Consider the following 113396-nt stretch of genomic DNA (forward strand, 5'->3'; position numbering starts at 1 on the left):
TGTCCGAGTACGGGCAGACGTACGCCGAGGAGGCGGGCATCAAGCTGAAGGACACCCCGCAGCCGCTGTACCGGCTGCTGGTGCTCGCCCTGCTGCTCAGCGCCCGGATCCGCGCCTCGGTCGCGGTGGCCGCCGCGAAGGCCCTGCACGAGGACCACCTGGACAGCCCGCGCCGCATGGCCGACGCCGACTGGCAGCAACGCGTCGACGCGCTCGGCCGCGGCGGCTACCGGCGCTACGACGAGCGCACCGCCACCCAGCTCGGCGACGGTGCCGAGCTGTTGCTGGACCGCTGGGCCGGAGATCTGCGCCGGCTGCACGAGGAGGCGCACGGCGACACCGGCGAACTCAAGCGGCTGCTCCAGGAGGAGCCGGGGATCGGTCCGGCCGGCGCCGACATCTTCCTGCGCGAGGCCCAGCGCATCTGGCCCGAACTCGCGCCCTACATCGACGGCAAGGCGCTCGACGGAGCGCGGCGGCTCGGGCTGCCGAAGGATCCCGAGAAGCTGACGAGACTGGCCAAGGACACCGAACCGGCCACGCTGGCCGCCGCGTTGGTGCGTGCCGCACTCGACAAGGAGGTGGCCGAAGACTGTCTGCGCCGCGCCGGATGATCGTGTCGGACTGCGCCTCGCATCGGGTGGGAGCGAAGGAGCAGCAGAGGGAGCCGTCCGGGCGGCGCGCGCCAACCGGGCGTTCAAGGTGGTGTCGACACTCGTCGACGCGCTGGCGCCGGGCAGTCTGCTGGTGCTGTCGACGATGACGGCCGACTTCGAACCGGAGAACGTCGAGAAGGGCATCGCCGCCTGCGCGGCGGGCGGAGTGACTCTCGTGGCGCGGGGCTCGACCTGCTGGAGCCGGGCGTCGTACCGGTCGACGAGTGGCGCAGGGCCGAGCCCCGGACGGCGCGGGACCGGTCTCCCTGTACGGCGCCGTGGGCCGCACGCCCAGGCGCTGACAAGCCGTGGGCCGCACGCCCAGGCGCTGCTGCCGACCAACAGCCGGGGCGCTACAGGCCCAGCACGCGGGAGACGGTCCGCAGCACCCCGTCGTCGTTGTTGGACGGCGCGAGGTGGCGGGCCCTGCGGACCACCTCCGGATGGGCGTTGGCCATGGCGAACGACCACTCGGCGGCGTCGAGCATCTCCAGGTCGTTGAGGTAGTCGCCGAAGACCATCGTCTGCGCGGGCGTGATGCCGAGGGCCCGCTGCAGGCCGCGCAGCGCGGTGCCCTTGTTGGCGGTGCGGTTCATGACGTCCACCCAGTGCTCGCTGGAGACCACGACCTGGTGGGTGCCGGCGAACCCGGCGAGGGCCGGGGCGGTGGTCTGCTCGGCACGCCCGAAGTCGATCAGCGCGACCTTGATCACCTCGTCGTCGACGGCGGTGACGTCCTCGACGACCTGGTGCGCGACGTAGTACTGGCGGACCTCGGCCAGGAACGCCTCGTCGGTCCGCTCGACGTACGCCGCTCGCTTGCCGCACACCACGGCGCCGACGTCCACACTGTCCGCGACCAGCCGCCTTACCGTACGGGCCACCCCGGCGGCGACAGATCTGTCCATCGTGTCGGAGCTCAGCTCCACGCCGTCGCGGACCACGTACGTGCCGTTCTCGGCGATGAACACCATGCCTTCGGCGACATCCGCGAACTGCCTCGCCAGCGTGGCGTACTGGCGGCCGCTCGCCGGGCTGAACAGCACTCCGCGCCGGCGCAGTTCGGCGAGCATCGGCCACAGCCCGTCAGGGATCCGCCGGGCGTCGTCCAGCAGGGTGCCGTCCATGTCGGTGACGATCAGCCGGATGTCGGCGGGGCCTGCGGGCAGGCCGGGGACGTTCAGGAGGGGCGCGGGCGTGGCGGTCATGTCCTGCTTCCGGTCGGGGACGGCGTACCGGTCCAGTGTTCCTCATGCGCCGAGACGGCCCGTCGGCCGCCCGGAAACGCCTGGAACCGTCTGGAACCGCCCAGGGTGCGCGTTTCCCGGGACAGCGCGATCAACGGGCGGCACAATGACGGCGGAACACCGAGAACCGGAGAAGGGCGGCCACGTGACCGAGAGCCACTCCCCGACGTCCGGGCCGGGGCAGCTGAACACCTCCGTGGCACACAACGCCCGGGTGTGGAACTACTGGCTCGGCGGCAAGGACAACTACGAGATCGACCAGCGGGTCGGTGAGCACGTCGCCGGGATGTTCCCGGTGATCCGGGAGGTGGCCCGGGCGGACCGGGAGTTCCTGGCCAGGGCGGTGCGGTTCCTCGCGGCCGAGCGGGGGACACGGCAGTTCCTGGACGTCGGCACCGGCCTGCCGACCGTCGACAACACCCACGAGATCGCGCAGCGGATCGCTCCCGAGTCCCGGATCGTGTACGTCGACAACGACCCGATCGTGCTCGTGCACGCCCGCTCGCTGCTCACCAGCTCGCCCGAGGGCGCCACGGACTACGTCGACGCCGACGTCCGCGACCCGGACGGCATCCTGCAGCGCGCCGCCGACACCCTGGACCTGTCCCGTCCGGTCGCGTTGATGATGCTCGGCATCCTGAACTTCGTCCTGGACACCGACGAGGCCCGGGACATCGTGCGGCGGCTCATGACGGCACTGCCCCCGGGCAGCCACCTCGTCCTCACCCACCCGACCTACGACGGTGACGTGGGAGGCGAGGGCAACGTGGCCGCAATGGAGTTCTGGAACGCCAACGCCACCCCGCCGATCACCGCCCGCAGCCGCGCGGAGATCGCCGGCTTCCTCCAGGGCCTGGAGCTCGTCGAGCCGGGTCTGGTGCCCTGTTCGCAGTGGCGCGCCGGGGCGGAGGCCGCCGCGGTGCCGCAGTACGGCGCCGTGGCCGTGAAACGCTGACGCCGGCACCGGCGGGCCGGCGCCGAGGACGAGAGATGGCCGAGGAGGACGGATGACCACCCTTGCCGACCCCGTGCCCGGCGGACGGCCGGAGGATCTGCGCCGGGTCGCCGGACTCACCGCGCGCCTCGCCGCGAAGGACGTGCGCGGGATCGTGCTGGCCTACGTGGACACCGCGGGTGTCTGCCGGGTGAAGACGATCCCGGCGGCGCGGCTGGAGGCGGCGGTCTCCTGGGGCGTCGGCATGTCCCCGGTGTTCGACACCTTCCTGGCCGGCGACTCGATCGTCGGCACCGACGTCCTCGGCTCCCCCGACGGTGACCTCCGGCTCTATCCGGACCTGGACCAGCTGGTCGCGCTGGCCGGTCAGCCGGGGTGGGCGTGGGCGCCGGTGGACCGGATCACCCAGGAGGGCGAGCGGCACCCCGGCTGTGCCCGGACGTTTCTGCGCCGGATCGTCGCCGGTGCCGCCGAACGGCACGGCCTCGCCTTCAAGGCGGCGATCGAGGTGGAGTGGACGGTCGGGCTCGGTTCGGCGCCGGCCGGGGAGTTCGTGCCGGCGGTGTCGGGTCCGGCGTACGGCGGGATCCGGCAGGTGGAGCTGAGCGACTGCGCCGCCGATCTGCTGGCCGCGCTGGCCGCGCAGGGTGTGGACGTCGACCAGCTGCATCCCGAGTACGCGGCAGGGCAGTTCGAGGTCTCGGTGGGCGCGCTGGACCCGGTGGCGGCGGCCGACCGGAGCGTGCTGGTACGGCAGACGATCCGGGCGGTCGCCCAGCGGCACGGCCTCAGGGTGTCGTTCTCGCCGGCGGTGTCCGCCGAGGGCGTCGGCAACGGCGGCCATCTGCACCTGTCCTGCTGGCGCGGCGGGGTCAACCTGCACGCGGGCGGGGAGCGCCGGTACGGCATGACACCGGAGGCGGAGTCCTTCGCCGCCGGAATCCTGGCCCGCCTGCCCGCGCTGACGGCCGTCACCGCGCCGAGCCCGGTCAGCTATCTGCGGCTCAGGCCGTCGCAGTGGGCCGGGGTGTTCACCGCCTGGGGCCGGGAGACCCGCGAGGCCGCGCTGCGGATGATCACCGGCACGGCGGGGCGCGGGGCGCAGGACGCCAACCTGGAGGTGAAACCGGTCGATCTGGCCGCCAACCCCTATCTCGCCCTCGGCTGCGTCATCGCCGCCGGCCTGGACGGGATCGACTCGTCCCTCACCCTCCCGGAGGAGATCACCGGCGATCCGGCCCGGTACGGCCCGGACGAGGCGGCGGCCCTCGGCGTACGGCGGCTGCCGCAGTCGCTGCCGCAGGCCGCCCGGGAGTTCCGGGCCGACCAGGTGCTGCGGGCGGCGCTGGGCCCGGTCCTCGCCGACGCGGTGACCGCGGTACGGCTCGGCGAGGCGGCGGCCGTCGAGGGGCTCGACGACGCGCGGGTGGCGGCGGCCTACCGCTGGGTGTACTGACCATGGCCACGCCGGGGCCGGTGCACGAGGCGCTCGCCGAGCTGGAGCTGGTGGACCACCACTGCCACGGCGCGGTGACGGCCGACCTCGCGCCCGGGCAGTTCGCCTCGCTGCTGACCGAGGGCGAGGCCTGGCCCGGTGTCTCGCCCTTCGACACCCCCGTCGGTGTGGCCGTACGCCGCCACTGCGCGCCCCTGCTGGGCCTGCCCCGGCACGCGCCGGCGGCCGACTACGTGGCGCGCCGCTCGGCCCTGGGCTGGCGGGAGGTCAACCGCCGTTTCCTGCGCGCCGCCCGGGCCGGGGCGTTCCTCGTGGACACCGGCTACGCCCCGCACCCGCTCACCTCGCCCGCCGAGCTGGCCGAGGCCGCGGGCGCCGCCGCCCACGAGGTCGTACGCCTGGAACGGCTGGCGGAGGCGGTGGCCGCGCGGGGGGTCGAGCCGGACGCGTTCGCGACCGCCTTCCGTACGGCCGCCGAGGAGGCCGTACGCCGGCCGGGTGTGGTGGCGGTGAAGTCGGTGGCCGCCTACCGCACCGGGTTCGCCCTGGACCCGGCCCGGCCGACGGACAGCGAGGTGACCGGCGCCGCCCGGCGCTGGCTCGCGGGCGGCGGCCGTCTCGCCGACCCGGTCCTGGTACGGCACCTGCTGTGGACCGCCGTGGACCTCGGCCTGCCGCTGCAGCTGCACACCGGCTTCGGGGACGCCGACCTGCGGCTGCACCACGCCGACCCGGCCCTGCTGACCGACTGGCTGCGCCTGGTCTCCGGCACGGTCCCGGTGCTGCTGCTGCACTGCTGGCCGTACCACCGCCAGGCCGCCTACCTGGCCGCGGTGTTCGAGCAGGTGTACCTGGACGTGGGTCTCGCTCTGCACCACACAGGCCCGGCCCGCTGCCGGGCCGTGCTGGAGGAGGCGCTGGAGATCACCCCGTTCCGCAAACTGCTGTACAGCTCCGACGCCTACGGAGTGGCCGAATTCCATCACCTCGGCGCTCTCTGCTTCCGCCAAGGGCTCGCCGATCTGCTCCAAGCGCGCGTCGACGCGGACGAATTGAGCCTGCCCGACGCCCTGCGGATCGCGGCCTGGACCGGCCGCGACAACGCCCGGCGCGTCTACGGACGGCCCGTCGGTGACGACGCCCCGGCCCATGACCCCGGCAAACGCCCCACCCGGAAAGTATGATCAAGCAATGTCTGACATGACTGAGACGACGCCCGGCTGGCTGACTACGGACGAGCTGGAATTGGCCAGGGCCCGGATGCCGATCCTGTACGTCGAGGCCGTACCCGTGCGCGTGGACGACAGCGGCGAAGTCACCAGCATCGGACTGCTGCTGCGGATCGGCCCCGACGGGACGGTCAGCCGGACCCTGGTCTCCGGCCGCGTCCTGCACCACGAGCGGGTCCGCGACGCCCTGCTGCGCCATCTGGAGAAGGACCTCGGCCCGGTCGCACTCCCCCGCGTCCCGGCGTCACTGCAGCCCTTCACCGTCGCGGAGTATTTCCCGACGGCGGGCATCACGCCGTACCACGATCCGCGTCAGCACGCGGTGTCCCTCGCCTACATCGTCCCGGTCTCCGGCGACTGCCGCCCCCGGCAGGACGCGCTGGACCTCGTCTGGTTCAGCCCGCAGGAGGCCGCCTCCCCGGCCGTGCAGAGCGAGATGCCGGGCGGACACGGGGTCCTGCTCAAGCAGGCGCTCGCGCACGTGGGTCTGACGTACTGAGGCCGGCGGCCACCCGACCCGCCTGTCCATCAGGCCGGTCGGACCGCCGTCCTGCGCCCCCTTGACCGTCCGGACCGACGGTCAAGGGGCGCCTGGCTGACGCTCGCTCAGCTCCCGAACTCCCTTGCCCGGACGCGGTGCTGACGGATCCGCACAGGCGGCCCCGGCACACGAGGCGCCTCGCGCATTGCTTAGGCTTGACCTCGGCCGGAACGGCAGCGACACGGGGGAAGTATGCGGAAAGAGGCGGCGCGCTACCTTCGTTGTCCGCACTGTTCCGGCACGGTGACGATGGCCGGGAACACACTGCGGTGCGCCGAGGGACACAGCTTCGACATGGCGAAGCAGGGTTACGTGAACCTGCTGCGCGGGGCCGCCAAGTTCAGCGCGGACACCGCGGAGATGGTCGCGGCCCGCTCGGACTTCCTGGCCGCCGGTCATTACGCGCCGATCGCCGAGTCGCTTGCCGCGCTGGCCCGCGAGACGGCTCCGGCGTCCGGGGACGCCGGCTGTGTGGTCGACATCGGCGGCGGCACGGGCTACTACCACGCGCGGGTGATGTCGGAACTGCCGGACGCCGAGGGCATATTGCTCGACATCTCGAAGTTCGCCGCCCGCCGGGCCGCCCGGGCGCATCCCCGCATCAGCGCGGTCGTGGCCGACGCCTGGGACCGGCTGCCCTTCGGCGACGGGGCCGCATCGGTGGTCCTCAACGTCTTCGCGCCGCGCAACCCGGCCGAACTGCGCCGGATCCTACGACCCGACGGCGTCCTTCTGGTCGTGACGCCGCAGCCCGGTCATCTGCGGGAACTGGTGGACGCCCTCGGGCTGCTGCGGGTGGACGAGCAGAAGGACGCGCGGCTGGCGGACCGGTTCGCGGCGCACTTCACCGAGACGGCCCGGACAGCGACCCGCGGCACCATGACCCTTGACCACCAGACCCTGCCCCAGCTGGTGAGGATGGGCCCGAACGCCTGGCACCAGCTCGACGGGCAGTTGGAGGAACGCATCGCACGGCTGCCCGAGCCCTGCGAGGTGACGCTGACCGTGACACTGACCGCCTACCGTCCGCCGGCCTGAACCACACCGGGCGGCCGGAGCGCGCGGTGCGGGGGCGGGGGCGGGGGCGGGGGCGGGGGCAGCGGAAACGATCAAAGGGCCGCTCCAGATACCTCTGAAGCAGCCCTTGACCTGCGACTTCGCAAAGTCGGGACGACAGGATTTGAACCTGCGACCCCTTGACCCCCAGTCAAGTGCGCTACCAAGCTGCGCCACGTCCCGGTGCCGTTTGACCTGGGGTTTCCCCGGTCGAAACGCGCAGAGAAACAATACCGCACTCGGCTCGGTGGTCGCGCACGGCTTCTCCGGTTGACGGCTGTCGATTGACCTCAAGCTAGGTTGAGGTTGCACGATCACGGCATGACGATCACAGCGGACCACAGCCGCACCTACGGCTATGACGACCTGCCCGGCCTGATGAGTCTCATGACGGGCGACGAGAAGCACGGCCCGGCGGCCACCTCCACGCTCGATGTGCTGTGGGTGCTCTACGACCGGGTGCTCCGGGTCACGCCGGAGCGGCGGGAGGATCCGGGCCGGGACCGGTTCCTGCTGAGCAAGGGGCACGGGCCCATGGCGTACTACGCGGTGCTGGCCGCGCGGGGCTTCGTGCCCGTCGAGTGGCTGCCCGGATTCGGGTCCTACGACTCCCCGCTCGGACACCATCCGGACCGGGTGCTGGTGCCGGGAGCCGAGATCGGCAGCGGGTCGCTCGGGCACGGGCTGCCGATCGCCGTGGGCAGCGCGCTGGGTCTGCGGGCTCAGGGGCTGCACGACCCCGCGGTGTGGGTGCTGATCGGGGACGCCGAGCTCGACGAGGGCAGCAATCACGAGGCGATCGCCTTCGCCGGGCCCGCCGGCCTGGAGCGGCTGCACACCGTGGTGGTCGACAACTCCTCCGCCAGCCACGCCCGCCCCGGCGGCATCGCCGCCCGTTTCGAGGCCGCCGGCTGGTCCGCGGTGACCGTCGACGGCCGCGATCACGAGGCCCTGTACACCGCGTTCACCGCACCGCACCCCGGGCGGCCGCACGTGGTCGTGGCCCGGGTGGAACCGAAGAACGCCTGACTCTGCACCGTAGCCCCCTGACCCTCACCTGCTCTCCCGAAAGGGCACCCCTTCATGGACACCATGCGTGACCGTTTGGCCCCCGTCGTCTCCCGGCTGCTGGACGAGGATCCCCGGGTCGCGGTGGTCCTCGCCGAGATCGGCAAGGACAGCTTCCGCGAGGCCATGGCCCGGCACCCCGACCGGGTGATCAACGTCGGCATCCGCGAGCAGCTCCTGGTCGGGGCGGCGGCGGGACTGGCGCTCACCGGGCTGCGGCCGGTCGTGCACACCTTCGCCAGCTTCCTCGTGGAGCGGCCGTTCGAGCAGGTCAAACTGGATCTGGGACACCAGGACACCGGGGCGGTGCTGGTGAGCGCCGCCGCCTCCTTCGACTGGCCGGCCGGCGGCTTCACGCACATGGCTCCCGGTGATGTGGCACTGCTCGACACGCTGGACGGCTGGACCGTGCATGTGCCCGGGCATCCCGACGAGGCCGAGACGCTGCTGCGCCACGCGGTCGCCGCGGGCGACGACAAGGTGTACGTACGGCTCTCCCTGCAGGCCAACCGGCAGGCCCGGGAGACCGACGGCAAGCACTTCGTGACCGTCCGCGAGGGCCGCTCGGGTGTCGTCGCAGCCGTCGGACCGGTGCTGGACGCCGTCCTCGCCGCCACGGAGGGTCTGGACATGACCGTCCTGTACGCGACGACGGTACGGCCCTTCGACTCGGCGGGGCTGCGCCGCGCGACGGAGCTTGCGGGTACCGACGTCGTGCTGGTCGAGCCGTATCTCGCGGGGACGTCGACGGCCGCGGTGAGCGAGGCGCTCGCCGACGTGCCGCACCGGGTGCTCGGCCTCGGCGTCGGCCGCCGCGAGCTGCGCCGCTACGGCACCATCGAGGAACACGTCGCCGCCCACGGCCTGGACCCGGCGAGCCTTCGGGAGCGGATCAGGCAGTTCGTGCGGGCCGCCTAGCCGCGGCGGTCGCACCCGCACACGGCGGCACCCGGCGACTGCGGCCGGTGCGGGGACGTTCACTCTCCGGGCGGCAGCCCCAACTCAGGGTGGGCGTCGAGGAGTCGGGGCGTGGCGGCCTGCCGCCAGGAGTCGGTGAGGATGTCGCGCAGCTCGTCCTCGTCCTCCAGTGCGGCGAGTCTCGCTCTGACCCAGGCGAACTGGGCCTCGTGGTCGGCGATCCAGAACTTCTCCGGCTCGGCCAGCACCAACTCGTCGCGCTCGACCTTGGGGCAGCGCACGGCGATGGACGTCTCGTCCTCGGGCAGGGTCGCGAACATCTTCCCGGCGACCCGGAACGTGGGCATGCTCCAGGCGATCTTCTCCGTGGTGTCCGGCAGGGACAGGGCGATACGGCGTACGTCTTGTGCGTCCGGCATGCAAGGCACCGTAGCTCCTGCCACTGACAGTCACCCGCCGAGCCGCTTGTAGTAGAGCGTCGTGGGCCGCAACTCGCCCGCCGGGCTCGCCGCGTAGTCGGGGATGGTGCCGGCCCGGGTCCAGCCGGCCGAGCGGTAGAGGTGCTCGGCGGGGCTGCCGGTCTCGGTGTCGAGGTGGAGCAGGGTGATGCCGGCGGCAGCGGCGGTCTCGGCGGTGCCGAGGAGGCGGCGGCCGAGCCCTTGGCCGCGCACGGAGCGGTGCACCATCAGCTTCACCAGTTCCGCGCGGTGGCGGCTGTTCGGCTTGTCGGGGTGGACCAGACTCACGGTGCCGACCGGCCGGCCGGTGTCGTCGAGGGCCGCCCACAGGGCGAGCCGGCCCGCCGCCGTCGCCTCCGCCCGCTCCCGCCACCAGGCGGCGGCGTCCGCGTGCGCGAGCGGGGCGAGGAAGCCGACCGAGGCACCCCCGGCCACGGTGTCGGCCAGCAGCTCCGCCAACTCCTCGGCATGCGCGCGCACGTGTGTGCCGGTCCAGCGCTCCACCCTCACGGCCGCACCACCGCCAGCACGTACCGCGCCCCGACCGCTCCGCCGCACCGGAACCGGGTCGGGCCGAAGACGCGCATCCGCAGGCAGTCGCCGGTGCCGAGGTGGTGGGCCTGTTCCCCGACGGTCACCTCCAGCGCGCCGTCGAGGACCCACAGATGCTGTTCCAGCCCGGTCACGGGCGGGCGGTCGTAGGCGACGTCGGCGCCCGGTGCCAGCCGGCCCTCGACCAGTTCGCCGCGGAGTCCGGTGTGCGGCGGGGACACGGCCCGCCGGACGAAACCGGAGCCCGGGTCCTGCCAGATCTGCTGGTCGGCGGCCCGGACCAGCGGCTCGGGGCCCGCCTCGACCTCGCTGAGCAGCTGGGACATGGTGCGGCCGTAGACATGGCAGAGCCGGTTCAGCACGGCGGCGGTGGGGCTGATCTCGGCGCGCTCGGCGCGCGACAGGGTCGACCGGCTCACTCCGCTGCGCTCGGCCAGCTCTCCCAGGGACCAGCCGTGCTGGGTGCGCAGTGCGGCCAGCCGGGCGCCGAGCCGGGTGTCGAGTCCTGTGTCGGGGGGATCCTGCGGGTCTCTCATATTCGGGACGGTATCCCTGATACGAGACGGCTGCGTTACGGAACCCTCACGCCTCCTGCGCCGCCCGGCCCAGCGCCTCCAGCACGGGCCGGATCAGGGGGTGCCCCTCGGCACCGCGCCGTACGGCGGCGAAGACACGGCGGGTGGGCGCCACGCCGTCGACGGGGCGTACGACCACGCCGGTGAGGTCCATGCCGTTCAGGGCGGAACGCGGTACGAGGGCCACGCCCACGTCGGCCGAGGCGAGGGCCACGACGGCGCGGAAGTCGTCCGAGGAGTGCTCCAGACGGGGCTGGAAGCCGGCGTGCTCGCAGGCGAGGACGACCACGTCGTGGCAGGGGTTGCCGGGGTACGGGCCGATCCAGGCGTCCTTGGCCAGCTCGGCCAGGGGGATCTCGGCGGCGTCCGCGAGGCGGTGTCCGAGGGGCACGACCGCGTCGAACGGCTCGGCGTACAGCGGCAGGTGGGCGAGCCGGGGGTCGTCGGCGGGCGGGGCGCCGCGATACTCCACGGCGACCGCCACATCGACCTGCCGGTCCAGCACCATGGGCAGGCTCGCGTCACCCTCGGCGTCCTGCACGCGGATGCGGATGCCGGGCGCGGTGTGCGCCAGCCGGGCCACGGCCGGGGCCACGACCTGGGCGATGCCGGTGGCGAAGGCGGCGACGGTGACCGTGCCCGCCTCGCCCGAGCCGTAGGCCGCCAGCTCCGCCTCGGCCCGCTCCAGCTGGGCGAGGACGGCGTTGGTGTGGCTGAGCAGGATCTCGCCGGCCGGGGTGAGCCGTACGCCCTTGGCACCGCGCTCGACCAGCCGGTGTCCGGTCTCCTGCTCCAGTGCGGTCAGCTGCTGGGAGACCGCCGAAGGGGTGAGATAGAGCGCGGCGGCCGCCGCGGTGACCGTGCGGTGGTCGGCCACCGCACGGAGGATGTGGAGCCGCCGTGCTTCGATCATGCCCTCCATTATCCCAGGGCGTACGCCCTGGTCAGGCCTCCAGTTCGGCGCGCGCCGCGACGAACGCGTCGACCGCGCGGTTGACGTCGTCCATGGAGTGCGCGGCGGACAGCTGGACGCGGATGCGGGCCTGGCCCTGCGGGACGACCGGGTAGGAGAAGCCGATCACGTACACGCCCCGCTCCAGCAGCAGCTCGGCCATGCGGGCCGCCTTCGCCGCGTCGCCGATCATCACGGGCGCGATGGCGTGGTCGCCGGGGAGGATGTCGAAGCCCTCCTCGGTCATCCGGCGGCGGAACAGCGCGGTGTTCTCGTTCAGCCGGACCCGCAGGTCGTCGGCGGACTCCAGCAGGTCGAGGACCTTCAGGGAGGCCGCGGCGATCACCGGCGCGAGGGTGTTGGAGAACAGGTACGGCCGGGAGCGCTGGCGCAGCAGAGCGACGATCTCGGCGCGGGCGGCCACATAGCCGCCGGACGCGCCGCCGAGGGCCTTGCCGAGGGTGCCGGTGACGATGTCGACGCGGTCCATGACGCCGTGCAGCTCGGGGGTGCCGCGGCCGGTCGGGCCGACGAAGCCGACGGCGTGCGAGTCGTCGACCATGACCATAGCGTCGTAGCGGTCGGCGAGGTCGCAGATCTCGCGCAGGGGCGCGACATAGCCGTCCATGGAGAAGACGCCGTCGGTGACGATCAGGCGGCGCCGGGCGTCGGACGCCTCCTTGAGCTTGGCCTCCAGGTCGGCGAGGTCGCGGTTGGCGTAGCGGAAGCGGCGGGCCTTGGACAGGCGGATGCCGTCGATGATCGAGGCGTGGTTGAGGGCGTCGGAGATCACCGCGTCCTCCTCGCCGAGCAGCGTCTCGAAGACACCGCCGTTGGCGTCGAAGCAGGAGGAGTACAGGATCGTGTCCTCCTGGCCGAGGAACGCCGACAGCCGGGCCTCCAGCTCCTTGTGCACCTCCTGGGTGCCGCAGATGAAGCGGACGGAGGCCATGCCGTAGCCCCAGCGGTCGAGCGCGGCGTGGGCGGCGGCGATGACCTCGGGGTGGTCGGCGAGGCCGAGGTAGTTGTTGGCGCAGAAGTTGAGGACCTCGCCGGGCCGGCCGCCGGCGGTGACGTCGACGGTCGCGGACTGCGGGGTGCCGATGACCCGCTCGGGCTTGTGCAGTCCGGCGGCCCGGATCTCTTCGAGGGTGGTACGGAGGTCGTCGCGGACGGTGTCGAACATGGGGGTGCTCTCCTGAAGGTGCTTGCGGGTGAGGGGAGTTACGCGGTCCAGTCGAGGATGACCTTGCCGCCCTTGCCGCTCGCGGCGTCCGCGAACGCGGCCTCGAAGTCGCGGTAGCCGTACCGTCCCGTGATCACGGGGGCGAGGTCCAGGCCGCCCTCCAGGAGCACCGACATCGCGTACCAGGTCTCGAACATCTCGCGGCCGTAGATGCCCTTGATGGTGATCATCGAGGTGACGATCCGGGACCAGTCGACCGGGAACTCCTCGGCGGGCAGGCCGAGCATGGCGATGCGCCCGCCGTGCGTCATGTTGTCGATCATGTCCCGCATGGCCTCGGGGCGGCCGGACATCTCCAGGCCGATGTCGAAGCCCTCGCGCAGGCCCAGCTCCCGCTGGCCGTCGGCGATGGTGGACTCGGCGACGTTCAGCGCCAGGCTCGCCCCTATCTTGCGGGCCAGCTCCAGGCGCTCCTCGCTGACGTCGGTGACGACGACGTTGCGGGCGCCGGCGTGCCGGGCGACGGCGGCGGCCATCAGGCCGATCGGTCCGGCGCCGGTGATCAGGACGTCCTCGCCGACCAGCGGGAACGACAGCGCGGTGTGCACGGCGTTGCCGAACGGGTCGAAGATCGCGGCGACGTCGAGGTCGACGGGCACGCGGTGCACCCATACGTTGGAGGCGGGCAGGGCGACGTACTCGGCGAAGGCACCGTCGCGGCCCACACCGAGGCCCACGGTGGCCCGGCACAGGTGGCGGCGGCCGGCCAGGCAGTTGCGGCACTTGCCGCACACCAGATGGCCCTCGCCGCTGACCCGGTCGCCGATACGGATGTCGGTCACGTCCCGCCCGACCTCGACGACCTGCCCGACGAACTCGTGCCCGACCACGAGCGGGGTGCGGATCGCCTGCTGCGCCCAGCCGTCCCAGGCCCGGATGTGCAGGTCGGTGCCGCAGATACCGGTCCGCATGACCTTGATCAGTACGTCGCCCGGACCGATCTCGGGCTCAGGGACGTCCGTCAGCCAGAGCCCCGGCTCCGCCTTCTCCTTGACCAGCGCCTTCACGCGTGCCGCTCCTGTGGGTGAGGTCCCGGCCCGCGGGCATGCCGAAGAAGCCCGCACCGGGTCAGAGGGGTGGAATCACCCTGCAATCTGCCGTATGCGCGGGGCGCGGGTCCATCGAGCTTTTCTTAACCGCCGCCTCAGCTTTCCTTCACGCCCCGGGTACCGGGAGCCTAGGCAATGCCGGTGCTCTCACAGCGGCAGGCCGTCCTCGGCGCTTCGTTCGAGGCGTACGACGAGATCGGCGGCCAGCGCCTTGATGGCCTCCAGGCCTTCCCTCCCCCAGGTCCGGGGGGCCGTGTCGGCCGCGCACAGGGTGCCGAGCGCCATGCCGGAGCTGTCGATGAGCGGGGCGCCGAGATAGGAGCGGATGCCGTACTCGTCCACGACCGGGTTTCCGGCGAACCGCGGATAGTCGCGGACGTCCTCGAGCACCAGTGCCTTGCGGCGGACCACCACATGGGGGCAGAACCCGTGGTCGCGCGGCAGGACCCGGCCCAGCTGCGGCCTGCTGCCGTCCTCCCGGACGAACGGGGCGAGGAGGGGGACGCACAGGCCCGCGAAGAACTGGAGGTCCTCGCCGATGAAGTTGACCATGGCGTAGGGCGCGCCGGTGAGCCGGGCGAGATGGTCCGCGAAGGCGTCCAGCGCCGGGTCGGGACGGTCGGCCAGGCCGAGCAGGCGCAACCGGTGGACGCGCGCGGGGGCCTCCTTGTCCTCGGGGGTGAGCAGCAGACCCCGGACCGGCCGGGGCGGCTCGTAGGTCATGGCCGGGCTCCGGCGCTGTGGGCGTACCTCATGGGGCGGCTCCGTGGGCTAGAGGGCGGGATCACATGTGGGCGCCATGGCTCGGCGCGGGCGCCGGGGCGTGGGCGAGCAGGTGGCGTACGAGGGTGAGCAGGGTCTGCACGCCCGAGCTGGAGATCCGGGCGTCGCAGCGGACGACGGGGACCTCGGGGTCGAGGTCGATGGCGGCACGCACCTCCGCGGGGTCGTAGCGGTAGCCGCCGTCGAACTCGTTGATGGCGACGATGAAGGCGAGCCCGCGCTCCTCGAAGAAGTCCACGGCCGCGAAGCAGTCCTGCAGCCGGCGGGTGTCGGCGAGGATCACCGCGCCGAGCGCGCCCTCGGACAGCTCGTCCCACATGAACCAGAACCGCTCCTGCCCCGGTGTGCCGAACAGGTAGAGGACATGGTCCGGATCGAGGGTGATCCGGCCGAAGTCCATGGCTACGGTGGTCTCCATCTTGTTCTCGACGCCGTCGAGACTGTCCGTGCCGACACTGACCGTGGTGAGCAGCTCCTCGGTACTGAGCGGCGCGATCTCGCTGACCGCGCCCACGAAGGTCGTCTTGCCGACCCCGAACCCGCCCGCCACCAGGATCTTCAGCGCGGTGGGGAACGGGTCAGAGCTGTCGTCGTAGTCCATCGAGCACTGCCTCCAGCAGAGACCGGTCAGTGGGTGTGTGGTGGAAAACGGGGGGCTTGGTGGTCAGCGCCCCGCAGTCGACGAGGTCCGAGAGCAGCACCTTGGTGACCACCGCGGGCAGTTTGAGATGTGCGGCGACCTCGGCGACCGAGACCGGTGACCGGCACAGGTCGAGCGCCTGGGCGTGCTCGGGGCCGAGGTAGCCGAGCGGGGTGACGCCGGTGACCATCACCTGTGACATCAGGTCCAGGGCGATGCTGGGCTTGGTACGTCCGTTGCTGACCGTGAACGGGCGCACCAGCCGTCCGGCCGCGTCGTCCAGCCAGGGCCCGTCGCCGGCTGCGGCCACCCTCAAGGCCTCGTCGCCGTGGGTTCGGCGGCGTGCTGCCGGGGCGCGGTCACCAGGTAGGGCCGGACGCTCTTGACGAGCATCGCCATCTCGTAGCCGAGCACGGCGGCGTCGGCCTCCCGGCCGGCGAGCACGGCGAGACAGGTGCCGGAGCCGGCGGTGGTGACGAACAGCAGGGTCGAGTCGAGTTCGACGACGACCTGGCGGACGTCGCCGCCGTCACCGAACCGGACGCCCGCGCTGCGGCCGAGGGAGTACAGGCCGGAGGCCAGGGCCGCCATGTGGTCGGCGCTGTCGATGTCGAGACCGTGCACGGACTTCACAAGCCCGTCGCAGGACAGCAGCACCGCGCTGGTGGTGTGCGGTACGCGCTGCACGAGGCCGCTCAGCAGCCAGTCGAGGTCGGACGCGTGGGCGGTCGGCGCATCGCTCGCCATGGTGGATCGACTCCTTGGGTTACGTAAGGTCTGCGGGAGCGCTGGGTGCGGATGGGTCGGGGTGGTGGGGGTGGGGGCGGGTACGGTGCGGGTGGTCAGTCGGCCGGGGCGCTCCCGTCGGACCGGCCGGCACCGCGAGCACCGTCGGATGCGGGCGCGGGGGCGCGTTGCTGGGATATGGGGGGCACTGGGTCGGTGAATTCCTGCGGTGCCGACTGAAGTTGATGACTGATCAGGTGGGCGGAGTCCGTGTGAGCGGACTCCACGTGGCTGGAATCCACGTGGCCGGACTCCATGTGGCCGGGCTCCATGTGGCCGGACTCCATGTGCGCGGACGGCATGTGGGCTGAGCCCGTGTGCGGGGAGCCCATGTGTGCCGGGTCCGGGTGGCTGCTGGAGTTCAGGTGGCCGGAGTCCAGGGCGGTGCGCTCCTGGCTCTCCATGTGCTCCATGTGCTCCATGTGCTGCTGTGCCTCGGCGAGTCCGACCCCACGCTGGAAGGCGGCCATCAGCCCCGGGTCGTGGCCCGGCACGGTGTCCATGTCCTGGCGCGGCGCGGGGCCGCCGCGCAACTGGGGGACGATGTGCTCCTGGGCACGGCGGCGGGGCAGCGGGGGCTTGCCCATGGTCCCGCGCACGGTGCCGGTGCGTGGCGTGGGCAGGATGCCCGCGTGGGCTTCGACCGCCGCCCGGTCGGCGGCACTGACGCCGGGTACGGCAGCGGCGGGCGTGGGCCGATCCTGACGGACGCCCCGCACCGGAAGCGGCAGCGGGGCACCGTCGTTCCGCCCGCTGTCACCGCTCGCCGTACCGCTCTCCGTGCCGCGCCACCCGCTTTCGTGCTGGGCGTGCCGCCGCCGAGCCTGTCCGGTACCGGAGCCGGCCCCGCCCGTGGAGGCGAGCGGTGCGCCGGAGGCCGGCAGGGTGTCGGAGGCCGGTGGGGCAGCCCCGGTCCCCAGCCCGGTACCGTCCCCGTCCTGCGCGGGGCTCGCCTCCGCGGGACGCACTCCCGGCGGCGACGCGGGAACAGGCCCCTGCGCCCGGCCGAACCCGTGCCCCTGTCCGAGCACATGTCCCTGCTCCTGCGCGTACCCGTGCTGGTGCCCCTGGCCCGGCGCCTGTGTCTGCCCCTGGAGCCGCACAGGGCGCGCCGCACCGGCGCCGGCCGCAGTGTGCGGCTGGGAGACGCCGGTTCCGGCGGCCGCGCCGGGCACGCCGGGTGCCGTACCCAACAGCGCCTGCGGGACGACGAGTACGGCCTGCACACCGCCGTAGATGTTGCTCTGCAGGCGCACATGGATGCCGTGCCGCCGGGCGAGCTGGGAGACGACGTAGAGGCCGATGCGGCCGTCTGCCAGCAGGCTGGCGACGTTCACCTGGTCGGGGTCGGCGAGCAGGGCGTTCATCCGGTTCTGTTCGCCGACGGGCATACCGAGTCCGCGGTCCTCGACCTCCACGGCGAGCCCGGAGGTGACCAGGCCCGCGCGGAGCAGCACCTGGGTCTGCGGGGCGGAGAACACCGAGGCGTTCTCGATGAGTTCGGCGAGCAGATGGATGACGTCGGCAACGGCGTGGCCGCGCAGTTCGCCGTCGATCGGCGGCACCAGCTTCACCCGGGAGTACTGCTCGACCTCGGCGATGGCGGAGCGCAGGACCTCGGTCATGCTGACCGGGTTGCTCCACTGGCGCCGGGAGACGGCGCCGCCGAGCACGGCGAGGTTCTCGGCGTGGCGCCGGATGCGGGTGGCCAGGTGGTCCACGTGGAACAGACCCTTGAGCAGGTCCGGGTCCTCGATCTCGTTCTCCAGCTCGTCGAGGATCGAGATCTCCCGGTGCACGAGCGACTGGAGCCGGCGCGCGAGGTTGACGAAGACCTCCAGCTTCTGCTCGCTGCCCGTCTGGCTGGAGAGCTGGGCGGCGCGCACGACGGCGGTGACGGCGCCGTCGTGCGCGCGGTCCAGGTCGGCGGCGAGCAGTTCGAAGTCGTCGGCGTCCTCGGGTGGGCGGCGGCGCGGCGAGCGCTGCGGCGGGGGCTCGCCCTGGCGCAGCGCGTCGACCAGGGCGTGCAGGTCGGCCTCGCCGTGCGCGGCGGTACGGCGCAGGGCGGCGACGCGGTCGGAGACCGAGCGGGCGGCGCGGTCGGCGGCCACGGCGGCGATGAGGATGCCGGCGACGGTCACGGTGACCGCTCCGGCGAGCACGGCCCACAGCATGGGCCCGGTGCGGGTGCCGGAGGACCGGATGCTGAACAGGACGGCGGCGGTGGCGCTGAGGGCGACCGCGACGGGCGGCAGCACGGCGAGCCGCATGAGCTGGGGCCGTATGTGCGTCTCGGGCAGTGCGGGAGCGGGTCGGGCGACCGGTCGCCCGTGCCGTCCGCCCTCCCGGCGGTCGGCACGGCCGGCCGGTGCTCGGAGGTGAGACATCTGCGTCCTCGTACTTGTCCGTCGGGCTGCCATGCGGCCACTGACAGTAGTCGCCTCTGCCTCATGTGCGGGGGGCAGTTGACAAAGTCCCGCACGATCGGTCCCGCTCTGGTATGAGCCTTCGCACAAGAGGCCGATAACCCAGGCCGGTCAAGGGAGTTGGACTTCAAAAGAGATCGGTACGACTCGCACATGATCGGTCATGGCGATGCACTGGGAACCCTCGACCGACGCGGCAAATCATTACGGAGAGTAATATCTCTGGCCCCCGACTGGACCCACCCGGTCACCGCCGTGCGGTGGCGGCACCCGGGCTGAGGTGAGAGGAGGAGGGGGCGGGTGGCCCGGCCGGCGGGCGCACGGCCGTGGTGCGGGTGTCCGAGGTACGGCACGTGAGGAATCCGCACGCCACACTCGTGCCGCCGTCCATCGATCCGTTCTTCTACCACCGGGCCGGGTAGGAGTCGGCCGGAACCGGTCGCGTGTCGGTCGGTTCTCAGATCGCCGTCAAGCAGAACTGCACGAGCCCCGCGTCGACGTCCAAGATGTTGCGCTCCATCTCCCGCCACGATGGGTGGAAGCCGCCGGCCCGGTCGCCCCACTCCACGGTGAAGCCCAGGATGGCGCCCCGGGTATGGGTGGTGTCGGCGAAGTGCCGTGCGTAGGCGTAGTCGTCGCTGGTGCCACAGGTCGGATACAGGTGGAAGGCGGACTTCGGGGTGTAGGTACGGCCCGCGACGCCCCGCACGGCTTCGCAGAACTGCTGCGCGAGGTCGACGGCGTCATTGGCGTCGTCCTTCGGGAAGTACTCCCCATATGTGCCGTTGCCCAGCCCTCGCCGGTGGTCGAAGACGGAGTTGAGGAAGTTCTGGTCCTCGTCCTGCGACTGGTTCTCGTCGTCACCCCAGTTGGTCAGCATGTCGTCGGAGTAGCTGTGCACGTCGACGAACCAGCGGGTGCGGGGGTGGCTGTCGAGCAGCCGGCGGACGTTGCGGGTCTCGGGCTCCGAGAAGGGGCTCGGGCCCTGGTAGACCTCGCTGGCCGGGTCGGCCGAGACCTGTACCGGGGCGCTCGGGGCAAAGGCCTGCGTGAAGTCGAAGAGGAAGTCGTAGTTGCGGTTGATGTCGACGCCGATGCGGGCCGGGTCGCCGCCCGAGTTCGCCGGATTGCGGTTCTTGCGCCACATCGGCTCGACGGTCTGGCTGTAGCGTCGGCCGTCCGGGTTGACCAGGGGAAAGACGACGAGCTCCAGCTCGTCCACGATGGTGCGCACCTGGTCGCTGGTGAAGCGCGTGCCCCCGTAGCCGAGTCCGGTGCCGGTGGCGTAGGCCTCCAGCAGGTCGGCCGCGAAGTGGACGAGGATCTCGCAGCTGCCCCACTCCCGGGCGTGCACGCCGCCGATCAGTACGGCGCAGTCCTTGGTACCGGCGGGGGCGGAGCCGATCCGCAGGGCGTGGCAGATCCGGCCCTCGACCGACGGCTCGGGCAGGTCGATGAGTGCGCTGGTGGCCGGGTAGGCGGTGGCCAGGCTGGTCACGGCGGAGTCGACCTCGGTGATGTTCAGGTACGGCATGGTGTCCTCCTGAGCGTCCTACTCCTTGGCGGCCAGGCCGCGGGGGACCGCGTCGGCGGGGGCGAAGCGGTCGCCCTGGCCGACCTCGGCCTGACGGGCGCGGCCGACGGCCGTGGCGTCCTCGATCGTGGTGACCTGGACTCCCTCGCGTTCGAGGGCCTCTGCCTGCTCGGCGGTCACATAGGCGTCGATGGCGACGGTGCCGTCGTCGGAGCGGTGGGGACGGCCGCCCACGTCGGGGCGGGCGTCCCGCAACAGGGCCCGCAGGGTGTCGGCGTCCCGGGCGGTGACGCGCACCCGGAGGATGGGCTCGGAAGTGCTGGGCATGACGGGCCTCTTCCGGCGCCGTCGGGCTGCCGGGGCGGCACGGCGGCGCGCATGAGCACGGGTGAATGTACGGGTGGGAGCGCGCGCAGTGCGGAATATTCGGTAAGCATATGCCCGATGTGTACGTCGTAATCTCAGGGTGCTCCGCCCCGGTAGAAGGCGTCAAGCGGGGGCTCGGGGAGGCTGCCGAGGAGGCTGTCCAGGCCGGTCATCAGCTCCCGCTCGTCGTCGTAGTCGCCGAAGCGCGGGACGAGGGCGCGCAGCCGCGGGTACTCGGCCGCGGGCAGCCGGTGCAGGCCGAGGCGCAGCATGACATCGGGCTCGTCGGGATCGTCGACGACCTGTCGCTTGTCCACGAGGAGGCAGCCGAGGGTCCAGGCGACGAAGGTGCGGTAGACCGTCAGCGCGGTGGCGTCGTCGAATCCGGCGCGGGTGAGGACGGCGAGCATGTGCTCGGTGAGCTGGAGCCAGGCCCTGGGGCGCCGGGCCACGGGCACGGCGAGCGGGCGGGTGGCGACCACCGGCAGGATCTGCGGATGCGCGTGCACGACAGCGGCGAACGCCCGCGCCACCCGCCACAGTTCGGCCCGCCAGGGCGGCTCGGCCGGTGCGGCGCCGGCGCGGGGTTCCTGTGCCGAGGTGCGCAGCCGTTCGTTGACCTCCTCGAAGAACGCCTCGACCAACCCGTCGAGCAGCCCTTCCTTGCCGTCGGTGTACCGGTAGAGAGCCATCGGCTCCACGCCCAGGTCGGCCGCCAGGCGCCGCATGGTCAGAGCCGCGAGCCCGTCGCGGTCGACGAGGGTGACAGCCGCACTGAGCACCAGCGGGCGACTGAGGCGTCCCCGCCGCTCGGGGTTGTCCCGCTGAGCCATGACCGCACTCCGGATACGACGTACACTTCGTCCTTAATTGTACGTTTTACCCTTACAGGGCTGCCAGCCCAGTGCTCAGCAGTTCCAGCCGTGCAGGTGGCGAGCTCAAGCGAGTTCCTTCCGCATCAACGTGCACATCGTTTCGTAGCGGCGCAGCGATCCATCAGGAGCTTGCTCGTCCCACGAGTCCGGCTGACGGTCGTACGCGACATATCCCAGTCGTTCGTACAGTGCACGTGCCCGGGGGTTGTTTTCCTCCACCGCCAGCTCGGCCCGCCGCAGACCGCGGTTCCTGATCCGCAGTTCTGCGGCTTCGACAAGGAACGTGCCGATCCCACACGACTGCAATGCGGGGTGGACCGCCAGCTGCCACAAAGTGCCGGCACCTTCCTTGACCCGGTAGTCGACACCGCCCTTCGCCACAGGGATGTTGGTGGCAGGGCAGACCGCCAGGTAGTCGACCTCACCGATCCGGGCACGCTCCAACTGCTCGGCGACGCGGGCCAGGTGGTGGGCAGACCCTGCCCACCCGCACGACGCCAGGTCCGCATGCACGAAGTCACGGGCTGACAGCTTCAACACAACGCCGGTCATCTTCAGTACCTCCGGCGAGCCAGCATCCCCGCCGGTCACAGGGGACGCAAAGCCATTTCCCCGACCCTCGACCTGATCAGTACGGTCGGGTCGTTCGGTCCAGGCGGACGACGACGATGGCGATGTCGTCGTCGGCGCCGCTGGCGAGGCCCAGGCGGGCGAGGAGGGCGTCGGCGAGGTGCTCCGCGCCGAACTCGGTGCACGTGGCGAGGGTCGAGGTCAGGCGGGTCAGGCCGGCGTCTATGTCCTCATCGCGGCGTTCGATCAGGCCGTCGGTGTAGAGGACGAGGGTGTCGCCGGGCGTGTAGGTCGCGTTGGCCTGCGGGCGGGGGACGTGTTCGGGGCGGGCCCCCAGCGGTGGGTCGGTGGCCTGGTCGAGCAGCTCGCAGGAGCCGTCCGGGTGCAGCAGTACGGGCGGGGGGTGGCCGGCGCTGCTGTAGATGAGCAAGTGGCTGTGGCAGTCGACGAGGACCTGTACGGCGGTGGCGGCCAGTGCTCCTTCGACCGAGCGGGCGTACAGCCCCAGGACCTCCAGCGCTTGGGCGGGGCCGTGGACGGTGCGGGTGGCGGCGCTCAGTGCGCTGCGGAGCCTGCCCATGACGGTGGCGGCCATCAGCCCGTGACCGACCACGTCGCCGACCGTGACGGTGAAGCGGTCCGCGGGCAGGTCCACCGCGTCGTACCAGTCGCCGCACACGTTCAGTGATCCGGTCGCGGGCAGGTAGCGCACGGCGATGTTCGGGTGCCGGGCCAGGTCCGGGGAGTGGAGCATGGCTTCCTGGAGGGCGACGGCGATGCGCCGTTCACGGGCGTGGGCCTGTCGCAGTTCCTCGTTCAGCTGCTGCAGTTGCCGCGCCCGGGCGTACAGTTCGGCTTCCATGGCCGCTTCCCGGCCGGGGCTGACCGACGGCAGGTGCGCCGTGCGGCGGGAGCGGACGACGTCGGTCATGTCCTCGGACCGGTGGATGATCCAGGCGACCTTTCCGTCCGGTCCGACGACGGGCACGTTGATCGCGGTCCACCACCGCTCCTTGAAGACCTCGGGGTTGCCGGGGACCGGGATGTCGTACTTCTGCAACGCCATGTGATCGGTCTGGCCGGAGGACAGGACACGGTGCAGTGAGGCCTTCAGCGTCTCCACCCCGTCGGCCTCCGGGTCGGCGGGGTTGTCCGGGAAGGTGTCGAAGAGGTACTGCCCGAGCAGCTCGGCCCGGCTCTGTCCGGTCACCTCGCAGAAGGCCGGGTTGGCGTCAGCGATCACCAGGTCCGTGCCGAGCACCAGGCACGGGCTCGGAAGGGCGGCGAACACCCCTGGGTAGTCGATCGTCGGTGTCACACGCATTCCTGCCAGTCGCTCGCTCCTCAATCTACGGAAGGTCCAGCTCCCGCGCCCGCCGAGCCCGCTCGTGGGCACCGCGGGCAGCTGCGTACGTTCAACGGACGTCCGCCGGGATCAGGGCCCGCCGGATCACGTGGTGCCCTGGTCCGGCCCGGCCGGCCCTGCCCCGCGGCGGTGTCGTGGGGGCGGCGGTGTGTGACGGCGTCGTGGGCAGTGGCTCACGCATGGCCGGGCAGTGCGGGCGGGCCGCTGCGGGGCAGCAGGTGCGCAGCGGACTGACGAGCCGCATCAAGGGGGACGTGGAGGGGACGTCGCCCGGCGTCCGGCGTGCCGGCCACGGTGGTGCAAAGGCCGTCGACCCACGACTCGGCCGTGCGTATGTGCGGGGTCGGAGATCATCTTCGATCGCGGTCTGGGGGACACGAGATCCTCGCGGAGCACACGAGGCACACCGTCGACCTGCTGCTGGACCGCTCCCGCCTCCTGGCCGAGCGGGTCGCCGCCGGGCAGGCCGCTGTGGTGGGCCTGTGCTACAGCCTGGCCGACGGGACCGCGCGCCTCGTCGCGGCCCGTGGCCTGGACATGCCCGTCGCCTTGGCTCGGTGAGGACCAGAGGCAGGGTCCTCGGTCAGCTCCTCGAAACCGGCGGGCGGTCCGCTTCGTACTGCTGCCGGAATGCCTCCTGGGCCACCGGATGCTCCGCGTCGAGCACCAGTACGTCTCCGCGGCCCCGCGCCTGCTCCAGCTGCGGGTACAGCGCGGAACGCTCCGGCGCGTAGAGCACCTGGACGCGTCCTTCGCCGGAACCCCGTTCCGCTATCGGGGCCACTGCCACCGGATGGCCGCCGACGTCGGTGACCCACAACTGGAAGTCGTCCTCCTTGAAGAAGACGATCTCGGTGATCGGACTCGGGTAGTGGTGGACCCCACCGCCCTGCGGCAATTCGGCGGAGTGCACGTCATGCGGCAGCGGGACACTGGCGTTGCAGATCGAATCCGTCCACTTCTTCACTCCGTCGGCATCCGTGATGGGGGTGTCCAGGAGCTCTCGGATGCCGAGCTTCTCCACGGCTTCAGGGAAACGCGCGTACACACGACGGGCGTTCTGGCGCAGCAGATCGACCTTCGCCGGATCGGCACAGAATTGGGCGGACCACTCGATTCCCGCGAGATTGCGGACCATGAACCAGCCATCGTCGTCCTTGAGCCACAACCCTCCGCCGTGGTGGTCCTCGACGGGTTCCGGACCGTAGAAGGGCGGATTCAATGTGTCGACCAGCTGGTGCATTTGCTTCCGGGAGGCGATGTACTCCGGAGAGTCCCGCCGGGGTTCATGCCCGGGGATGTTGATCGTCCAGCCCAGCTTCTCCGATTCAGTGTGCGGCTTGCTCGGGCCTGCCCGCGTTGCGTCCATGGCGCCCTCCTCGTCGAGCGCTGTGCAACCTTCATGAGACGGCTTTCATGCGGATCCATGTGCGGCCGGAGGGTCGAAGCGGCGTAAGCCATCGTGGGGTCGGGAAACTCACGAGCCGACGAGGCGCAGACGACGCAAACCGTTGATTGCGGACGCTCTGCCGACCTCCTTCCACGCTACGACCTGCACGGGTGGACTGCCACCGCGGGTTACCGACGGGCCTACGCGCATCGGTCTGGCTGGGGGATGCTGCGGGCGTAGTGCGTCCAGTCGGTGGGGCCTGCGTGCCGAAGTGTGCTGCATACCAGGGCACGGACGGTGTCCGGGGTGAGATCCCAGAGGCGGACGGTGCCGTCGAGGGCGGCGCTGGCGAGCTGATTGCGGTGGGGATGGAAGGCGAGGCTCTCGATCATGTTCTGGTGGCCGGTCAGGATGGCATAGGGCTCGTAGGCCGTGGTCTTCCAGATGCGGATGGTGGTGTCTCGGCCGGCGGCGGCCAGGAGGGTGTCGTCGCTGCTGTAGGCGACCGTGCGCACGGCTGCGGTGAATTCGGCCAGGGTGTGCGCCAGGCGGGGCCGACGGCCGGTCACGTCCCAGACCTTGACTTTGTGGTCGTCGCCGGCGGAGGCGAGCCGAGTGCCGTGGTGGTTGAAGGCGAGGCTGCGGATGGAGTCGGTGTGGGATCCGACCAGGATGGGCGCGGCCGGGCTGGTGAGGTCGAGTTGGTGGATCTGGTTGACGTCGTCGCCGAAGGCGATGCGGTGTTCGTCGTGGGGACTGATGGCTACCGCGCAGATGGCTCCGTCGCTCAAGTGGATCGGGCGGTGCAGTTCCTTGCCGGAGCGGTTCCAGATGTGGAGGGTGCCGTGGGAGTCGCCGGCGGCGATGACGTTGCCGCTTCGGCTGACGGCGAGTCCGCACGTGCCGGTGTCGTTCACCGGCAGCAGCGTGCGTTCGTGTGTGCGTGTGGTGGTGTTCCACAGTTGTACGCTGCCGTCCCAGCCGGCGGTGGCGAGCAGGGTGCCCGCGGCGTTGGCGGCGGTGCGGTAGACGATCCCCTGCTGTGCGGGGAAGGCGCCGAGGTAGGTGCGGGCGCGGCCGGTGGTCCACACGCGGGGGGTTTCGCCGCCACTGGCGACGAAGGCGTGCCCGCCGCGGACGTAGGTCACGGTTTCTTGCTGACTGCCGTGGGCGTCGGGCAGGGGGCCGCGGGTGAGGTCCCACAGGGCGGTGGTGCCGTCCTCGGAGGTGGTGACCAGGGTGCGGCCGTGGTCGGTGAAGCCGACGGCGCGCACCGGTTCCGTGTGGCCGGTGATCGACAGCATGGGCAGTTCGCGGGACACGCTCCAGAGGGTGGCCTGCAGGTCGTCCCCGGCTGTGGCGACCACGGCTCCGTCGGGGCTGAAGGCGACGGCGGTCAGGGCGCTGCCGGTGACTGGGGTGGTGAGCACCTTGGTCCGGTCCTGTTCCGGCTGCCACAGGATCGCCAGGTTGTCATGTCCGACCGCCGCGATGCGGCGGCTGTCGGGGCTGAAGGCCACCGACAGCAGATTGGCGCCGGGAACATGCCGGCGATTTCGCAGACGTCCGTCGGCGGCGTCGCGAACAGTGAGCGTGCCCCGCTGACCGGCCGTGGCGATGCGCGTGCCGTCCGGGCTGTAGGCCAGGCCCTGGGCGATCTCCTTGTCGCAGGTGAGGCTGTACGGCCGAGCCCCGGCCGGGTCCAGGCCGGTAACCGTCACGCATCCCTGGAGGGTGGCCACGGCGAGCTGTCGGCCGTCGGGGCGGAGTGCCAGGGCGGCCACCGGAGCTGTCAGAGAGAAGGTGCGAGAGACTCCTCGCCTCCACACCCACAAGCGGGCTTGCTTGCCCACCGCGACGGTTTGTCCGTCTCGGCTGATGGCGAAGTCCTTGAGGTACGACAGCGGGAAGAGCGAGCCGTTCCCGGAGTCGAGGCGCGGTCCCACGGGCTTGTGGGTGGCGAGGTCCCAGAGTTGGACGTGGTGCTCGCGATCGTACGTGGCCAGGGTGCGGTCGTTTGCGGCAAGTACGTGCGTGAGCCGGCCGTGCTCGCCGGGAGCCGCCGCCAACCGCTCCTTCAGCAGGTCGCCCTGCGTGCTCAGCAGGGCGCCGCGGGCTGTCGCGGCGCCGTCGTCCAGCCGTACCGCTCCCAGGGCCAGCAGTTGGGCGGTTTCCGACAGACCCCGGCCGCGGGCGTCGGCCGCCGCAGCGGACAGGGCCAGGGACTGGGCGTGTGCGGTCTGGTCGCGGGCGACCGTCCCTTGATGCACCGCGATGACGGCCAGGGCGACGGCCAGGAGGCTCAGGACGGCCAGGGCCGCCGTGAGCCGGCGCAGGCGCCGGATCTTGGTCCGCTCGGCCCGCTGGTCGGCGTCCTGCTGCTGGACGGAGGCCCGGACGAACTCGCCCTCATGCGGGCCCATGCGGCGCCGTGCGATGAGTTCCAGGGCGGCGGCAAGGCGCGTCCCCCGGTACAGCAGGTGGGGGTCCTGGCCCTCCTGCGCCCAGGTGCGGGCGGCGGTGGTGAGCTGCTGGTGGGCACGCAGCGCGACACGGTCGGAATCGATCCATTCGCGCAGCCTGGGCCACGCCCGGAGCAGGGCCTCGTGGCTGACCTGCACCTGGTCGGCGTCGACGGTCAGCAGCCGGGCCCGGGTGAACGCCTCCACGACCCCCTCCGCCGCCGGATCCGCTTGGACCAGGGCGTCCCGGTCGGCCGGTTGACGGACGTCGTCCTCGTTGTCGCCGACCCGCACCATGCTCAGCATCACCCCCTGGGCCGCGTCCTGCTCCTCGGGACTGAGCCGGGCGTAGACGCGTTCTGCGGTGGCGGCAACGGCACCGTGGATGCCGCCGGTGCGCTCGTAGCCGACGACGGTGAGGACGCCGTCCTGGCGATGCTGCCAGGTGGCACGCAGGGCATGGGAAAGCAGCGGCAGCGCCCCCTGCGGGCACACCTCGGAACCAGGGGCGCTGCCCAGATCCCGCAGCAGCACCTCCACCAGCCCCGGCTCCAGGGTGAGCCCCGCGGCAGCGGCCGGCTCGGCGATCGCCTGCCGCAGCTCGGGAACCGTCATGGGCCCCAGCGGCAGCACCCGGTCGCGGAGCGAGGCCAGCAGTGACGGATGGGCCACGCAGTGCCCGTAGAAGTCGGCGCGCACGCCCAGCACCACGGGCAGGCCGTCGGCCGCCCGGCCGCACAAATCACCAATGAAGGCATCCCGTTCCTGCGGGTCCCCGCATAGAGTGAACAGCTCCTCGAACTGATCCACCATCACCAGCGCGTACGACTCCAGGGCCTGCTGCCGGTCATGGCTGCGCCACTCGTCCAGGGGGCGCGCGGTGGGCGTCAGGTACAGCACCCCCGAGCCCGGCTGCCGCTCCGGCAGGGCGCCACGCGCGGCTGCCGCCGCCAGCCCGGCCCGCAGCAAAGACGTCTTGCCGATCCCGGACGGACCGATCACCACCGCCGGATGACCGGCTGTCCTCGGGTCGGCCAGCAGCCCCAGCAGGTCGGCCACTGCCCGATCCCGGCCGAAGAACCAGCGGGCGTCCTCGGTCCGGAACGACGTCAGCCCCGGATACGGGCACACGTCCGGAACCGGAGCGGCGGCGAGTGCCATGAGTGCACCACCGGCCTTGAGGGCCGCATCGCAGGCCCGGGCGAACTGCGCACTCGGCCGCTGATGGCCGTTCTCCAGCCGGCTGAGGTAGCCCTTGCTCGTCCTCAAGACGTCCGCGAGCTGCGCCAGCGACTTGCCCTCCGCCCGGCGCAGCCGGCGAAGTTCCGCACCGAAGCTCGTGCCGTCAGCAGTTCCGTCCGGTGCCATGCCACGCCCTCCCGCCCGACCGGCGAAAGGCGGGCACCCGGCCAAACGACGTGTGGCGAACACGGTCACGCACGGCCGTGGATCGCCGCCGCAACCCATTGCCGACGGCGCCCGGCGCGCTGTCCGGCCCCACCTTCCGGTGGCCGCCGGGGTTCGCCGCCGCGGGCGGCAAGCGCGTTGCGGTAGCTCATGACAACTCCCGGCGCCGGACCGCGACACCACGCGGACGACCGAGCCGGGCGAGGAGAAGGCCAGCTCAGAGCTGGTTTCCAGGTACCCGGACGGACAGGAAACCGGTAACTCCTTCCGCAAGGTCACGCGGCCCGGGCACGGTCCATCCCGTCGGGCAGCCGCCCGGCATCCGCACCACGGACCGGAAGGTGAACCACATGTTCACAGCGCAGAAGAAGAAGGCCGTCACCCTGGCGATCCTGGTCGCCCTCGGCTGCGGCGCCACCGCGACCACGGCGTCGGCCTCGGCCTCGGCCTCGGCCTCGGCCTCGGCGGCCCAACTCCCCAAGGCCACAGCGGCGTCCACGGCCACCTCGGCCGTCTCCCACCGCGTCCCGTCGCCGGCCTCGTCGGCGCACGAGCAGAACGCGCAGGTCGCCCCCTGGGGGCCGGCCGCCAAGGTCCTCCTGATGAAGGCGGGGCTCTGGCAGTCGCTGATCAACGCCGTCAAGAACGGCCGCGACACGTTCATGGTCTGGTACCACAACCTCTCCGGCTGGGTCGTCGTGGCCCTCGACGACCTCGAGATCACCGCCGATGACCTCTTCGACTGGATCAACTCCCTGCTGGGGGGCTGAGCAGGCGGAGCGACCTCGATCCCGTGGCGGGCGGACCACTCACCCGGCTGCCCGCCACGGGCCCCTCAAGGCATGACCGGACGACCCCACCGCGAAAGACGGAGAGTTCACGATGCCCCACCTTGTTCGCCGCCGCCTCCTCGCCCCCGTCGCCGCCCTCTGCGCCGTCACCGCATCCCTCGTCCCCGCCGCCGCGGCCCGGCCCGCCGCACCGGCCGCCGCTGGCCGCGTCTGCCTGTTCCTGGCACCCGACGGCGTACCTCTTGTCGGCCATGTGGGCTGGGCCGTCATGACCGACGACGGCCGGTAGTACTCCGGTGCCACCGAGACCGACGACGCCAAAGACGGCCATGGCAACTGGCTGCGAGGCCCCGAAGACGTACGCGCCATGCTCCAGCAGGTCCGCGTCGAACCGGCCTCGGACCACCGCCCCGTGGAGGCACGTGACCTGACGTCGCGTCACCCCCTCCACCGCCACTCCGAGCGCAGCCGACGCCCGTCCCACGAGATCGCTCAGCCGCAGGTCAGCGGCCTGGGGCGTCCCAAGGCGTCCCATCCGGCCGTCAGCGGTGGAGGGACGGTGGCGCGGTGATCAAGGATGGTGGTCGCCGGCCGGCTCCCCCCCAACGCCACTCCATCCATCCCTCCTGGGCATGACCCGGGACAACTGGGAGAGAATCCACGTGTCCACAACGACCCTCCGCATGCCCACGCGTGCGGTCGGCGCCCGCGTCACCTCGGTGACGCTCGCCCTCGCCGTGATACTCGTCGGCCTGCTGTTCGGCCCGGGGGTGTCCCAGGCTCACGCGGCCGACGTGCGCCTGCTCCAGCGGGACCTCGCCGGCCTCAGCTACGCCCCGCTCAGCGGTGTCGACGGCGTCTACGGCCCCCAGACCACCGACTCGGTGCGCCACTTCCAGCGCGACAACGGCCTGGCCGTGGACGGTGACGCCGGCCCCGCCACCATGACCGCGCTCACCGCGAAGGTGAAGCAGGTCCAGAGCAAGGCGGGTACGACCGCCGACGGCGACTACGGACCCGGCACCCTCAGCGCGGTGAAGACCTACCAGAGCGCGCACGGCCTGGACGTCGACGGCATCGCCGGCCCGCAGACCATGGGCGCGATGAACATCGACCGTGTGACCTCCAGCGGCACCGGCACCAGCAGCGACACCAAGCTGCTGCAGCGCAACCTGGTCGGCCTCGGCTACCTGGGCGCCGGCGGCGTGGACGGCATCTACGGTCCGGCCACCAAGGACGCGGTGGTGTCCTTCCAGAGCGACAACGGCCTGGACGTCGACGGCATCGCCGGCCCGCAGACGAACTCCGCGCTCACCGCGAAGGTCAAGCAGGTCCAGAGCAAGGCGGGCACCCCGGCCGACGGCGACTACGGCCCGGCCACCCTCAGCGCGGTGAAGACCTACCAGAGCGCGCACGGCCTGGACGTCGACGGCATCGCCGGCCCGCAGACCATGGCGTCCATGGGCATCGCCCGCGAGACCGGCGGCGGCAGCTCCGGCGGCGAGAGCGGCGGCACGCCCAGCGTCCCCCCGCTGTCCGGCAGCGCCCGTGACAAGATCGTCCAGGCCGCGCGTTCGCAGCTCGGCGTCCACGAGTGGGGCAACAACTGCAACCCCTACGGCCCGTGCGAGGCCTGGTGCGCCCTGTTCGCCAGCTGGACCTGGCGGCAGGCCGGTGTCGACTTCCACACCGCGTTCAGCGGGGACTTCTACTACTACGGACGCGAACACGGCACGCTGCACAGCGGTCTGAGCAACCCTCAGCCCGGTGACGCCATCGTCTTCGGCAGCGGTCCGCAGAACACCAACACCAGCGTGCACGTGGGCATCATCGAGAAGGCCAACGCGGACGGCACCGTCGACACCATCGAGGGCAACTCCAGCGACCAGGTGATCCGCCACCACTTCGACCCGGCCTCGCGCGGCGCCTACGCCATCGTCTCCCCCGCCGGAGCCTGATTCGCCTCCGGGCCCAAGAGCCGAAGGCCACGGCCACGGCCACGGCCACCCACCACATCGATCCGTCCACGAAGGAAAGAAACAACCATGCGTGTGAAACTCGCCGCCGCCACCACCGGCCTACTGCTGCTCTCCGGCCTCGGTATCGGCGTCGGCACCGCAACCAGCGCCTCCGCCCTCTGGCAAGGCAACTACTGCAGCATGTACACCACGGCCGAGCCTCAGGTGAGCTACGGCAGCACCGACGACGCCGTCAAGGCCGTCCAGTGCGCGCTGAACCGCAGTGTGAAGAACGCGAACCTCGCCGAGGACGGCATCTTCGGCAAGCAGACCCGCAGCATGGTCGTCAAGTTCCAGGGCTGCGCGGGCCTCGCCCAGGACGGCATCGTCGGCCCGAAGACGTGGCGCCAGCTGGATGTCTGGAGCAGCTGGGACACCAAGGCGGACTGGATCTGCTGACCCCCGCTCCCTCCGGGCCGCCCCGTCGGGGCGGCCCGGCCCCACGACTCACACAAGAGGAACTCCCTTCATCATGACCGCAATCCGGACCGTCAAGGCCCTGTCCACCCTCGCGCTCGCACTGTCCGCAGCCGGCACGCTGCTGCTCTCGGCGCCCGCCGCCCACGCCGGCGAGTACCTCGACACCTGCCTGGACTCCGTCGGCGCGCGCACTTCTCCGAACGGCGTCTGGAAGATCCCGGCCCGCAACTACTCCCAGGGTTCGTCGGGAGTGTGCGTGAAGGAGATCCAGGCCGACCTCGCCTCCACCATCGGGCTGGACCTCGCCGACGCCGACGGATTCATCGACGGCCGGTTCGGCCCCAAGACCGATGCGTACGTGCGCCGGTTCCAGCAGACCTACCACCTTCAGGCGGACGGCGTCGTCGGCCCGCAGACCTGGCAGATGCTCGTCTCCATGACGAAGGACTGAGCGGCGATGACCCGAACGAACAGGACGGCAGGCCGGCGCGCCGGCGGGGCCGCCGCGGTGCTCGCCGCTGTGGCGGCACTGGCTGCCGGGGGCGCGACCCCGGCCCAGGCCGGCTGGGACGGCACGCTCCAGGCGTGCAAGAACACGTACGGATCGGAGCACTACCTGGGCTGGGACATCCCCACGGTGGTGCTCGCCCGGGGCTCGACCGGAGTGTGCGTGCAGGAACTGCAGGAAGAGCTGGTCGAGGCGGGAGCGGTCGCGGTCGCCGACCGACCGGGCTTCGTCGACGGGGTCTTCGGACCGAAGACGTACGGCGCGGTGGTGAACTATCAGCTCCGGCACGCGGTGACGGGCGGCGCCGACGGCGTCGTGGGGCGGTACACCTGGCACAGCCTGATCGCTCAGGTCTACTTCGAGTAGCCGCGTCGCCCGGCGTCGCGAGTGGCGCGGCTAACACCTTCTCCGCGGCGTGTGCCGTCGCGGCGGCGCGCTGCGGCGACTGTATGCTTCCGTTCGACTTTCAGGACCGGAGCACCGGGCCTGAGGCGGGGGGCAGTCAACTACGGGGGCCGGCGGCGCGCCGGTGCGTCGCTGTGCCCTCGGCTCGGGCTGGTGTTCCATCAGCGAACGGGCTCACAGTGAGCGACAGAGATCTCCCCGCAGTCAGACCTGAGCCTGGCTCCGATGCCAGGCTGCACGCGGAACTGCTTGCGCTGAAACAACGGTCGGGACTCAGCTACGCCCGGATCAGCGCGCTCACCCATTACTCGAAGTCGTCCTGGGAACGCTGGATCAACGCCAAGCAGTTCCCGCCCCGCGGCGCCGTGGAGAGCTTCGCCCGCGCCGCGCGGACGCAAGCCGCGCCGCTCCTCGACCTGTGGGAGCAGGCCGAACTGCTCCGGGTCGCCGGCGCCGAGCCGGCCGAGCAGCCGCTTCCGGTGTCCGAGGGGGAGCCTGCGGCCCCGGAGAACGGGGATCCCACGGCCGGCCCTCCGGGCGGGTCGGACCCGGAACCGGCCGTGCCGGGACCGGACCGGCCGCGGCCCGCCGCGCCCGAACCCGGCGCGGGCGAGCAGGACATGCGCGAACCTGCCGTAGCCGGGCCCACCGTGCCCGGTCCGGCGGACACCGCTGGTGACGGCGGTGCTTCCGCCGGCGGCGCGGGCTTCGTCCGGCGCCAGGGACGCGGCCGCCTGGTCGCGATGGTGGCCGCGGCCTGCGTCGCGGTGGCGGCGGCCGGTGTCGCCGTCGTTCGGTACTCCTCGGACAACGCGGAGGACGGTTCGCACACCGCGGGCGGTCGTGCCTCCGCGTCCCACGCCGCCGCACACGGCGACCCGGTCGGCTGCACCCACGCCGGCTGCACGGGCAAGGATCCGATGACCATGGGGTGTGTACGGGACGGACAGACGCTCGCCCTGATCCGCAACCAGAACATGGTGATCGAGCTCCGGTACAGCAGCGAATGCGGCGCCGCATGGGGGCGGATCACCTATGCCAAACCCAAGGCGGTCGTCGACGTGGACAACTCCAGCGGCACCACGGAGGCCACACCGGTGCACTGGGGCAACGACGTGTACTCCCCGATGGCCGAACTGGGCCCCGGCCAGACCGCTTGGGCGTGCGGAACACAGCCGGACGGAAAGAGCCGGACCTGCACCACGCACAGTCCCGTACCCGCCGGGCACTGATCCGCGGGGCGGCGAACCGGCGTGGTCAGCCCTCGCCCACAAGGTCGAGGTCGTCACGAGAGGCCACCGGCATGATCTCCGGAACGGCCCACTTGCGGTTCAGCGGCTGGGACGCGTCCCGCCACCAGGGGCGCGCAGGGAGGACCCCGGCAGGCTCGAAGGGCTGGCCCGGGACAGGGACGGCGACCGCCTGCCCGACCGCGTCGGCCGCGGCCAGCGTCCACTCGCCCGGTTCGGCCCAGGGGTGCGGGGCGAGGTTGAAGGTGCCCCAGTGGATCGGCAGCAGCGCGCCGTGCGGCGCTCCGCCCTGCAGGTCGAGGTGGGCGCGCAGGCCTTCCTCGGGCGTCATGTGGATGTCGGGCCAGAACTCGCTGTACGCACCGATCTGGATCATCGTGGCGTCGAACGGGCCGTGGGCCGCGCCGATGTCCTTGAAGCCGTCGAAGTAGCCCGTGTCACCGCTGTGGAAGATGCGGTGTTCCTCGCCTTCGACGGCCCAGGACGCCCAGAGGGTGTGCTGGGTGTTGCGCAGGGCACGGCCGCAGAAGTGGCGGGCGGGTGTCGCGGTGAGGGTGAGCCCGCCGACCCGGGTCGACTCGTGCCAGTCCAGCTCGCGCAGCCGGTCCGGGGAGACGCCCCAGTGTTCGAGGTGGGCGCCGACGCCGAGCGGCACGGCGAACAGGGTGTCCGTGCCGGCCAGTGCCTTGATCGTGGGCAGGTCCAGGTGGTCGTAGTGGTCGTGCGAGATGACGACCACGTCGACCTCGCCGAGCGCGGCCAGCGGCAGCGGCACGGGGTGCAGCCGCTTGGGTCCGGCGAAGGGGAACGGGGAGCAGCGCTCCCCCCAGACGGGGTCGAACAGCACGCGGTGGCCGTCGATCTCCGCGAGGACGCTGGAGTGGCCCATCCAGGTCAGCCGCAGTCCCGTGGCGGGCGGCTCGGCCAGGTCGGCGAAGGTCGTGGGATGCACCGGGACGGTGCCCTTGGGGGCGCGCAGGGGGCGGGTGTCCTTGTCCAGGAACACCTTGGCGAGGTCCAGCGTGGAACCGGAGGGTCTGGTGCGTGCCGTACCGCCCGGGTTCTGGAAGACGCCGTCCTCGAAGTGGGGAGAGCGGCGGATGCGTGCCAGGCGCTCACCGCCCGGGTCCGCGCCGAAGGCCGCCGGCCGCAGCGCGCGGAGCCCGGAGGTCGAGGAACGCAATCCGGTCACGGTACCTCCCGGTGGAGTGGGTGAGCTCCCCATTATGGTCGGACCCTCCGACAGCCCCGGACGGCCGGGGCGCCGGTACGGCCCCGGCGCACGCCACTGCCCCTTCGTCGAGCGCATTGACAGGGCGCGGGCCACGTCCCGATACTGACTCATCGTTCAGTAGAGAGGCAGTCCCCGAGCCGAGGCCGCCGGGCACCTGCAGGACATCGTGGTGTTCGCACGGCGGCTGCGGGAGATCCGCGACGGGATGCGGGCGCGCGGCGGCGTACCGGTCGCGGCGGACCCGGCGCCGGACCGGCCTGGCCCACCCTGGCCCGCGCCCACGACGGACATGTCTCGCGCGCGTGCCGTCCCGCCGCCCCGGCGCGCGCCCGCACCGGGGCCCTCGACCGGCCCGGCCCCACCCTGTGCACCGTCCCCGAGGAGATCCCATGACCGCCCCCGCTCCCCTGATGTCGCTCGTCTGGACCGACCACGTCACCGGCCGCCGGGGTTTCCTGGTCGTGGACCGGCTGGTGCGCGGCGTGGCCAGCGGCGGGCTGCGGATGCGCCCCGGCTGCACCCTGGAGGAGGTGGCGGGCCTCGCCCGCGGCATGACGATGAAGGAGGCCCTGCACTACGACCCCGAGGCACGCTATGTCCCCCTCGGCGGCGCGAAGGGCGGCATCGACTGCGATCCGCAGGAGCCACAGGCGTACGGGCTCCTCGTCCGCTATCTGCGCGCCATGCGGCCGTACATCGAGAGCTTCTGGACCACCGGCGAGGACCTCGGCCTCACCCAGGACCTCGTCGACCGGGCGGCCGTCGAGGCGGGCCTGGTCTCCTCGGTCCAGGCGGTGTATCCGCTGCTGGACGACGAGGCGGCGGCCCGTGGGCGGCTCGCGGACGCGTTCGCGGTCGAGGTGGACGGCATCGGCCTGGACGAGCTGGCCGGCGGCTGCGGGGTCGCCGAGTCGGTGCTCGCGGCGCTGGACCGGGCGGAGGTGCCGTACGCGGGCACCCGGGTGGCGGTGCAGGGGCTCGGCACGATGGGCGGGGCCACCGCGAGATTCCTCGCGCGCGCGGGGCTGACGGTGGTGGCGGTCGCCGACGTCAAGGGCACGATCGCCAATCCGGCGGGGCTCGACGTCGAGGCGCTGCTGGCCGCGCGGGACGGCTATGGCGCCGTCGACCGCCGTGTGCTGCGCCCCGGCGACCGCGAACTGTCCGGTGAGGCCTGGCTGTCCGCCGATGCGGAGGTGCTCGTGCCGGCGGCCGTGTCCTATGCGATCGACACCGGCAACCAGCACGGCATCCGCGCCCGCTGGATCGTGGAGGCCGCCAACATGCCCGTGCTGCCGGAGGCGGAGGAGCTGCTGGCGGCGCGCGGGGTGGCCGTGCTGCCGGACGTGGTGGTCAACTCCGCCACGAACGCCTGGTGGTGGTGGACCCTGTTCGGTGACATCGGCCCCGACGCCGACGAGGCCTTCGCGTACATCCGGCGCTCCATGCGCGCCCTGGTCGAGCTGATGCTGGACCGTGCGGACGCGGACGGTACGACCCCGCGTGCGGCCGCCCACGCCATGGTGACCGACCGGCTGCCGGTGATCGCGGACCGCTTCGGGTGGTACCGGTGACGGACCCCGCGATGCCTCGCCGTCACGGGGGCGTCAGGGCCGCGCACCTGTCTGCACCCGGCCGCCCGGCGCACGGGTGACCGAAAGGTCTGCCGCCCCGCACTCGAACGGCCGCGAGTGCGGGGCCCTTCCGTGCCGTCCTCGGCAACGGATTAGGGTGAGCGCGTGGCGAGAGTGCGGTTGAGCGTGGCCGAGCGGCGGGAGGAACTGCTGCAGGCTGCCATCGGGCAGATCGAGGCGCGGGGCGTGGCGGCGGTCAGGATCGCCGACGTGGCCGCGGTGCTCGGGGTGAGCAACGCCCTGGTGCTGTACCACTTCTCGACGAAGGAGAGGCTGGTCGCGGCCGCGTTCCGGTACGCGGCAGAGGACGATCTCGCGCATCTGCGCAAGCTCCTGGGGCGGCGGACGTCCGCGCTGCGCCGGCTGCGGGCCGCGGTGCGCTGGTATGCCCCGACCGGGCAGGCCAAGGGCTGGCGGCTGTGGATCGAGGGCTGGGCGGTGGCCCTGCGCGAGCCGGTGCTGCGCGAGGTCACCCGGGATCTCGACAAGCAGTGGAAGGCGGCGATCGCCGAGGTCATCGCCGAGGGCGTGGCGGCGGGCGAGTTCGCCTGCGCCGACCCGGCCGGTGCCGCGCTGCGGCTGACCGCGCTGCTGGACGGGCTGGCCGTGCAGCTGACCTCGTACCCCGGAGCGGTACCGCGGACCCGCGCGCAGGAATGGACCGACGAGGCGCTGGCCCGTGAACTGGGCCTGGACCGGCAGGCGTTGACCGAACGGTAGGGGCTCTCGGCCGCATCGGGCCGGCTGCACGGTGCTGTGCGGGTGAGCCGCTGTGGTGCCCGAAGCCGGGGTTGGGCGGGCGCCGCCGACGAACACCGGCCGGCCGGACACCCACGTGCCCCGCACCGCGGGTACGGGCGGTGCGGGGCACGTGGGTGCCGGTCAGGCCACCGAGGTGATGCGCAGCTTGATGTCGTCGGGGGACAGGGTGCCCTTCGCGGTGACATGGTCGCCGGAGGACTCGCCGCGCAGACGGCGGCCGATCCACGGGACCAGGTATTCGCGGGCCCACTGGACGTCGTCGCGGCGGATGTCCAGCGTGCCCCGGGGCGGCTGCGGCGGCCACGGCTGCTCCGGGTCGGCCGGGATCTCCAGGCCGAGGACCTGGCCGGCGCGCAGCGCCACGCGCGTGTGCCCCTCGGGCGAGAGGTGCAGCCGGTCACTGTCCCAGGCCCTGCGATCCTGTACGGACTTCAGGGACCACAGGTCGAGCACGGGGCAGCCGTACCGGTCGGCGATGGCGCGGACGTGCCCGTTGTACGTGGCGATCTTGCCGCGCAGATGCTTCAGCACGGGGACGCCACGGGTGTCGAAGCCGGTCGTCACCATCACCGTGCCGACCGCCTCGGTCAGCCGGGCCACGGCGCGCTCGAAGCGCTCGGCCACCTCGTCCGGGTCGGTGCCGGGCCGGATGATGTCGTTGCCGCCCGCGCAGAAGGACACCAGGTCCGGGGCGAGTTCGACGGCCTGCGGGAGCTGGTCCTGCACGATCTGGTCGAGCAGCTTCCCGCGGACCGCGAGATTGGTGTATTTGAAGTCGCCCTCGGGCTGCCGGTCCGCGAGCAGTACCGCGAACCGGTCGGCCCAGCCGACGAATGCCCCGTCGGGGCCGGGGTCGCCGACGCCCTCGGTGAAGCTGTCCCCCACCGCCACGTACGACCCGATCACTGATGTGTTGTCACTCTTCGAATCGTCTGCCACGTCGGACCATGATTCACCTTTGGATGTGTCCTACGCGACCGTAGGCAGGGGTTGACGGCCGGTGAGATATGACACCCTTAAATGATTTGCCAACCCGGAACAGGGCGAACACGCCGAAGGACGGACAGCCTCAGACGACGGCGACGCCGTGCTCGCGGAGGTAGCCGACCGGGTCGATGTCGGAGCCGTAGTCGGGGGTGGTACGGATCTCGAAGTGCAGGTGCGGGCCGGTGACGTTGCCGGTGGCGCCCGACAGGCCGACCTGCCGGCCCTCGGTCACGGTCTGCCCGGGCGAGACGGAGAGCCGGGAGAGGTGGCCGTACTGCGCGTAGTGGCCGTCGTTCAGCCTGAGGACGACCTGGTTGCCGTACGCGCCGCCCCAGCCGGCGGAGACGACCGTCCCGGCGGCGACGGCCTTGACCGGGGTGCCGGTCGGTACGACGAAATCGACGCCCGTGTGGTAGCCGCTGGACCACATGCTGCCGGCCACGTGGTAACCGGTGCCGATGGTGGCGCCCGTGACCGGGAGGGTGAAGCCGGTGGAGGTGGCCGGCGTCGTGGCGGCGCCGGAGGTCCTGGGCGCCGGGGCCGCCTGGGGCGTGGAGCGGTGCGAGCCGCCGGACGACCGGCTCGGGGCCGCGGGCTCGGTGCGGGTGGGTGCGGCGTGCCTGCGGGTGGGTGCGGCCTGCCTGCCGAGCGCGAGCTCCAGGCCGGGGTGGATCAGCGACGGGTCGTCGCCGACGGCCTGCCGGTTGTCGGCGTAGAGGCGGTGCCAGCCGCCCGCCACGTGCTGCTCGTCGGCGATCACCGAAAGGCAGTCGCCGGTCTTCACCGTGTAGGTACGGACGCCGGAATCCGGCTGCGCGGCGGCCTTGTGCACCGGGGCCCGAAGGGACTGCACGGCCTGCGCGGAGACGGACTGCGCGGTGCCGGCGGCATGCGCCCCGGTGGTTCCGACGAGCGGGAGGGCCAGGGCGGCACCACCGGTTCCGGCGACGGCGATCGAGCGGGAAAGACGCGGGGTCTTGGGGCGTCGGTGCTTGCCCTTACCAGGCATGGCGCATTCCTCTCCGGCGCCTGCGAGGTGAGCTGTCGGGTTCGGGCTGGAGCTGCCCGGCCGTGCGCGCACGGTTTCACCCCGAGCCTGTCGCGGAGACCGGACAGGCAGTGGTACCTGATGGGTCCCCCGCTCCTGCCGAACACGGGTCAAGTGTGTGGGGCTCCGGGCGGCGGCAGGATTCGGCGTTCCGTCCGGATCGGTGGCGAACGTAAGCGGGTGGGACGCAGGGAAACAAGCAGTCGGTTTCCGCCGTTCGCCTTTCAGAAGATCGGATTCGGGAATTCGCCGTCACCCTCCGTGCATTTCCACCTGTTACGGCCCTTCAAATTCCCTCTTCACCGAGGAAATTACGTGGACATGACGCGGCACGCACCGTCACGAATATGACGCTCCTCACGCGCACCCGACCATGAGTCCGCATTTCACTCCGAGTTTGAATGAAGGCGCCAATTCGGGCAGAAGCATTAGATGCGGCACAGGCGGATAACCGTTGCATCCAGGTCACCTTTGAGGCCGGCGCGCAGCCCGTGGTGCAGCAGTACGGCACCGCGATGGACTTCGCCCGTTTCGCGACATTCGTACGACGCCGCCGGGTCGAGTCCGCGCAGGCGCAGCGCCGGCACGGGTTCGCCGTGGCTCTGCGCCTGGAGCCAGGCGAGGACCACCGTCTCCTCACCCAGGACGTACTGGACGGCGCTCAGTCCACCGGCCGGAGGTCGCAGCCGGTACAGGTCGCCCTGCTGGACGACCGGCCGGATCTCCTTGTAGAGATCGATCCACTGCCGGGCCTCGGCCAGTTCCTGATCGGTCCACTCGGTGAGGTCGCCGCCCACCCCGAGCACGCCCGCCATGGCGCTGACGAAACGGAACCGCAGGCCACTGACCCGACCGTTGAGCTGGGTGTTCGGGCTGTCCGTGACCCAGGCGGCCATGATCCGGGCCGGGTGGATCTGACTGAAGCCGTGCTGGATGGCGAGCCGGTCCAGCGGGTCGGTGTTGTCGGAGGTCCACACCTGGTCGGTGCGGCTCATGACGCCGAGGTCGATCCGGCCGCCACCCCCCGAGCAGGACTCGAAGGCGACGGAGGGGTGGGCCGCGCGCAGCCGGTCCAGCAGGGCGTACAGGGCGCGGACGTGGTCCACCCACAGGCGCTGCGGGTACGGCTCACCGGGCCAGCCGGCGTCGGTGAAGCAGCGGTTGAAGTCCCACTTCACATAGTCGACCGGCGCGCCGGAGAGCAGGGTGTGCAGCTGCTCCCACAGGTACTCCTGGACGTCCTCGCGGGCGAGGTTGAGGACGAGCTGGTTGCGCAGTTCCGTCCGCTTCCGTCCCGGTTGGTACTGCACCCAGTCCGGGTGCGCGCGGTACAGGTCGCTGTCCGGGTTGACCATTTCGGGCTCGACCCAGATGCCGAACTGCATGCCGAGGTCGTGCACCTGGTCGGCGAGGGGCTTCAGGCCGTGCGGGAAGCGGTCGGGGTTGGGCGTCCAGTCGCCGAGACCCGCGCGGTCGCTGGTACGGGCGCCGAACCAGCCGTCGTCCACGACGAAGAGCTCCACGCCGATCCCGGCGGCCCGGCGGGCGAGCGCGAGCTGCTGCTCCTCGGAGATGTCGAAGTTCGTCGCCTCCCAGGAGTTGAACAGCACCGGCCGGTCCCGCTCGGCGTCCGGGATGACGTACGCGCGCTGGTAGGCGTGCCAGGCGCGGCTCGCGCCACCGAAGCCGCCGTCGCTCCACAGGCCCGCGAACACCGGGGTGGTGTACGACTCCCCCTGCTCCAGGAGCAGCAGGCCCGAGTCGTCGTAGCCGGCGCCGCCGGTGATCTGCACGCGCGCGTCCGGGAGTTGGGCGACCGCGATGCGCCAGGAGCCGGACCAGCCTAGCGCGCATCCGTAGACCTCACCGCGCTCCTCGGTGGCGTCGGTGTCCAGCGCCACCCAGGGCAGGTGCTGGTGGCCGGTGTGGCCGCGGCGGCTGCCGATGACCTTCTCGCCGTAGGTGAGCGGGGCGGCGACGAGGCGGGACTCGGCGGCCCAGCGGCCGTGCAGCTGGGACAGCCGCCAGCCCTCGCGATCGGGCAGGGTCCAGGTGGCGGCGTCGGCGCGCAGCAGCTCCACGCGTACGTGCCCGCCGTTCGCCACGGTCACCCGGCGTTCCACGACATCGCCGCGCATCCGGTAGTGCAGGGTGACGGCGAGGCCGTCGTCGTCGAAGCGCAGCCGCAGCTCGCCACCCTCCGGCCCGTCCGCCTCGTACGCCTGGAAGGCCCACTCCGTGCCGCGTCGCTCGGCGGTACGCACCGACAGGGCCGGGCGGACGAAGCGGGGGCCGCCCTCGACGGGGTACTCCTCCCGGCCGTCCAGGGGGGACTCGAAGGGCCAGTGGCCGGGCAGCGGGTCCTTGGCCAGGGCCTGCGCGTCCGCGAGGGTGATGCGTGGCCCCCAGTGCAGGTGGAGCAGCTCGTCCGCGCCGGTGAGATGCAGGGCGTAGCTGCTGGTGGGCCCCGAGAGGAGCCAGGTACGACCGTCTTCGGAGATGTCCACCACGTAAGACCTCACAGGTGCCAACAGATTCACTCAAGTGCAAACATCATCGAGCCGTACGAGCGTGGCGACAAGCCCTGTGGACAACTCCTTGCCCGAGGAAACCGATGTCGTATGGTCGTCAGAGCGCCCGCCGACGAGCCGCGACGGCGGGATCCGAGCGTGTGAGGAGCCCCCGTGACGCAGCACGTCCCGTCGACCGAGCCGGAGCTGGCCGGAGTACGCAATTTCCGTGACGTGGGCGGACTGCCGACGGTGGACGGGCGGCGGGTGCGGCACGGGGTGCTGTTCCGCAGCGGTCACCTGGCGCACGCGACCGAGGACGACGCGGCCTTCCTCGCCTCCCTGGGCCTGCACACAATCTTCGACTTCCGCAACGCGGCCGACCAGAAGCTGGAGGGCCCGGACGTCGAGCTGCCCGGCGTGCGGAATGTGAACCTGCCGCTGAGCGACCCGGCGGACGGCGCCGAGTTCTGGAAGATGGTCCGCGACGGCGACCTCGACCAGCTGCGCCAGATCCTCGCCGACGGCAAGGGGGCGGCCCGGATGATCGCCTCGTACCGGAGGATCGTCAAGGAGCGCACCGCCGAGCACTCCCAGGTGCTGCGCGCGCTCACCGAGGACAGCGTGCCCGCGCTGATGCACTGCGCGGCGGGCAAGGACCGCGCGGGCATCTCGATAGCCGTGACGCTGCTCGCGCTGGGCGTGGAACGCGAGGCGATCATCGCCGACTACCTGGAGTCCAACGCCAGGCACCGGCGCTACAAGGTCCACCGCAGCGGCAGCGCCAAGACCGCGTACACCCCGGAAGTCATGGAGCTGCTGAGCCCGCTCTTCGACGCCCGCGCCGAGTACCTCCTGGCGGCGTTCGAGACCATCGAGCAGACGTGGGGCGGCGTGGACACCTACCTGGAGCAGGGCCTCGAACTCACCCCGGCGGCCCGGGCCCGGCTCCGCGAACGCCTGCTGGACTGACCGGACCGCCCCCGCAGCCCGGTGTCCTCGTGCGGGGCACGAGAACGACAGCCGGACGTACCGGTGGCTTCGTCGCGTCAGCTCTTCCCGCCGACCGCGAACAGCAGGTAGAGGAAGGCGGCCAGGACGTGGCCGGCGGCGATGTAGATGATCAGGCGGATCCACAGGGCGCGGGGGAACTTGGTCTCGAGGTTGGTCATGGCAGCTCTCCGGTCGGCGGGCCCAGGCACAGCGTGGCCGTGGGGCTCTGCAGCAGGGTGTGGACGAACAGCAGCTCGACGCCGTCATGGTCCTCGGCGGCGAGGCGGTGCGGGGTGAGCGAGTCGAAGTGCGCGCTGTCGCCGGGCGCGAGCAGGTGCGCGGTGTCACCGAGGCGCAGCCGGAGGCGGCCCCGCAGGACGTAGAGCCACTCCTCGCCCGGGTGGACGCGCACGATGTCGCCCTGCGAGCCGTACGGCACGCGTACGCGCAGGGCCTGCATACCCCGGCCCGGCGCCCCGGCCTGGAAGTATGTCCAGCCGCCGGCCCGGGTCGGCTCCATGTCGCCGGCCCGTACGATCGCGTTCCGGTCGGCGACCGTCTCACCCAGCAGTTCGGAGACGGTCGTACCGTAGATGCGGGCGAGAGCCAGCAGCATCGGCAGCGAGGGCTGCCGCTGTCCGGTCTCCAGCCGGGACAGATGGGCCGGCGAGAGCCCTGCGGCACGGGCGGCGGCCTCCAGGGTGAGGCCGGCGCGCCGGCGCAGCCCGCGCAACTGCGGTGCGACAGCGGTCAGCTCGCCGCCCGGGCCCGCCGACGGGCCGGCGTCTGAGGCGTTCATGCCTCCATTCAGCCCGATTCTTGCCCGAGCGGCAATTTCCTTGCCTGTGAGGCAAGGCGCCTCGACGTCATCCCCCTCTTCCTGGTACTCCCCGGCCGGCGCCCGGTGCGGGCGTCCTCAGCGGCCCGCCACCGCCTGCTTCATCAGGGTCTTGCCGAAGTCCCACATCAGGCCGCCGCCGCTGTGCGCGTCGTCCATCACGGCGGTGAAGGCGTCCACGAACCGCTCGACGTCCGCCTCGTCGAGGATCAGCGGCGGGATCAGCTTGATCACCTCCAGGTGGTCACCGGAGACCTGGGTGAGGATCCGGTGCCGCTGCAGCAGCGGCACGACGACCATCTGCGCGAACAGTCCCTTGCGGGCGGCCTGCAGCACGGTCCAGCGGCCGCGGAGCTTGAGCGAGGACGGCCTGCCGAACTCGATGCCGATCATCAGGCCCCGCCCGCGCACGTCGGCGAGGAGTTCGTACTTGTCGATCAGCGCGGTCAGCCGTGACTTCAGCAGTTCGCCGGTCCTGCGGACGCCGGCGACGATCTGCTCGTTCTCCATGACCGACAGCACGGCGAGGCCGCACGCCATCGCCTGCGCGCCCGAGCCGAAGCTCGCCGAGTGGACCAGCACCCGGTCCATGGACGAGTAGACCTTCTTGAAGATCCAGTCCTTGCCGAGGGTGGCGCCGACCGGGACATACCCGCCGGACAGGGCCTTGGCCACGCACACCAGGTCGGGTTCGACACCGTCCTCGTGCTGGTAGGCGTAGAAGTCGCCGGTGCGGCCGAGACCGGTCTGCACCTCGTCGGCGATGAGCAGCGCCTTGTGCTTGTGCAGCAGCTCCTGCGCGGCGCGCAGATAGCCGGGAGGGGCCTCGTACACGCCCTTGCCCTGGATGGGCTCGACGATGAGGGCGGCCACGTCGCCCTTCTTCAACTCGCGGGCCAGGGCGTTGAGATCACCGAGGGGTACGGCGGTGTCGGGCAGCAGCGGGGCGAAGCCGTCACGGAAGCCTCTCTCGCCGTTGACCGACAGGGAGCCGGTGGTCAGACCGTGGAAGGCGTGATCGCAGTAGAGGACACGGGGCTTTCCGGTGGCGTACCGGGCGAACTTCAGGGCCGTCTCCACGGCTTCCGTGCCGCTGTTGCCGAAGAACACCCGGTCCAGGTGCGGGCTGTGGGCGAGCAGCCGTTCGGCGAGCAGGCCGGGCAGCGGCTGGCAGTCGAACCGGGTGAGGTCGGCGAGGTCCAGGTCGAGCACGTCGTGCAGCGCCTTGCGGACGACCGGGTGGTGGCGGCCCAGGCCCATCACCCCGAACCCGGCGAGCATGTCCAGGTAGTCGTTGCCGTCCGCGTCGAAGAAGTGGGCGCCCTCGGCCCGCTCGTAGACCTTGTCGAAGCCGATGGTGTGCAGCATGCGCGGGAGCTGCGGGTTGAGGTACTTGGTGTGCAGCTCGTAGCGTTCGGCTCCGCGCTCGGCCAAGAGGGCGCCGAGGTCGAACTCCGTGGTCATTCCTTCTCCTTGACTGTGCCGTCCATGTGCCGGACGGCCAGGCTCGCGCTGATCCGTCCGGCGACCTCGACGGGCGTGAGGCCGATGTCGGCCAGCACCTCACTGCGTTTGGCGTGCGCGAGGAACTGCTCCGGGATGCCGAACCGCCGTACCGGCACGTCCACGTCGGCGTCCCCGAGGGCCAGTGCCACCGCCGAACCCACCCCGCCGGCCCGGCTGTTGTCCTCGACGACGGCCACCAGACGGTGTTCGGCGGCCAGACCGGGCAGGGCCGGGTCGACCGGTTTGACCCAGCGCGGGTCGACCACGGTGCAGTTGACACCCCGTGCCGCCAGGAGCTCGGCGGCCTGGAGGCACACGGATGCCATCACGCCGACGGCCACCAGGAGCACGTCCGGGCGGTCCGCGCGGTGCAGGACGTCCATGCCGCCGACCTGGTCGATCGCCGGGATGTCCGGGCCGACCGACTCCTTCGGGAAGCGGACCAGGGTCGGCGCGTCGTCCACGGCCACGGCCTCCCGCAGCTGGGCGCGCAGCCGGCCGGCGTCGCGCGGGGCGGCGATCCTGAGGCCGGGGACGGCCTGGAGGATCGACATGTCCCACATGCCGTTGTGGGAGGCGCCGTCGGCCCCGGTGACGCCGGCCCGGTCGAGGACGAAGGTGACCCCGCAGCGGTGCAGGGCGACGTCCATGAGCAGCTGGTCGAAGGCGCGGTTGAGGAAGGTGGCGTAGACGGCGACGACCGGGTGCAGTCCGCCGGTGGCGAGGCCGGCCGCGGAGACGGCCGCGTGCTGCTCGGCGATGCCCACGTCCCACACGCGGTCGGGGAATCGCTCGGCGAACTTGCCGAGGCCGACCGGGTGCAGCATGGCCGCCGTGATGGCAACGACGTCGTCCCGTTCCTCGCCGATCCGTACGATCTCGTCGCCGAACACCGAGGTCCAGGAGGGGGCCTGGGCGGGCGCGAGCGGCTCGCAGGTCAGCGGGTCCATCACACCGACGGTGTGGAAGTGGTCCTCCTCGTGGGCGAGGGCGGGCTCGTAGCCGCGGCCCTTCTCCGTGAGGCAGTGGACCAGCACCGGGCCGTGGAACCGTTTCGCGCGGCGCAGCGCCGACTCGACGGCGCCGATGTCATGGCCGTCGATCGGGCCGACGTACTTCAGGCCCAGGTCCTCGAACATGCCCTGCGGCGCGAAGGCGTCCTTGAAGCCCTTCTTCGCGCCGTGCAGGGACTCGTAGATCGTGCTGCCGACGACGGGTGTCCTCAGGAGGACGTCCTTGCCCCAGGCGAGGACCTTCTCGTAGCCGTCGGTGGTGCGCAGGGTGGCCAGGTGGTTGGCGAGGCCGCCGATGGTCGGGGCGTAGGAGCGTTCGTTGTCGTTGACGACGATGATCAGCGGGCGGTCCTTGGCCGCCGCGATGTTGTTCAGCGCCTCCCAGGCCATGCCGCCGGTCAGCGCGCCGTCGCCGATGACCGCGACCACATGGCCCTTCTCCCCCTGCACCTGGTTGGCCTTGGCCAAGCCGTCGGCCCAGCCGAGCGCGGTGGAGGCGTGGCTGTTCTCGATGACGTCGTGTTCGGACTCCTCGCGCGAGGGATAGCCGGACAGGCCGCCCTTGCCGCGCAGCTTGGAGAAGTCCTGACGCCCGGTCAGCAGCTTGTGGACGTAACTCTGATGGCCGGTGTCCCACAGGATGCGGTCGACCGGTGACTCGAAGACCCGGTGCAGCGCGACGGTCAGTTCCACCACGCCCAGATTGGGCCCGAGGTGACCGCCGGTTCTCGACACCGCGTGCACCAGGAACTCACGTATCTCCTCGGACAGTTCACCCAGTTCCGCCTCGGACAGCGCCTTCAGGTCGCGTGGTCCCCGGATGCTCTCCAGAATGGTCACGCTGGGCCCCCTCTCGGTCCGTGCCGTGCTGTACTCAACTCACTTCGTCTGCGGGGCTCGTCCGCTCGGCGAGCTTCATGGCCTCCTCGATGAGGGTCTCCACGATCTTCGACTCGGGTACGGTCTTGACGACCTCTCCCTTGACGAAGATCTGCCCCTTTCCGTTGCCCGAGGCAACTCCGAGGTCGGCCTCACGGGCCTCGCCCGGACCGTTGACCACACACCCCATCACCGCGACCCTCAGCGGCACTTCCATGCCGTCCAGGCCCGCCGTGACCTCGTCGGCGAGCTTGTAGACGTCGACCTGCGCCCGGCCGCAGGACGGGCAGGAGACGATCTCCAGACGCCGCTGCCGCAGGCCCAGGGACTCAAGGATCTGGATACCGACCTTGACCTCCTCCGCCGGCGGCGCGCTCAGGGAGACGCGGATGGTGTCGCCGATGCCCCGGGACAGCAACGCCCCGAAGGCCACGGCCGACTTGATCGTCCCCTGGAACGCGGGACCCGCCTCGGTCACCCCCAGATGCAAGGGGTAGTCGCAGCTCTCGGCGAGCTGCCGGTAGGCCTCGATCATCACGACCGGGTCGTTGTGCTTCACCGAGATCTTGATGTCCCGGAAGTCGTACTCCTCGAAGAGCGAGGCCTCCCACAGGGCCGACTCGACCAGCGCCTCCGGGGTGGCCCTGCCGTACTTCTGCAGCAGCCGCCGGTCCAGCGAACCGGCGTTGACCCCGATACGGATCGGCGTGCCGTGGTCCTTGGCGGCGCGGGCGATCTCCCGCACCTGGTCGTCGAACTTCTTGATGTTGCCCGGGTTCACCCGGACCGCCGCGCAGCCGGCCTCGATGGCCGCGAAGACGTACTTCGGCTGGAAGTGGATGTCCGCGATCACGGGGATCTGCGACTTGCGGGCGATGGCGGCGAGGGCGTCCGCGTCGTCCTGCGTGGGGCAGGCGACACGGACGATCTGGCAGCCGGACGCGGTGAGTTCCGCGATCTGCTGCAAGGTGGCGCCGATGTCCGACGTACGGGTCGTCGTCATCGACTGCACCGACACCGGGGCTCCGCCCCCGACCGCCACCGGCCCGACCTGGATCTGCCGCGACTGCCGCCGCGGTGCCACCGGCCGGGCCGGTACCTCGGGAACGCCCAGGGGGACGGCGGTCACCGCGTCACTCCCGGTTCCCGGAGACGGTCTCGCGCATGGCCCGCAGCGACTCCTTCAGGGAGCCCATGGTGGCGAGGACGGCGGTGGGCTCGTACCCGCAGTGCGCCATGCAGTTGGCGCAGCGCGGGTCCTTGCCGCGGCCGTACTTGTCCCAGTCGGTCTTCTCGATGAGTTCGCGGTACGTCGGCACGTACCCGTCGCTCATCAGGTAGCACGGGCGCTGCCAGCCGAAGAGCGAATAGTTCGGGATCGCCCACGCGGTGCACGGGAAGTCGACCTTGCCCTCCAGGAAGTCCAGGAAGAGCGGGGAGTGGTTGAGCCGCCACTTCTTGCGGTTGCCGCCCGCGAACGCCTTCTTGAAGAGTTCGCGGGTCTGCTCCACGCCGAGGAAGTGCTCCTGGTCGGGGGCCTTCTCGTAGGCGTAGGCGGGCGAGATCATCATCTCGTCGACCTTCAGGTCGTCGTTGAGGAAGTTGAGCACCTCGATGATGGTCTGGGGGGTGTCGGTGTTGAAGAAGGTGGAGTTGGTGGTCACCCGGAAGCCGCGCCGCTTGGCCTCCTTGATGGCCTCCACCGCCTCGTCGAACACGCCCTCCTTCGCGACCGACTCGTCGTGCCGCTCACGCAGACCGTCGATGTGCACGGCGAAGGCGAAATAGGGAGAGGGCTTGAATTTGTCGATCTTCTTGCGCAACAGCATCGCGTTGGTGCACAGGAAGACATACTTCCGCTTGGCCACCAGCTGGCGCACGATCTCATCGATCTGAGGGTGCATCAAGGGCTCGCCACCCGCGATGGAGACCATCGGCGCACCGGACTCCAGCACCGCGCCCACGGCCTGGGCGACCGGCATGCGCTGCTTGAGCACACCCGCCGGATGCTGGATCTTGCCGCAGCCCTCGCACTTGAGGTTGCAGGCGAAGAGCGGTTCAAGCTCGACGATGAGCGGAAACTTGTCCCGCCTGCGCAGTTTCTGTTCAGCCAGGTAAGTAGCGACCTTGATGGACTGACGCAGCGGCATGGCCATCTGGCTCACCTCCGGGGGAGCAGCAAAGAACGGTGCCATTCGAAAAATGCGGGAAGAACGGATCGAAGAACACGGAAGGCCGATATTCCACCGCGCACCGTGCCGATCCGCACGAGTTCGTGTTCAGGGGCGTCCACGACCACCCGTACGGCCGCAACCGGACGCTCACTGATCCGGACGGCGCTCAGCAGGGTGGCCGCCGACTCCATGTCGACCGCGATCGCGCCGGTCGCGAGCAGCTGGGACCGCTCGGGGCCGCGTACGACGTGGTCGGAGCCGGTGAGCGGGCCGGTGTGGACCGTGCGCCCGGGCAGCAGCCGCACGAGTTCCTTGACCAGCAGTTCGGTGCCCACGCAGGCGACGGTGCCGCGCGGGTCCCGGGTCTCCTCGGCGACCACCAGATCGCCGGGGTGCATGCCGGGGGCGAGCCCGGCGCAGAAGCCGGTGGCCAGCACGGCGGCGTCGGCGAGGTGCGGCTCGGACAGATACCCGGTGACGGACCGTTCCGCCGCCCGGGGACCCATGCCCGTACGGACGAAGGTGACCGGCCCGCCGGCACCGCTGTGGTCGCCGGTGCGCAGGGCGAGGTGCTCGATGCCGAGGGCGCAGGCGATCAGCAGCGGGGCCGGGGCGGGCGGGGTGCTCAACTCAAACTCACCTTGGCCCCGGACAGCGGTTTCCCGGCGAGGAGGCCTCGCTCGAAGGGGTCGCCGTGCAGGTACCGGCCGAGCGCGGTGAGCGGGAAGACCTGCCGGTACAGGTGGTAGTTGATGGAGAAGTCCCAGGGGAAGCCGGTGCCGGTGAAGTACGGCTCGTCCCAGGTTCCGTCCGCCCGCTGGGTGTCGGCGAGCCACTGGATGCCGCGCTCGACGGCCTTCGAGTCCTGCTCCCCCGCCGCGAGCAGGGCCATCAGCGCCCACGCGGTCTGCGAGGCGGTGGACGCACCCCGGCCGCTCCATTCCTTGACGTACTTGTAGGAGCGCAGGTCCTCGCCCCAGCCGCCGTCGTCGTTCTGGACGCTCTCCAGCCAGGACACGGCCCGCCGGATCGCCGGGTGCGAGCCGGGCAGCCCGGCGGCGGTGAGCGCCGGTACGACGGACCCGGTGCCGTAGATGTAGTTGACGCCCCAGCGGCCGAACCACGAGCCGTTCGGCTCCTGTTCGGCGAGCAGCCAGTCGATGCCCCGGCGGGTACGGGGATCGTGGGCGAGTCCCTCGGCGGCGAGCATCTCCACGACGTGCGCGGTGACATCGGCGGAGGGCGGGTCGATGACCTCGCCGAAGTCGCAGAACGGCAGCCGGTTGGGGAACGGGCTGGTGTTGTCGACGTCGAAGGCGCCCCATGCGCCGTTCTTCGACTGCATCCCGAGATTCCAGCGCACCGCGCGCCCGATGGCGTTGTCCACACGCTCGGGGTCGTGGTGCCGGACCCGGCGCAGCGCGAGGGCGACCTCGGCGGTGTCGTCGATGTCCGGGTAGTTGTCGTTGTGGAACTCGAACGCCCAGCCGCCCGGCGGCAGCCCGGGCCGGCGTACGGACCAGTCGCCGGGCCGGACGATCTCCTCGCCGAGCATCCAGTCGGCCGCCTTGACCAGTTGCGGATGGTCGGCCGGGAGGCCCGCGTCGACGAGCGCGATGGTGGCGAGGCAGGTGTCCCACACCGGGGACTGGCAGGCCTCGATCATCCGGGCGCCGTCCTCGCGCCACACGGCGAAACGGTCCAGCGAGGCGAGGCCCTCGCGCATCACCGGATGCTCCAGGTCGTAGCCGAGCAGGTGGAGGGCGATGACCGAGTACACGGCCGGGGGCTGGATGCCGCCCCAGCAGCCGTCGTTCTCCTGCCGCTCGATGATCCAGCGGGCGGCGGTGTTCATCGCGGCCCTGCGGAGCCGGCGCGGGGCGACCTTGCGGAACCGGTGCAGCGCCTTGTCCAGGCGCTGGAAGGTGCCGTCCCAACTGGCCAGCGGGGCAAGCGGCGTCACGGGGTTCGGGTGCGCCGGGTCGGTGTGCAGCTCGTCCAGCGGGAAGGGCGCGGGGCGCACCGGGCGCTTGGCCGAGACGATGGTCAGCGGCACGATGGTCTGCCGGGCCCAGCAACCGAAGTCGTAGATGTTCAGCGGCATCCAGGTGGGGAACCAGATGAGTTCCGGCGGGAGTTCGGGCAGGTCCTCCCACTTCCACCAGCCGAACAGGGCGAGCCAGATCCGGGTGAAGACCCGGGCGGCGGCGATGCCGCCGCGCTCACGGATCCAGGCGGACGCCTTCGCCATGTGCGCCTCGTCGGGCGCGTCACCGGCCAGGCGCAGGGCGACGTACGCCTCGATGGTGGTGGACAGTTCGCCGGGCCCGCCGTAGAAGGTGGCCCAGGTGCCGTCCTCGCGCTGCTCGCCGCGGATGAACCTGGCGGCGGCCTGCGTGGTGTGCTCGTCGCGGATCCCCAGGAACTGACGGAGCAGCAGGTCCTCGGCGTCCATGGTGACGTTGGTCTCCAGGTCGCCCTTCCACCAGCCCTGGGCGTCCTGCCGCGCGAGCAGGAAGTCGGTGGCACGCCGGGTGGCGCGTACGGCGGCTTCGCGTACCCCGGCCGCCTCGGGGGTGGTGAGGGTGGTGTCGCTGGCCGCGGCAGCGCGGGGCGGCACAGTCGCCCCGGTGCTTCCGTCGGTCGTCGCTGTCATGGCTTCCCCTTCGTGCAGTCGTGCGAGTCGTGCTGCTGTGGGTCCGCCGTCGGCCGGTGTCCGCACCATCCTGCGGCACCGGCCGGCGACTACGCGAGGCGTGTTGGGCCGATAGGGATCATCTCTTTCGTACGACGACGAAGTCGGCGAGCGCCGTGAAGGAGTCGCGTACCCGCTCGGGCATGTCGACGGCGTCGAGGGCTTCGATGGCGATGGTGTGCTGACGGCGCGCTTCCTCGGCCGTCCAGGCGCGGCCGCCGGCCTCCTCGATGAGGGCCGCGCGGGCCGCGAACTCCTCCTCGGAGAAGTTCTCGAAGTCGCTGCTCTTGGCGTCCGCGGCGAGGATCTCGCCGAGCCGCTCGGAGGCGGGGCCGCCGGCCGCGAGCGCGGCGACGACCGGCAGGGACTTCTTGCGCTGGCGCAGGTCGCTCCAGGTCTGCTTGCCGGTGGCCTCCGGGTCGCCCCAGATGCCGAGCAGGTCGTCGATCGCCTGGAAGGCGAGGCCGAGGTGGTAGCCGTACTTCTCCAGCGCGTCGGCGGTGGCGTCGTCCGCGCCGCCGAGGACCGCGCCGATGGAGCTGGAGGCGGCGAGCAGCGCGCCGGTCTTGTTGCCCTCCATCTCCAGGCACTCCTCGACGCTGACCCGGTCGCGGTGCTCGTAGGAGATGTCCTGCGCCTGACCGTCGATCAGGGCGCGGGTGGCGGTGGTCAGCCGGCGGGTGGCACGGCCGGCCTCGACCGTGCCGAGCTCCAGCAGGATCTCGTTGGCGAGGGCGAACAGGGCGTCGCCGACCAGGATGGCCTGGGCGGGGCCGTGCACCTTCCAGACGGTGTCGCGGTGCCGGCGCTGCTCGTCGCCGTCCATCAGGTCGTCGTGCAGCAGTGAGAAGTTGTGGACGAGTTCCACGGCCACGGCACCCGGGATGCCCACCTCGGGCGCGGCGCCGGTGACCTCGGCGGAGAGCACGGCGAGCGCGGGACGCACGGCCTTGCCGCCGTCGCCGTCGGCCGGGTTGCCGGCGGCGTCGATCCAGCCGAAGTGGTAGGCGGCGACGGTGTCCATGGGAGGCGCCAGCCGGTCGACGGCCGCACGCAGGACGGGAGTGGCCAGGGTCCGGCCGCGCTCCAGCAGCGCGGTCACGTCCACCGCGGCCCGTGGGACGGGCGTCGAAGCCGGGGGCACAGTGGGCACAGTCTCTCCTCTTGTCGCGGTACCGGGGGTGCGGGAGCCTGCCGCGTGCCGGTCGGGCATCAGGCCGCCTCCTCGAACTCGAAGAGGTGGCGGGGGCGGGGCCGGCCGAGGGCGCTGAGTGCGGCGTCGGCCGCGCTCACTCCACTGCGGACCGCACTCTCCATGGTCGCGGGCCACCCGGTGGCGGTCCACGCTCCGGCCAGGTACAGGCCGGGGGCCTTGGTGCGGGCGCCGGGCCGCAGCCGTCCGACGCCGGGGGTGGGGGCGAACGTGGCCGTGCGCTCCCGGGTCACGAAGAAATCTTTCACCACGGCGCCGCGGGTACCCGGGATCAGCCGCTCCAGCTCGGGCAGATAGCGCTCGCGCAAGTCGGCGACCGGCAGGTCGATCTCGTCCTGCGCGGCCGACTGGGACAGCGCCAGGTACTGACCCTCGGTCAGTCCGGAGGCGTCCGTGCGGTCGAAGACCCACTGCACCGGGGTGCCGAGGGCCGCGAAGAAGGGGCGTGCGAGCACCTTGCGGTCGTAGACGACATGGACGTTGAGGATCGGCGCGGTGCCGATCCGCAGCAGCTGCCCGGGGGCGTCGAGTGCGCCGGGCGGCAGCAGGTCGTGGGTCTCTCGCTGGGGTACGGCGAGGACGACGGCGTCGGTTTCGAGGCACTCGCCGGGAACCTGAACGCTCCAGGTGCCGTTCTCGTTGATAGAGACGGAGGTGACGCGTGTACGGACCTCGGTACGGACGCCCGCGGAGTCGAGCGCCTTGCGGGCCAGCCGGTCGTGCAGTTCGCCCAGCGGGACGCGGGCCCAGCCGATGTCGGCCGCGCCCGGGTCGGACAGCAGACCGGTCTTGAACACCATCGCGGCGAGCCCCAGCGAGGCGTCGCCCGCGACCGCGTTGAGGGTGGCGACCCCGACCAGGTCCCACAGGGCCTCGACGGCGCGCGCGGACTGGCCCTGTGCGGCCAGCCAGCTGCCGAAGTCCTGCGTGTCCAGGGCCGGATCGGCGAGGTCGAGCCCCTTCAGCGCGAGCGCGGCCCGCCCGACCGCGGCGCGCTCGGCGAGCGAGAGATGCGGATAGGCGGCCAGGCTGCGCCCCAGATGGAGGGGGACGGGCAGCGGGTCGCGCCGCAGCCGGCCGAGCCGTCTGCCCTCGGGCTTGGTGACGTCGACGACGGGGACGTCCAGGCGGTCCTGCAGCGGTGCCAGCGCCGCGCCCTGGATCCGGTCGAGGAACCAGCGGTAGGCGGTGCAGCAGCGCAGGTAGACGTGCTGGCCGTTGTCCACGGTCAGTTCGCCGCGCTGGAAGGAGAAGGCGAGGCCGCCCAGCCTGGGCCTGCCTTCGAGCAGGGTGACACGGACGCCCGCGTCGGCGAGCGCGAGCGCCGCGGTGATCCCGGCGAGCCCGCCGCCGACCACGACGGCGCGGCGGCTTGCGGCACCTTCCGGTTCCGCGGTGCCGTGCGTCCGTGCGGGGCGGGAGCCGTCGCTCATGGTGCGTCCTTCCGTGCGAGCGCTCCGCGGGCCATGCCGTGATGGGCCGTCGGCCGTCTGCGGGCCCGTTGTGGCTGATCGCGTGGTTCCCCGCACCCCTTCGGGGCGCCCGCACGGTCGGCCGTCGCTGTCAGGGACGCCACGCCGCTGCCGAGGGTTGCCTCGCCCGTGTCTCCTGGTTCGGTGAGGCCCATCAGGCGCGCCTCCTGACGGACCGCGGGGAGACATGCCGGGTCACGTGCCGGGTGTCGAGGCCGGACAGGCCGCGTACGGCGACGTAGGCCTTCTCGCGTCCGGGCAGCGAGACCCGGCCGCGCAGCACGGCCTCGGGGTCACGCTCGATGCGGTCCAGCAGCCGGCGGTAGATGCCGGCCATGGCGGCCACGCAGGCGCCGCTGCGCCGGTCGAGCATGGGCAGCAGCCGGTAGCCCTCGGCGAAGAGGGCGCGGGCCCGCCGCACTTCGAAATGCACGAGGCCCGCGAAGTCGGAGCCCTCCGGTGGCGTGGGCCCGTCGAACCCGGCCGCGCAGCCGAACTTGGCGAGGTCGTCGGCGGGCAGATAGGTACGGCCGCCGGCCGCGTCCTCGCGGACGTCCCTGAGGATGTTGGTGAGCTGCAGGGCGAGGCCGAGCGTGTCGGCGTACTCGGGTGCGCGCTCGGCGCCGCGCGCTCCCGGTTCGGTGCCGAACACGCCGAGCGAGAGGCGGCCGATGGCACCGGCGACACACCGGCAGTAGACCTTCAGGTCGTCCCAGGTCTCGTAGGTCTCGCCGCGCACGTCCATCTGGACGCCGTCGATCAGCTCGTCGAGGCCGCCGAGCGGGATCGGGAAAGCGCGTGCCGCATGGGCGAGCGCCACGGCGACCGGATCGGTGTCGTCCTCCTCCACCTCGTCCTCCCGGACCCGGGCGAGCAGCGCCCGGGTGTCCTGAAGCCGCTTCAGCTTCACCTCGCCGGCCAGGTCGCCGTCGCCGATGTCGTCGACACGCCGGGAAAACGCGTACAGCGCCGACATGGCGCGGCGCTTCGGCGTGGGCAGCAGGCGGATGCCGTAGGCGAAGTTGCGGGCCTGCTGCCCGGTGACGGTCTCGCAGTAGCTGTAGGCGGCGAGTACCGGTGCGGACACGTGCGACGGAGAATCCACGGTCCGGATCACCCCTCTCCTCGCAGGATCACGCCCGCCTCACGCAGCAACTGGACCTTGCCGGGTCGGGGCGGGCCGGGAAGTACGTCGTATTCGGCGGCGGCGATCGCGTGGATCGCCGCCCTTCCCCCCGCCACGAACCCTGCGAGCAGCAGCTTCAGCCTGCCGTGGACGCTACCCACCAGGGGGGCGCCTTCATTCAGCAGATCGCGGGCGCGTTGCGCTTCGTATGCAACCAGGGCGCGCACCGATGCGCCCGCGGTTTTTGCGCCAAGATCCGTTTCCTGGACGTGAAAGCGCTTCATGTCCGCGGCCGGGAGATAGATCCGGTCGCGGCCCAGGTCCTCGGCGACGTCCTGGAGGTGTTCCACGATCTGCAGCGCGGTGCAGATCGCGTCGGACAGCCGGATCCGCTCGGGGGTGGCGGTGCCGGTGACGGCGAGGACGAGGCGGCCGACGGGATTGGCGGACAGTTCGCAGTAGGCGAGGAGGTCGTCGTAGGTCTCGTAGCGGGTGACGAGCTGGTCCTGGCGGTTCGCGGCGATCAGTCCGAGGAAGGGCTCGGGGGTGAGGGAGCGGCGGCGGACCGTGGGCTGCAGCCGGCGCAGCAGCGGATGGCGCGGGGTGCCGTCGAAGACACGGCGCAGGTCGGCCTCGAACGCGTCGAGGAGGACCAGGCGGTCCTCGGCGTCGGCGGACGGCACGCCGAGCATCCGGGCGTCGGCCCCGCCCGGGGCGAGGTCGCCGTCACCGATGTCGTCGACCAGACGGGCGAAGCCGTAGACGGCCATGAGGTCGTCACGCCATGCCCGGGGCAGGAAGAAGGGGGCGACCGGAAAATTCTCGCCGGCGGCCTTGTCGAGGGTGGCGCGTTCCAGGTCCGGCGCCGTATCGGTGGCCGTCATCGGGCGCTGCCCGCGGCGGGGACGGCACATGCTGCGTTGAGCTGGGGAGTTTCCGTAGCCATTGCCGTCACATCTCCCGTTCTACACTGCCGACCCAATACACACTATTTCGGACACGCCGCCCGGCAATTCGCGGGGTCTCACCGGCGCAGGGTGTCGCGCATTATCGCCCCACTTGCCGCTTTCCAGCACTGGTACAGCTTACGTTGTACAACGCTGCAAGGTCCGTCGGGGTGTCCTGCGCATCACAACAACACACCGATTGGTTCCAAGATTCCTGACACTGGCCGGAGTTGACGGTTCCTTTACGGACACAGGGCCCCGCCGGACGGTTCCGGCGGGGCCCTGACCGAAACAGGCTACTTGCCCGTGAACTTCTCGTACTCCTTCAAAACCTCTTCGGTCGGTCCGTCCATACGCAGCTCACCGCGCTCCAGCCACAGGACGCGGTTGCAGGTGTCGCGGATGGACTTGTTGTTGTGACTGACCAGAAAGACCGTTCCGGCCTCCTTGCGCAGTTCCCGGATGCGTTCCTCGGAGCGCTTCTGGAACTTGCGGTCACCGGTGGCGAGCGCCTCGTCGATCATGAGGACGTCGTGGTCCTTCGCGGCGGCGATGGAGAACCGCAGCCGGGCCGCCATGCCGGAGGAGTACGTGCGCATCGGCAGGGTGATGAAGTCGCCCTTCTCGTTGATGCCCGAGAAGTCGACGATGTCCTGGTAGCGCTCCTTGATCTGCTCCCGGGACATCCCCATCGCGAGGCCGCCCAGGATGACGTTCCGTTCGCCGGTCAGGTCGTTCATGAGGGCCGCGTTGACACCGAGCAGGGAGGGCTGGCCGTCGGTGTAGACCTTGCCCTTCTCGGCGGGCAGCAGGCCGGCGATGGCGCGCAGCAGCGTGGACTTGCCGGAGCCGTTGGAGCCGATCAGGCCGATGGCCTCGCCGCGGTAGGCGACGAAGGACACACCGCGCACGGCGTGCACCTTGCGCACGCCCCGTGCCGCATCGTCGGAGCCTCGCTTCAGGATCCGGCTGAGAGCCGCCGTCGCGCTGCCCTTGCCGGTCTTGGCCCCGTTGACGCGGTAGACGATGTGCAGGTCGTCCGCGATGACCGTCGGGCGGCGTTCCCCGGGGTCCGGTGTGTTCTGCTCAGCCACGGCCGTACCTCTCCTCCGCCTTCCAGAAGTACACGAAGCCGCCGGCGAAGACGACCACGGCCCAGAACAGTGCGACGGCCCAGACGTGCGGCGGCAGGTTCGAGGCGCCGTAGCCGTCGATGAGCGCGTAACGCATCAGGTCCATGTAGACCGCGGCCGGGTTGACCTGGAGCAGCCGGGCCGCGATCTCGGAGCGGCCCTCCATCATCTTGTTGATGGAGAACATGACACCCGAGGTGTACATCCAGGTGCGCAGGACGAACGGCATCAGCTGGGCGAGGTCCGGCGTCTTGGCGCCCATGCGGGCCACGATCAGCGCGAGTCCGGTGTTGAACAGGAACTGCAGCAGCAGGACGGGCACGATCAGCAGCCAGGCGGGGCTCGGATAGCTGCCGAAGCCGATCGCCACGACGAACATCACGATCATCGAGAAGAGCAGCTGCTGGAGCTGCTGCAGCGAGAAGGAGACCGGCAGTGAGGCGCGCGGGAAGTGCAGGGCGCGCACCAGACCGAGATTGCCGGAGATCGCACGGACGCCCGACATGACCGAGCTCTGCGTGAAGGTGAAGACGAACACACCCGTGACCAGGAACGGGATGTACACGTCCTGGGACAGGCCGCGGCTCGCGTGCAGGATCACGCCGAAGATGAAGTAGTACACGCCCGCGTTGAGCAGCGGTGTCGCGACCTGCCACAGCTGGCCGAGCTTGGCCTGGCTGTACTGGGCCGTCAGCTTCGCCTGCGAGAAGGCGAGGATGAAGTGGCGCCGCCCCCACAGCTGGCGGACGTACTCGGCCAGCGAGGGCCGGGCACCGCTCACGGCGAGCCCGTACCTGGCGGCGAGCTGCGCCGCACTCAGCCCCTCGTCGGGCGACGGTATCGCGCTCACCGCGACACCGCCGTCATGCGTTGTATGACTCACGAGTGGAAATCCGGAACTCTCTCAGTAAGAAGCTTGCTCTCTTCGGGTAAGAGAAGCTTCTCAGATCACCGGGGGCCGGCCCAGCCGGGTCAGCCGCCACACCGTGCGCCAGCGCATGGGACGGCGCGGTCCGCACGGCGTGGTCCAGCCTTCCCGGAATCCGCCGAACCACGCCTTCAGGGCCGGCCGGGAGGGACGGCGGAGCAGCGTGAGCAGCAGCCAGACACCGAGGTAGACGGGGACCAGGAGCGCGGGGAGGTTGCGCCGGGCCAGCCACACCCGGTTGCGGGCGACCATGCGGTGGTAGACCGCGTGCCGCGAGGGCGCGGTCGTCGGGTGGTACAGCACCATGTCGGAGCGGTAGTCGATCATCCAGCCGGCGTCCAGGGCCCGCCAGGCCAGGTCGGTCTCCTCGTGGGCGTAGAAGAACTCGTCCGGCAGGCCGCCGACCTCGGCGAAGACCCGGGTGCGGACGGCGTTGGCACCGCCGAGGAACGTGGTGACCCGGGAGGAGCGCATCGGGTCGGAGGCGCGCAGCCGGGGCACGTGCCGGCGCTGGGTCTCGCCGGTCTCGGGGTCGGCGATGCGGAAGCTGATGATGCCGAGAGCCGGGTCGGCCTCGAACGCCTCGCGGCACAGCTCGGCGGTGTCATGGCGGGCGAGCAGGCCGTCGTCGTCGAGGAAGAGCAATATGTCGACATCGCGGCCGCTGGGCCCGAAGGCCTCTATGCCGACATTGCGGCCGCCCGGGATGCCCAGGTTCTCGGGCAGCTCGATCGTGCGCACGCCGTCGGGGACGTCCGGGACGGGCGAGCCGTTGCCGACGACGACCACCTCGACGGGGTCGCCGTCCTGCTTGGCGACCGAGTCGAGCAGAGCCCGCAGCTCCTCGGGCCGGTTGCCCATGGTGATGATGACTGCGCCGACACGCATGGCGGTACTCACTTCAGCCTGCTGGAGGCGAGGATGGACACCAGGTGCAGCAGGGTCTGCAGCAGGGCGATGCCGGCCAGCACCGCTACACCCAGCCGGGAGAAGAACAGGTCGCCGCGCGCCTGGTCGGCGAGGGCCAGGACCAGGATGAGCAGGGACGCCTCGATACCCAGGATCAGCCGGTGGAACTTGAGGGCGGCGGCGGCCCGGCGGGCCAGCGCCATGCCGGAGGAGCGCATCTCGGCGGCGGCCTCCTGCACCGGAGGCTTGCCGGCCTGGTGCCGGGCGACGCCGACGAGGTCGGTCTCGGCCTTGATGAGGATGGCGCCGAGCGCGGCCAGCGTGCCGAGGAAGGCCCAGAGCCAGTCGATACGGCCGCCGCCCCACAGGTCGGCGGCGCGCAGGCCGAAGCCGGCCAGCACGGCGGCGTCGGTCAGATAGGCGCCGACCCGGTCCAGGTAGACGCCGTTCAGCGAGTACTGCTTCTTCCAGCGCGCGATCTCGCCGTCGACGCAGTCCAGCAGCAGATACAGCTGGACGCACACCACGCCGAGCACCGCGCCCCAGATCCCCGGCACCAGGAGTGCCGGGGCCGCGAGCACGCCGAAGACGGTCATCAGGTACGTGAGCTGGTTGGGCGTGACCCTGGTGTTCACCAGGTAGCGGTCGACCCGCAGGGACACCTCGCGCATGTAGAGGCGTCCCATCCAGTGCTCACCGCTGCGCCGGTCCTTCACCCCCGCGGGATGGACGACCGGACGGAGTTCAGCTACCGATGGCCTTGACATAGTCGGCGTAGGTGTCCTTGATCTGGTTCGTCTTGAGGTCGAGGTGTTCGAGGATCGTGTAGCGGCCGGGGCGGGTCTCCGGGGCGAACTCCACCGCCCGCACGAACTCGTCCACGGTGAAGCCGATCTCCTCCGGCAGCACCGGGAGCCCGTGCCGGCGCAGCACCGCGGCCGTGTGGACCGCCTCCTCGTGCGCCCCGCGCAGATACATCGCGAAGGCCGCGCCGAGCCCGCACTGCTCGCCGTGGGCGGCGGCACGCTTGGGGAACAGCAGGTCGAAGGCGTGGTTGATCTCGTGGCAGGAGCCGGAGGCGGGCCGCGAGTCGCCGGAGATCGACATCGAGATGCCGGTCAGGACCAGCGCCTCGGCGAGCACCTGGAGGAAGCCGTTGTCGCCGATGCCGCCGGGGTGCCTGAGGACCGCCTCGCCGGCCTGGCGGGCCATGGCCGCGGCGAGACCGTCGATCTTCTCGCCGTTGATGCGGTGGGACAGTTCCCAGTCCGCGACCGAGTTGATGTTGGAGATCGCGTCGCCGATGCCGGCCCGGACGAAGCGGGCCGGGGCCTCGCGGATCACGTCCAGGTCGATGACGACGGCGATCGGGTTCGGCACGCCGTAGGAGCCGCGCCCGGCGTCGTTGTCGAGGGTCGCCACCGGCGAGCACAGGCCGTCGTGCGCGAGGTTCGTCGGCACGGCCACCAGGGGCAGGCCGACGCGGGCCGCGGCGAACTTGGCGCAGTCGATGATCTTGCCGCCGCCGAGTCCGATCACCGCGTCGTAGTGGCCGGACTTCATCTCGCCGGCCAGCCGGATCGCGTCGTCGAGGGTGCCGCCGCCGACCTCGTACCAGCTGGCGCCGGGCAGCGAGGGGGCGATGCGCTCGCGCAGCCTCGCGCCGGAGCCGCCGCTGACGGCGACGGCGAGCCGGCCGGACTGCGCGATGCGCTCGTCGGCGAGGACGCAGGCCAGGTCGTCCAGGGCACCCGGGCGGATGTCCACGACGACCGGCGAGGGAATCAGCCGGGTCAGTAGCGGCACGCGATCTCCCGTCCCTTGGCGAGGTCGTCGTGGTTGTCGATCTCGACCCACTGGACGTCGCCGATCGGCGCCACGTCGATCTTGAAGCCGCGGTTGACCAGCTCCTGGTAGCCGTGCTCGTAGAACTGCTGCGGGTCGGTCTCCCAGACCGTCTTCAGCGCGTCGGCCAGCTCGGCGGCGGCGTCGCCCTCGATCAGCGTGACGCCGATGTACTCACCGGTCGCCTCGGCCGGGTCCATCAGCTTGGTGATCTTCGTCATGCCCTTCTCGGGGTCGACGACCACCTTCATCTCCTCGTCGGCGAGGTTCTTCACCGTGTCCAGGGCGAGGATGATGCGACGGCCCTCACCGCGCGCGGCGAGCAGCGTCTTCTCGACGGAGACCGGGTGCACGGTGTCGCCGTTGGCGAGGATCACACCGTCCTTGAGGGCGTCACGGCCGCACCACAGGGAGTAGGCGTTGTTCCACTCCTCGGCCTTGTCGTTGTCGATCAGGGTGAGCTTGAGGCCGTACTTCTGCTCCAGAGCCGCCTTGCGCTCGTAGACGGCCTCCTTGCGGTAGCCGACGATGATCGCGACCTCCGTCAGACCCACCTCGGCGAAGTTGGCGAGGGTGAGGTCCAGCACGGTCGGTTCGCCCTCTATGCCCGCGGGCCCCACCGGCACCAACGCCTTGGGCAGAGTGTCGGTGTAGGGGCGCAGACGGCGTCCGGCGCCGGCCGCCAGCACGAGGCCGATCATGCGGGTTCTCCTTCGTCGTGTACGGCTGGGGCGCCCTCCCTGTGAGCGGCGACCCAGAAACGGATGCTCTCGACGAGCACCACGAGGGCGACGGCCACGGCGAGGACCGTGAGCGCGACCGTGAACTGCGAGGCGGTGAGCACCGCGGCCAGAACGGTGACGACCAGCGTCCGCCCTTCGTGCCCCCCGATGGCGCACACCAGCCAGGCCGGGGGCGCTCCGGCGTTGCCGCGGATGCGGTACACCGTGTCGTAGTGATGGTAGGCGACGGCGGCCACCAGCCCGAAAGCCGCCGGCAGCGCTCCGTTCACCCCCGCCTTGCCCGCGAGGGCGAGGACGGTGCCGTACTCGGCGGCCCGGAAGAAGGGCGGGACGAGCCAGTCGAGGGCGCCCTTGAGGGGGCGGGCGACGGCGAGGGCCGAGGTGAGGACATAGACCAGGGCGCCGATGACCGGCAGGACCGAGCCGTAACCGGTCAGGGCCGAGCAGGCGACGGCCGCGGCGCCGCCGAGCAGGGCGACGGCGGGGACGGCGAGACCCGGCAGGCCACGCCGGGCGACCCGCTGGAGGGCGTCCGCCAGCGGCCCGGAGTCGGCGAGGTCCGCCAGCGCCCGGGCGGCCCGGTCGGTGCGCCGCGCCTTGCGGGTCAGGGACCGCAGCACCCGGCCGGCCGTGGTGTACGTCGCCGCGAAGGCGCAGCCGACGAGCAGGACGTAGAAAGTGATCCGCGGGGTGGTGGCCGCGGTGAGGATCGCGATCATCGCCCAGCGCTCGCCGATGGGCAGGACGATCATCCGCCGCACCCAGACCGTCCACCCGACGCTGTCCAGCTTGTCGGAGAGGGCGGCGGTGGGGCTGGTGTTGGCGGTGGCGTCGTGGTTGGCCTCGGTGAAGGAGAAGTCGACCACGTGCCGGCAGGTCTGCAGGATCATCGCGCCGAGGGCGAGGGCCCACACGTCGTCGCCGCCCCGGGCCGCGCCGAGGGCGAGACCGGCGTAATAGGCGTACTCCTTGGCCCGGTCGAACGTGGCGTCGAGCCAGGCGCCGAGCGTGGAGTACTTCAGGGCGTAACGGGCGAGCTGGCCGTCGGTGCAGTCCAGCACGAAGGACGCGATCAGCAGCACACCGGCCGCGACGAAGCCGGCCCGGGTGCCGGTCGCCGCACAGCCCGCCGCTATCAGGGCGGTGAGCAGCGAGGCGGTGGTGACCTGGTTCGGGGTCAGGCCCCGGCGGGCGCACCAGCGGGCGAGGTAGCGCGAGTACGGGCTGATGAAGAACGTGGTGAAGAAACCGTCGCGGGACTTCACCGCCGACTTCAGGCGTACGGCCTCGTCGTCGACGGCGGCGACGGCCTGCCGTGCCTCGTTGCGGGCCTGCGGGTCGGCGGGGACGGCGGCGACCAGGCTGCCCAGCTCGGGACGGTGCATCTCGCAGCCGTCGGTGCCGAGAGCGGCGACGATCCGGTCGGCGAGGCTGTCCACAGCCGGCGCGGTACCGCCGCCTGACGAGGTCTCGCGGGCCACGGCCCGGGTCAGCGCCTGCCGGGCGGCCGGCTGGGCGGTGACGGCGCCGGGGACGGCGGAGAGCGGGAAGCGCGGGTCGGTCAGGCCGAGGCGCAGGGCGTGCTGGTGGCCCACGAAGCGGGCGTCGACCAGGGCCACACGGTCGCCGGCCGGAGCGGCGGCGAGCAGGGCCTCGGCCTCGGCGGCGTCCGCTGCCACCCGGACGTCGAAGCCGAGCGACCGCAGATCGTTCTCCAGAGACGATCCGGGGACCGGCTGACCGGTGACAATGGCGGTCGGCAACCGAACTCACTCCCTGGGTGCCGGCGGGGGCGCCGGTCTCTCACGTGGTGGGGCGCCCTGCCTGTGGCACCCGGGCGGCATGTCGGCAGAGGGTATCGGATGGGCGGAAGCCCATGTTCACCGGCCGTTCACGGCCCGGCCCACGGGGGCTGCCCCGGCCTTTGCCGCGATCATCATGGGTGATCCGGGGCCCGCCCCACAAACCCGTGTGCGCAGACCCGGGCGAAGCGCACCGAAGGGGCGCGAGGCTGTGCCGGCATCCGGCTACCGCCGCGCGCGCGGCCAGCCGCACACCTCGCGCACCCGGCACACGGCATCGCCCTCCGAGCTCTGCACATCGCCCTCCGACCTCCGCCCCGCATAGGGTGAACAACCATGACGTGGCTGATCACCGGCGGTGCCGGATACATCGGGGCGCACGTGGCACGGGCCATGGCCGGCGCCGGGGAGAAGGTCGTGGCGCTGGACGACCTGTCGGCGGCGGTGCCCGAGCGGCTCCCCGCCGACGTCCCGCTCGTCGAGGGTTCGACGCTCGACGGGGACCTGCTGAAGCGAGTCTTCGCGGAGTACGGCGTCACGGGCGTCGTCCACCTGGCGGCGCGCAAGCAGGTCGCCGAGTCGGTGGCCCAGCCCACCCGCTACTACCGGGAGAACGTCGGCGGCCTCGCCACGCTGCTGGACGCGGTCGCCGAGGCGGGGATCGACCGCCTGCTGTTCTCCTCGTCGGCGGCGGTGTACGGCAACCCGGACGTGGACCTGATCACCGAGGACACCCCGTGCGCGCCGGTGAACCCCTACGGCGAGACCAAGCTGGCCGGGGAGTGGCTGGTGCGGGCGGCCGGAAAGGCGCACGGGATCTCCACGGTGTGCCTGCGGTACTTCAACGTGGCGGGCGCCGTGGCGCCGGAGCTGGCGGACACCGGCGTGTTCAACATCGTGCCGATGGTCTTCGACCGGCTCACCCGCGACGAGGCCCCGCGGATCTTCGGTGCCGACCATCCGACGCCGGACGGCACCTGCATCCGCGACTACATCCATGTGGCCGACCTCGCCGAGGCACATCTCGCGGCGGCGCGGCGGCTCGCCGACGGCGACCTGTCCGGGGATCTGACGCTGAACATCGGGCGGGGCGAGGGCGTCTCGGTGCGCGAGCTGATCACGGTCATCGGGGACGTCACCGGGGACCGCCGGGAGCCCGTGGTCGAGGGGCGCCGGCCGGGGGACGCTCCGCGTGCGGTCGCCTCGGCCGAGCGGGCCGCAGAGACCCTCGGCTGGCGGGCCGGGCGCGGGGTGCGCGAGATGGTCGAGTCGGCGTGGCGGGGCTGGCAACTGCACCACGGCGGGTGAGCCGGGCCGACCGCTGCACCCGTCTTGACCTGCGGAACGTTTCCGCAGGTCAGGGCAGATGACAACGGTGTTCAGTGCCGCGTTGCCCCATACCCCCCACCCGTAGTTGACTGGGCCCTGCCGGACAGATACGGAAGGGCGGTTGGCATGGGGGCAGGGCACGACCACGGGCACGCGCACACGCATGCGCCGGCCACGGGTACGGCCGCGGCCGCGTACCGGGGCCGGCTGCGGATCGCGCTGGGCATCACGCTGATGATCATGGTCGTCGAGATCATCGGCGGCCTGGTGGCGGATTCGCTCGCGCTGATCGCGGACGCGGCGCACATGGCGACCGACGCGGTGGGTCTCGGCATGGCGCTGCTCGCGATCCACTTCGCGAACCGCCCGCCGAGCACCAACCGCACCTTCGGCTACGCCCGCGCCGAGATCCTGGCCGCCCTGGCCAACTGCCTGCTGCTGCTCGGCGTCGGCGGATACGTCCTGTACGAGGCGGTCCAGCGGTTCGTGACACCCGCGGACACCCGGGGCGGCGTGATGGTCGTGTTCGGTCTGATCGGCCTGGTCGCGAACAGCGTCTCGCTGACCCTGCTGATGCGCGGACAGAAGGAGAGCCTGAATGTGCGCGGCGCCTTCCTGGAGGTCGCCGCGGACGCGCTGGGCTCGGTCGCGGTGCTGATCTCGGCCGCGGTGATCCTGACCACCGGCTGGCAGGCCGCCGACCCGGTGGCCTCGCTGGTCATCGGCGTCATGATCGTGCCGAGGACGCTGAAGCTGCTGCGCGAGACGCTGGACGTGCTGCTGGAGGCGGCCCCGAAGAACGTCGACATGTCCGAGGTGCGGGCGCACATCCTGGCGCTGGACGGCGTCGAGGACGTACACGACCTGCACGCCTGGACGATCACTTCCGGCATGCCGGTGCTGTCGGCGCACGTGGTGGTCAGTTCGGACGTGCTCAGCGCCATCGGCCACGAGAAGCTGCTGCACGAGCTGCAGGGCTGTCTCGGCGATCACTTCGACGTGGAGCACTGCACCTTCCAGCTGGAGCCGGGCGGGCACGCGGAGCACGAGGCACGGCTCTGCCACTGAGGGCATCACACATGAGTTCGATACCCGCCCCGGACGGTTCCGTGATCGCCTGACCGGGCACGATGATCTACCGGGTCCCGCTTCCGGTACCGCCACACCTGCGGACGTGCCGGGAGTGCCGGATTCGTACGGCAGACTTGGGGTGCGAAGACCGAGGCGAAGGATGGGTATGCCGATCACACCTGCCACCGAGACGCACAGTTCGTCGAACGGCACCGCAGAGGCGATTTTGCTGGAACTTGTCGACGAGAAGGGTGTGACGATCGGCACGGCGGAGAAGCTCGCCGCCCACCAGCCGCCGGGACAGCTGCACCGCGCCTTCTCGGTCTTCCTCTTCGACGAGCAGGGCCGGCTGCTGCTGCAGCAGCGGGCGCTCGGCAAGTACCACTCCCCCGGTGTGTGGTCCAACACCTGCTGTGGCCACCCGTACCCGGGCGAGGCACCGTTCGCGGCCGCGGCCCGGCGCACGTTCGAGGAGCTGGGCGTGTCCCCGTCGCTGCTGGCGGAGGCGGGCACCGTCCGCTACAACCACCCGGACCCGGCCTCGGGCCTGGTCGAGCAGGAGTACAACCACCTGTTCGTCGGCCTGGTGCAGGCGCCGCCGGCGGTGGACCCGGACGAGGTCGGGGACACGGCCTTCGTGACGGCGGCCGAGCTGGCGGAGCGGCACGCCCGCGACCCGTTCTCGGCCTGGTTCATGACCGTCCTGGACGCGGCGCGTCCGGCGATCAGGGAGCTGACGGGCCCGTCCGCGGGCTGGTGAGCGCTCCCTCACCACACCCGCCTGCCAGCACGAGCACCGGGCGGCTCCACGGCACCGCCGCCGACCTGAGCAGCTCCGCGGACCGTGGCAGGCATGAGCGGCTCTGCGGAAGCCCCCGCGGCGTGAGCTGCTCCGCGAGACTGCCGCAGGACGCGGCGGTTCTACGGGAGCGGCGCCGGCGTGAGCGGCTCCGCGGACCGTCGCAGGGCGTGGCGGCTCCACGCAAGTGCCGCCGGCCTGAGCCGCTCCGCGGACCGTCGCAGGCGTAAGCGGCTCCGAGTAGGCCCGCGGGGGTGAGCTGCTCCGCGGGAGCGTCGCGGGGCGTGAGCGATCCCACGGAAACGCCGCCGGCCTGAGCGGCTCCGCGGACCGTCGCTGGGCCTGGCGGCTCCACGGAAGCGCCGCCGGCCTGATCCGCTCCCCAGACCCGCCGCAGGCGTAAGCGGCTCCGAGTAAGTCCGCGGGGGTGAGCTGCTCCGCGGGAGCGTCGCGGGGCGTGAGCGATCCCACGGAAACGCCGCAGGGCGTGGCGGTTCTACGGAATCGCCACCGGCCTGTGCAGCTCCGCAGACCCGCCGCAGGCGTAAGCGGCTCTGGGTAAGCCCGCGGGGTGAGCGGCTCCGCGGACCGTCGCAGGATGTGCGGTGCTACGGAAACGCCGTCGGTTTGAGCGGCAGGGCGGCCCAGATCACCTTGCCGCCGCTTGCGGTGTGCTCCACGTCGACCATGCCGCCCGCCTCCCGTGCCACCTCGCGGACCAGGAGCAGGCCCCGGCCGCCGGTCTGGCCGTGGTCGGCCTCCAGCGCGGTCGGGCGGTAGGGGTGGTTGTCCTCCACGGACACCCGCACCCACTCGGCTCCGACGGCAACCTCCACGGCCAGCATCGGCGACAGCAGCGCCGCGTGCCGCACCGCGTTGGTGACCAGCTCGGAGACGATCAGCAGCAGGCCGTACACCAGCTCGTCGGAGACCGGTACGCCCTGGCGCAGCAGCAGGTCCCGGACGGCGTGCCGGGCCTGCGGGACCGAGGCGTCCACCGCGGCGGCGGTGAACCGCCAGACGCCCTCGTACGGCAGTGGATCGGACGGCCGCTCGGCCTCCCCCGCTGGGCGCGGGCCGTCCCCGCGCCCATGGTTGTCCATCGTCCGGTCGCCACCCTCGCGCTCGATTGTCACCACACGTCGAGTGTTGGTAACGATGCGCTGCGGACTTTGTATCTGAACGCAAGTCACCGAGTATCGAGCGGTTCATGACCGAGTGCGTATGACACGGTCACGTGTGGGACTGTTCCTGTCGCACCGGCGCCGGTTCCCGAACTAATCGGTTCGTCGGGTCGGGGCTAGCGCTCCTCGGAGACGAGCCCGACGACCCGCCGCCCGCCGTAGCCGGTGGCCACGAGGCCGAGCCCGTCGAAGAGCAGGGCGAGCGAGAGGAACGTGCCGATGACGTACTGGCTGCTGCTCGGCCAGGAGCCGAGGACCAGGATCCCGAGCAGCAGGTCGAAGGCGCCGAGGAGCAGCGTCCAGCCGAACTGCGAACCGCGCACCACCAGGCTGCCGACCAGCCGGAAGACGCCTGCGGAGAGGAACAGCAGCGCGGCGAACATGGTGAGGGCGACGGCGGCCGCGTGCGGCAGGCGAATGACGACGACTCCGGCCGCGATGTTCAGCGCGGCGACGATGACGCCGAGCCAGAAGAAGCTGGTGCCTCGGGCCTGGATCGAGTGCAGCAGGCCGACGATCCCGCCGATCAGCAGCAGCCAGCCGAACAGCAGCATCGAGGTGAGCGTGGCGGCGGCGGTGTAGACGAGTCCCACGATCCCGGCGATGACGAGGATCACGCCGAGCGCGGCGAGCAAGCCGAAGCCATGGCGCAGCTTCGCCGCTTTGTCCTTGGGCCTGCGTGTGCGGAACTTGGCCATCGCCGCCTCCTCGGCCGCCTCCGTTTTTGCACCCTCCCTCCCTATATGTCCCCACCGGAGGGAATCGGTAACGCCGGGGTGAGGCACCCTGCGCGAAGTCGGCCCCCGATAGCATCCGGCACATGGAGCCCCAGCTGTCGCACCGTGTCGAAGGCGCCGTCGCCACCGTCGTCATCCGCAACCCGGCCAAGCGCAACGCCATGACCGCCACGATGTGGCGGTCGCTGCCGCCGCTGCTGGACGGCCTGGCGCACGACCCCGGCGTACGGGCGCTGGTGCTCACCGGGGAAGGCGGAACCTTCTGTGCGGGTGCGGACATCTCCACGCTCCAGGGGGCACCCGAGGAGGCCCAGGGACTCGCCGTGGCGGCCGAGGAGGCGCTCGCCGCGTTCCCCAAGCCGACCCTGGCCGCCGTACGCGGGCACTGCGTGGGGGGCGGGGCACAGCTGGCGGCGGCCTGTGATCTGCGGCTGGCTCAGGAGGGCGCCCTGTTCGGGGTGACACCGGCGCGGCTCGGCATCGTCTATCCGGCCTCCTCGACCCGCCGGCTGGTGTCGCTGGTGGGTCCCGCCGCGGCCAAGTACCTGTTGTTCACTGCCGAGTTGATCGACGCCGGGCGGGCGCTGACCACCGGGCTGGTGGACGAGGTGCTTCCGGAGGGCGAACTGGACAAGCGCGTCGCCGAGTTGACCGGGATCCTGGCCTCCCGCTCGCAGCTCACCCAGGCCGCCGCGAAGGAGTTCGCGAACGGCAGGACGGACCGGGACGCCCACTGGGCGGAGCAGGCACGCGGCAGCGGCGACACCGCGGAGGGCGTCGCCGCGTTCCTGGAGCGCAGGCGGCCGCGCTTCACCTGGAGCGTGTCTACGTCAGGCTGAACCGGCTGCCCGCGCGCAGTTCCTCGACGAGGTGCGCGGGGGCCTTCTGCGGGGAACCGGCGTCGTACGGCGGCCGGGGGTCGTACTCGGTCAGCAGTTGGACGGCCTGGGCGTGTTCGTCGCCCGCGATCCGCCCGGTCAGGGTGAGCGCCATGTCGATGCCGGAGGAGACCCCGGCGGCGGTGACGTACTTGCCGTCGGTCACGACCCGCTCGCCCGTCGGTTCCGCGCCGAACTCCTTCAGCAGGTCCAGCGCGGCCCAGTGGCTGGTCGCCCGGCGGTCGCGCAGCAGGCCCGCGGCGGCGAGCAGCAGCGAGCCCGAGCAGACCGAGGTCGTCCATGTACTCGTCGCGTCCGCCGTGCGCAGCCAGTCCAGCAGGGCCGGGTTCTCCAGCTGGGCCATGGTGCCGGGCCCGCCCGAGACCACCAGGAGGTCGGGACGGGGCACCTCGTCGAGGGCCTTGTCGGCGGTGAGGGCGAGAAAGCCGGTATCGGTGCGTACGGGGCCGGGCCGTTCGGCGACGAAGGTGAGGTCCGCGTCCGGGAGCCGGCTGAGGATCTCGTAGGGCCCGACGACGTCCAGGGCGGTGAAGCGGTCGTAGACGACCAGGGCGATCTGCATGGGCTTGTCCTTTCAGTGGGTGGTGGCGGGCCGGAACCGGCGGCGGTACTCGGCCGGGGCCGTACCGAGGGCCTTGACGAAGGCGCGGCGCATCGCCTCGGGGGTGCCGTAGCCGCTGGCGCGGGCGACCTCCTCGATGCCGTCGGCGGTGTCCTCCAGCAGGCGGCGGGCGTGTTCCAGGCGGACCCGGTCGACGTAGCGGCCGGGTGTCATGCCGGTCTCCTCGCGGAAGGCGCGCGAAAAGTGGCGCGGTGACAGCCGGGCTCTGGCGGCGAGCGACTCGACCGTGAGGTCGCCGGCCGGGTGCTCGGTGATCCACCGCTGGACCTCGCGCAGCGGTGCGCGCTGGGCGGTCTGGGCGGCGAGCTGGGCGCTGAACTGGGCCTGGTTGCCGGGCCGGCGCAGAAAGACCACCAGGTGCCGGGCGACGGCGAGCGCGACGTCCCGGTCCAGGTCCTCCTCGACCAGGGCGAGGGCCAGGTCGATGCCGGAGGTCACGCCGGCCGAGGTGGCGACGTCCCCGTCCCGGACGTAGATGGGCTCCGGGTCCACGGCGACGGCCGGGTGGTCGTGGGCGAGCTTGTCGCAGTACGCCCAGTGGGTCGTCGCCCGGCGGCCGTCGAGGAGTCCGGCGGCGGCGAGCAGGACGGCGCCCGTGCACACCGAGACCAGGCGGGGGGCGCGCGGGCCGCGGACGCGCAGCCACTCGATCAGCCGCGGATCGGGGGCGCGGGTGCCCTGGCCGCCGGGGACCAGCAGGGTGTGCGGGTCGGCGGCGCTGGCCAGCGCCTCGTCCGGTACGAGGGTCAGGCCGCTGGAGGTGCGCACCGGGCCGCCGTCCAGGGAGGCGGTACGGAGCCGGTAGGTGCCCGGTGTGTGGTTCTCCGCGCCGGCGAACACCTCCAGCGGACCGGTGACGTCGAGGCTCTGCACACCGTCGAAGAGGACGAAGAGGAGGGTTCGCTGCGCCATGCCGTCGATTCTTCGCCGCCCGGCCCGTGGCCGCAATGACATGATTCCCACCTTTCCTGCCACGGATGAGGGCGGATCGGTGAGGTACCCGAAGGCCGCGCACGGGGGCCGTGCCTGAACCTGGCGCCGGCGGCCCGCCACGCACCGCCCTGATCCCCGGTTGTCGGTGTCACCTGCCACAATTGCCGCGCAACCTCAGTGGAGAAGGCGGTACGGGATCGTGACGACACCCGGATCCATCGGAGCGGGATCCATCGAAGGCAGGATCGCCGAGGAGCTCGGCGTACGGGAGCGGCAGGTGAAGGCCGCGGTGGAACTGCTCGACGGCGGTTCGACGGTGCCCTTCATCGCCCGCTACCGCAAGGAAGCGACCGAGATGCTCGACGATGCGCAGCTGCGCACGATCGAGGAGCGGCTGCGCTACCTGCGGGAGCTGGAGGAGCGGCGGGCGGCGATCCTGGAGTCGGTGCGCGAGCAGGGCAAGCTCACCGACGAGCTGGAGGCCCGCATCCGCGGCGCCGAGACCAAGGCGCGGCTGGAGGACATCTACCTGCCGTACAAGCCCAAGCGGCGCACCAAGGCGCAGATCGCGCGCGAGGCCGGCCTGGAGCCGCTGGCGGAGGGCCTGCTGGCCGACCCGACGGTGGGGCCGCTGGCGGCCGCCGCCGCGTTCGTGGACGCCGACAAGGGGGTCGCCGATCCGCAGGCCGCCCTGGAGGGCGCGCGGGCGATCCTCACCGAGCGGTTCTCGGAGGACGCCGACCTGATCGGCGAGCTGCGCGAGCGCATGTGGGTGCGCGGACGGCTGGCCGCGAAGGTCCGCGAGGGCAAGGAGGAGGCGGGCGCCAAGTTCGCCGACTACTTCGACTTCGCCGAGCCGTTCACCGAGCTGCCCTCGCACCGGATCCTGGCGATGCTGCGCGGCGAGAAGGAGGAGGTCCTGGACCTCGTCCTGGAGCCGGAGGAGCCCACGGACGGGCCTTCGTCGTACGAGGGCATCGTCGCGCACCGGTTCGGGATCGCCGACCGGGGCCGGCCCGCCGACAAGTGGCTGACGGACACGGTCCGCTGGGCCTGGCGCACCCGTCTCCTCGTCCACCTCGGCATCGACCTGCGCCTCAGGCTGCGTACGGCCGCCGAGGACGAGGCGGTGAACGTCTTCGCCGCGAACCTGCGCGACCTGCTGCTGGCCGCTCCGGCGGGCACCCGCGCGACGCTGGGCCTGGACCCCGGTTTCCGTACGGGCGTGAAGGTCGCCGTGGTCGACGCGACCGGCAAGGTCGTCGCCACGGACGTGATCTACCCCCATGTCCCGGCCAACAAGTGGGACGAGGCCCTCGCCAAGCTGGCCCGGCTCGCCAAGGAGCACGCGGTCGAGCTGGTCGCGATCGGCAACGGCACCGCCTCCCGCGAGACCGACAAGCTCGCCGGTGAACTGATCGCCAAGCACCCGGAGTTGAAGCTCACCAAGGTGATGGTGTCCGAGGCGGGCGCGTCGGTGTACTCGGCGTCCCAGTACGCCTCGCGGGAGCTGCCCGACATGGACGTGTCGCTGCGCGGCGCGGTGTCCATCGCCCGGCGGCTGCAGGACCCGCTGGCCGAGCTGGTGAAGATCGACCCGAAGTCCATCGGCGTCGGCCAGTACCAGCACGACCTGTCCGAGGTGAAGCTGTCCCGCTCGCTGGACGCGGTCGTCGAGGACTGTGTGAACGGCGTCGGCGTCGACGTCAACACCGCGTCCGTGCCGCTGCTTTCGCGCGTGTCGGGCATCTCGTCCGGCCTCGCCGAGAACATCGTGGCGCACCGGGACGCCAACGGCCCGTTCACGTCCCGTTCCGAACTGAAGAAGGTGGCCCGGCTCGGTCCCAAGGCGTACGAGCAGTGCGCGGGCTTCCTGCGCATCCGCGACGGCGCCGACCCGCTGGACGCCTCCAGTGTGCACCCCGAGGCCTACCCGGTGGTGCGCCGCATGGTGAAGACCACCGGCCGGCAGGTGGCTTCCCTCATCGGCAACACGGCGGTGCTGCGCTCGCTGAAGCCCGCCGACTTCGTGGACGACACCTTCGGTCTGCCGACGGTCACGGACATCCTGAAGGAGCTGGAGAAGCCGGGCCGCGACCCGCGTCCCGCGTTCAGGACGGCCACCTTCAAGGAGGGCGTGGAGAAGATCTCCGACCTGTCCGCCGGGATGGTCCTGGAGGGCGTGGTGACGAACGTGGCCGCGTTCGGCGCGTTCGTGGACGTCGGCGTCCACCAGGACGGCCTGGTGCATGTCTCGGCGATGTCCCGGACGTTCGTCAAGGACCCGCGCGATGTCGTCAAGCCCGGTGACATCGTCAAGGTGAAGGTCCTCGACGTGGACATCCCGCGCAAGCGGATCGCGCTGACCCTGCGCCTGGACGACGAGGCGGCGCCACAGGGGCAGGGCGGTGGCCGCCAGCAGCGCGGCGGTGGCGGCCCCCGTCCGCCGCAGCAGCGGCAGGGCGGCGGACAGGGCCAGCGGCAGGGCCGGGGCGCTGACCGGGGTGGCCGTCAGGCCCCCGCACCGGCCAACAGCGCGATGGCGGACGCGTTGCGCCGGGCGGGGCTGCTGGACCCGAAGAAGCGCTGACCCTGCGGGGCTTCGGCCGCGGCCCCGGGGCGGAGCCCCGGGGCCCGCTTCACCCCTGCCGACCCGGCGCCACCGAGCGGAGCGCTACCGCTCGGTCACCTTGCCGTCCGCCACCTCCAGGCGGCGGGTCACCCGGACCGCGTCCAGCATGCGGCGGTCGTGGGTGACCAGGAGCAGGGTGCCCTCGTAGGTGTCGAGGGCCTGTTCCAGTTGCTCGATGGCGGGCAGGTCGAGGTGGTTCGTCGGCTCGTCCAGGACGAGGAGGTTGACGCCCCGGCCCTGGAGGAGGGCCAGGGCGGCGCGGGTGCGTTCGCCCGGGGAGAGGGTCGCGGCCGGACGCAGCACATGGCCGGACTTCAGGCCGAACTTGGCGAGCAGGGTGCGCACCTCGACCGGTTCGGTGTCGGGGACGGCCGCGCAGAACGCGTCCAGCAGGGACTCGGGGCCGTGGAACAGCTTGCGGGCCTGGTCGACCTCGCCGACCAGGACGCCGGAGCCGAGCGCGGCATGCCCGGAATCGAGCGGGACGCGGCCCAGCAGCGCACCGAGCAGGGTCGACTTGCCGGCGCCGTTGGCCCCGGTGACCGCGACCCGGTCCGCCCAGTCGATCTGCAGGGACACCGGGCCGAAGGTGTAGTCGCCGCGCCGTACCTCGGCGTCGCGCAGGGTCGCCACCACCGCACCGGAGCGCGGGGCGGAGGCGATCTCCATGCGCAGCTCCCACTCCTTGCGCGGCTCCTCGACCACCTCCAGGCGCTCGATCATGCGCTGCGTCTGGCGTGCCTTGGCGGCCTGCTTCTCGCTGGCCTCGCTGCGGAACTTGCGGCCGATCTTGTCGTTGTCGTTGCCCGCCTTGCGCCGGGCGTTCTTCACGCCCTTGTCCATCCAGGACCGCTGCATCTGGGCGCGGTCCTGGAGGGCGGCCTTCTTGTCGGCGTACTCCTCGTAGTCATCGCGGGCGTGCCGGCGGGAGACCTCGCGTTCCTCCAGGTAGGCCTCGTAGCCGCCGCCGTAGAGGTTGATCTGCCGCTGGGCGAGGTCCAGTTCGAGCACCTTGGTGACCGTGCGGGTGAGGAACTCGCGGTCGTGGCTGACGACGACCGTGCCGGCGCGCAGGCCGGTGACGAAGCGTTCCAGGCGTTCGAGGCCGTCGAGGTCGAGGTCGTTGGTGGGCTCGTCGAGGAGGAAGACGTCGTAGCGGGACAGCAGCAGGGAGGCGAGGCCGGCGCGGGCCGCCTGGCCGCCGGACAGGGACGTCATCGGCTGGTCCAGGCCGACGGCGAGACCGAGGGAGTCGGCGACTTCCTCGGCGCGCTCCTCCAGGTCGGCGCCGCCGAGGCCCAGCCAGCGCTCCAGGGCCGTGGCGTAGGCGTCGTCGGCGCCGGGTGCCCCGTCCACGAGTTCCTGAGTGGCTTCGTCCATGACCCGCTGGGCCTCGGCGACACCCGTACGACGGGCCAGGAACTCCCGGACGGTCTCCCCCGGCCTGCGCTCCGGCTCCTGCGGCAGATGGCCGACGGTGGCGGTCGGCGGGGACAGCCTGAGTTCGCCCTGTTCGGGTGCGGTGAGACCGGCGAGCAGCTTCAGCAGGGTGGACTTGCCCGCGCCGTTGGCGCCCACGAGACCGATCACGTCGCCGGGCGCGACGACGAGGTCCAGCCCGGAGAAGAGGGAGCGGTCGCCGTGGCCGGCGGCGAGGTTCTTGGCGACGAGGGTGGCAGTCATCAGGAAGCCGATCCTAATGGGCGGGCACCCCCGTCCCCGCCGTGTTTCCGGTGGGCCCGGCGCCGCACCTCAGCCCCGGCTCGCGCCCGCGACCGGCGCCGTGAGCACACCTCCCGTCGTGCGGGCGACGACGAACGCCTCCCCCTTGACCGCCTTCGGGTCGAGGGGGACGCGGTGCCGGCCGGGTTCGAGGACGCCGTCGAACACCTCGCGGGTGCGGGTGCGGTGGAGCCGGTCGAGCCGGTAGGCGGTGATCCGCACCCGGCACGCGGAGGTCACCTCGACCTCCGCGGTGCTTTGGTCGGCCGTGAGCCCGGTGAGCCGGCGCTGGGGCAGCGGGCTGCGGTCCAGGGCGTGCTCGATCTGCGCGACGAGCAGCGGCACGATCGGCGCCAGACCGTCCACGCGGGCGATGTCGACCCCGGCGCGCTCGAAGGCCTCCAGTACGGCGGCTTTCTCGGCCTCACCGACGGCGCGGCCGAAGGCGACCGCGCCGTAGCCGCGCAGTTCCTCGGCGGGGACGGCCCGGGCGTCCTGGGTGATGTCGGCGCCGATGCCGATGGTGCGCAGCGCGGCGGCCAGCCTGGCCGGCACCGCGACCCGGGCGCCGATCAGCAGCACCCGGCGGCGGGGTGTGGCGGAGCCGTCCATCAGGGCGCCCAGTGCCGCGCGGTACTCGGCGCCGTGGAAGCGGAACGGCCCTATGCCGTGGTAGCCGTTGAGCTCCAGGTCGGCATGCTCGTCCGTCTGCCAGGCGAAGTCCCGCCAGATGTAGTCCTCGCCGTCGCGCTCGATGACGGCGGTGACCGCTCCGCAGCCCAGATCCGCGCACTCGGGACAGCCGTAGATGACGAACCGGCCGTCCGGGAGCGGTGGTTCGGCCTCCAGGAGCAGGGCGCGCACCTGCTCGGTGAAGATGGCGGGGGGTACGTCCGAGGCGAGCGGGGAGACGGCGTCGAGGTCGGACAGCCGGAACAGCAGCGGGCGGCCGTCCACGACGAAGTCCACGAAGTCGCGGTGCACCTGGTAGCCGCCGTCGGCGAGCACACCGCCGGCGCGGATCGCCGGTGCCAGGCCGAAGGTCGCGTATGCGGCAGACATGCTGTGAGTATCCCCACACCCGCACGGGTGTGAGCACAGCATGCCGGAGTCGGCCGGACCGGGCCGTGCGCCTGGTGGCCGGCGCCCGTCGCCCTCGGCATGCTGCGAGCGTACGGCCTCGTCGGTCGCCGGCGGCCTGTGGTGGCCGTACCGCATCCAGCCCGCCCGGTGGGCCGGAGCCTGGGCGCTGTAGTCCCGCACCGTGTACGAGGAGCCCGCGGGGCGGCCGGAGGAGCCGGGCGTACGCCTGCTCGACGGCGTACACCTGGGGATGCGCCTGGACGAACCGGGCACGTGGCGGGCCGGGTGCCGGGACCGCGGGCCATGTCCGGTGCTCTCGCGGCGCGGCTGCCGGTGTGTCCGGGGTGGCTGCCCGAGCGGCTCGCCGAGGCGGGCGGTGTGGTGGAGTTCTGACGCACGACTACGCGCACGGCGGGGCCAATTGAGGGGTGGCACGGGAGTGCGCACGGGAGGCGGCCGGGGTGAGGGGGGCACGGGGTGCCCGCGGGAGGCGGCCGGGTTGGCGTTCCCGGCCGCCTGAGAGGGCACCTGTACCGGCCGTGCGGCGACTATGCCGGGAGGTGCGGGACCGCGCGGGGTGGCTGGACCCCCTTCAGGGTGCTCGGCGCGTGGACAGCGGCCGTGCCGGATGTGGCCCGGGCGAACGCCGCCGCGCCGCCGACCAGCGGGAGACTGGCCGTCGTACCGGACAGGGACACCGTGAGGGCCGGCTTCGTCGACGGCGGGTCGATCAGGTCCTTGTCCGTGCCCGCGATGATCAGGGCGAGGCGGTGGCCCTTGGCGACGACGTGCTCCGTGGCCGCGAGACGCAGAGTCATCGTGTACGCCTTGCCCGGGGTGAGCGGGACACCCTTGGCGAGGGAGGCGTAGTGGCCGAGGTCGGCCCAGCCGCGGCTGAACACCGTGTAGTCGACCTTGGCCGTCCTGGCCGCCGTCTCCTTGAAGCAGGCGCTGTCCCCGGCCGTGCTCGCGCCCCAGCAGGTGCGGTCGGTGAGCGTGGTGATGCCCTCGGCCGCGTCCGCGTAGTCGCGGATCGTGTCCGGGCCGAGGTCGACCAGGACGGCGGACAGGTGGGCCGAGGTGGTGGTGGGCGTCGCGGTCACGGTCACCGCGGACGAACCGGACAGCCGCAGGTCATGGCTGAGCGGCGCGGTGAGGAAGCCGGTCTTCTCGGCCGTGGGCGTGGTCAGGTGGGCGGCCCAGTCGGTCTCGCTCAGCTTCGGGTCGTCGGTGAAGCTCTCCGTGCCGGTGGCCGGGCGCAGGCCGAGCGTGCCGACGCCGGCCCGGGTGCCGGGCGCCGGGTGCAGGACGGTGGCGCGGGTGGTCCGCGGGGGCCAGACGCGGGAGGTGACCCACTGGTCGGGGTGGCGTTCGATGTCGGCCATCGGCTCGCGGTCGATGCCGTTGTCGTAGCCGAGGAGTGCGTGGTCGAACCAGCGGTGCAGGGTGTCTACCCAGGCGCCGCGCCGGTAGTCGAAGGGGTCGACGTGCCCGGTCTGGGACAGCCAGATCTTGCGCTGCACCCCGCGCTTCGCGAGGGCGTCCCACCACTGGCCGAAGTGCTTGGTGCGGACGTTGAGGTCCTGCATGCCGTGCACCAGGAACACGCTGGCGCGTACCTTGGCCGCGTCCTTGACGTAGTCCCGCTCGGTCCACAGCCCGGTCCAGTCGCCGCTGCGCGGGCTGCCGTCGGCGAGTTTCTTCTGTACGGCCGCGCAGTGGGCGTGCGCCGCGTCGCTCTCGACGTAGCCGGCCAGTTCGTCGGGGCCGCCGTCGTACAGGGGGGCGCCCTGTGCGAAGTAGTAGTCGTACCAGGAGGAGATACCGCTGATCGGGACGATCGTCTTCAGGCCCTTGACGCCGGTGGCTGCGACGCCGTTGGCGATCGTGGCGTCCCAGCTCTTGCCGATCATGCCGGTCCTGCCGTTGGTCCAGGCGGCTTTGACGGTTCTGCCCCCGGTCCGGGTGGTGTAGGCCGTGGCGCGGCCGTTCAGCCAGTCGATGACGGCCTTCGCGGACTGGACGTCGGAGCGGCCGCCGGTGTCGACGCAGCCGTCGGAGCGGTTGGTGCCGGCGAGGTCGACGCCGATGAAGGCGTAGCCGCGGGGCACGAAGTAGTTGTCGTAGAAGAGCGGCATCTGGACGACGTGGCCCTGTGCGTCGTACGTCTTCTTCTGGCTCTCGTTGCCGCGACCGCAGCAGGAGTAGTAGGGGCTGGCGTCCATGATGACGGGCACCTTGCGGCCCTGGCGGGCGGGTTCGGCGGGCCGGACGATGTCGGCGGCGACGCGGTCGGTCTTCCCGTCTCCGTCCCCGTCGAGGCCGGTGTCCACCCACACGGCCTCGCGGATGGCATGGGCGTAGGAGTAGACGGGCCGGCTCTCGCGGCCGGCCGGGCCCGCGCCGGTGGCGGCCTGTGCGGCGACCGGGGTGAGGAAGGCGGCCGTCAGGATGGCGGCGACCGCGGTGGCGAGCGTTCTCCAGGTCGTGAAGCGCGTTCTCATCGGCGTACGAAGTGGCATGCGCGGACGGTACTCCGGTCAACTCCCTGGCAGAAGTGCGATTTACGGCGCCTCGCGTGTCGCATGACGGCTGAATGGCGATCGTGTGACAGCAGGGGCCGTGGACAGGTCAGGGGCCACAGGGACTGAATAGGCTGCGAACAGAGTTCTCCGAACGGACTTACCGTCCTGAAGACTTGGAGCTGACGTGCACCGCAGAATCATCGCGCCGGGCGCACTCGCGGCGGCCTCCCTCCTGCTGGCGATCCCGGCATCGGCCGCGAGCCACTCCCCCGGCGCGCCGGGCATCGGCGACCCCTACTACCCCGACTACGGCAACGGCGGCTACGACGTCTCGCACTACGACCTGAGGCTGCAGTATCAGCCGAAGACCGACGAGTTGCAGGGCACGGCGACGATCCTGGCGAAGACCACGCAGGATCTGTCCAGCTTCGACCTGGACTTCCTGCTGGACGTGAGCGAGGTACGGGTCAACGGCGCCAAGGCCGCCTTCACCGCCTCCGGGCAGCACGAGCTGGTCGTCACGCCGAAGACGCCACTGGCCAAGGGCACGCCGATCACGGTCGTCGTCCGCTACAGCGGGGTACCGTCCACGAAGACCGCCTACGGCTTCAACGCCTGGCACCGCACGCCGGACGGCGCGGTCGCCGCCGACGAGCCCGAGGCCGCCTGGTGGTGGTTCCCGAGCAACGACCATCCGAGCGACAAGGCCACCTACGACGTGTCGGTGGCCGTGCCGGACGGCACCCAGGCCATCTCCAACGGCACGCTGCAGTCGACGAGTTCGAAGCTGGGCTGGACCCGCTACAGCTGGCGGGAGAACAAGCCGCAGGCGACCTATCTGGCCACGCTCGCCGTCGGCCGGTTCGACATCACCACCGGTACGTCCGAGGGCGGGGTGCCGGTCGTCAACGCCTACAGCAAGGACCTCGGCGACAACGACGGGGCCGCGCGCGCGAGCGTGGAGCGCACCGGCGAGATCGTCGACTGGCTGAGCGGCTACTTCGGGCCGTATCCGTTCGGTTCGGTCGGCGGGTACGTACCGAACACCACGACCGGGTACGCGCTGGAGACCCAGACCCGCGTCTACTACAGCCCGAAGCAGTTCGCGAAGGGCTCCAACGCCTCGGTGGTCGTGCACGAGCTGGCCCACCAGTGGTACGGCGACGACGTGTCGCTGAAGGGCTGGAAGGACATCTGGCTCAACGAGGGCTTCGCGACGTACGCGCAGTGGCTGTGGTCCGAGCACGAGGGCGAGGGCACCGCGCAGCAGCTCGCCGACTACGTGTACGCCTCCCACCCGGCCGACGACGCCTTCTGGACCGTCAAGCCCGGTGACCCGGGTCCGGACAACCAGTTCGACGCCGCCGTCTACGACCGGGGTGCCCTCGCCCTCCAGGCGCTGCGGGGCGAGGTCGGCGACGACGTGTTCTTCCGCATCCTGAAGGGCTGGCCGCAGGAGCACGCGTACGGCAACGCCTCGGTGGCCGACTTCCAGAAGTATGCCGAGCAGGTGTCCGGCAAGCCCCTCGCGGCGCTGTTCGACACCTGGCTGTTCCAGCCGTCGAAGCCGGCCGCACCCGCCGCTCGGTCGCTGGCGACGAAGGCGGCCACGGTGGCCCGGCCGAAGTCGTGGAAGAAGATCGAGGCGGCGCACGGCGGCCACGGGCACTGACCGGGGCACGGCCCGCTACGGTCTCGGCTCGGCCGCCCGCTTCAGCAGCTCCTCCCGGCCCAGCGCCTTCGCGCGGGAGGCCGGGACCGTGCAGGCGTACGCCCCGGCGATCGCCCCGTAGCGGGCGCATCGGTGGGGCGGCTCGCCGCTGAGGCGGCCGTAGAGGAACGCGGCGGCGAAGGCGTCACCCGCGCCGTTGGAGTCCACCACCGGCGCGGGCGGTCGCACCGGGGGCACCCGGACGAGCTCGCCGTCGGCGAGCAGATGGGCGCCCTCGGCACCGGCGGTGGCGACCACGACCTCGGCCCGGCCCCGCTCGGCGATGCGCCGCATCGTCCGCTCGGGGTCGGCGAGGGCGGCGGCCGAAAGGAAGACGACGTCGGCGGCGTGGGCGAACGGCTCGTGGTACGGGTTCTCGCCGTCCCAGTCGTGCAGGTCCGTCGAGAGCGGCAGGCCCGTCTCGCGGAGCACCGGCAGCGCGTCGCCGCACGGCTGGGTGATGGTCACGTGCACATGCCGGCTCGCCCCGGCCAGCCCGCGCAGCAGGTCCGCGGGGAAGCGGTCGCCGGGGCGGGCACGGCTGGTGTCGTAGAGGGACAGGCGGCGGCCGTCCGGGCCGACGAGGTTCACCGCGCGCTTGGTGCCGGCGGGCTGCGGGAGCGCGGTCAGCCCGATGCCGTGCTCGCGGTGCAGGGCACGCACGAGGTCGCCCTCGGGGTCGTCGCCGAGCAGGTCGAGGTGGTGGGTGCGCAGGCCGAGGGCGGCGAGGCCCAGCGCGACGAAGTCACCGGTCTGTCCGGCGCGGGTGCGGATCCCGGTGTCGATCATGTAGCTGTCGGCGTACGGGAGGGGCAGTTCGGGAACATGGATGATCGTGTCCACGCCCGCTCCGCCCAGCACCAGGACGTCCGTCGCACCGGCCTGTGAGTTCATCCGCCGCTCTCCCCGTGGTCGTACACCGTCACGCTGATCCCCCGCTTCGCCAGCCGCTCGGTGATCAGCGGCTCTACGCGGGACCAGGTGCCGCCCGCCAGGCCGCAGCCTATGCGGGGCATGTGCACGGACGCGCCGAGTCCGATCACTTCGCCGGCGAGACGGGCGAGGGCGCTGTCGATCGCCTCGTAGCGGACGGGGACGCCCTTGCTCCCCCTCCTGACACCGCGCTGGCCGATCATGTTGGCCACCCACACGTACGGTTCGACCCGGACCAGCTGGACCGCGCCCAGTGCGAAGTCGTTCTTGGCGCGGTCGCGGTGCCAGGCGCGGTATGCCGCCTCCGGCTCCGGCCAGCGGCGCGAGAGCGCGAGCACGAATCCCTTCCCCCACCCGCCGATGTCGTTGCAGACGTGGGCGATCACCTTGGCGCCCCTCACCGACGGCACGGTGGCGTCACCTCGGACATATGTGATCTCCGACATGACGCCACCGTAGGCGATGCCACTGACAGTGGCTCTGAGCTGCTACTTCGTCAGCTGGGAGAGCTCCTGATCGGTGTTCTGCGACACCCGGCGGCGCACGCCGAACCATCCGGCGACCAGCATGAGGGCGATCACGGGGATCAGCAGGATGGTCTTGCGGCCCACGTCGGGGTCGTTCCACATCATGCCGAGGCAGACCAGCAGGAAGGCGATCGTGGCGATCTCGGTGACGGGGCTGAACTTCAGCTGGAAGCTCGGCCGGGTCACCAGGCCCTCGCGGGCACGGCGGACGAAGATCATGTGGCAGACCATGATGATCACCCAGGTGCTGATGATGCCGAGGGAGGCGACGTTCAGCACGATCTCGAAGGCCTGGCTGGGCACCAGGTAGTTCAGGCCGACGCCGAGCACACAGACCGCGCAGGTCAGCAGGATGCCGCCGTAGGGCACCTGGCTGCGGTTCATGCGCGCGGTGAACTTCGGGGCGGAGCCCGCCATGGCCATGGAGCGCAGGATGCGGCCGGTGGAGTACAGGCCCGAGTTCAGCGAGGACATGGCCGCGGTCAGCACGACCAGGTTCATCACATCACCGGCGGCCGGAACACCGATCTTGGACAGCACGGTCACGAACGGGCTCTGGTCGGCGGAGTACACCGAGCCGGGCAGCAGCAGGGCGAGCAGCACGACCGAGCCGACGTAGAACAGGCCGACCCGCCACATGATCGAGTTCACCGCGCGCGGGACGACCTTCTCCGGCTCGGCGGTCTCGCCGGCGGCGACACCGACCAGCTCCAGGGCCGCGTAGGCGAAGATCACGCCCTGCATGACCAGGACGACCGGCATCGCGCCGTGCGGGAAGACACCACCGTTGTCGGTGATCACGCTCAGGCCGGGGGTGTGGCCGCCGACCTTGTGCTGGGTGGCGAGCAGGAAAATGCTGATCAGCATGAAGCCGACGATGGTGGCGACCTTGATGATCGCGAACCAGAACTCCATCTCGCCGAAGATCTTCACCGAGATCAGGTTCACGGCCAGGACCACCGCGAGGGCGATCAGGGCGAGCACCCACTGGGGGATGCTGGTGAACATGCTCCAGTAGTGCGTGTAGAGCGCGATCGCGGTGATGTCGGCGATGCCGGTCGTCGACCAGTTCAGGAAGTACATCCAGCCGGCGACGTACGCGCCCTTCTCGCCGAGGAACTCGCGCGCGTACGACACGAAGGACCCGGAGGACGGCCGGTACAGGACCAGCTCGCCCAGGGCCCGGACGACGAAGAAGGCGAAGACGCCGCAGACCAGGTAGGCCAGGGCGAGGGCCGGACCGGCGTTGTGCAGTCGGCCGCCGGCGCCCAGGAGGAGTCCGGTGCCGATGGCGCCACCGATGGCGATCATGTTGACGTGGCGGGCCTTGAGGTCCTTGCTGTAACCGGCGTCGCCCGCGTCCGCGGGCGTCGCGGCCGCCTGGGCAGGGGCAACGGCCTGTGCCGTGTCCACGGCGTCCTTGCTCACGGGTGGTACCACTTTCCTGGTGCGCCCGGACCTCGTGGGCCACGGGGGACGTGCAGGGCTTGGCCCGCGCCGACCTGATGAGTCGCGGCACAAACCAAGGCAGCAGCTTCCCAGAAGAATCCACCGGTACGCGGTGGCCTACATCACAGAGCGTTACTTCTCACACGATCAACTCGGGCTTCACCGGACGTTCACCCGAGGTTTCACACCTTCGGTGAGACAGCGATACTGCTGCACATGACGACCGATGCCGGGGAAACGCCCCTCACCATCGACGAGCTGGCCGCCCGGGCGGGCGTCACGGTCCGCACCGTGCGCTTCTACGGCAGCAAGGGTCTGCTGCCGCCGCCGGTGATCGGCCCGCGCCGGGTGGGACACTACGGGCCGGACCACGTGGCGCGGCTGGCCCTCATCGAGGAGCTGCAGCAGCAGGGCATGACCCTGTCGGCCATCGAGCGGTACCTGAAGCAGCTGCCGGACGACCTCACCCCGCACGACCTGGCCATTCACCGGGCGGTGGTGGCGTCCTGGGCGCCGGACGCGGTGGACACGGTGTCGCGGCGGGAGCTGGAACGGCGGGCGGGCCGGCCACTCGCCGCCGAGGACGTGGAGCGGCTGGCGGCGATGAACGTCGTCACGGAGGTGGAGGGTGACGCCTTCCGGGTGGACTCGGGGCTGCTCCGGCTCGGCGTGCAGCTCCTCGACGTACCGCTGTCGCACGAGGCGATCCTCGCGGCGCGCAAGGTGCTCATCGAGCACTCGCGCGCCGCGGCTCACGAACTCTCCCAGCTCTTCCGCGGCGAGATGGCGGAGCGTGACGCCCAGGACGTGAGGTCCCTGTCGGCGCACATGCACCCTCTGGTGGTGCAGGCGCTGCTGACGACGTTCCAGCGCTCGCTGCGGGAAGAGCTGAGCGAGTGGGTCACCGGGTCAGGAACGGACTGAGTCGCTGAACGGCTCCCCCTTCCCGTCCTTCTCCGCCTTCTCGACGAGCAGCGCGGGCGGGGTGAACCGCTCTCCGTAGCGCTCGGCCAGTTCACGCGCGCGTGCCACGAATCCGGGCAGGCCCCCTTCGTAGCCGTTGATGTACTGGAGCACACCGCCGGTCCAGCCCGGGAAGCCGATGCCGAGGATCGAGCCGATGTTGGCGTCGGCGACCGAGGTCAGGACGCCCTCTTCGAGGAGGCGCACGGTGTCGAGCGCCTCGGAGAAGAGCATCCGCTCCTGCATGTCCCGGAAGGGGATCTCGTACCCGGGCTTGGTGAAGTGCTCGCGCAGGCCCGGCCAGAGTCCGGCCCGCTTGCCGTCCTCGGTGTAGTCGTAGAAACCGGCGCCGCCGCTGCGGCCGGTGCGGCCGAACTCGTCGACCATGCGGTCGATGACCGCCTCCGCCGGGTGCGCGGTCCAGGTGCCGCCCGCCTCCTCCACGGCCCGCCTGGTCTCATTGCGGATCTTGCGCGGCAGGGTGAGGGTCAGCTCGTCCATGAGGGACAGGACCTTCGCCGGGTAGCCGGCCTGGGCGGCGGCCTGCTCCACGGAGGCGGGCTCGATGCCCTCGCCGACCATGGCGACGCCCTCGTTGATGAAGTGGCCGATCACTCGGGAGGTGAAGAAGCCGCGGGAGTCGTTCACGACGATCGGCGTCTTGTTGATCTGCCGGACCAGATCGAAGGCGCGGGCGAGGGCCTCGTCGCCGGTGCGCGCCCCCTTGATGATCTCCACCAGCGGCATCTTGTCGACCGGCGAGAAGAAGTGCAGCCCGATGAAGTCGGCCTGGCGCTGCACGCCCTCGGCGAGAGCGGTGATGGGCAGGGTGGAGGTGTTGGAGCACAGCAGGGCGTCGGGCGCGACGACGGACTCGATCTCCTGGAACACCTTGTGCTTGAGCGCGGTGTCCTCGAAGACGGCCTCGATCACCGCGTCGCAGCCCGCGAGGTCGGACGCATCGGCGGTGGGCGTGATCCGGGCGAGCAGCGCGTCGGCCTTCTCCTGGCTGGTACGGCCCTTGGCGACGGCCTTGGCGCACAGCTGCTCGGAGTAGCCCCTGCCCTTGACGGCCGCCTCCAGGGAGACGTCCTTGAGGAGGACCTCGATGCCGGCGCGGGCGCAGGAGTAGGCGATGCCGGCGCCCATCATGCCGGCGCCGAGGACGGCGACCTTGCGGACCTGGCGGGGCTCGATGCCCTGGGGGCGGTTCGCGCCGGAGTTGACGGCCTGGAGGTCGAAGAAGAACGCCTGGATCATGTTCTTCGCGGTCTGCCCGGTGACCAGCTCGGTGAAGTAGCGGGTCTCGATGGTGATCGCGGTCTCGAAGTCGACCTGGGAGCCCTCGACGGCAGCGGCCATGATGTTGCGCGGCGCCGGGTAGGGGGCGCCGTTCGTCTGCTTGCGCAGGTTGGCCGGGAAGGCGGGCAGGTTGGCGGCGAACTTCGGGTGGGCGGGGGTGCCGCCCGGGATCTTGTAGCCGGGGACGTCCCAGGGCTGGTGCGACTCGGGGTGCGCGTCGATGAAGGCGCGGGCCTTGGCGAGCATCTCCTCCGCAGTGGCGGCCACCTCGTGGACCAGGCCGTTCTCCAGGGCGCGGCGGGGGTTGTACTGGGTGCCCTGCAGCAGCACCTTCAGCAGCGCGTCCGTGATGCCCATCAGGCGTACCGTGCGGGTGACGCCGCCGCCGGCCGGCAGCAGGCCGAGCGTGACCTCGGGCAGGCCGATCTTGGAGCCGGGGGCGTCCAGGGCGATGCGGTGGTGGGAGGCGAGGGCGATCTCGTAACCGCCGCCCAGAGCCGCGCCGTTGATGGCGGCGACGACCGGCTTGCCGAGGGTCTCGATGCGGCGCAGCGCGTTCTTGATCTCGGTGGCGGTGTCGAAGACCTGCTGGGCGTCCTCGGGACCGGCCTTGATCATGTCCTTGAGGTCGCCGCCCGCGAAGAAGGTCTTCTTGGCGGAGGTGTAGATGATGCCGCGAATGGAGTCCTGCTCGGCCTCCGCACGTGCGGCGATCGCCGTGATGGAGGCCCGGAACGCCTGGTTCATGGTGTTCGCGGACTGGTGCGGGTCGTCCAGGACGAGGGTGACGACACCGGTGTCGTCCTGCTCCCAGCGGATGGTGGTGCTCTCGGTCATGACAGTTGTCTCCGTTGAAGTCCGTTGGTTCCGCGGGGAGTTCAGATGCGCTCGACGATGGTGGCGATGCCCATGCCGCCGCCGACGCACAGGGTGGCGAGGCCGTAGCGCTTGTCCTGGCGCTCCAGCTCGTCGATGAGCGAGCCGAGGATCATCGCGCCCGTCGCGCCGAGCGGGTGGCCGAGGGCGATGGCGCCGCCGTTGACGTTGACCTTGTCGAGGCTGAGGCCCATGTCCTTGACGAAGCGCAGCACGACCGCGGCGAACGCCTCGTTGATCTCGACCAGGTCGATGTCGTCGATGGTGAGCCCGGCCTTCGCCAGCGCCTTGCGGGTGGCGGGGGCGGGGCCGGTGAGCATGATGGTCGGCTCGGATCCGGAGACGGCGGCGGAGACGATCCGCGCGCGGGGGGTGAGGCCGTGGCGCTCGCCGACCTCCTTGGAGCCGATCGCGACGAGCGAGGCGCCGTCCACGATGCCGGAGGAGTTGCCCGCGTGGTGGACGTGGTCGATCTTCTCCACCCAGTGGTACTTCTGCAGCGCCACGGCGTCGAAGCCGCCCATCTCTCCGATGTCGGCGAAGGACGGCTTGAGCTTCGCGAGGGAGTCGGCGGTGGTGCCGGGGCGCAGGTGTTCGTCGTGGTCGAGGACGACCAGGCCGCTGCGGTCCTTCACCGGGACGACGGAGCGGTCGAAGCGGCCCTCCTTCCAGGCGGTGGCGGCGCGCTCCTGGGACAGGGCCGCGTACTCGTCGACGTCCCGGCGGGTGAAGCCCTCGATGGTGGCGATCAGGTCGGCGCCGATGCCCTGCGGGACGAAGTTGACGGCGAGGTTGGTCATCGGGTCGTTGAACCAGGCGCCGCCGTCGGAGGCCATCGGGACGCGGGACATGGACTCGACGCCGCCCGCGAGGACCAGGTCCTCCCAGCCGGAACGGACCTTGGCCGCGGCCAGGTTGACGGCTTCCAGGCCCGAGGCACAGAAGCGGTTCTCCTGCACGCCCGCGACCGTGTCCGGGAGTCCGGCGGCGATCGCGGCGATCCGGGCGATGTCGGACCCCTGGTCGCCGACCGGTCCGACGACGCCGAGCACGATGTCGTCGATCGCGGCCGGGTCGAGGCCCGGGAAGCGGTCGCGGATCTCGTGGATGAGCCCGACGACCAGGTCGATGGGCTTCGTGCCGTGCAGGGCGCCGTTCGCCTTGCCGCGGCCGCGCGGGGTGCGGATCGCGTCGTACACGTACGCTTCGGTGCTCACTGGTGTGCCTTTCGAAGGGGTGGGCCGAGCGGGGTGGGCGGGGTCAGTCGGCGTCGGTGACCGGGTCCTCGTTCACGAGTGCGGGTATTCCCCAGTCGCGGGCCACCGTCCCGGTGTCCGCGCCGGGCCGGGCCGGGCCGGTGCGGATGGCGGTGGGGGTCGCGGAGAAGCGGGGGGCGGGGGCGGGCTGGGTGATGCCGCTGTGGTCGGTGAAGGTGCCGCGGGCGGCGAGGTGCGGGTGGTGCGGGGCCTCGCGCAGGGACAGCACCGGGGCCACGCACGCGTCCGTGCCCTCGAAGACGGCCGTCCACTCGTCCCGGGTGCGGGACGTGAAGCGGGCGGCGATCCGCTCGCGCAGCTCGCTCCAGCGGGTCCGGTCCCTGCGGGCGTCGGCCAGGTCCTCCAGGCCCAGGAGGCGCAGGAACTCCGCGGAGAACTGCTCCTCCAGGGCACCGACCGCCATGTACCTGCCGTCGGCGGTCTCGTAGGTGCCGTAGTAGGGGCAGCCGCCGTCGAAGAGGTTGGCGGCGCGCCGGTCCTGCCAGCCGCCGGCCGCGAGCATGCCGTGGATCATCGCGGACAGGTGGGCCGTGCCGTCCACGATGGCGGCGTCGACGACCTGGCCGACGCCCGTCACGCGCGCGTGGTGCAGGGCGGCGAGGGCGCCGACGACCAGGTAGAGGGCACCGCCCGCGTAGTCGCCGAGCAGGTTGGCCGGGACGGCCGGGGGCTCGTCCGGGCGGCCGATCATGCCGAGGGTGCCGGTGAGCGCGATGTAGGCCACGTCGTGGCCCGCGCGGTCGGCGAGCGGGCCGTCCTGTCCCCAGCCGGTCATGCGGCCGTAGACCAGGCGGGGGTTGCGTGCGTGGCACTCCTCGGGGCCGACGCCGAGGCGCTCGGCGACGCCCGGGCGGTAGCCCTCGACGAGGATGTCGGCCCGCTCGGCGAGGTCCAGCACGCGCGCGGGGCCGTCCGCGGCCTTCAGGTCGACCACGATCGAGCGCTTGTTGCGGTTGGTCACGTCCAGGGCGGGATCGATCGCGAGTGCGGGGCCGCCCGGCCGGTCCACCCGGACCACGTCGGCGCCCAGGTCCGCGAGGAGCATGGCGGCGAACGGGCCCGGCCCGATACCGGCCAGCTCGACCACGCGCACGCCGGAGAGCGGACCGCTGCCCGGCGCCGCCGGCGTCCCTGCCGTCGTCATGCGTCCAGCCCCCTCAGCACGTGTGACACAACTGATGTAACACCAGTGATGCTAGGAACGCACCGCACCGGACACAAGCCCCAACGAGCAAGCGCTTAGCCAAGTGCCCGGCCGCCCGCGTATCACCCGGGAGAGTGAGAGAGGGGTGCACCGCGGCCTGTACCCCGTGTGCTGTCGGCGCGTGCGCGCTGCGGCCACCGCTGCCTCCGGGCTGGTCGTCCTCGCTGACTCTCCTCACGCTAGCCTCAGCCACCGACAGCGGCGCGGGCTGCGGGAGCAAGGGGTGTCATGAGCAGGCTGAACAGGACGGACCGTCGCTACGACCTCGTGCTCTTCGGAGCCACCGGGTTCGTCGGCACGCTCACGGCGGAGTATCTCGCCGCGCACGCGCCGAAGGACCTGCGCTGGGCGGTGGCCGGGCGCGACGAGGGAAAGCTGGAGCGGCTGCGTGAGCGGCTGCCCGGCGGGGCGGAGGTCGGCGTGCTGCGCGCCGACGTGACCGAACCGGCCGGCCTGCGCGCCCTCGCCGAACACGCGCGCGTGGTGGCCACGACCGTCGGACCGTACGTGCTCCACGGCGAGGAACTGGTCGCCGCCTGCGCGGACGCCGGGACCGACTATCTGGACCTGACGGGTGAGCCGGAGTTCGTGGACCTGATGTACGTCCGGCACGACACGCGCGCGCGGGAGACGGGCGCCCGCCTGGTCCACGCGTGCGGCTTCGACTCCGTACCCCACGACTTGGGCGTGTACTTCACGGTGCGGCAGCTGCCGGAGGGTGTGCCGCTGACTGTGGACGGCTATGTGACCGCCGACGCGGCCTTCTCCGGGGGCACCCTGGCCTCGGCGCTGAACCAGTTCGCCCGCGGTAGGCAATTGCTGGCCGCCGCACGCGAGCGGGGCCGGCACGAGCCGCGGCTGATGGGACGCCGGGTCGCGGCGCCCACAGGTGCGCCCCGGTTCGCCGCGGAGGTCGGCGCATGGGCGCTGCCCCTGCCGACCATCGACCCGCAAATCGTGCGCCGCTCGGCGAAGGCTCTCGAACGGTACGGCCCCGACTTCCGTTACCGGCACTACGCGGCGGTGCGGCATCTGCCGGTCGCCCTCGGCGGGGTCGCCGCGGTCGGCGCGGTCGTGGCGGCCGCCCAGCTGCCGTACGCGAGGCGCTGGCTGTCGGGCCGGCTGCGGCCGGGGGACGGGCCGAGCGCGGAGCGGCGGGCGAGGAGCCGGTTCGCGGTGCGCTTCGTCGGTGAGGGTGGCGGACGGCGGGTGTTCACGGAGGTAGCGGGCGGCGACCCGGGCTACGACGAGACCGCGAAGATGTTCGCCGAGGCGGCGTTGTGCCTGGCCTTCGACGACCTGCCGCCGACGGCCGGGCAGGTCACCACGGCGCAGGCGATGGGCGACGCCCTGACCGGGCGGCTGCGCGCCGCGGGCATCACCTTCCGGGTCGCGGCCAGCGGCCCCGCCCGCTCCTCCGTTTGAGGCTTGCACACCCGGAAATCCCCGGTTCCCGGCGGCCACCGCCGGGAAAGTCTCACACGCTCCTTCAATGAAACGATGGAGGCCCAGGCAAAAGAGCCGAAGGAGGCGGGAGAGCCATGAAGTTCGTGCTCGAAGTGACCGTGGACGAGGACGCGCCGACGCAGGACCGCGCCGGCGAACTGGGGCGGATCCTGCGGTACTGGGGCGGGAACCTGCGGCACTACGCCCTCGAACCCGGTGACGGCTCGGCCGTCTACGACTCGGCGTATCAGGAGGTCGGCGCCTGGCGGATCGTGGCCTCCTGAGCGCCGCCCCCTGCGCTCCGTGCCGCCTGCTGAAGCGCACGGCGGCACAGGGCGTCCGCCCGGCGGGTGGTCTCCGGCAGCCGGTAGCGCGGGGTGAGGGCCAAGGTGTGCGCCAGGGCGTTGTCCAGGCTCACCCGGTGGCCGACGGAGACGAAGACCGGTTTGACGCCGTCCCGGGTGCGCAGCGCACGCCCCACCTCCTCGGTCCCCGCGAGCAGCGGAGCACAAGCGCCCCGTTGCGGACCGGGATCGTCGTACGTGAAGGTGAACGGGTTCTTCGCGACCCCGATGACCGGCAGACCGGTGAGCACGCCCAGGTGGCTCGCGAGGCCGAAGCGGCGCGGATGGGCCTGGCCGTAGCCGTCGCAGACGACCAGGCCCGGCGGGCACGGCAGCATGTCCAGGGCGGCCCGGACGGTCGGGAGCTCACGGAAGGCCAGCAGGCCTGGCACGTACGGGAAGGATACCCGGCCGACGGCCGTCGCCTCGGCCACCACCTCCAGGGTGGCGGCGTCCAGCACGACGGCCGCCGCGGCGACGAGGTCGAGGGCGTCGTCGTAGGCGACATCAACCCCCGTGACACGGCCCGTACCGGGCCGGGGTCCGCGCTCGTCGAGCACCACCCGGCCGCGCAGCTCGTCCTGGACCGCACGGGCCTCTTCCTCGGTCGCGGGCCAGCCCGCGGGTACGCCTACGGTCGTCATGGTGACGCCGACTCTACGGGCCCACGGCCGCTGTCGGAGCCGGGGGGTAGGCTCCCGATCATGTTCGTACTGGAGCTGACCTACACCGCGCCTCTCGACGCCGTCGACGCGCTGCTCGCCGACCATGTGGCCTGGCTGGAGGAGCTGTACGAGAAGGGCCTCGTCCTGGCCTCCGGGCGCAAGAACCCGCGCGACGGCGGGGTGATCATCGCCGTCCCTGAGGACCGCGCCCGGATCGAGGAGATCGTCGCGGGCGACCCGTTCACCGTCGGCGGCGTGTGCACGTACCGCATCACGGAGTTCACCGCCACGAAGACGGCTCCCGAGCTCGCCCGCCACCGGCAGACGCTGGACTGACTGGCGCCGCTCATCCCTTCTTGGCGTTCAGCGCGCGCTGCAGCTCGTCCTTGTTCATGTGCGAACGGCCTTCGATGCCGCGCTGCTTCGCCTCGTTGTACAGCTGGTCGCGGGTCGGGCCGTGGGAGCCGGCCCGGTTGCCCGACCGCTGGCCGCCACGCTTGCCGGACGACATGTCCTGCGTCGAGCTGCGGCTCGCGGTCTTCGACTCACCGGAGCGGGCGCGTTCCTTGTTGACCGTCCGCGCGGCGATCTCCTTGGCGCGCTCGGTGCTCTCGCCCCGGTCCTGCGCGCTCTTCTTGATGTGCTCGTACTGGCGCTCGCGCTTGGAGCTGGAACCGGCGGGCATGATCGCTCCCTTCCTGTCGCTTTCCGTGGGAACGAGTACCCGGGTTCCGGGCGCTCACGTCAGCGTTCCAGCCGTGCCACCCTTCCCTGTTCGCCGGCCGCCCAGCAGCTCAGGTCGGGCGTGCAGTCCACGGTGTCGTACGAGCCGGTGTCGATCGTCCGCCAGGTGCGGCCGGCGTCCGTGGTGAGGTCGGTGCCGGTCGGGCCGACGGCGAGCGCCGCGGTGCGGCTGTGCGGCAGCCAGGCGGCCCCCGAACGGTAGGCGGGCGGCGGTGTGGCGGCCGGGGTCCAGGTGCGGCCGCCGTCCGAGGTGCCGGCGGCGGCCTGCGGCGAGGGCTGGTCGGGACGGTAGTCGCCGCCGACGGCGAGGCCGTGGGTGCGGTCGCGGAAGGCGAGCGCGAAGACGCCCTTGGCGGGATCGCCGGCCGGGACCGGTGTGCCGGCGGCCGTCCAGGTCAGTCCTCGGTCGGCGGAGTGCAGCACGCGCGCGTGGGCGCCGCCGCCGGTGGCCAGCCAGACGTCGTCCGGGCCCGAGGCGACCAGGCACTGGCCGCCGGCGGCGAAGCCGGCCTCGCCGTCCAGTGCGGGCGGCATGCCACCGGCGGGCAGCACCCGCCAGGAGCGGCCGCCGTCGCTCGTGGACAGGATGCGGAACCTTCCGTCCACGGGGTCGCTCATCGCGAGGCCGTGCCGCCGGTCGAAGAAGGCCAGACAGTCGTAGAACGCCTTCGGATCGGTGTTGCGGAAGGACTCCGTCCACGTCGCGCCGCCGTCGTCGGTGCGGTACACACGGGACGCCTCGCCCTCGCCGATGGCCAGCACCACGGCGCGCCGCGCGTCGAACGCCTCGACGTCCCGGAACTGCAGATCCGCCGCGCCCGGCGGAGAGACGTTCCGCCAGCTCGCTCCGCCGTCCGTGGTGCGCAGCACCGTGCCACCGGTACCGGCCAGCCAGGCGGTGCGCCGGTCCACGGCCGCGAGGCCCCGGAAGCGGACCTGCGGGGTGCCCGGGTCCTTCGGTGCCCAGTGCGGGCTTTTCCGGCCCAGCGGTCCGGCCTCGGCCGCCGGAACGGTCAGCGCGGCCAGCGCCGCCCCGCACGCCACCCCCGCCGCCACCAGCCTGCTCGTGCGTCCTCCGCGTCGCGTGCTGCCCATGCGCCTCATGGCGGGCGAAGCTAGCCCACCGGCCCGGCGCCGTCCAGAGGCCAACTGCCCGTCGGTGCGCGGGAGAACACCCGGCCCATCGCCGTGCATGAATGCGGTGACCGAGGTCACTCGGTCTCCGTGTGCACGCATCGGCCGGATCCGTCGTCTCTTCCAGTGCCGGGTAGCGCACACCCGGGCGTAGTCCAGCCGTCACGAGGGAGCAAGGCGTTGTCCACCGTCATCGAGCAGCCCGTAGAGGCCCGTCTCGTCGCCGCCGCACCGCGCATGCCGAGCATTCCCGCGACGCTGCGCTACGACCGGCGCGATCCGTTCGCCGTCGTCATGACCTTCCCGGCGCCGGCCACCCTGGAAGGGGTCGACGTCTGCTGGACCTTCTCCCGCGAACTGCTCACGGCTGGACTGCAGGGCCCGGCGGGCCACGGAGACGTGCGGGTGCGGCCGTACGGCTACGACCGCACGGTACTGGAGTTCCACGCCCCCGAGGGCACCGCGATCGTGCATGTGCGCTCGGGTGAGATCCGGCGCTTCCTGGAGGCGGCCAACGCACTCGTGCCCGTCGGCCTGGAACACCTCCAGCTCGACCTGGACCACGGCCTGGCCGAGCTGATGCGGGACGCCTGCTGAGCGCCACGCGCGCGTGCGGCCCTTAATTCCGTTGACAGCCCCCAGGCTCCCTCGTACGGTGTACATCGGTTCTGTTGCCGTCGATTGGAGAAGGACGTTGCTCGTCTGAGGTCCTGAGACACCGCGTCGCACCGGTGAGGTGTGCGCGGCGTACGACCTCGGCGTCCGAGCCGTCCCCCGGCACAGGCCTTTTTTCATGGCCTCTCCGTGCCCCACGACCTTTCGGTTCCCGCCTCGCGGTGTCTCGACATGCGCCCACCGACCGCACGACACCCTTCGCGAGGCCCTCATGTCATCTTCCCTCACCTGCACGTCCCTGTCCTTCACCTGGGCCGACGGCACCGCCGTCTTCGACGGCCTGGACATCGCCTTCGGACCCGGCCGCACCGGGCTCGTCGGCGTCAACGGATCAGGGAAATCGACCCTGTTGAAGCTGCTCGCCGGTGAACTCAGCCCGCTCGACGGCACCGTCAAAGCCGCCGGCGAGGTCGGCCACCTCCCGCAGAACGTCACCCTCGACACCGCGCTCCGCGTCGACGAGGCCCTCGGCATCGCCGCACGGCGGGCCGCACTGCACGCCATCGAGGCGGGCGACGTCGCCGAGGAGCACTTCGAGACACTCGGCGACGACTGGGACGTCGAGGAACGCGCCCTGGTCACCCTCGGCGAACTCGGTCTCGGCCACATCGGCCTGGACCGCACCGTCGGCGAGGTCTCCGGCGGCGAGTCGGTGCTGCTGCGGCTGGCCGCGCTGCTGCTGCGCCGCCCCGACGTCCTGCTGCTGGACGAGCCCACCAACAACCTCGACCTGTATGCACGCCGCAGGCTGTACCAGGCCGTCGCCGCGTGGCCGGGCGTGCTGGTCGTGGTCAGCCACGACCGGGAACTGCTCGACCTGGTCGACCAGATCGCGGAGCTGCGCTCCGGGGAGGTCACCTGGTACGGCGGCAACTTCTCGGCCTACGAGGAGGCGCTGGCCGTCGAGCAGGAGGCGGCCGAACGAATGGTGCGCGTCGCCGAGGCCGATGTGCGCAAGCAGAAGCGCGAACTGGCCGACGCCCAGGTCAAGCTGGCCCGCCGCAAGCGGTACGGGCAGAAGATGTGGGACCAGAAACGCGAGCCGAAGATCGTCATGGGTGCCCGCAAACGCGCCGCCCAGGAGTCGGCGGGCAAGCACCGGATCATGCACGAGGAGCGGCTCGCCGAGGCCAGGGAGCGCCTGGACGAGGCGGTGGAGGCGGTACGGGACGACGACGAGATCCGCGTCGACCTGCCGTACACCGCCGTGCCGCCCGGCCGGCAGGTGCTCACCCTGGAGAACCTGGCGATGGCCTACGGGGCGCGGATCGAGGGGATCCTCGATCTGCGCGGTCCGGAGCGGATCGCGCTGGTCGGCCGCAACGGCGCCGGCAAGACGACACTGCTGCGGACGGTCGCCGGGGAGCTGGCGCCGGTGTCCGGGGAGGCGCGGGCGCACGTCCCGCTGCGCTTCCTGCCCCAGCGGCTGGACGTGCTGGACGACGCCCTGACGGTCGCCCAGAACGTGGCCCGGTTCGCGCCGGGCGCCACCAACAACCGGATCCGGGCGCGGCTGGCCCGCTTCCTGTTCCGGGGCGCGCGGGCCGACCAGCAGGCGGCCACCCTGTCGGGCGGCGAGCGGTTCCGGGCGGCCCTGGCCGCCTTGATGCTCGCCGAGCCGGCGCCTCAGCTGCTGCTGCTCGACGAGCCGACCAACAATCTCGACATGGCGAGCGTGCGGCAGCTGACCTCGGCCCTGGAGTCGTACGAGGGCGCGCTGCTCGTGGCCAGCCACGACCTGCCGTTCCTGGAGTCGATCGGCATCACGCGCTGGCTGCTGATGGAGGAGGGAGAACTGAAGGAAATCACGCCGGAGGATGTCGGGTATCCCGCCTAGCGTCGGCGGCATGCCCGATTTCATCACCCTCACCGGAGCCCGGGAGAACAACCTCAAGAACGTCGATCTCCGCATCCCGAAAGGCCGGCTGACCGTGTTCACCGGCGTTTCGGGATCGGGCAAGTCCTCGCTCGTCTTCGACACGATCGCCGTCGAGTCGCAACGCCAGCTGAACGAGACCTACCCCTCGTTCGTGCGCAACCGGCTCCCCCGGTTCGAGCGCCCGCACATCGAGTCGCTGACGGACCTCTCGCCGGCGGTCGTGGTCGACCAGCGGCCGGTCGGCGGCCATGCCCGGTCGACGGTCGGCACGATGACCGACATCCAGGCGGTGCTCCGGGTGCTGTTCTCCCGGTACGGCATCCCGAGCGCCGGGCCGGCCACGGCCTACTCGTTCAACGACCCGTCGGGGATGTGTCCCGAGTGCGACGGCCTGGGCCGTACGGTACGGCCCGACTGGGACCGCATCCTCGACCCGGCCAGGTCGCTGGCCGGCGGGGCGGTCCGGTTCCCGCCGTTCGCCGCGGGCACCTGGCACGGGCAGACGTACACCAACACCACCCGCCTCGATGTGCACAAGCCGGTCGGGGCGTTCACCGCCGAGGAGCGCGCGTTCCTGCTGCGCGGACGGGGCGCACGCGTCCGCGTCGGCAACACGGGCGGCTCGCGGGACATCGACTACGAGGGTCTCGCCGACCGGTTCGAACGGCTCTACCTCAAACGCGACCTGTCCGCGCTCAGCCGGCGCACCCGCGATCTCGTCCGGGAGTTCCTGACCGAGGACGTCTGCCCGGTGTGCCGGGGAGCCCGGCTGAACGCGGCCGCGCTCGCCACGCGCGTGTGCGGGCTGTCCCTCGCCGACTGCGCCCGGATGCAGGTCACCGACCTCATCGCCGTGCTGCGGCGGATCGACGACCCGGTGGCGGCGCCCGTCGCCCGCGCCGCCGTGGACGGCCTGGAGCGCATCGAGGCGATCGGCCTGGGCTATCTCAGCCTGGACCGGGAGACCGCGACGCTCTCCGGCGGCGAGGGCCAGCGGCTGAAGACCGTGCGGCACCTCGGCTCCAGCCTGAGCGGACTGACGTACGTCTTCGACGAACCCAGTGCCGGGCTGCACCCGCGTGACGTGGGCCGCCTGGGCGAGTTGCTGCTGCGGCTGCGCGACCGGGGCAACACGGTACTGGTCGTGGAGCACGACCCCGATCTCATCGCGCTGGCCGACCACGTCGTCGACATGGGTCCGGGGGCGGGCGCCGGGGGCGGACACGTCGTCTTCGAGGGCACGCCCGGCGCGCTGGCCGCCTCGGGCACCGTCACCGGCCGCTGTCTGCGCCGCCGTGCCACGGTGAAACGCCGGGTGCGGCGGGCCACGGGCGGGCTGTGGGTGAAGGGCGCGAGCCTTCACAACCTGCGCGAGGTCACGGTGGAGTTCCCGACGGGCGTGCTGACCGCGGTGACCGGGGTGGCCGGCTCCGGCAAGAGCACGCTGACCGGCGAACTGACCGCCACCCACCCCGACGCCGTGATCGTGGACCAGTCGGCGATCGCGGTGTCCGGGCGGTCCACGCCCGCGACCCACCTCGGGATCATGGACGCCGTACGCAGGCTCTTCGCCCGCTCGACGGGGACGTCACCCGCGCTGTTCAGCTTCAACTCGGCGGGCGCGTGCGGCGGCTGCGAGGGGCGCGGTGTCATCGTCACCGACCTCGCCTTCATGGACCCGGTGACGACCGTCTGCCCCGGCTGCGCGGGGCGCCGCTTCCAGGACGAGGTGCTGCGGCTCACCGTCCGCGGAGCCTCGATCGCGGACGTGCTCGACATGGGTCCGGAGCAGGCGCTGGACTTCTTCGGCGACCTGGACGTCCCCGAGGACGCCGTGCTGCGCCCGCTGCGGGCCCTGCGGGACGTCGGCCTGACGCATCTGGCCCTCGGCCGGCCGCTGTCCACGCTGTCCGGCGGCGAGCGGCAGCGCATCAAGCTCGCCACCCGGCTGCACCGGACCGGCGCGGTGTACGTGCTGGACGAACCGACCACGGGGCTGCACCTGGCGGACGTCGGCGCGCTGCTGGCCCTGCTCGACCGGCTGGTCGATGCGGGCAACACGGTCGTGGTGGTCGAGCACCACCTGGACGTCGTCCGCCACGCCGACTGGGTCATCGACCTCGGGCCCGGCGGCGGCCGGGACGGCGGCGAGGTGATCTTCGAGGGAACTCCGCGGCAGTTGCTCACCGTCCAGGGCTCGGCCACCGCCGAGCATCTGCGCAGGACGACGGTGTGACGTCTCAGGAGGGGCACAGCCTGACAACGAGGGTTTTGTCCTGGCCGGAGCGGACTGCATGATGGCGGACCGGTGCCGCAACCAGCGGCGCTGTCCGTCGCACCATCGACCCGCACCGATTCGAAAGGCCCGTCGTGCCCAGCAAGAAGGCCCTCGTCCGCCGCCCCAGCCCCCGCCTCGCCGAAGGCCTGGTGACGCACATCGAGCGGGAGAAGGTCGATGTCGGGCGCGCCGTCGAGCAGTGGGAGGCGTACGTCGAGGCCCTGCGCACGCACGGCTGGGAGACGATCGAGGTCGAACCGGCCGACGACTGCCCGGACTCGGTGTTCGTCGAGGACACCGTCGTCATGTACAGGAACGTGGCGTTGATCACCCGGCCCGGCGCGGAGTCCCGGCGCGCGGAGACCGTCGGCGTGGAGGAGGCGGTGGCCCGCCTCGGCTGCTCGGTGAACTGGATATGGGAGCCGGGCACGCTGGACGGCGGTGATGTGCTGAAGGTCGGCGAGACGGTGTTCGTCGGCCGCGGCGGACGTACCAACGCGGCCGGGGTGCAGCAACTGCGGGCGGCCTTCGAGCCGCTGGGCGCGCGAGTGGTCGCCGTGCCCGTGAGCAAGGTGCTGCACCTGAAGTCGGCGGTGACCGCGCTGCCCGACGGCACGGTGATCGGGCACATCCCGAAGGTCGACCGGCCGTCGCTGTTCCCCGGCTTCCTGTCGGTGCCGGAGGAGTCCGGCGCACACGTGGTGCTGCTCGGCGGGCACAAGCTGCTGATGGCGGCGAGCGCGCCGAAGACGGCGGAGCTGCTGACCGACCTCGGCCACGAGGTGGTCACGGTGGACATCAGCGAGTTCGAGAAGCTCGAGGGCTGTGTGACCTGTCTCTCGGTACGGCTGCGGGAGCTGTACGCCTGACCAGGTGATCCCGTCATGCCGACGGCCCCGGAACCCATGGTTCCGGGGCCGTCGGCATGTCCAGGAGCCGCGCCGCGACACCACGCGGAACACGCCGGAAAGACCCGCCTTCACCCTGCTGATCAGTGATCTTTACGACGACCTTAACCTACGGCTTCGTAACCTACGGCTTCGTAGCCTACGATCTCGTAGGTTTCCCGGCACCGCTCGCCGGACCGCCCCCTTTCTCCCCCGTTGTTCGGCGTCCCCCTGGAGTTCCCGTGACGATCACTTCCCCTCACCTCGGCAGCCCGTCCGCATGGACCGACGCGCGGCTGCTGTTCGCGCTGGAGGAAGTGGTCGAGAAGGAACTGAACCGGCATCTGAAGATCGCCAAGGACTGGATGCCGCACGAGTACGTCCCGTGGAGCGACGCGCGCAATTTCCCGGGCCTTTTCGAGGACGGGGAGGCCTGGGGCACGGACCAGTCCAAGGTGACGGAGATCGGCCGTATCGCCCTGGTGGTCAACCTGCTCACCGAGGACAACCTGCCGAGCTACCACCACGAGATCGCCACCCTCTTCGGCCGCGACGGCGCGTGGGGCACCTGGGTGCACCGGTGGACGGCCGAGGAGGGCCGGCACGGCATCGTGATGCGCGACTACCTGCTCGCCTCGCGGGCGGTGGACCCGGACAAGCTCGAACAGTTCCGTATGGCGCACATGAGCGAGGGCTTCGAGTCCGACAACCGGCACTCGATGCTGCACTCGATCGCCTACGTCGCCTTCCAGGAGCTGGCCACGCGCATCTCGCACCGCAACACCGGCCATCAGTCCGGCGATCCGGTCTGCGACCGCATGCTGGCCCGCATCGCGACCGACGAGAACCTGCACATGGTCTTCTACCGCAACCTGCTGAAGGCGGCCTTCGAGCTGGCTCCCGACCTGACGATGCAGGCGGTCCGGGACGTCGTGGTGAACTTCCGCATGCCTGGTCACGGCATCCCGGGCTTCGAGCGGGCCGCCGCGCAGATGGCCATCGGCGAGGTGTACAACATGCGCATCCACCACGACGACGTCCTCCAGCCCGTCCTGCGCTTCCTGAAGGTCATGGAGATCGACGGCCTCGGCCCCGAGGGGCGCCAGGCACAGGAGGAACTCGGCCTCTTCCTGGGCGGTCTGAACGCGGAGGCTTCCAAGTTCGACGAGAAGCTGGCCGCCCGCAAGGCCCGCATGGCGGCCCGCGCGGGAGCCTGACGCCCGGAAGGGTTCCGCAGGACCTGACCCTCGCCGGACCCGGCCCCGCGGAACCCTGACACCCACCGGCCACCGAGCCCACCACCGCCCGCTGGGCTCACCCGTCACCGGCTCCACCGCCCGACGGGATTCGCCCCTCACCGGGTCCGCCGCCCGACGGGATTCGCCCGTCATCGCCTCTGCCACCCGCCGGGCTCGCCCCTCGCTGGATCTGCCACCCGCCGGGGGCCACTCCTCACCGGATCCGCCTCCCGCCGGGGGCACCCCCCGTGGGTCTGCCACCCGCCGGGATGCGCACCTCGCAGGCTCTGCCACCCGCCGGGGGGCACACCTCACCGGCTCCACCGCCCGTCGGGCTCGCCCCTCACCGGATCCGCCGGCTCGCAGGGGTCCGGCCCGCCGGGCCCGGCCACCAGGGGACGGCCCTCGCCGGGGTTCGCTGTTCGCCGGGCCTGCCGCTCGCTGAGGCGGCTTCGCCGGCCACGCCCGGACTCGCAGGGGAGCCGGCGCTCGCGGGGGCCTGGGGCCCGGTCGCGGGACTAGGTCCGCAGGACCGGTCTCGGCGGTGTCCGACGCTCGCTGGAAAGTGGCCTTCCCCGCAGGCTGCCGTTCGCTGGGGTGGCTGTCCCGGTGGGCGGGTTACGCCGCTCACGGACGGCCGGGCCGGTGTCCGTCGGTACGGGCGCTCGGGGCGGCGGTGGGCGCAGGTGACGGAGGGGCGGCGGGCCGGGGTCAGCGGGACGTGCGCCGGAGGGCGAGGCGTTCCTTTTCCGAAAGGCCGCCCCAGACGCCGAAGCGCTCGTCGTTGGCCAGCGCGTAGTCCAGACAGGCCGGGCGCAGCTCGCACATGGCGCAGATGCGCTTCGCCTCGCGCACCGAGCTGCCGGGCTCGGGGAAGAAGAAGTCCGGTCCGGTCTGCGCGCACAGGGCCTGCGCCTGCCAGGTGTCGTCGGCCGGAGTGATCGTTTCGAAGTGCATGGCCAGGATCGTGCCGCGTGGTGAAAAACGTTCGATCAACGCCGGGTCAACGCCGCCGCCAGGGCCTCCGCCACCCCGATGATGCTCCCCCGGGCCGGACCGGCGCACGGCGGCGCGCGGGGCCGGGCCGAAATCCGGGACCCGGGCCCGGTAGGGCGCGGCGCTGTGCTCCGGCGGCGATTGTCAGTGGGGGGTGCCAGACTCGGCAGTGCACAGGACGGGACCCTTTCCGAGGAGGGCGAAGATGCTCACCACCCGTTTCGTCAACGGCGCGCCGAACTGGATCGACATCGGCACCCCGGACATCGACGGTGCCCTCTCCTTCTACGGCGGCCTCTTCGGCTGGCAGTTCCAGTCGGCGGGGCCGGACGCCGGAGGCTACGGCTTCTTCCAGCTCGACGGCAGGACCGTCGCGGGCGGTATGCAGTCCGGCCCCGAGCAGGGCCCGCCGGCCTGGACGGTGTACTTCCAGAGCGAGGACGCACAGGCCACCGCCAAGGCCGCCCAAGAGGCCCACGGCAGTGTGCTGTTCCAGCCGATGGACGTGATGGGGCAGGGGCACATGGCGGTGCTCGCCGACCGGGCGGGCGTGCCGTTCGGGATCTGGCAGCCGGCCCGGACCAAGGGCGTCGACGTGGCGAACGAGCCGGGCGCGCTGTGCTGGGTCGAGCTGTACACCCCGGACATCGCCGCAGCAGCCGCCTTCTACCACCAGGTGCTCGGCCTGGAGACCTCCGCCGTGCCCTTCCCGGGCGGGACGTACACCTGCGTCAACCCGGCGGGCGGCGCCGAGGACACCATGTTCGGCGGCATCGTGCCGCTGGCCGACGCCCCGGCCGAGGCCGAGGGCGGCCCGTACTGGCTGCCGTACTTCGAGGTCATGGACACCGACGCGGTGGTCGAGAAGGCGCAGCAGCTCGGCGGAGCGGTGCGCATGCCGGCGACGACCATGCCGGGGGTGGGCCGCATGGCCAAGCTCAGCGACCCGTACGGCGCGCGCTTCGCGGTGATCAGAAGCGAGTCGCAGCAGGGCTGAACCCGGACCGGACGGAAGCCCGGCGCAGCGGTCCGGCTAGGCGGAGGCCCGTCGTATCAGCGTGGTCGGCAGGATCACCCCGCCGGCGGGCGGCGGGCCGGCCGAGGCACCGGTGCGGTCACGGGCGTCGGCCAGGCCGTGCAGCAGCAGGCGGGCCATCAGGCGCCCCATCTCCTCGATGTCCTGACGGACCGTCGTCAGCGGCGGGTCGGCCTCCTCGGCGACGGGCAGCATGTCGTCGAAGCCGATCACGGCAACGTCCTCGGGCACCCGCCGGCCCTTCTCGCGCAGCACGCGCAGGGCACCGAGCGCGGTGAGGTCGTTGGCGGCGAACACGGCGTCCACGTCCGGGCACCGTTCGAGGAGTTCCCGCATGGCGCGTTCGCCGCCGGCCGGTGTGAAGTCGCTCTCCACGACCAGCCGGGGATCGTTCCCGCCCGGCACCTCGGCCATGACGTCCCGGTAGCCGTCCAGCCGGTCCACCGCGGACGTCTGGTCCAGCACGCCGGTGAGGTGCGCGACGCGTCTGCGGCCGAGGTCCACGAGGTGCCGTACGGCCGTGCGTGCCCCGCCCCGGTTGTCGCAGTCGACGTACACCACGCCCGGCCCCGGGCTCCGCCCCGCCCGCGTGGCGCGCCGGGGCTCGTCGTCGCGGCTGTCGTCGCCCCAGCCGGGCCGTCCGCCGAACACGGTGGGCACGTTTGCATCATGGATGAGGCCGGGCAGCGGGTCGTCGAGGTGCAGGGAGAAGACGAGCGCGCCGTCGACGTGGCCTCCGGCGAGATACCGGGCCACGCGCGCGTGATCGTCACGGCCCTCGGTGAGCAGCAGTACCAGCTGGTTGTCGTGGGCGGTCAGCTCCTTGCTGATGCCGCGCAGCTGCAGGGCGAAGAAGGGGTCGGCGAAGACCCGGGTCTCGGGCTCGGCGATGACGACGGCGACGGCGTCGTGCCGCTTGGTGACGAGGCTGCGCGCCGCCTGGTTGGGGACGTACCCCAGCTCGGCCACGGCCTGCCGGACCCGTTCCGCCAGGGGTTCGCGCACCCCGTCGCCGCCGTTGACCACCCGGGACACGGTGGCCCGGGACACCCCGGCCCGCGCGGCCACGGCCTCCAGCGTGGGACGCGACACTGCCTCGGTCACTTCGGCATCTCCTCCTCGGCGGCTGCCGGTCAGGATAACCGTGCGGTGAAGACGCCGCCGGAGCGGCAACGGCGGCTTGTGGAGGGGCAGGTGAACTCGCCGGTCCGCGCCGGGGGAGGCCGGCGGCAGCCGGGCGGCCTCAGGACGTCTTCTCCTGGCGGGCCCGGCTCGGTTGGACCCGCTTCGGTTCGCCGGGCATCTTCGGGTACTCCGGCGGGTACGGCAGGTCGCCCAGGCCGTGGTCGTGTTCGTCGCGGCGGGCCAGTTCCAGCAGGGCGTCCAGGGAGTAGGCGTGGTCGTCCATGTCGGCGTGCACGTCGCCGAGTTCGGCGAAGCGGCCCGGCATGGTGGCGAGGTCGAAGTCGGCGGGGTGGGCCACGCCGACCTCCTCCCAGCGCAGGGGTGCCGAGACGGGGGCGTTCGGGTGGGGGCGGACGGAGTAGGCGGAGGCGATGGTGCGGTCGCGGGCCGTCTGGTTGTAGTCGAGGAAGATACGGCGGCCCCGCTCCTCCTTCCACCACTTGATCGTCACCTGGTCGGGCATCCGGCGTTCCATCTCGCGGCCGACGGCGATCGCGGCGCGTCGCACCTGGGTGAAGGTCCAGCGCGGTTCGATCGGGACGAAGACATGCAGGCCACGGCCGCCGGAGGTCTTGGGCCAGCCTCGCAGCCCGCCGAACTCGTCGAGGACGGCGCGTAGTTCGTGCGCGGCGCGGGCGGCGTCCGCGTAGTCGGTGCCGGGTTGCGGGTCGAGGTCGATGCGCAGTTCGTCGGGGCGGTCGACGTCCGTGGCGCGAACCGGCCAGGGGTGGAAGGTGAGCGTGCCGTACTGGGCGGCCCAGACGACGGCACCCTCCTCGGTGGGACACATCTCGTCGGCGCTGCGGCCGCTGGGGAAGGTGATGTGGGCGGTCGGGATCCAGCCGGGCATGCCCTTCGGGGCCCTCTTCTGGAAGAACCACTCCCCGCCGACGCCGTCCGGGTAGCGCTCCAGGGTGGTGGGGCGGTTGCGCAGCGCGCGCAGGATGCCGGGGCCGACGGCGACGTAGTACCGCGCCAGGTCCAGCTTGGTGAAACCGCGCTCGGGAAAGAAGACCTTGTCCGGGCTGGACAGCCGTACCGTCCGACCGCCGACCTCCAGTTCCACCGCAGCACCCATGCGGCCACGGTAGGCGCACCCCGCACAGCTCGCACACCGGGCGGCAAGGGACGTATGCGAGCAGAATCGAGGGCATGGATCTGCCGGTGATGCCGCCTGTGAAGCCCATGCTCGCCAAGTCGGTGGCGAAGATCCCGCCGGGTATGCACTACGAGGCGAAGTGGGACGGGTTCCGTTCGATCGTGTTCCGGGACGGCACGGAGGTCGAGCTGGGCAGCCGTACCGGAAAGCCGCTGACCAGGTATTTTCCCGAGCTGGTGGGGGCGCTGAGGGAGCGGGTGCCGAAGCGGTGCGTGCTGGACGGGGAGATCGTGATCGCACGGGAGGGCCATCTGGACTTCGACGCGCTGACCGAGCGGATCCACCCGGCGGACTCCCGGGTGCGGATGCTGGCCGAGAGGACCCCGGCGTCGTTCGTCGCCTTCGACCTGCTCGCGCTGGACGACCAGTCGCTGCTCGACGTGGAGCTGACCGACCGCCGTGCCCTGCTGGACCGGGCGCTCGCCGCGACCACACCGCCGGTGCATCTGGCGCCCGCGACGACGGACCTCGCAGTGGCGCAGCAGTGGTTCGAGCAGTTCGAGGGCGCCGGTCTCGACGGGGTCGTCGCCAAGCCGCTCACCCTGCGCTATCTGCAGGACGAGCGGGCCATGTTCAAGATCAAGCACGAGCGGACGGCGGACGTGGTCGTGGCCGGGTACCGCTTCCACAAGAGCGGCCCGGTGGTCGGCTCGCTGCTGCTGGGGCTGTACGACGACCACGGCAAACTGCAGCACGTCGGCGTGTCGGCCGCCTTCTCCATGAAGAAGCGGGCCGAGCTCGTCGAGGAGCTGGAGCCGCTGCGCATGGACGACGTGGCCGGGCATCCGTGGGCGGCCTGGTCGGACGAGGCCGCCCATGAGACGGCCCGGCTGCCGGGGGCGCCGAGCCGCTGGTCCGGGAAGAAGGACCTGTCATGGGTGCCGCTGCGTCCGGAGCGGGTCGCCGAGGTGGCCTACGACCACATGGAGAACGGCCAGCGCTTCCGGCACACCGCCCCCTTCCGCCGCTGGCGCCCGGACCGCACGCCGGAGAGCTGCACCTACGCCCAGCTGGAGGAGCCGGTCCGCTACGACCTCGCGGAGATCCTCGGCGAGAAGGACCGGGCCTGAGGCGGGGCTGCGTCCGGTGAGGCAGGGCTGCGGGCTCAGGGCTGCATGAGGATCTTGATGGCGCCGTCCTGCTTGCGCTGGAACATCTCGTAGGCGTGCGGTGCCTCGGTGAGCGGCAGCCGGTGGGTGGCGAAGTCCTCGACACCCAGGGGGTCCTCGTCGGTCAGATACGGCATGATCAGGTCGGTCCAGCGGCGGACGTTGGCCTGGCCCATGCGCAGCTGGATCTGCTTGTCGAACAGGGTGAGCATCGGCATCGGGTCGGCCATCCCGCCGTAGACGCCGCTGAGCGAGATGGTGCCGCCGCGCCGGACCAGGTCGATCGCCATGTACAGGGCGCCGAGCCGGTCGACGGCGAAGCGTTCCGCGAGCGGCGCGCTGATCCTGCGGGGCAGGAGCCCGGTGGCGGTCTGGGCGAGCTTGGCGGCGGCGCTGCCGTGGGCCTCGGTGCCGACGGCGTCGATCACGGCGTCCGGGCCCCGGCCGCCGGTCGCGTCGCGGATCGCGTGCACCAGCGCCTTCTCGTCGTCGAAGGCCCTGAGGTCGTACGTCTCCACGCCGTCCCGGGCGGCCCGCGCGAGCCGTTCCGGCACCAGGTCGACGCCGAACACCTGCTCCGCGCCGCGCGCCCTCGCGATCCGGCAGGACATGTCGCCGATGGGGCCGAGGCCGAGGACGGCGAGGGTGCCGCCGGGCGGGACGGCGGCGTACTCGACGGCCTGCCAGGCGGTGGGCAGGACGTCGGAGAGGTAGACGAAACGGTCGTCCGGGGGGCCCTCGGGCACCTTGATCGGGCCGAACTGTGCCTGCGGGACGCGCAGATACTCGGCCTGGCCGCCGGGGACGGCGCCGTACAGACGGGTGTAGCCGAACAGGGCGGCGCCCATGCCCTCGCCGGTGACCTGGGTGGTCTCGCACTGCGTGGGCAGGCCGGTCAGGCACATCCAGCAGTTGCCGCAGGCGATCTGGAACGGCACCACGACCCGGTCCCCCGCCGCGAGGTCCGGCACACCCGGGCCGACCTCCTCGACGATGCCGATGGGTTCATGGCCGAGGATGTCGCCCGGGGTCATGAACGGGGTGAGCACCTCGTACAGGTGCAGGTCCGAGCCGCAGAGGCCGGTGGATGTGACGCGGATGACGGCGTCCGTGGGCTCCTCGATCCGCGGGTCGGGCACGTCCTCGACACTGACGTGCCGCCTGCCCTGCCAGGTGACTGCCTTCATGGGGTCCGCTCCCTCGCTGTCCTGCGTGCGGTGGCGCCCGGGTACCCGTGCCCACCTGCGCCGAATCCCCGGCCGGGACCTCGTCGGGGAACTCCGCCCGCAGCGGCGCCTTGTCGATCAGCAGCGAGCTGCGTCGGGCGCCGGAGCGGTCAGCCGTATGCAGTCAGGTGTGTGCAGTCACGTGCATGCGGTCGCGTGCATACCGCCGACCGTAGCCCGCCTACCGCAGCCCCCGCCCCGTCTCCAGCACCTCCCTCGCCTGGGCCACCAGCCCGTCCGCGCCGCAGGCCCGGGCAAGGTCCAGGCCCCGGTTGAGCTCTGCGACGGAGCGGGCTGCGATGCCGTACTCGACGCGGGCCGCCGCGTGTTCGTACTGGCAGGGTGAGGCTTCCAGGTAGGTGACGGCCTGGGCGGCGAACTGGACCGCGCGACCGCCTGTCTCCAGGGCGGCGGCGCAGCGCAGGGCCTCGCCGATGGCGGTGTCCGTGCCGAAGCGCTCGGCCTGCCGGCGGGCGTCGGCGGCGAGCTGGGCGGCACGGGCCGGGTTCTGGCCGGTGACGGCCTTGGCGAGGTCGATGGACCAGGGTGAGAGGACGGGATTGTGGCCGCCGCGCGAGGCGGCCGTCTTCTCTGCGGCCTCCAGTTCGTGGATGCCCTCCTCGGTGCGGCCGACGGCGAGCAGCAGCCGGCCGCGGACGCAGCGGATGTCGGGCAGCACGATCGTGGACGGGTAGGGCGGCGCGAAGCCGTACTGCTCGGCGATCGACCAGGCCTCGTCGATACGGCCGCGGGCCAGCAGGGTGTCGATCAGTCCGCAGGTCGCCGACCAGTACAGCGGCAGCCGGCGGCCGACGCGTTCGGCGAGGACGAGAGCCTCGCGCAGGGTGGACTCGGCGTCGCGCAGCCGGCCCTGTCTGCGGTAGGCGAGTCCGAGGAAGGCGTTGGCGAGGGAGAGATGGCCGCCGCGCCAGCCGGCGGTGGTGTAGGCGCGCAGGGCCTCGGCGAAGAGGCTCTCGGCGCGGTCGAGCCGGTCGGCGTAGGCGTACGCGCTGCCGAGCATCATCAGCAGCTCCATGCCCCACTCCTGGTCGGTCCAGCCGAGACCGGGTGCGAGGCGGCCGTTGACGAGGGCGCGGTCGCACAGTTCGAGGACCTCGTCGGCGCTCTCGCCGTGCGTCATGGCGTCGAAGCCGCGCAGGATGAGCAGGGCGCGTTCGGCGTTGTCGCGGCCGGTGCAGGTGCGCGCGAGGTCGGCCAGGCTGCGGGAGCGGGCCGGGGAGACCGTTTCGCCGTGGATGCCCTCCCACATGAACTGCACGGCCTGCAGCCGCAGTTTGACCGGTCCGGGTTCGTGCCGTGCGGCCTCGGCCTCGACCGTGCGGACGGCCTCCTCCAGCTGGTCGTTGTGGAGCAGCGCCTGGGAGAGCCGGACCACCGCGTCGACGCGCCGCTCGCCGTCGAGGCCGGACAAGCCCAGGGCGTGCTGCAGGTGTTCGATGGTGACGGCGGGTGCCGTGAGCAGGGTGGCACAGCCCAGTTCGTACAGGACGTGTGCGTGGACCTCGGGGAGCGGTGGCTCCTGCAGGGCGCGTTCGAGGCAGGTGCGGGCCGCGTCCGGGGCGCCGACGGCCAGGTGTTCGCGGGCGGCCTCGCGCAGCTGCTCGACGAGTTCCTCGTCGCCGTCCGGGTGCACCTTCAGCAGGTGCCGGGCGGCCTGGGCGGCGCCGCGGCCCAGTTCGGTGATGATCTGGGCGGCGACGCCGTGCATGGCGGTGCACACGCCGGACGGGATGGAGTTGTAGACGGCGGTGGCGATGAGCGGGTGGACGAACTCCAGCTCCCCCTCCTCGCGCTCGGTGCCGGCGCCCTGCATTCCCGCCGGCTCGGGTTCGGTGAGGATGCGGGCGGCGCAGAGCAGGTCGGCGCAGTGCCGGGCGACGGCCTCGTCCATGGTGGCGAGGCGGGCGACCATGTCGACGGTGATGCCGGTGCCGAGGATGGCGGCGGCCCAGGCGAACTGGGTGGCCTCCAGGCCGAGCCCCTTGAGCCGGTCGACCAGTCCGCCGCCGCGCGCGGCCCGGTTGAGGGCGCGCAGTTCACCGGCCCGGCCCTCGACCGGCTGGAGTTCGCTGTCCTGCACCCTGGCGAGGAGTTCGACGGTCTCGTAGGGGTTGCCCCCGGTGACGGCCCAGACTTCGCGGCAGAACGCGTCGTCGGCGTGCCGGCCGAGGGTGGCGCGGGTGAGTCCGGCGGCGGCCTCCGGGGTGAGGGCCCTGAGATTGGTGACGGGGCGGCCCGCGGCGGCGGCCACCGCGTCGAGGTGGCGGGCGCTCTCGCCCCTGACCTCGCCGGGCCGGCGGGCGACCACGACGAGAACGGACAGGTCGTCCAGGCGTTCGGCGAACGCGGCGAGCCAGCGCAGGGTCTCCTGATCGGCCCAGTGCGCGTCGTCGATCAGCAGCACGAGCGGCCACTCGCGGCGGGCGAGCCGGCGGACCGCGGCGACGAGTCCGTCGCACACGTACTGCGGGTCGGCGCTGCCCTCCTGCGGGTCGGTTATCCCGAGGGCCGGACCGGCGATGTCGTACCAGTCGCCGAGGTACTCACGGGCCTCCTCCGGCAGTAAGGACAGCAGCGCGGGCTGGAGCAGCTGCCGTACCACGTTGAACGGGACGGACTTCAGGGTCTCCGCGCCCCGCGCCGACCACACGGTGCAGCCGCGGCGTTCGGCGATGCGGCGTGTCTCCGCCAGCAGCGCCGTCTTGCCGAGTCCCGCCTCGCCGCGGACGACGAGCAGGCCGCCCGCGGACGTCTGGTCGGCGCACAGGAGGTCGAGTGCCTGTGCGACGGTGCCGATCTCCCCGTCCCGCTCCCACAGGGAAGCCGAGGCGGCCGACGGCGGCCGTCCCTCCGTCATTCCGTTACCTCCCCAGGTCGCCCGAATGACGTACAGACCACGAGCCTAGCCGTCCGGTGGGATGTGTGGTGGCCGGTCGGGGCAGCTGTTGCCCCGGTGGGTGAAACCGGGTGCGGCCGGGCGACGCGCACCCGGCCCGAGCAGCCGGTCAGCAGCGGACGGAGCGTCAACCATGGCTGGCACGAAACCTGTTTCCGGCGCCCGAGCGCCCTCGCGCGGGCCGGCGGTGCGCGCGGTGGCGGCGGGTTCGGTGGGCAATCTCGTCGAGTGGTACGAGTTCGGGGTCTACGGCTTTCTGGCCACCGTGCTGGCCGAGCGGTTCTTCGCCCCGGCGGGCGGCGGCACGGCCGAGGCGCTGGTGCGAACGTACGCCTCGTTCGCGCTGGCCTTCTTCTTCCGGCCGCTCGGCGCGGTGCTGTTCGGCCGGCTGGGCGACCGGTGGGGGCGGCGTCCGGTGCTGATCGCGGTGGTCGCGCTGATGTCGGGGACGACGACGCTGATCGGCGTGCTGCCGACGTACGGCACCGCGGGCGCGCTCGCCCCGTGGCTCCTGACGTTCCTGAGGGTGCTTCAGGGGCTGTCGGCGGGCGGGGAGTTCGGTGGTGCCGTGACGGTGCTGACGGAGTTCGCGCCGCCGGGACGGCGGGGTCTGTACGGGGCGTGGCAGTCGTTCACGGTGGCGCTGGGGCTGCTCTGCGGGGCGGGCGTGGCGGCGCTGACGGCGGCCGTGCTCTCCGGGGCCCAGCTGGCCGCCTGGGGCTGGCGTGTGCCGTTCCTGCTGGCGTTGCCGCTGGGCATGGTGGCGCTGTGGCTGCGGGCGGGGCTGGCGGAGACCCCGTCGTTCCTGGCGCACGCGGAGCGGGAGGGTGTGCGGACGGTGCGGCTCGGGTCCGGGGCGCTGCTGCTCGCGGCGGCGCGGGTGACGGGCTGGGCGGCGGCCGGCTACACGTTCCTGGTGGTGCTGCCCTCGTACCTCCAGGTCTCGCTGCATGCGGATGTGCGCCGGGCGCTGCTCTCCGCGGCCGTGGCCAACGCGGGGTTCGCGGCGGCGATCCTGCCGGCGGGACTGCTCAGCGACCGGGTCGGGCGGCGTCCGGTGCTGATCGCGGGGGCCGTGCTGGTGGCGGTGACGGCGCTTCCGGTCCTCGATCTCCTTCAGGATCCGGCTGCTTCGGGACTCGTGAAGGGGTGGGCGCTCGCCGCTGCGGGCGCGATGGTGGGCCTGATGGCCGGTCCGGGCCCCGCGCTGCTGGCCGAGACGTTCCCGACCGGGGTGCGCTGGACGGGCCTCGGTCTCGCCTACGCCCTGGCGAACGCGGTGTTCTCCGGCTGCGCCGGGCTGATCATCACGGAGGCGGTGCGCCGCACCGGCAACCCGGACGTGCCCGCGTACTACGCGGCGACGGCGTGCGCGGTCAGCGCCCTGGCCCTGCTCGGACATCCCTCGAAGAAGCGGACACACCCCTCGGGGAAGGTGAGTTGACCGATGCTGGTGATCGGTTTGATGTCGGGGACGTCGTACGACGCGGTCGACGCGGCGGCGGCCGGGCTCCGGCTCGACGGTGACACGCTGCTGCTGCGGCCCCTGGGGATGGTGAGCAGCCCGTACGACGCCGGTCTGCGCGCGGCGCTCACGGGAGCGCTGCCGCCGGCCGCCGTACCGCTCGCCGAGGTGTGCCGGCTGGACACCGGCATCGGGCGGGCGTTCGCGGCGGCGGCGGTGCGGGCGGACCGTGAACTGTGCGGCGGGCGGGCGGAGTTGGTGGCCTCGCACGGGCAGACCGTGTATCACTGGGCGGCGGGCGGCCGGGTGCACGGCACGCTCCAGATCGGTCAGCCCGCCTGGATCGCGGAGGCGACCGGGCTGCCGGTGGTCGCCGATTTCCGGGCCCGGGACGTCGCGGCCGGCGGTCAGGGCGCGCCGCTGGTCAGCCTGGTCGATCTGTTGTGGCTGCGCGGCAGGCCGGGCCGGGCGGTGGCCCTGAACATCGGCGGCATCGCGAATCTGACCGCGCCGGACGGGACGGCGTTCGACACCGGACCGGGCTGTGCGCTGCTGGACGCGGCGGTCCGGGAGTTCAGCGGCGGACGCGAGGCCTATGACGCGGACGGCGCGCTGGCCGGGCGCGGGCGGCCGGAGCGGCGGCTGCTGGACCGGCTGCTCGCGGAGCCGTACTACGCGCTGCCACCGCCGAAGACCACTGGCAAGGAGGTGTTCCACGCCGGGTATCTGCGGTCGGCAGGGCTGTTCGACGGCATCCGTCCCGAGGACGCGCTGGCGACCCTCGCCCTGCTGACGGCCCGGACGGTCGCGGACGCGGTGCGGTCCGTCGGCGCCGGCGAGGTGATCGCGTCCGGCGGCGGCATCCGCAACCCGGTGCTGGTGAGGATGC

At 71.9% G+C, this 113396-nt stretch carries 101 protein-coding genes, 1 tRNA gene and 1 riboswitch (2 of these 103 running past the window's edge); of the genes, 38 read left to right on the forward strand and 64 right to left on the reverse strand.

Translation table 11 applies throughout. The features are described 5' to 3' along the window. A protein-coding gene (locus tag ACIGXP_RS08545) for an endonuclease (protein ID WP_363219204.1) crosses the window boundary here: on the forward strand, positions 1-614 show its 3' portion. Its footprint begins 34 nt before the window's first position; 614 of the gene's 648 nt are visible here — the last part of the coding sequence; its start codon lies off the left edge, out of view; it ends in the stop codon at positions 612-614. A 395-nt stretch (positions 615-1009) separates the two neighbouring features. Here the strand turns inward: ACIGXP_RS08545 and ACIGXP_RS08550 are convergent, their stop codons facing one another. After that, positions 1010-1864, reverse strand: coding sequence for a Cof-type HAD-IIB family hydrolase (locus tag ACIGXP_RS08550; RefSeq protein ID WP_399765605.1), 855 nt, complete (start codon positions 1862-1864; stop codon positions 1010-1012). Positions 1865-2048: 184 nt separating this feature from the next. Between ACIGXP_RS08550 and ACIGXP_RS08555 the strand changes: the two genes are divergently transcribed. The 5 genes from ACIGXP_RS08555 (at position 2049) to ACIGXP_RS08575 (ending at position 7122) form a co-directional block, all read left to right on the forward strand. Continuing rightward, positions 2049-2858, forward strand: a complete 810-nt coding sequence (locus ACIGXP_RS08555) for an SAM-dependent methyltransferase (RefSeq protein WP_399765609.1) — start codon at positions 2049-2051, stop codon at positions 2856-2858. Positions 2859-2910: 52 nt separating this feature from the next. Beyond that, positions 2911-4314: a glutamine synthetase gene (locus tag ACIGXP_RS08560; protein WP_399765612.1), complete on the forward strand. Its 1404-nt coding sequence runs from the start codon at positions 2911-2913 to the stop codon at positions 4312-4314. A 2-nt stretch (positions 4315-4316) separates the two neighbouring features. Beyond that, complete coding sequence (locus ACIGXP_RS08565; protein ID WP_363219200.1) at positions 4317-5498, forward strand: amidohydrolase family protein; 1182 nt, start codon at positions 4317-4319, stop codon at positions 5496-5498. 7 nt (positions 5499-5505) lie between these two features. Further along, positions 5506-6042 (forward strand): NUDIX hydrolase family protein, encoded by a 537-nt coding sequence (locus ACIGXP_RS08570; protein ID WP_363219199.1) that lies wholly within the window; start codon positions 5506-5508, stop codon positions 6040-6042. Between the two features lie 234 nt (positions 6043-6276). Next, positions 6277-7122, forward strand: coding sequence for a putative RNA methyltransferase (locus ACIGXP_RS08575; protein ID WP_399765616.1), 846 nt, complete (start codon positions 6277-6279; stop codon positions 7120-7122). Positions 7123-7249: 127 nt separating this feature from the next. On the opposite strand, the gene ACIGXP_RS08580 is transcribed toward ACIGXP_RS08575, so the two are convergent. Continuing rightward, positions 7250-7323: transfer RNA gene (locus ACIGXP_RS08580), tRNA-Pro, on the reverse strand. Positions 7324-7461: 138 nt separating this feature from the next. Between ACIGXP_RS08580 and ACIGXP_RS08585 the strand changes: the two genes are divergently transcribed. Both ACIGXP_RS08585 and ACIGXP_RS08590 read left to right on the forward strand, forming a co-directional pair. Beyond that, positions 7462-8169 (forward strand): transketolase, encoded by a 708-nt coding sequence (locus ACIGXP_RS08585; RefSeq protein WP_399765619.1) that lies wholly within the window; start codon positions 7462-7464, stop codon positions 8167-8169. Positions 8170-8223: 54 nt separating this feature from the next. Beyond that, the gene (locus ACIGXP_RS08590; RefSeq protein WP_399765622.1) at positions 8224-9126 is read left to right on the forward strand and encodes a transketolase family protein; all 903 of its coding nucleotides are present in this window, start codon (positions 8224-8226) and stop codon (positions 9124-9126) included. Positions 9127-9185: 59 nt separating this feature from the next. Here the strand turns inward: ACIGXP_RS08590 and ACIGXP_RS08595 are convergent, their stop codons facing one another. From ACIGXP_RS08595 to ACIGXP_RS08670, 16 genes are all read right to left on the reverse strand, one after another. Next, complete coding sequence (locus ACIGXP_RS08595) at positions 9186-9545, reverse strand: MmcQ/YjbR family DNA-binding protein (RefSeq protein WP_399765625.1); 360 nt, start codon at positions 9543-9545, stop codon at positions 9186-9188. Positions 9546-9575: 30 nt separating this feature from the next. Next, on the reverse strand, positions 9576-10088 hold the full coding sequence (locus ACIGXP_RS08600) for a GNAT family N-acetyltransferase (RefSeq protein ID WP_399766149.1): 513 nt from the start codon (positions 10086-10088) through the stop codon (positions 9576-9578). Between the two features lie 2 nt (positions 10089-10090). Further along, entirely contained in the window at positions 10091-10672 is a 582-nt protein-coding gene (locus ACIGXP_RS08605) for a helix-turn-helix domain-containing protein (RefSeq protein WP_399765628.1), read from the reverse strand. Positions 10673-10718: 46 nt separating this feature from the next. Beyond that, positions 10719-11624 (reverse strand): LysR family transcriptional regulator, encoded by a 906-nt coding sequence (locus tag ACIGXP_RS08610; RefSeq protein ID WP_399765631.1) that lies wholly within the window; start codon positions 11622-11624, stop codon positions 10719-10721. A 31-nt stretch (positions 11625-11655) separates the two neighbouring features. Continuing rightward, positions 11656-12849, reverse strand: coding sequence for a glycine C-acetyltransferase (locus ACIGXP_RS08615; protein ID WP_399765634.1), 1194 nt, complete (start codon positions 12847-12849; stop codon positions 11656-11658). 38 nt (positions 12850-12887) lie between these two features. Beyond that, positions 12888-13916 (reverse strand): L-threonine 3-dehydrogenase, encoded by a 1029-nt coding sequence (gene tdh / locus ACIGXP_RS08620; protein WP_363219849.1) that lies wholly within the window; start codon positions 13914-13916, stop codon positions 12888-12890. A gap of 189 nt (positions 13917-14105) precedes the next feature. Continuing rightward, complete coding sequence (locus tag ACIGXP_RS08625; RefSeq protein WP_399765639.1) at positions 14106-14681, reverse strand: GAF domain-containing protein; 576 nt, start codon at positions 14679-14681, stop codon at positions 14106-14108. 61 nt (positions 14682-14742) lie between these two features. Next, positions 14743-15342 (reverse strand): ATP/GTP-binding protein, encoded by a 600-nt coding sequence (locus ACIGXP_RS08630; protein WP_363219847.1) that lies wholly within the window; start codon positions 15340-15342, stop codon positions 14743-14745. After that, the gene (locus ACIGXP_RS08635) at positions 15320-15691 is read right to left on the reverse strand and encodes a DUF742 domain-containing protein (RefSeq protein WP_363219846.1); all 372 of its coding nucleotides are present in this window, start codon (positions 15689-15691) and stop codon (positions 15320-15322) included. Before ACIGXP_RS08635 ends, ACIGXP_RS08630 begins: the two co-directional genes overlap by 23 nt. A 2-nt stretch (positions 15692-15693) precedes the next feature. Then, positions 15694-16128 carry a roadblock/LC7 domain-containing protein gene (locus ACIGXP_RS08640; RefSeq protein WP_363219845.1) on the reverse strand — a complete coding sequence of 145 codons (435 nt, stop codon included), beginning with the start codon at positions 16126-16128 and terminating at the stop codon, positions 15694-15696. A gap of 95 nt (positions 16129-16223) precedes the next feature. Further along, positions 16224-18554 (reverse strand): ATP-binding protein, encoded by a 2331-nt coding sequence (locus ACIGXP_RS08645; RefSeq protein WP_399765644.1) that lies wholly within the window; start codon positions 18552-18554, stop codon positions 16224-16226. A gap of 496 nt (positions 18555-19050) precedes the next feature. After that, a complete protein-coding gene (locus ACIGXP_RS08650; protein WP_399765647.1) occupies positions 19051-20127 on the reverse strand; it encodes a M14 family metallopeptidase in 1077 nt (358 codons plus the stop codon). Positions 20128-20145: 18 nt separating this feature from the next. Continuing rightward, the gene (locus ACIGXP_RS08655) at positions 20146-20454 is read right to left on the reverse strand and encodes a hypothetical protein (protein WP_399765651.1); all 309 of its coding nucleotides are present in this window, start codon (positions 20452-20454) and stop codon (positions 20146-20148) included. A gap of 134 nt (positions 20455-20588) precedes the next feature. Beyond that, positions 20589-21326 (reverse strand): TetR/AcrR family transcriptional regulator, encoded by a 738-nt coding sequence (locus ACIGXP_RS08660; protein ID WP_399765654.1) that lies wholly within the window; start codon positions 21324-21326, stop codon positions 20589-20591. 105 nt (positions 21327-21431) lie between these two features. Continuing rightward, positions 21432-21920 (reverse strand): GNAT family N-acetyltransferase, encoded by a 489-nt coding sequence (locus ACIGXP_RS08665; RefSeq protein ID WP_363220319.1) that lies wholly within the window; start codon positions 21918-21920, stop codon positions 21432-21434. A gap of 76 nt (positions 21921-21996) precedes the next feature. Beyond that, a complete protein-coding gene (locus ACIGXP_RS08670) occupies positions 21997-23262 on the reverse strand; it encodes a SpoIIE family protein phosphatase (RefSeq protein ID WP_399765657.1) in 1266 nt (421 codons plus the stop codon). Positions 23263-23631: 369 nt separating this feature from the next. On the opposite strand from ACIGXP_RS08670, the gene ACIGXP_RS08675 reads away from it, so the two are divergent. After that, positions 23632-23865, forward strand: a complete 234-nt coding sequence (locus tag ACIGXP_RS08675) for a hypothetical protein (protein WP_399765660.1) — start codon at positions 23632-23634, stop codon at positions 23863-23865. A 22-nt stretch (positions 23866-23887) separates the two neighbouring features. Here the strand turns inward: ACIGXP_RS08675 and ACIGXP_RS08680 are convergent, their stop codons facing one another. After that, positions 23888-24673 (reverse strand): DUF6424 family protein, encoded by a 786-nt coding sequence (locus tag ACIGXP_RS08680; RefSeq protein WP_399765663.1) that lies wholly within the window; start codon positions 24671-24673, stop codon positions 23888-23890. A 221-nt stretch (positions 24674-24894) separates the two neighbouring features. After that, positions 24895-28524 carry a helix-turn-helix domain-containing protein gene (locus tag ACIGXP_RS08685; RefSeq protein ID WP_399765666.1) on the reverse strand — a complete coding sequence of 1210 codons (3630 nt, stop codon included), beginning with the start codon at positions 28522-28524 and terminating at the stop codon, positions 24895-24897. A 389-nt stretch (positions 28525-28913) separates the two neighbouring features. On the opposite strand from ACIGXP_RS08685, the gene ACIGXP_RS08690 reads away from it, so the two are divergent. The 7 genes from ACIGXP_RS08690 (at position 28914) to ACIGXP_RS08720 (ending at position 33937) form a co-directional block, all read left to right on the forward strand. Continuing rightward, positions 28914-29333 carry a hypothetical protein gene (locus tag ACIGXP_RS08690; RefSeq protein WP_399765669.1) on the forward strand — a complete coding sequence of 140 codons (420 nt, stop codon included), beginning with the start codon at positions 28914-28916 and terminating at the stop codon, positions 29331-29333. Positions 29334-29445: 112 nt separating this feature from the next. Then, positions 29446-29643, forward strand: coding sequence for a hypothetical protein (locus ACIGXP_RS08695; RefSeq protein WP_399765672.1), 198 nt, complete (start codon positions 29446-29448; stop codon positions 29641-29643). Positions 29644-30016: 373 nt separating this feature from the next. Further along, positions 30017-31312, forward strand: a complete 1296-nt coding sequence (locus ACIGXP_RS08700) for a peptidoglycan-binding protein (protein ID WP_399765675.1) — start codon at positions 30017-30019, stop codon at positions 31310-31312. A gap of 87 nt (positions 31313-31399) precedes the next feature. Then, positions 31400-31771, forward strand: a complete 372-nt coding sequence (locus ACIGXP_RS08705) for a peptidoglycan-binding protein (protein WP_399765678.1) — start codon at positions 31400-31402, stop codon at positions 31769-31771. Positions 31772-31844: 73 nt separating this feature from the next. Beyond that, a complete protein-coding gene (locus ACIGXP_RS08710; protein ID WP_363217889.1) occupies positions 31845-32243 on the forward strand; it encodes a peptidoglycan-binding domain-containing protein in 399 nt (132 codons plus the stop codon). 6 nt (positions 32244-32249) lie between these two features. Beyond that, positions 32250-32666 carry a peptidoglycan-binding protein gene (locus ACIGXP_RS08715; RefSeq protein WP_399765681.1) on the forward strand — a complete coding sequence of 139 codons (417 nt, stop codon included), beginning with the start codon at positions 32250-32252 and terminating at the stop codon, positions 32664-32666. Positions 32667-32884: 218 nt separating this feature from the next. Further along, complete coding sequence (locus ACIGXP_RS08720) at positions 32885-33937, forward strand: DUF2690 domain-containing protein (RefSeq protein WP_399765684.1); 1053 nt, start codon at positions 32885-32887, stop codon at positions 33935-33937. A 25-nt stretch (positions 33938-33962) separates the two neighbouring features. On the opposite strand, the gene ACIGXP_RS08725 is transcribed toward ACIGXP_RS08720, so the two are convergent. After that, positions 33963-35147 carry an MBL fold metallo-hydrolase gene (locus tag ACIGXP_RS08725; RefSeq protein ID WP_399765687.1) on the reverse strand — a complete coding sequence of 395 codons (1185 nt, stop codon included), beginning with the start codon at positions 35145-35147 and terminating at the stop codon, positions 33963-33965. A 431-nt stretch (positions 35148-35578) separates the two neighbouring features. Between ACIGXP_RS08725 and ACIGXP_RS08730 the strand changes: the two genes are divergently transcribed. Both ACIGXP_RS08730 and ACIGXP_RS08735 read left to right on the forward strand, forming a co-directional pair. After that, on the forward strand, positions 35579-36763 hold the full coding sequence (locus ACIGXP_RS08730) for a Glu/Leu/Phe/Val dehydrogenase dimerization domain-containing protein (protein ID WP_399765690.1): 1185 nt from the start codon (positions 35579-35581) through the stop codon (positions 36761-36763). 165 nt (positions 36764-36928) lie between these two features. Continuing rightward, positions 36929-37543, forward strand: coding sequence for a TetR/AcrR family transcriptional regulator (locus ACIGXP_RS08735; protein WP_399765693.1), 615 nt, complete (start codon positions 36929-36931; stop codon positions 37541-37543). Positions 37544-37705: 162 nt separating this feature from the next. Here the strand turns inward: ACIGXP_RS08735 and ACIGXP_RS08740 are convergent, their stop codons facing one another. The 3 genes from ACIGXP_RS08740 to ACIGXP_RS08750 form a co-directional block, all read right to left on the reverse strand. Beyond that, positions 37706-38491, reverse strand: coding sequence for an SGNH/GDSL hydrolase family protein (locus ACIGXP_RS08740; protein ID WP_399766151.1), 786 nt, complete (start codon positions 38489-38491; stop codon positions 37706-37708). A 163-nt stretch (positions 38492-38654) separates the two neighbouring features. Further along, positions 38655-39581 (reverse strand): peptidoglycan DD-metalloendopeptidase family protein, encoded by a 927-nt coding sequence (locus ACIGXP_RS08745; RefSeq protein ID WP_399765696.1) that lies wholly within the window; start codon positions 39579-39581, stop codon positions 38655-38657. A 4-nt stretch (positions 39582-39585) separates the two neighbouring features. Further along, positions 39586-39741, reverse strand: a riboswitch (cyclic di-AMP (ydaO/yuaA leader). A 307-nt stretch (positions 39742-40048) separates the two neighbouring features. Then, entirely contained in the window at positions 40049-42130 is a 2082-nt protein-coding gene (locus ACIGXP_RS08750; protein ID WP_399765699.1) for an alpha-galactosidase, read from the reverse strand. Between the two features lie 174 nt (positions 42131-42304). On the opposite strand from ACIGXP_RS08750, the gene ACIGXP_RS08755 reads away from it, so the two are divergent. Then, positions 42305-43102, forward strand: a complete 798-nt coding sequence (locus ACIGXP_RS08755) for a tyrosine-protein phosphatase (RefSeq protein WP_399765702.1) — start codon at positions 42305-42307, stop codon at positions 43100-43102. A gap of 77 nt (positions 43103-43179) precedes the next feature. On the opposite strand, the gene ACIGXP_RS08760 is transcribed toward ACIGXP_RS08755, so the two are convergent. The 19 genes from ACIGXP_RS08760 to ACIGXP_RS08850 all read right to left on the reverse strand — a co-directional run bounded on the left by ACIGXP_RS08760 (position 43180) and on the right by ACIGXP_RS08850 (position 64307). Then, the gene (locus tag ACIGXP_RS08760; RefSeq protein ID WP_399765705.1) at positions 43180-43302 is read right to left on the reverse strand and encodes a DUF6126 family protein; all 123 of its coding nucleotides are present in this window, start codon (positions 43300-43302) and stop codon (positions 43180-43182) included. Further along, positions 43299-43922 (reverse strand): helix-turn-helix domain-containing protein, encoded by a 624-nt coding sequence (locus tag ACIGXP_RS08765; RefSeq protein WP_399765707.1) that lies wholly within the window; start codon positions 43920-43922, stop codon positions 43299-43301. Before ACIGXP_RS08765 ends, ACIGXP_RS08760 begins: the two co-directional genes overlap by 4 nt. A gap of 117 nt (positions 43923-44039) precedes the next feature. Then, positions 44040-45425, reverse strand: coding sequence for an aspartate aminotransferase family protein (locus ACIGXP_RS08770; protein WP_399765710.1), 1386 nt, complete (start codon positions 45423-45425; stop codon positions 44040-44042). Continuing rightward, complete coding sequence (gene dxs, locus ACIGXP_RS08775; RefSeq protein WP_363217877.1) at positions 45422-47320, reverse strand: 1-deoxy-D-xylulose-5-phosphate synthase; 1899 nt, start codon at positions 47318-47320, stop codon at positions 45422-45424. Before dxs ends, ACIGXP_RS08770 begins: the two co-directional genes overlap by 4 nt. Positions 47321-47354: 34 nt before the next feature. Then, on the reverse strand, positions 47355-48488 hold the full coding sequence (gene ispG, locus ACIGXP_RS08780; protein WP_399765714.1) for a flavodoxin-dependent (E)-4-hydroxy-3-methylbut-2-enyl-diphosphate synthase: 1134 nt from the start codon (positions 48486-48488) through the stop codon (positions 47355-47357). A gap of 4 nt (positions 48489-48492) precedes the next feature. Then, entirely contained in the window at positions 48493-49515 is a 1023-nt protein-coding gene (gene hpnH / locus ACIGXP_RS08785; protein WP_363217875.1) for an adenosyl-hopene transferase HpnH, read from the reverse strand. A 5-nt stretch (positions 49516-49520) separates the two neighbouring features. Beyond that, positions 49521-50162 (reverse strand): 1-hydroxy-2-methyl-2-butenyl 4-diphosphate reductase, encoded by a 642-nt coding sequence (locus ACIGXP_RS08790; RefSeq protein WP_399765717.1) that lies wholly within the window; start codon positions 50160-50162, stop codon positions 49521-49523. Beyond that, a complete protein-coding gene (gene shc, locus ACIGXP_RS08795; RefSeq protein WP_399765720.1) occupies positions 50159-52189 on the reverse strand; it encodes a squalene--hopene cyclase in 2031 nt (676 codons plus the stop codon). Before shc ends, ACIGXP_RS08790 begins: the two co-directional genes overlap by 4 nt. Positions 52190-52307: 118 nt before the next feature. After that, positions 52308-53441 carry a polyprenyl synthetase family protein gene (locus ACIGXP_RS08800; protein WP_399765723.1) on the reverse strand — a complete coding sequence of 378 codons (1134 nt, stop codon included), beginning with the start codon at positions 53439-53441 and terminating at the stop codon, positions 52308-52310. Beyond that, on the reverse strand, positions 53441-54874 hold the full coding sequence (gene hpnE, locus ACIGXP_RS08805; protein ID WP_399765726.1) for a hydroxysqualene dehydroxylase HpnE: 1434 nt from the start codon (positions 54872-54874) through the stop codon (positions 53441-53443). Before hpnE ends, ACIGXP_RS08800 begins: the two co-directional genes overlap by 1 nt. A gap of 193 nt (positions 54875-55067) precedes the next feature. Next, positions 55068-56030: a presqualene diphosphate synthase HpnD gene (hpnD, locus tag ACIGXP_RS08810; protein ID WP_363217869.1), complete on the reverse strand. Its 963-nt coding sequence runs from the start codon at positions 56028-56030 to the stop codon at positions 55068-55070. Next, a complete protein-coding gene (gene hpnC, locus ACIGXP_RS08815; RefSeq protein WP_399765728.1) occupies positions 56027-56923 on the reverse strand; it encodes a squalene synthase HpnC in 897 nt (298 codons plus the stop codon). Before hpnC ends, hpnD begins: the two co-directional genes overlap by 4 nt. A 359-nt stretch (positions 56924-57282) precedes the next feature. Beyond that, the gene (locus ACIGXP_RS08820) at positions 57283-58080 is read right to left on the reverse strand and encodes an ABC transporter ATP-binding protein (protein WP_363217867.1); all 798 of its coding nucleotides are present in this window, start codon (positions 58078-58080) and stop codon (positions 57283-57285) included. Then, positions 58073-59002 (reverse strand): ABC transporter permease, encoded by a 930-nt coding sequence (locus tag ACIGXP_RS08825; RefSeq protein WP_399765732.1) that lies wholly within the window; start codon positions 59000-59002, stop codon positions 58073-58075. The genes ACIGXP_RS08820 and ACIGXP_RS08825 overlap by 8 nt, the downstream gene beginning before the upstream one ends. 60 nt (positions 59003-59062) lie before the next feature. After that, on the reverse strand, positions 59063-59935 hold the full coding sequence (locus ACIGXP_RS08830; protein WP_399765735.1) for a glycosyltransferase family 2 protein: 873 nt from the start codon (positions 59933-59935) through the stop codon (positions 59063-59065). Positions 59936-59943: 8 nt separating this feature from the next. Continuing rightward, positions 59944-60723, reverse strand: coding sequence for a CDP-alcohol phosphatidyltransferase family protein (locus ACIGXP_RS08835; protein WP_363217864.1), 780 nt, complete (start codon positions 60721-60723; stop codon positions 59944-59946). Beyond that, complete coding sequence (locus ACIGXP_RS08840; protein ID WP_363217863.1) at positions 60701-61762, reverse strand: iron-containing alcohol dehydrogenase family protein; 1062 nt, start codon at positions 61760-61762, stop codon at positions 60701-60703. Before ACIGXP_RS08840 ends, ACIGXP_RS08835 begins: the two co-directional genes overlap by 23 nt. Then, complete coding sequence (locus tag ACIGXP_RS08845) at positions 61750-62502, reverse strand: sugar phosphate nucleotidyltransferase (protein ID WP_399765739.1); 753 nt, start codon at positions 62500-62502, stop codon at positions 61750-61752. Before ACIGXP_RS08845 ends, ACIGXP_RS08840 begins: the two co-directional genes overlap by 13 nt. Further along, complete coding sequence (locus tag ACIGXP_RS08850) at positions 62499-64307, reverse strand: DUF5941 domain-containing protein (RefSeq protein WP_399765742.1); 1809 nt, start codon at positions 64305-64307, stop codon at positions 62499-62501. Before ACIGXP_RS08850 ends, ACIGXP_RS08845 begins: the two co-directional genes overlap by 4 nt. Before the next feature lie 375 nt (positions 64308-64682). On the opposite strand from ACIGXP_RS08850, the gene galE reads away from it, so the two are divergent. The 3 genes from galE (at position 64683) to idi (ending at position 67506) form a co-directional block, all read left to right on the forward strand. Continuing rightward, positions 64683-65654: a UDP-glucose 4-epimerase GalE gene (gene galE, locus ACIGXP_RS08855; protein ID WP_399765745.1), complete on the forward strand. Its 972-nt coding sequence runs from the start codon at positions 64683-64685 to the stop codon at positions 65652-65654. Between the two features lie 147 nt (positions 65655-65801). Next, the gene (locus tag ACIGXP_RS08860; RefSeq protein ID WP_363219389.1) at positions 65802-66743 is read left to right on the forward strand and encodes a cation diffusion facilitator family transporter; all 942 of its coding nucleotides are present in this window, start codon (positions 65802-65804) and stop codon (positions 66741-66743) included. Between the two features lie 169 nt (positions 66744-66912). Further along, positions 66913-67506, forward strand: coding sequence for an isopentenyl-diphosphate Delta-isomerase (gene idi / locus ACIGXP_RS08865; RefSeq protein ID WP_363219388.1), 594 nt, complete (start codon positions 66913-66915; stop codon positions 67504-67506). Positions 67507-68153: 647 nt separating this feature from the next. Here the strand turns inward: idi and ACIGXP_RS08870 are convergent. Together ACIGXP_RS08870 and ACIGXP_RS08875 are read right to left on the reverse strand one after the other, a co-directional pair. Beyond that, entirely contained in the window at positions 68154-68648 is a 495-nt protein-coding gene (locus ACIGXP_RS08870) for an ATP-binding protein (RefSeq protein ID WP_363219395.1), read from the reverse strand. A gap of 197 nt (positions 68649-68845) precedes the next feature. Beyond that, complete coding sequence (locus ACIGXP_RS08875) at positions 68846-69427, reverse strand: DUF308 domain-containing protein (protein ID WP_363219387.1); 582 nt, start codon at positions 69425-69427, stop codon at positions 68846-68848. Between the two features lie 122 nt (positions 69428-69549). Between ACIGXP_RS08875 and ACIGXP_RS08880 the strand changes: the two genes are divergently transcribed. Then, positions 69550-70305 carry an enoyl-CoA hydratase/isomerase family protein gene (locus ACIGXP_RS08880; RefSeq protein ID WP_363219386.1) on the forward strand — a complete coding sequence of 252 codons (756 nt, stop codon included), beginning with the start codon at positions 69550-69552 and terminating at the stop codon, positions 70303-70305. On the opposite strand, the gene ACIGXP_RS08885 is transcribed toward ACIGXP_RS08880, so the two are convergent. Together ACIGXP_RS08885 and ACIGXP_RS08890 are read right to left on the reverse strand one after the other, a co-directional pair. After that, positions 70292-70927 (reverse strand): DJ-1/PfpI family protein, encoded by a 636-nt coding sequence (locus tag ACIGXP_RS08885; RefSeq protein WP_399765749.1) that lies wholly within the window; start codon positions 70925-70927, stop codon positions 70292-70294. The two genes, ACIGXP_RS08880 and ACIGXP_RS08885, sit on opposite strands and share 14 nt — an antisense overlap. 12 nt (positions 70928-70939) lie before the next feature. After that, complete coding sequence (locus ACIGXP_RS08890; RefSeq protein WP_399765752.1) at positions 70940-71899, reverse strand: GlxA family transcriptional regulator; 960 nt, start codon at positions 71897-71899, stop codon at positions 70940-70942. Between the two features lie 220 nt (positions 71900-72119). On the opposite strand from ACIGXP_RS08890, the gene ACIGXP_RS08895 reads away from it, so the two are divergent. After that, positions 72120-74510 (forward strand): Tex family protein, encoded by a 2391-nt coding sequence (locus ACIGXP_RS08895; RefSeq protein ID WP_399765755.1) that lies wholly within the window; start codon positions 72120-72122, stop codon positions 74508-74510. Between the two features lie 84 nt (positions 74511-74594). Here ACIGXP_RS08895 and ACIGXP_RS08900 read toward each other — a convergent pair whose 3' ends face one another. From ACIGXP_RS08900 to ACIGXP_RS08910, 3 genes are all read right to left on the reverse strand, one after another. Next, a complete protein-coding gene (locus ACIGXP_RS08900; RefSeq protein ID WP_399765758.1) occupies positions 74595-76235 on the reverse strand; it encodes an ABC-F family ATP-binding cassette domain-containing protein in 1641 nt (546 codons plus the stop codon). A gap of 69 nt (positions 76236-76304) precedes the next feature. Then, positions 76305-77336, reverse strand: a complete 1032-nt coding sequence (locus tag ACIGXP_RS08905) for an oxidoreductase (protein WP_399765761.1) — start codon at positions 77334-77336, stop codon at positions 76305-76307. Between the two features lie 569 nt (positions 77337-77905). Beyond that, complete coding sequence (locus tag ACIGXP_RS08910; RefSeq protein ID WP_399765764.1) at positions 77906-79879, reverse strand: Xaa-Pro dipeptidyl-peptidase; 1974 nt, start codon at positions 79877-79879, stop codon at positions 77906-77908. 187 nt (positions 79880-80066) lie between these two features. Here ACIGXP_RS08910 and ACIGXP_RS08915 point away from each other — a divergent pair, with 187 nt between their 5' ends. Next, a complete protein-coding gene (locus ACIGXP_RS08915) occupies positions 80067-81554 on the forward strand; it encodes a M1 family metallopeptidase (protein WP_399765767.1) in 1488 nt (495 codons plus the stop codon). 15 nt (positions 81555-81569) lie between these two features. On the opposite strand, the gene ACIGXP_RS08920 is transcribed toward ACIGXP_RS08915, so the two are convergent. From ACIGXP_RS08920 to ACIGXP_RS08930, 3 genes are read right to left on the reverse strand one after another with little or no spacing between them, the layout of a single operon-like run. Next, on the reverse strand, positions 81570-82487 hold the full coding sequence (locus tag ACIGXP_RS08920; protein WP_399765769.1) for a PfkB family carbohydrate kinase: 918 nt from the start codon (positions 82485-82487) through the stop codon (positions 81570-81572). After that, on the reverse strand, positions 82484-82972 hold the full coding sequence (locus ACIGXP_RS08925) for a macro domain-containing protein (protein WP_399765772.1): 489 nt from the start codon (positions 82970-82972) through the stop codon (positions 82484-82486). The genes ACIGXP_RS08920 and ACIGXP_RS08925 overlap by 4 nt, the downstream gene beginning before the upstream one ends. A gap of 42 nt (positions 82973-83014) precedes the next feature. Beyond that, a complete protein-coding gene (locus ACIGXP_RS08930; RefSeq protein ID WP_399765775.1) occupies positions 83015-84481 on the reverse strand; it encodes an amino acid permease in 1467 nt (488 codons plus the stop codon). Positions 84482-84718: 237 nt separating this feature from the next. Between ACIGXP_RS08930 and ACIGXP_RS08935 the strand changes: the two genes are divergently transcribed. Further along, the gene (locus ACIGXP_RS08935) at positions 84719-85426 is read left to right on the forward strand and encodes a MerR family transcriptional regulator (RefSeq protein ID WP_399765778.1); all 708 of its coding nucleotides are present in this window, start codon (positions 84719-84721) and stop codon (positions 85424-85426) included. Here ACIGXP_RS08935 and ACIGXP_RS08940 read toward each other — a convergent pair. From ACIGXP_RS08940 to ACIGXP_RS08950, 3 genes are read right to left on the reverse strand one after another with little or no spacing between them, the layout of a single operon-like run. Continuing rightward, the gene (locus tag ACIGXP_RS08940) at positions 85412-87604 is read right to left on the reverse strand and encodes a 3-hydroxyacyl-CoA dehydrogenase NAD-binding domain-containing protein (RefSeq protein ID WP_399765781.1); all 2193 of its coding nucleotides are present in this window, start codon (positions 87602-87604) and stop codon (positions 85412-85414) included. The genes ACIGXP_RS08935 and ACIGXP_RS08940 overlap by 15 nt on opposite strands. A gap of 41 nt (positions 87605-87645) precedes the next feature. Beyond that, the gene (locus tag ACIGXP_RS08945; protein WP_363217484.1) at positions 87646-88860 is read right to left on the reverse strand and encodes an acetyl-CoA C-acetyltransferase; all 1215 of its coding nucleotides are present in this window, start codon (positions 88858-88860) and stop codon (positions 87646-87648) included. A 43-nt stretch (positions 88861-88903) separates the two neighbouring features. Continuing rightward, complete coding sequence (locus ACIGXP_RS08950) at positions 88904-90064, reverse strand: CaiB/BaiF CoA transferase family protein (RefSeq protein ID WP_399765785.1); 1161 nt, start codon at positions 90062-90064, stop codon at positions 88904-88906. Between the two features lie 288 nt (positions 90065-90352). Here ACIGXP_RS08950 and ACIGXP_RS08955 point away from each other — a divergent pair, with 288 nt between their 5' ends. Together ACIGXP_RS08955 and ACIGXP_RS08960 are read left to right on the forward strand one after the other, a co-directional pair. After that, on the forward strand, positions 90353-91549 hold the full coding sequence (locus ACIGXP_RS08955) for a saccharopine dehydrogenase NADP-binding domain-containing protein (protein WP_363217486.1): 1197 nt from the start codon (positions 90353-90355) through the stop codon (positions 91547-91549). A 116-nt stretch (positions 91550-91665) separates the two neighbouring features. Next, positions 91666-91854 (forward strand): hypothetical protein, encoded by a 189-nt coding sequence (locus tag ACIGXP_RS08960; RefSeq protein WP_363217487.1) that lies wholly within the window; start codon positions 91666-91668, stop codon positions 91852-91854. Here the strand turns inward: ACIGXP_RS08960 and ACIGXP_RS08965 are convergent. Continuing rightward, the gene (locus tag ACIGXP_RS08965) at positions 91818-92558 is read right to left on the reverse strand and encodes an endonuclease V (RefSeq protein ID WP_399765790.1); all 741 of its coding nucleotides are present in this window, start codon (positions 92556-92558) and stop codon (positions 91818-91820) included. The genes ACIGXP_RS08960 and ACIGXP_RS08965 overlap by 37 nt on opposite strands. Before the next feature lie 60 nt (positions 92559-92618). Here ACIGXP_RS08965 and ACIGXP_RS08970 point away from each other — a divergent pair, with 60 nt between their 5' ends. Beyond that, positions 92619-92915, forward strand: a complete 297-nt coding sequence (locus ACIGXP_RS08970) for a YciI family protein (RefSeq protein WP_399765792.1) — start codon at positions 92619-92621, stop codon at positions 92913-92915. 10 nt (positions 92916-92925) lie between these two features. On the opposite strand, the gene ACIGXP_RS08975 is transcribed toward ACIGXP_RS08970, so the two are convergent. Continuing rightward, entirely contained in the window at positions 92926-93264 is a 339-nt protein-coding gene (locus ACIGXP_RS08975) for a plasmid stabilization protein (protein WP_399765795.1), read from the reverse strand. A 59-nt stretch (positions 93265-93323) separates the two neighbouring features. Next, a complete protein-coding gene (locus ACIGXP_RS08980; protein WP_399765798.1) occupies positions 93324-94418 on the reverse strand; it encodes a WD40/YVTN/BNR-like repeat-containing protein in 1095 nt (364 codons plus the stop codon). Between the two features lie 219 nt (positions 94419-94637). Between ACIGXP_RS08980 and ACIGXP_RS08985 the strand changes: the two genes are divergently transcribed. The 5 genes from ACIGXP_RS08985 to ACIGXP_RS09005 all read left to right on the forward strand — a co-directional run bounded on the left by ACIGXP_RS08985 (position 94638) and on the right by ACIGXP_RS09005 (position 101393). Then, on the forward strand, positions 94638-95054 hold the full coding sequence (locus ACIGXP_RS08985; RefSeq protein WP_363217492.1) for an SsgA family sporulation/cell division regulator: 417 nt from the start codon (positions 94638-94640) through the stop codon (positions 95052-95054). 289 nt (positions 95055-95343) lie between these two features. Beyond that, positions 95344-96969 carry an ABC-F family ATP-binding cassette domain-containing protein gene (locus ACIGXP_RS08990; RefSeq protein WP_399765801.1) on the forward strand — a complete coding sequence of 542 codons (1626 nt, stop codon included), beginning with the start codon at positions 95344-95346 and terminating at the stop codon, positions 96967-96969. A gap of 10 nt (positions 96970-96979) precedes the next feature. Then, positions 96980-99247: an ATP-binding cassette domain-containing protein gene (locus ACIGXP_RS08995; protein WP_399765804.1), complete on the forward strand. Its 2268-nt coding sequence runs from the start codon at positions 96980-96982 to the stop codon at positions 99245-99247. 134 nt (positions 99248-99381) lie between these two features. Then, a complete protein-coding gene (gene ddaH, locus ACIGXP_RS09000; RefSeq protein WP_399765807.1) occupies positions 99382-100158 on the forward strand; it encodes a dimethylargininase in 777 nt (258 codons plus the stop codon). A gap of 260 nt (positions 100159-100418) precedes the next feature. Next, a complete protein-coding gene (locus tag ACIGXP_RS09005; protein ID WP_399765810.1) occupies positions 100419-101393 on the forward strand; it encodes an acyl-ACP desaturase in 975 nt (324 codons plus the stop codon). 732 nt (positions 101394-102125) lie between these two features. On the opposite strand, the gene ACIGXP_RS09010 is transcribed toward ACIGXP_RS09005, so the two are convergent. Next, positions 102126-102371: a WhiB family transcriptional regulator gene (locus ACIGXP_RS09010; protein WP_031167920.1), complete on the reverse strand. Its 246-nt coding sequence runs from the start codon at positions 102369-102371 to the stop codon at positions 102126-102128. Between the two features lie 244 nt (positions 102372-102615). Between ACIGXP_RS09010 and ACIGXP_RS09015 the strand changes: the two genes are divergently transcribed. Beyond that, positions 102616-103407, forward strand: a complete 792-nt coding sequence (locus ACIGXP_RS09015; protein WP_399765814.1) for a VOC family protein — start codon at positions 102616-102618, stop codon at positions 103405-103407. Between the two features lie 36 nt (positions 103408-103443). Here ACIGXP_RS09015 and ACIGXP_RS09020 read toward each other — a convergent pair whose 3' ends face one another. Together ACIGXP_RS09020 and ligD are read right to left on the reverse strand one after the other, a co-directional pair. Next, positions 103444-104550: a LacI family DNA-binding transcriptional regulator gene (locus ACIGXP_RS09020; protein WP_399765818.1), complete on the reverse strand. Its 1107-nt coding sequence runs from the start codon at positions 104548-104550 to the stop codon at positions 103444-103446. 139 nt (positions 104551-104689) lie between these two features. Next, on the reverse strand, positions 104690-105709 hold the full coding sequence (ligD, locus tag ACIGXP_RS09025; RefSeq protein WP_363217499.1) for a non-homologous end-joining DNA ligase: 1020 nt from the start codon (positions 105707-105709) through the stop codon (positions 104690-104692). Between the two features lie 74 nt (positions 105710-105783). On the opposite strand from ligD, the gene ACIGXP_RS09030 reads away from it, so the two are divergent. Further along, positions 105784-106860, forward strand: a complete 1077-nt coding sequence (locus ACIGXP_RS09030) for an ATP-dependent DNA ligase (protein WP_399765822.1) — start codon at positions 105784-105786, stop codon at positions 106858-106860. 35 nt (positions 106861-106895) lie between these two features. Here ACIGXP_RS09030 and ACIGXP_RS09035 read toward each other — a convergent pair whose 3' ends face one another. Together ACIGXP_RS09035 and ACIGXP_RS09040 are read right to left on the reverse strand one after the other, a co-directional pair. Then, on the reverse strand, positions 106896-108086 hold the full coding sequence (locus ACIGXP_RS09035) for a zinc-dependent alcohol dehydrogenase (protein ID WP_399765824.1): 1191 nt from the start codon (positions 108084-108086) through the stop codon (positions 106896-106898). A 220-nt stretch (positions 108087-108306) separates the two neighbouring features. Beyond that, positions 108307-111003: an ATP-binding protein gene (locus tag ACIGXP_RS09040; protein WP_399765827.1), complete on the reverse strand. Its 2697-nt coding sequence runs from the start codon at positions 111001-111003 to the stop codon at positions 108307-108309. Positions 111004-111175: 172 nt separating this feature from the next. Here ACIGXP_RS09040 and ACIGXP_RS09045 point away from each other — a divergent pair, with 172 nt between their 5' ends. Together ACIGXP_RS09045 and ACIGXP_RS09050 are read left to right on the forward strand one after the other, a co-directional pair. Beyond that, positions 111176-112486, forward strand: a complete 1311-nt coding sequence (locus ACIGXP_RS09045) for an MFS transporter (RefSeq protein ID WP_399765830.1) — start codon at positions 111176-111178, stop codon at positions 112484-112486. A 3-nt stretch (positions 112487-112489) separates the two neighbouring features. After that, on the forward strand, positions 112490-113396 hold the 5' portion of the coding sequence (locus ACIGXP_RS09050) for an anhydro-N-acetylmuramic acid kinase (RefSeq protein WP_363217503.1). The gene runs 263 nt beyond the window's last position; 907 of the gene's 1170 nt are visible here — the first part of the coding sequence; the start codon lies at positions 112490-112492; the stop codon falls past the right edge of the window.

It is taken from the genome of Streptomyces sp. NPDC053069 (genome assembly GCF_044546895.1).
Lineage (GTDB): Bacteria > Actinomycetota > Actinomycetes > Streptomycetales > Streptomycetaceae > Streptomyces.

Bases quoted from the DNA above. Each gene is read 5' to 3' on its own strand.
- ACIGXP_RS08875 (WP_363219387.1), bottom strand. From the start codon at position 69,427: ATGGCCAAGTTCCGCACACGCAGGCCCAAGGACAAAGCGGCGAAGCTG.
- ACIGXP_RS09045 (WP_399765830.1), top strand. From the start codon at position 111,176: ATGGCTGGCACGAAACCTGTTTCCGGCGCCCGAGCGCCCTCGCGCGGG.
- ACIGXP_RS08905 (WP_399765761.1), bottom strand. From the start codon at position 77,336: ATGTCTGCCGCATACGCGACCTTCGGCCTGGCACCGGCGATCCGCGCC.
- ACIGXP_RS08845 (WP_399765739.1), bottom strand. From the start codon at position 62,502: ATGATCGGCCTCGTGCTGGCGGCCGGCGCCGGACGCCGTCTGCGCCCC.
- ACIGXP_RS08630 (WP_363219847.1), bottom strand. From the start codon at position 15,342: ATGGACTACGACGACAGCTCTGACCCGTTCCCCACCGCGCTGAAGATC.
- ACIGXP_RS08925 (WP_399765772.1), bottom strand. From the start codon at position 82,972: ATGTCGGAGATCACATATGTCCGAGGTGACGCCACCGTGCCGTCGGTG.
- ACIGXP_RS08550 (WP_399765605.1), bottom strand. From the start codon at position 1,864: ATGACCGCCACGCCCGCGCCCCTCCTGAACGTCCCCGGCCTGCCCGCA.
- ACIGXP_RS08615 (WP_399765634.1), bottom strand. From the start codon at position 12,849: ATGTTCGACACCGTCCGCGACGACCTCCGTACCACCCTCGAAGAGATC.
- ACIGXP_RS09015 (WP_399765814.1), top strand. From the start codon at position 102,616: ATGCTCACCACCCGTTTCGTCAACGGCGCGCCGAACTGGATCGACATC.
- ACIGXP_RS08685 (WP_399765666.1), bottom strand. From the start codon at position 28,524: ATGGCACCGGACGGAACTGCTGACGGCACGAGCTTCGGTGCGGAACTT.
- ACIGXP_RS08640 (WP_363219845.1), bottom strand. From the start codon at position 16,128: ATGGCGAGCGATGCGCCGACCGCCCACGCGTCCGACCTCGACTGGCTG.
- ACIGXP_RS08760 (WP_399765705.1), bottom strand. From the start codon at position 43,302: ATGACCAACCTCGAGACCAAGTTCCCCCGCGCCCTGTGGATCCGCCTG.
- ACIGXP_RS08885 (WP_399765749.1), bottom strand. From the start codon at position 70,927: ATGCAGATCGCCCTGGTCGTCTACGACCGCTTCACCGCCCTGGACGTC.
- ACIGXP_RS08980 (WP_399765798.1), bottom strand. From the start codon at position 94,418: ATGGGCAGCACGCGACGCGGAGGACGCACGAGCAGGCTGGTGGCGGCG.
- ACIGXP_RS08590 (WP_399765622.1), top strand. From the start codon at position 8,224: ATGGACACCATGCGTGACCGTTTGGCCCCCGTCGTCTCCCGGCTGCTG.
- ACIGXP_RS08880 (WP_363219386.1), top strand. From the start codon at position 69,550: ATGGAGCCCCAGCTGTCGCACCGTGTCGAAGGCGCCGTCGCCACCGTC.
- ACIGXP_RS08695 (WP_399765672.1), top strand. From the start codon at position 29,446: ATGCCCCACCTTGTTCGCCGCCGCCTCCTCGCCCCCGTCGCCGCCCTC.
- ACIGXP_RS08650 (WP_399765647.1), bottom strand. From the start codon at position 20,127: ATGCCGTACCTGAACATCACCGAGGTCGACTCCGCCGTGACCAGCCTG.
- ACIGXP_RS08995 (WP_399765804.1), top strand. From the start codon at position 96,980: ATGCCCGATTTCATCACCCTCACCGGAGCCCGGGAGAACAACCTCAAG.
- shc (WP_399765720.1), bottom strand. From the start codon at position 52,189: ATGACAGCGACGACCGACGGAAGCACCGGGGCGACTGTGCCGCCCCGC.
- ACIGXP_RS08990 (WP_399765801.1), top strand. From the start codon at position 95,344: ATGTCATCTTCCCTCACCTGCACGTCCCTGTCCTTCACCTGGGCCGAC.
- ACIGXP_RS08585 (WP_399765619.1), top strand. From the start codon at position 7,462: ATGACGATCACAGCGGACCACAGCCGCACCTACGGCTATGACGACCTG.
- ACIGXP_RS08645 (WP_399765644.1), bottom strand. From the start codon at position 18,554: ATGTCTCACCTCCGAGCACCGGCCGGCCGTGCCGACCGCCGGGAGGGC.
- ACIGXP_RS08910 (WP_399765764.1), bottom strand. From the start codon at position 79,879: ATGCCACTTCGTACGCCGATGAGAACGCGCTTCACGACCTGGAGAACG.
- ACIGXP_RS08920 (WP_399765769.1), bottom strand. From the start codon at position 82,487: ATGAACTCACAGGCCGGTGCGACGGACGTCCTGGTGCTGGGCGGAGCG.
- ACIGXP_RS08605 (WP_399765628.1), bottom strand. From the start codon at position 10,672: ATGAGAGACCCGCAGGATCCCCCCGACACAGGACTCGACACCCGGCTC.
- ACIGXP_RS08610 (WP_399765631.1), bottom strand. From the start codon at position 11,624: ATGATCGAAGCACGGCGGCTCCACATCCTCCGTGCGGTGGCCGACCAC.
- hpnH (WP_363217875.1), bottom strand. From the start codon at position 49,515: ATGGCCATGCCGCTGCGTCAGTCCATCAAGGTCGCTACTTACCTGGCT.
- ACIGXP_RS08660 (WP_399765654.1), bottom strand. From the start codon at position 21,326: ATGGCTCAGCGGGACAACCCCGAGCGGCGGGGACGCCTCAGTCGCCCG.
- ACIGXP_RS08940 (WP_399765781.1), bottom strand. From the start codon at position 87,604: ATGACCGAGAGCACCACCATCCGCTGGGAGCAGGACGACACCGGTGTC.
- ACIGXP_RS08975 (WP_399765795.1), bottom strand. From the start codon at position 93,264: ATGCCCGCCGGTTCCAGCTCCAAGCGCGAGCGCCAGTACGAGCACATC.
- ACIGXP_RS08860 (WP_363219389.1), top strand. From the start codon at position 65,802: ATGGGGGCAGGGCACGACCACGGGCACGCGCACACGCATGCGCCGGCC.
- ACIGXP_RS08625 (WP_399765639.1), bottom strand. From the start codon at position 14,681: ATGACCTACGAGCCGCCCCGGCCGGTCCGGGGTCTGCTGCTCACCCCC.
- ACIGXP_RS08575 (WP_399765616.1), top strand. From the start codon at position 6,277: ATGCGGAAAGAGGCGGCGCGCTACCTTCGTTGTCCGCACTGTTCCGGC.
- ACIGXP_RS08565 (WP_363219200.1), top strand. From the start codon at position 4,317: ATGGCCACGCCGGGGCCGGTGCACGAGGCGCTCGCCGAGCTGGAGCTG.
- ACIGXP_RS08665 (WP_363220319.1), bottom strand. From the start codon at position 21,920: ATGACCGGCGTTGTGTTGAAGCTGTCAGCCCGTGACTTCGTGCATGCG.
- ACIGXP_RS08680 (WP_399765663.1), bottom strand. From the start codon at position 24,673: ATGGACGCAACGCGGGCAGGCCCGAGCAAGCCGCACACTGAATCGGAG.
- ACIGXP_RS08965 (WP_399765790.1), bottom strand. From the start codon at position 92,558: ATGACGACCGTAGGCGTACCCGCGGGCTGGCCCGCGACCGAGGAAGAG.
- ACIGXP_RS08935 (WP_399765778.1), top strand. From the start codon at position 84,719: ATGACGACCGATGCCGGGGAAACGCCCCTCACCATCGACGAGCTGGCC.
- ACIGXP_RS08710 (WP_363217889.1), top strand. From the start codon at position 31,845: ATGACCGCAATCCGGACCGTCAAGGCCCTGTCCACCCTCGCGCTCGCA.
- ACIGXP_RS09030 (WP_399765822.1), top strand. From the start codon at position 105,784: ATGGATCTGCCGGTGATGCCGCCTGTGAAGCCCATGCTCGCCAAGTCG.
- ACIGXP_RS08730 (WP_399765690.1), top strand. From the start codon at position 35,579: ATGACCGCCCCCGCTCCCCTGATGTCGCTCGTCTGGACCGACCACGTC.
- ACIGXP_RS08715 (WP_399765681.1), top strand. From the start codon at position 32,250: ATGACCCGAACGAACAGGACGGCAGGCCGGCGCGCCGGCGGGGCCGCC.
- ACIGXP_RS08570 (WP_363219199.1), top strand. From the start codon at position 5,506: ATGTCTGACATGACTGAGACGACGCCCGGCTGGCTGACTACGGACGAG.
- ACIGXP_RS09010 (WP_031167920.1), bottom strand. From the start codon at position 102,371: ATGCACTTCGAAACGATCACTCCGGCCGACGACACCTGGCAGGCGCAG.
- ACIGXP_RS08595 (WP_399765625.1), bottom strand. From the start codon at position 9,545: ATGCCGGACGCACAAGACGTACGCCGTATCGCCCTGTCCCTGCCGGAC.
- hpnE (WP_399765726.1), bottom strand. From the start codon at position 54,874: ATGAGCGACGGCTCCCGCCCCGCACGGACGCACGGCACCGCGGAACCG.
- ACIGXP_RS08970 (WP_399765792.1), top strand. From the start codon at position 92,619: ATGTTCGTACTGGAGCTGACCTACACCGCGCCTCTCGACGCCGTCGAC.
- ACIGXP_RS08705 (WP_399765678.1), top strand. From the start codon at position 31,400: ATGCGTGTGAAACTCGCCGCCGCCACCACCGGCCTACTGCTGCTCTCC.
- ACIGXP_RS08955 (WP_363217486.1), top strand. From the start codon at position 90,353: ATGAGCAGGCTGAACAGGACGGACCGTCGCTACGACCTCGTGCTCTTC.
- ACIGXP_RS08560 (WP_399765612.1), top strand. From the start codon at position 2,911: ATGACCACCCTTGCCGACCCCGTGCCCGGCGGACGGCCGGAGGATCTG.
- idi (WP_363219388.1), top strand. From the start codon at position 66,913: ATGCCGATCACACCTGCCACCGAGACGCACAGTTCGTCGAACGGCACC.
- galE (WP_399765745.1), top strand. From the start codon at position 64,683: ATGACGTGGCTGATCACCGGCGGTGCCGGATACATCGGGGCGCACGTG.
- ACIGXP_RS08890 (WP_399765752.1), bottom strand. From the start codon at position 71,899: ATGGCGCAGCGAACCCTCCTCTTCGTCCTCTTCGACGGTGTGCAGAGC.
- ACIGXP_RS08960 (WP_363217487.1), top strand. From the start codon at position 91,666: ATGAAGTTCGTGCTCGAAGTGACCGTGGACGAGGACGCGCCGACGCAG.
- ACIGXP_RS09040 (WP_399765827.1), bottom strand. From the start codon at position 111,003: ATGACGGAGGGACGGCCGCCGTCGGCCGCCTCGGCTTCCCTGTGGGAG.
- ACIGXP_RS09035 (WP_399765824.1), bottom strand. From the start codon at position 108,086: ATGAAGGCAGTCACCTGGCAGGGCAGGCGGCACGTCAGTGTCGAGGAC.
- ACIGXP_RS08950 (WP_399765785.1), bottom strand. From the start codon at position 90,064: ATGACGACGGCAGGGACGCCGGCGGCGCCGGGCAGCGGTCCGCTCTCC.
- ACIGXP_RS08830 (WP_399765735.1), bottom strand. From the start codon at position 59,935: ATGCGTGTCGGCGCAGTCATCATCACCATGGGCAACCGGCCCGAGGAG.
- ACIGXP_RS08655 (WP_399765651.1), bottom strand. From the start codon at position 20,454: ATGCCCAGCACTTCCGAGCCCATCCTCCGGGTGCGCGTCACCGCCCGG.
- ACIGXP_RS08800 (WP_399765723.1), bottom strand. From the start codon at position 53,441: ATGCCCGACCGGCACGCGGCAGGCTCCCGCACCCCCGGTACCGCGACA.
- ACIGXP_RS08745 (WP_399765696.1), bottom strand. From the start codon at position 39,581: ATGCCTGGTAAGGGCAAGCACCGACGCCCCAAGACCCCGCGTCTTTCC.
- ACIGXP_RS08770 (WP_399765710.1), bottom strand. From the start codon at position 45,425: ATGACCACGGAGTTCGACCTCGGCGCCCTCTTGGCCGAGCGCGGAGCC.
- ACIGXP_RS08690 (WP_399765669.1), top strand. From the start codon at position 28,914: ATGTTCACAGCGCAGAAGAAGAAGGCCGTCACCCTGGCGATCCTGGTC.
- ACIGXP_RS08900 (WP_399765758.1), bottom strand. From the start codon at position 76,235: ATGACTGCCACCCTCGTCGCCAAGAACCTCGCCGCCGGCCACGGCGAC.
- ACIGXP_RS08870 (WP_363219395.1), bottom strand. From the start codon at position 68,648: ATGGACAACCATGGGCGCGGGGACGGCCCGCGCCCAGCGGGGGAGGCC.
- ligD (WP_363217499.1), bottom strand. From the start codon at position 105,709: ATGGGTGCTGCGGTGGAACTGGAGGTCGGCGGTCGGACGGTACGGCTG.
- ACIGXP_RS08670 (WP_399765657.1), bottom strand. From the start codon at position 23,262: ATGCGTGTGACACCGACGATCGACTACCCAGGGGTGTTCGCCGCCCTT.
- hpnC (WP_399765728.1), bottom strand. From the start codon at position 56,923: ATGACGGCCACCGATACGGCGCCGGACCTGGAACGCGCCACCCTCGAC.
- ACIGXP_RS08765 (WP_399765707.1), bottom strand. From the start codon at position 43,922: ATGAACGCCTCAGACGCCGGCCCGTCGGCGGGCCCGGGCGGCGAGCTG.
- ACIGXP_RS08835 (WP_363217864.1), bottom strand. From the start codon at position 60,723: ATGTCAAGGCCATCGGTAGCTGAACTCCGTCCGGTCGTCCATCCCGCG.